Here is a 115,343-nt window from a genome sequence, read left to right as displayed (position 1 = left end):
TCCATGCTCCTGTTCCCCTTGTTCACTCCAACGTGGTGAAGATGCCTCATCCCATACGCCCGGATACCAGACACCGTAATCAGACAACGCCTGCCGATGCACATGAAAAACCTCTTCCGCAGTCCCATCCTCCATGATTTCCCCTTGAGCAGAAAGCACTACAATCCGGTCCACATCATGGACAATTTCATTAATTTTATGCTCCACAATCACTAGCGTCTGATCTGCCGAAATGTGGCGAATCGTATCCCACACCTGTGCGGTGCCTTCTTCATCCAGCAAAGCCGTCGGCTCATCCAGAAAAAGCACCTCCGGCTTCATCGCCAGCACAGACGCAATCGCCAACCGTTGCTTCATGCCCTGAGACATGCTGCCAATCGGCATATGTATTTCATCCGTTGAAAGACCGACCTGCGTCAGCAGCTCGCGGATACGAGCCGGCATTTGCTCCCGGGGAACCTGATTATTTTCCAATACAAAAGCCAGTTCCTCGTCCGCATACGACATACAAAACTGCGTATCCGGATCTTGAAATACGACACCCGCACGCGCCGGAATGACAGCAGCATCACATTTCATCGGTACTTCTATCGTGCGTGGAATCAGACCGCTCAGTACCTGGAGCAGCGTTGATTTACCACACCCACTTGGTCCAAGCAGCAGCAGCTTTTCCCCCTTACAGACGGATACAGACATATTGTGAAAAAGCAGCTCCTGTTCACCGGGAAATTTCAAACGAAGACGAGTGACCGATGCTACCACATCTTCGGCAATCAAACTCATTAGTCCAGCCCCTTATAGTCCTGTTCCGTTGTGGGTCTCAAGGTACGTGTCACCCCGGTGACTTCCAGCGCCTTAGCCAGATAGAACGCGAATACCCCGGCAATCACAATACTGCCAATCATGCGGAATCCGATATACAAAACATAGTTCCAGGTCGAAAGCTGATCAATATACCCGTAACTGAAGTCTAAAATCAAAGAGACGATAGCAGATCCAGCCGCAGCCAACGAAGTGACCCACAGGTTGGCGTTCCGGTACAGAAAAATCGCAAAGAACAGCTCTGCTCCCAATCCTTGCAGCAAGCCGTAGTATAAGGTGGACATCCCCCATTCACTTCCCAAAAAAGCACTGACCGTTGCCGCTGCCACCTCTGCTAAAATCGCAACTCCCGGCTTGCGGATAATAAGATATGCGAAAGTGCCCGCCATAAACCACATGCCATACACCAATTGCTCGGCGTTCAGCCCAAGCGGTTTCACCAGATCATACGCAGGTCCCCATATTTTATAGACCAACCCGAACACGACGGCGATCACAATCGTGACCAAAATATCCGTTAGCTTCAATCCTTTAGACGCTCTTACAGCAGTATTCATCATTATGATGTACTCCCCTTTTTCCTTAAAATAGGCCTCGTGGCCATGAAAAAAAGCTTGTCCAGAGCTGAATCTCCAGGCAAGCTTTATGCGCAGTAAAAGGTCGATCACCATACAAAACATCATTCGTCGATATGCCTCATACAACCAGTAGCCCAAGCGCAGCCGTCTAGCTTGATTATAGGATAAGAATTGAATCTATCGACAACCGCAAGACAAGCGGCATTCCTGTATAGTGCTCTAGGTTTCTCTACGCTGGCATTACCCAGATCAGATTTCACGGTCGGTGGCAAGGGCCACCCTCTCAGCCTGACTTTCTCAAGCTCCCGACAATGCTTTTTAATTCACTATAATGTACACCACATCTATTGCTTTGACAATCCTAATATTGATTTCAATAACCACTTATTCTTCTACAGATAATCCGAAAAAACGTTTGGTCGTCTCCGTCGTCGCGATTTCGATCTCCGTGATGCTTCGACCTGTACATTCTGCGACCGTAGCGGCAATATGTGCGAGATAGATCGGCTCATTGCGTCCTTCCTTCGGCTTTACAGGTAAATTACGCGGGGTGAGAAATGGAGCATCCGTTTCAATCATTAGACGGTCCAGCGGAATATCCCTGACCAGTTCACGCAAATGCTTGCCGCGCCGTTCGTCGCAGATCCAGCCTGTAATACCGATGTACAATCCCATGTTTACATACGTATGCAACTCCTGTGCGGTTCCGGTAAAGCAATGCACCACCGCCTTATCTACCAGCCCATGATGCTCCCGCAGCATAGCCGCAAAATCCTCATGCGCATCCCGCTCATGCAAAAATAATGGCATTTTCAGCTCGCCAGCCAGCTTCATCTGTTCCCTAAACCATTGACGCTGCACATCACGCGGAGAGAAATCACGGTTATAATCCAGCCCGCATTCCCCGATGGCTACGACCTGCGGCTGACCCGCCAGCGTACGGAGCTGTTGAATCGTATCCGGGGTACAGTCTTTGGCATCATGAGGATGCACACCAGCCGTCGCATACAGCTTGCCGGGATAACGTGCCGCATACTGAGAAGCCTCCCGGCTGCTGCGGACACTTGTCCCGGTAATAATCAGCGGTGTAATCCCTTCAACTGCCGCTCTCTTCACCACCTGCTCCCTATCCTCATGAAACGAACGATGCATCAGATTTACACCAATATCAATCAGTGACGTGTCCATCTCAGTTCCTCCTTTATAAAACTATAATCTCGGATCAACCGGTTCCGATTCCAGCGACAGAGCGGCAAGGACGCATTCATGAATATGCTCCACCGTATCCTTGCGGACAAAGCGTTCCACACTCTCCATACCAAGCGCCCCCTCCATCAACGCATGGCGCTCCTTTTTACCCGTTCGCCGCTGCTTCAGACGCTTTAAATGTTCTGGCACCAGATAATCCATACCATAAATGATGTGCAAATATTTGCGTCCTCTCACCTTGATTGCAGGCTGAATCAGCTTGTCCCTGTTTTTCATCAAAAAGCGTTCCGGCTTGATCACAATTCCTTCGTGACCATCCTCTGTCATTTCGCTCCACCAGCGAATGACCTCTTCCTCGCTTGCCTCATCCGTAATAACCCGATACTCCGTCTCCATAAACAGCGATGACATACCAGCCAACTCCCGGTTTTGCTCCATATGCCATACATGAGATTGGTCGAAAAACGCTTTTTCGCTGTGTGCCAGCGTATGGAACGGTGCAATACGGATTTCATCCAGACCGTCCACATCCCAGCAATATTTTTGAAATGCCTCCTGAAACATTACCGCATTCGCATATTTCCGCTCCATTTCCTCCAGCCAGTCTCCAACTTCCCGTCCCCCAGCCTTGGCCTGATACAGCTTGTTGATCAGCTTGCTGCGGTCCAGAAGGGCAGCTTCACCCACATGCGCATACTGTGAGGCAATCAGTTCCCGGGCCTTGAGATTCCACGGTACAATTTCCGCATCCAGTAAAACAAACTCCGTCCGGTTCCGTTCAAAATATCCAGCGTTCTGGAGATCATGATTCAGCTTCGCCAGCACCTGCTTGCCGATACCCGGTTCAAAGAAAGCCCGCCCGCTCCGACTGTAAATCGTACCCAGCGTCGGGTAACCTACATATTCAACAGCGGCCTGCTCGTTCTTGAATAACAACAAAACAGCACGGCTGCCCATATGCTTTTTCTCCGCTACCATCGTCTGAACTCCCTGCCCGCGATAATAAGCCAGCGCCTCACGCGGATGCTCCAGATATCCTTCCTCCGTAGACACCATGGGGGCGGGACTCATGGTCGGCGGAATATACACCAGTTCCTCCATCGGCACCGTCACATGTGACACCGTATCTATAGCAGATTTGGCCAGTTCTCCCTGTATGCGAACCTCACCGTACGCTTCCGTAAGCACGCTGTACCCTGCCACCAGCTTGCGCAAATTCGGCGGGGAAAAACGTTTTTTCTCCCATCGGACCAAAGGGCTATCCGAATCATTCGCATAATTCTCATAGGCTGGAACACTGATAAACTCCTTTTCAGGATAACGATAAGCCGTCAGCATACCGCCGAATACCACGCCCTGATCTATATTGACCGTCTGGTTCACAATTGTAGGCTGCGGTCTTGGATCATGTCCCCATACCACTATTTCTCCCGATTCATGCTCTACGAACCAGTCTTTACGGATCGGTTTGCCGTTCGCATCCTGTTCTTCCGTATCTCCATAACGACAATAATCCGAAATTCGCGCCGATTGCTTGCCGATATAATGATCCTTAATCCCCGCATGAGCCACCACCACATTTCGTAAACCGTCCCTACCAAAAATAAGATGAGACGGTGCAGCCAGCAGAAAATCCCTCAACTCGCTTCTAAGCTGTTCTGCTGCTTCCTTGCCCGCTTTGTGTTCATATTGGGTCAGCTCCATTGCAAAGCGTTCATCCCCGTGACTGAGTGTAACCTTTCTCCCATCCAGATAGCGGCCGATTTTCCAGCCGTGGTTGCTGTCGATCATATACGCTAATCCAGCATCCACCTGCTTTTTCCAGAAGCACATCGCCTGTAACGATTCCGGGCCACGGCTCATCACATCCCCGACAGATACCAGCTTTCTTCCATCAAAATGACGATACAGCCCTTCTGCATCCTCCGTATATCCAAGCTGGTCTATCACTTCCATCATCTCGCGATAGCATCCGTGTATATCGCCAATGATATCAATTCCTGCCCCGATTTCATGGAACAGCGGATGGTCACGGCGGACAAAGCTCATTTCTTTTACATCCTTAAGCACATAACAGGAGTCGAAGCCTTCAGCCCGAAGACCGCGCAGGTTCCGCTTCAATTGCTGTGCCTGCTGCTTGACACGTTGGCGACCACGCGGATGCTCCCTGCCTGAATCCCGCTCCAGCAGCACGGATTCGGGTACATCCAGCACTATAGCAATAACGGGAACATTCGCCTTGCCTGCAAGCTGTACATATTTTTGACGGTCCTCGGCATACAGATGGGTGGCATCCACAACTGTCAGCTTATTCAAGCGACAACGCATAGCCAAAATCGTATCCATTGCCTCGAACGCCTTGGCCGACATTTGCTGATATTCGTAGAACAGCACGTCCGATTCCAGCCTTGGAAGTCCGCGCCAGTCTATAAATTCCGTATCTCCGACCAGCTTGCGAAAATGATCCGAGGATACGATTTCTGTCTCCAGCAAAATCCCTTCGCTCACCAGCCTGTCCAATAAAGTGGTTTTACCACTGTTGGAGGCTCCCACCAGCACAACCAGTCCGGCATGTGGTAACTCAATCGTACGTTTGGATGAAATGCTCCTGCTCATGCGTCCCTCTGCCCCTTTCTGCGCGTAAATATAGCCATTTGAGTCGGTTGGCCGAAGCCTACGACTTCTTCTCCAACACCCTCCAGCGATAATGAATAAGGAGCTTCCTTAATCCATTGCTCACACCGTTCTTGAAACTCCGTTCTGCTCCACTCAAATCGGTGATCCCCATGCCTTAGCTCCTGCTGATCCATGTTATATACTTCATTGTATTCCAGGTTTGGAGTCGTTACGATCAGCACACCGGGCTGATATTCCGTCACAATGGTCTCCATAACCCGGTTTAGACGATGCTCATCCACATGCTCGATAACCTCGCACAGGATCATAACATCCTTGCCCCGCAATAATTCATCATAATAAAAGAGGGAGCCTGTCACTGGTGTGGGGCTAATCGCGTCAGCATGCCTTTCCAGCTTGGCAAACCGCTCCATGGCTCTCACCTGTGCTTGAGCGGACGGCTCCACCGCCCAAATTTCTTCGACGCCCGTCATTCGAGCCATCCGGGCCGACAGCTTCCCTTCGCCTGAACCAAAGTCCACGATCTTCTGACGCCGGGGCAGCTTGCGGATCACGTTCATAATAGCTTGATAGCGCAGCTCATTCAGACGGACTACAGGTTCTGGCTTCACTTCCTCCTGCGACTGTTCTTGCTGCTGATCGTGAGCCTGCTTATGCTTTTGATCTGGTGCAGCATGCTTTTCAGCACGCCCAGACTGCCCTTTTGGATGAGGCTCAACAGCGACTTGTTGCTCAAACTGTTCGATCAGATTGGCAAAACGAAGCGTACGCCGGATAATCAACTCACGCAGCGGATGCTCCTCCAGCCAGCCCTCGCCATAACGTTTCAGCTTGTCAAACTCATCCTCACTGATGTAATAATGCTTGTAATTATCCAGTATCGGAATCATCAAAAATAACTGCCGCAGCGCATGCTGCACCGTCTGACAGCCGCTTAACGTAATATATCTGACCGTACTTCGGTTTTTCAGCTGAAAAGAATAATCTGCTTCCCCGCGTTCCATGACCATTTGATAGCCCAGCGGAGCAAACAATCCCTCCATTACAGAATCTGGCAAATCAGAAGCAATGGGACCAAACGATAGCTCCAGCGCAAAAGGATGATTCACCCATTCCGCGTATTCCTCCTTGGGTTTACCGTTCAAGGCCGTCCCCAACGCACTACGAATATAGGAGCAGAACAGGCTGCTCGTCACAAACTCACGGTCATTAATATATTGTGTAATGTCATAGCTATCCGGACTGTTTTTGACCAGATCAATAGAATCAGGCGAAGCCTGAATGACAATCTCAGCCTCTTCCTCGGTAAAAATGGTGTACACCATGCGCACCCGTACGCCTTTTTCCGTGCGATCATACGTATTGTAAGGATTTTTAGCGAGCAAATGAGAAATCATCCCCGCATTCGTTCCTGTCGCTTTTAATGTGATATGCATGTTCCTTTTCCCCTTCCAAGCCCTATGCTTGCCATACTTCCTCCACCACAGCACGGAACAAATCATCCAGTTGCTGATCACGTCCGCCCTCCATATGCTGGAGCAAAGGCGCCTTTTGTTCAAAATAAGCCATTTGCTGCTGGATAAAATCATTCACCACCGAAAGCTGTGGCTCAATATCCAGTTCCTCGCCGGCTTTTTTACGCTGCAGCAAATGTCCGATCACCTGATAAAGCTCTGTATCTGCCGGAATGAATTCCTCCAGCAAGTCTTCAAATCCCATCGGAGGCATACTGTTATAGCGTTCAATCCAGCCACAGGCCAGCAACGGACGCAGCACATAAAAATACTTTTTAATCTTCACCTGTTCTCCTTGCAAATAATCCCGATAGTTTCCCCGCGCCATATTCAGATAGTGATACATACAGGACTTAGGCGAAAAAGTTAACGGCGATATAGCGCGAATCTGCTCTGCCACTGAATAGGGCTCCAGATAGGGAATCGGGGATTGCAGCCATTCCAGCAAAGGCGGATTGGACTTGCGAAACAGATTGAGCGCTTTTTTTAAATCCCAGCCGTTGATATCCAGCAAATCGCTGATCGGACGCTCAATCACATCCCGTTTATCAAAAATGGACAAATACCACTCTACGGGCCTTACATAAATAAAACGTACATCATAGTCACTATCCTGTGAAGGAAATCCCCACGCCCGGCTGCCTGATTCACAGGCATATACAATGCGCACCTGCTCCTCCTTCTCCAAAACGCGCAGCTCATGCAATATCGCTTCATGCATTTCCGGTTTAATTGAATCCCGCTCATGTTTTATATCTGTCATGCTATTCCCTCCCTAACCACCGCTTTTATACTTTGATATTTCCTGAATATCCCTCATTCATTCTACGTCCCGGCTTGGTTGGCAGATTCTGCTTGGTATTTATATTATCTTTTATTTTGCTTGCCGCGAACATGGCGAAAGTATTACAAAGATGAATAAATTCCCTTTTCCCTGCATCTCTTCCCTGTTAAAATAAAGGGATACTTGTTTTCGGAGAACGGCAACAGAAACGGGGAATCCGCCATGGCGAGAGAGAGCTTTGATAAAGAAATTCAATTTCTGCGCATGCTGACACTGACGAGCGGCGCTTATAATCGACAGCAATTTGCAGACAGACTGGGCATTTCGGTACATACCTTTGATAAAACGATCCGGCGTCTCAAAGAAATCGTTCAATCTGTGCAGCAGCAGTTACCTGCGGAACAGGGACATGACTTCAATGAAATGCTGCGCTTCAACTACTATGAATCCGCTGATCCGCTACTACTATTTCTGTTTCGGGCCAAATCGCTCAAGGAGTCGGAAAGCATCCGCCTGGCCCTTCTGCTGACAGCGCTACAGTCACAACCGCTGACCACCATGGAGCTGCTGGATGCCTGCTGCGACGGGCTGCCTCCCGACAGTACGCTACCGGAAGAGAAAACGATCCGTTCGGACCTGAAATATCTGGTCGAAGTGGGCGTAGTTCGCAAGGAATCCGGAGGCAGACCTTATCGCTATGCTGTCCGCAACGATCTGGTCACCGGACTGACAGACGAGGAATTACTGGACCTGTATGACTTTGTGGATATTATGGCAAATACGCAGCTTCCCTCTGTACAGGGATATCTGCTGCGGGATCATTTGAAAAAAGCTATGCGCCGTCAAGCTGGGGATCAGGAGATGGCAGAACCTTTTTTATACAAGTACCACTATTACTCACGCATTCTGGATGAGGCTCATATTCTTCCGCTTCTTCACGCCATTCGGCAACGTCGCTGTGTGACTTTTTTGTACTTTTCGGCGGCCAAACGAAGCATGTACGGGTCACAGAACACGAATCCGCTGTTTGAAAAAGAAACCGAAGGCCGTGAACACACCATTCTCCCCTTGCAAGTCATCTATGATCATCAATACGGGCGTTGGTATGTGCTGGGTCAGGTGGGCAGCAAAGGAATCATGAAGTTCCGCATGGAGGGCATGACACAATTGGTGGGGGGCGAATCCGTGTCGGAGCAGCGTTTTGCCGACCTGCTGGCCGTGTTGGAAGAAAGAATGCGGTATAGTTGGCTTGTGGATACCGGGCGCGCCGTGAAGGTGCAGGTACGTTTTTTCAATCCCGAAGGTGCCAAACGCAACTTTATTCGGGAACGTGTGCTGTTGCAGGGGCAATGGGGAACGATCACAGAGGAAGAAAGTGAATCCTTTATCTATGAAATTACGGTGAACGGAATCACCGAGATTAAACCATGGCTTCGCAGCTTTGGATCAAGCTGTGAGGTATTGGAACCTAAGCGGCTGCGTCAGGAATTCAAGCAGGAATGGAAGGAGCTTCAAGCCTATTATGAGCCTATTCGAGAAAATATTTAACTACCAGATCGTCTCGCGGCTGGATGAATCGGGCGCTTTTGCTACCACATCGCAGGAAAGAATCTGGCTCCAGTCCATGCTGGCAGATCCGGCGGCGACGGAAGCTTTTACCCCGTCTACGCTCGATAAGCTTCGGCTAATACTCGCAGAAGACGAGCCGCTGGAGGTCGATGGCAGCTTGAGGGAAAAGGTCGGCATCCCTGCCTCCCCGGTTTATCATCCGCTCCTGCGTATATTGCGTCCCATCCTGCGGTCACGCTCAGGTATCTGTATGAGCTACAGATTGCGCAACGGGCGTGTTCATGAGCGCATGTCCGGTTTTCCGTATAAACTGGAATTTTCCATGGTCAAAAAGGAATGGAGCCTGCTTTGGTACAACCGCAGACACCGTGCGCTGATGTCCACCAAGCTGTCCAACATCGTAACCATCACCGAAGAGGAAATTTCATCTGAAGAGACCGAAAAATTCACCCAACGTATACTCGGTATTCTGGAGTCACGCAAAGAACAGGGCATCATCGAAATTATTCCTATCTACAACGGGGAAATATCCCGTATTTTATACGCCTTTTCCTGCTTTGAGAAAGAAGTAGAGTATATTCAGGATGCTGATACCTATCACATTACGCTCACTTTTCAGGCAGACGAAGATGAATATATACTGTCCAAAATCCGTTTCCTCGGCAAACGCGTCAAAGTCGTCCAAGGCTCCCGGCTCATTTCCCGAATGAAGGAAACAACTGCCAGAGCACTTGCAAGATACGAAGAGGATTAGCTACTGGCTACTTGAACACAAACAGGTCCATCCTCTACCTACTAGGACAAAGGGTGGACCTACATGTGATCGTGTATAACGATGTGCACCGAATCGCACCTTTTTTATCCGAAAATCCCCATGCTCAAATAACGCTCTCCTGTATCCGGGGCAATACAAAGCACCCGTTTACCTGGTCCCAAGCGCCGAGCTTCCTGAATTGCCGTCCATATTGTAGCTCCGCTGGAAGGTCCGACGAGAATTCCTTCCTGAGCAGCAATGGCCCGTGTCATTGCAATCGCATCCTCATCCGAAACCTGTATGATTTCGTCATAAATATCCGTATTCAGTACGGCAGGAACGAATCCCGGGCTAGTACCAACCAGCTTATGCGGACCAGGCTTGCCACCTGACAGCACGGGCGAACCCTTCGGCTCTACCACGACAACCCGCAGATCCGGCAAATGCTGGCGCAGCACCTCACCCGTTCCCGTAATCGTACCGCCCGTTCCCGAAGAAGCGACGAACACGTCCAGCTTGCCTTCTGTCTGCTCCAAAATTTCAAGTGCAGTCGTCGTACGGTGGATATCCGGGTTGGCCTCGTTTTCAAATTGATGCGGGATAAAGCTCCCTTCAATCTCAGCCCCCAGTTCCAGCGCCTTGCGAATCGCTCCTGACATCCGTTCCTCCGCTGGTGTCAGCACAACCTCAGCCCCGTACGCTTTTAAAATATTGATTCGTTCCCTCGTCATATTCGACGGCATCACCAAAATCGCACGGTAGCCTCGGGCAGCCGCATTCATCGCTAAGCCAATCCCCGTATTCCCGCTGGTCGGCTCAATAATAGTTCCACCTGGTTTTAAATGTCCGGCCTTTTCCGCCTCGTCAATCAAATTACCCGCCGCCCGATCCTTAACACTGCCGCTGGGATTAAAGTATTCCAGCTTCACATACACTTCCGCATCCTGCGGTCCGGTTAACCGTTGGAGCCGCACACAAGGCGTATCTCCAATTAAATCCGTAATACTGTGTACCACTTTAAGCGTCACCATTGTATCCCCCTTGCATGAATCCATACTATAAAAATAACATATTTACTCCGCTCATACCTGTCGCTTTTGTAAAATACATAAATCATATCTACTTAGTATGTAAAATTCTTGCAATTGGGTCGCTAAATGTGGTTTCTAATGATATACTCGCAATTACTGCGACGTTACCTGCTCAGCTTAACCAAGCCTCAAAAAAGTCCCGATATCCCTGCTTCATCACCTTACTTGAAAACTTTTCCATTGCATACACCTGATTTTCCTTGGAAACCCGACGAGGTGAGGCAGCAGCCATATTGACCAGCTCGAACCAGTTTTTCTCATTGCCCGAAAAAGAGTGCGTGGAGCTGATATGTCCGTAGCAAGGATGCTCAGGCTTCACGACGATTTTACCCATAGCCAGCGCTTCGGTCAGCGGCATCGCAAACGTGTCGAATTGGGAGCAGCTCCAGTATACTTTCGCCGTATTCATTAGCGCGAATACCTCATCCTGCGTCAACGCAAATTGAAGCTTCACATTGTCAGGGATATCGTACTTCTTCATGCTTTCCTTGTAGCGTTCCCCGCCAAACACCATGTAAACTTCCTTGTCGGAATTATGCCGTGCATACTCCAACACCAGATCAGGACGCCGATTCTCCTCATCCCTTCCAATCCACATCACCCGATTCTCCACGACCTGCGAAGGGTCAAAATGCTTTTCCACCAGCCGCTCATTAAATCCAATGGGGATGACCGTCACATCGGTTACACCAAATTTGGATGCCATCTCCTGCTTGAGAAAGTCAGTCTGCACAATAGCCTTGTCCACAATCTGGTAAAAAGGCTTCATCATCTCATAGCCTGTAAGCGCCGGATCAGGAAAACTGTGCGGAAAAAGCACACTGTTTTTAAAAAACATATTCAAATATGTAAAGCCGGATACCGTATAAATAACATGCTCAATCTGCTGCTCATGAAGCTGGTCGAGTACCACGTCATAATTGACCAGATCGCCCTTTTCATGTTCATAACCTGGAAGCCAATCATGGCTGCTGACATGGCGCTCCGGGGACACAAATACGATGTCCACGCCCAGCTCCAGCCCGATCTGCTTCAGACGTTCCGCAAAAATACGCGGGCCCTGCGCTTCGGCAAACTGTATTTTTCTCATGACCAAACCGACTTTTTTCATATATATCCCCACCTTCGTTTTGCGATCTGTATGCATGCTGTAGTTCAAACCCTTGATTTACATCGTCTGGCTTGTCCCCATTCCAGCATCGCTGCGCACTGGTTCAAGCAGGCTAACGCCTCGCCCCGTTGGGCTTCTAATTGCTCTTTTGACCATTTATCACCGTTTATATACAATTTCGTTCCGATCTTTCGCAAATCACTTTCAATTAACAACAGCATCCATAGTGTAAATACCACGGCAAACATGCTGTATTCTTGCATAAATGTGCCCCGATCCAGTCCTGCTCCCAGCAGCTCCATCTGCTCCAAATACCTGTCCAGCAAGCAAATTCGCAAATCGGACGTCATACGCCGAGGATACAATGGATGGGACATATCAATCAGATGATACACATCCCAAAGCGGTGTGTTCAAATGGGTATGCTCCCAATCCAGCACCATCAGCCGATCCCCACTTAGCGCATAGTTTCCCGGATGAAGGTCACCATGAGACAGCACAAGCTGCGGTGAAAAAGTGAACGGATCCAACTGTGCATACATACGCTGCACCTGCTGTTTAGGAACCCCTAACGAGTTGCAAAGCTTCAGCACATCAAGCTGGCGCATATACAGTTCAGCAACCAAATCTTGAATAAGCGGCTTCGGTCCTCGCAGTGTAATTCCGGTAAAACGATCCGTCGGCAAAGCATGCCATCCTGCTACAAGTCCAACAGCTCGCAACATGGTTTCTTCTTCGTGTAGATGATGTAACGGACCAAGGTCCTCAAAAATCATCCATTCCCCACTGCCATCTTCCCCCGAATCAGACCAATCTAGCAATCGGGGATAAACCGACGGTAGTGAAGGAAGTACATGCTCATAAACCCATCTCTCCCGGCCTTCTTGCCCATCATTGGTTAACGGCTTGAACACATAACTCTCAGAAGGTGACACGTAAAAACGTTCAACATGTCTATCATTTGTACCTGTATATAAAACTTCCCGACTCCATACCTGCGTATCATTCAAAGTACCGTCAACATTCACATATGGATGAAATAGACTCATAGCTTCCCAACTTTTTTGTATAGAGTGTAGTAGCACGATCATATCACAGTACTCGTTCTGAACGAAGCCCGGCTTGTCTTTTGAGCGTTCCTATCCTGTTTCAATTAATATTTAGTATTGCCAGACTCGCTCGTATTACCGGATTTAAAGCCTTTGAACCCGTATCACCACCTTCGTACAATGAATCCATTGACCCTCGCTTTTGACGTGATCTATACTATTGAATGACTTGTTTGATGAACGTATAATGTATTTAATGCTTTGAAGCGTTACAACTCAACATTACTGGTGAGAAAAGAGTGGTTATCGTGCAAAACAATAGTGAGATTCCATTAAGAGAACAAAATATTGTGCTCATCGGCTTTATGGGCGTAGGCAAAACAACGATCGGTTCCCATCTCGCGCGCAAGCTGTATCGGGACTTTGTGGATATTGATCAGGAGATTGAACAAGAGTACAATATGCCGACCACAGAAATTTTCAAAACATATGGAGAAAAAAGATTCCGTGAGATTGAAAAAGATCATATTCTCAAACTATGCAACAATACCCGCCTGAAAGTCATCTCGGTTGGCGGCGGTGCCTTTTTACAAGAAGAGGTTAAACAGGCCTGCCTGGCTTCATCTATTGTCTTCTTTTTAGATTTAAATTGGGAATCCTGGAAGGATCGACTCAAGATGCTCATTGATACCCGGCCCAATCTGCAAAACAAGAATTTGGAGGAAATTGAAGCTCTTTTCCGTTCCAGACAAGACACTTACGCGGTGAATCACTCCAAGATCGATACAGATCAGTTGGATGAAGAAGAAGTCGCAGACTATATTATTCAAACTCTAAATCTCGGTTGGGAACTGTATGAGCCTACCCGTGGATTGAATTAAGTTTCTAACAGGATCATCGGTAGACCACCTGCGTCTCCTGAACTCACAAACACTTAACAAAAGGAAGGCTCAATCATGCTTACTGCATGCGAGCCTTCCTTTTCTTGATGCTAGTTCATGGGTTGCCAGCATGAATACCATGTGTCTTTTATGAATGACTGTGCAGCACTGTTAATATTTCTCTCAGTTCAGTGACAGGTATCTGCCCTGGCGCAGAAGCTTTCTTAGCGGCACCAAAGGTTAAAGCCGAACCAAACAGCTCTCCGGTCAGACGGCTCACGACACCTTTTCCCGCCATCGACATCGTAATAATAGGCCGGTCTGCATATTCCTCTGCCATGGTACGCGTGGCATCCAGCAAGGTCAGCACATCGGCCGTACTTGTCGGCATGACCGCTATTTTAGGCAGATCGCCTCCCAACTCCTGCGCCTTACGCAACCGAGATACGATTTCCTCCTTCGACGGTGTCTTCTGAAAATCGTGGTTGGATATGATCACGGATACGTTATGCTTATGCGCAGCTTCCACCAGCGCCTTCACATCGGCCTCGTCATTAAAAAGCTCCACATCAATGATATCTACCTGTCCCGTTTCGGCTGCCGTGCGGTTCAACTCCACATAACTAGCCGTACTAATTTCCTTTTCCCCGCCTTCCCGGGCGCTGCGGAACGTAAAGACGAGCGGAATATTCGCCAAGATGGACCGGATTTCATTCAAGGTAGCCTTCACCTTCTCCAAATCCTCTACATGTTCGAAAAAATCGACCCTCCACTCCACGATATCCAGGTCGAGTGTACGCAAATGGACAGCTTCTTCCTTCAGTTGCTCCCACGTTTCTCCCACCATCGGAACACAGATTTTAGGCGCGCCTTCACCGATCAGAACATCTTTCACCTTAACGATTTTCGCCATATCAAACTCACTCCCAAATAGCAGTTTTAAGTCGAACATTTACAATATTTCATAGTATAACGTATTCTAAATAAGCTTGCTGATGATTAGGGCCGGTTTGTTGGCTTACTCCGGATCAAGCGCGATTTTAAGGGACAATTTGCGACTTGAATGTCAACTGAAGCACACCGCATGATTAACACCTTAAGACAAGAGGGAAATCTGTGAATAAAAACGGATACATCCTTCATTCTCCTGTGATCACAGCAGCTTACACTTTTTGGGGCATATAAAACCAAATAAGGCCGACCGGATGTTTGCAAAGTATGCAAAACCGGCAGCCCCGTTTCCCTGTGCCAGGGTATCGTTGAATCACTATCCAACTAATGTGCAGACGTATTTTTCAAATCCGCTTCAAAGCGAAGGCCAATCTGCTGTCTTGCATCCTCCATCACTTCGGCGACTGCGAGTGAACACTCCAGTGAATTAACGGAGCTATTGCGTTCTCCGCTTTTAATCAGATCAATAAACTCCTGAATTTCATAATACATCGGTTCACGCGTCTGTGCTTTCGTCAGATCCTCAATCGTGCCGTCCCGATAATGAATCTTCACCTCATACGGTTGGCTAATTTTATCAATCACCATCGTTCCATTTTCACCCTGAATTTCGGCTGGCAAATAGGAATCGGCAATTTTGGAATGCATGACGACAGCATCCATATCCTGGTATCGCATAGCAATGCTGCCTTCCCCATCTACACCAGAGGACAGGAGCACGCCAACCGCACGAACTTCCTCCGGTTTGCCGAACAATGCCACCATAGGATACAGGCAATAAACCCCAAGATCCATCAATGAGCCATTCGAAAAAGCCGGATTAAAGGCATTTAACACTTTTCCTTGCTTAAAAGCATCAAAGCGTGATGAATATTGACAATAACTTGCAAAATAACGCCGAACCCGGCCTATTTTATACATATGCTCTTTAACAATTTTAAAGTTTGGCATAAGCGTGGATTTAATGGCCTCCATCAGCAAAACATCATTGTTGCGCGCGGCTTCAATCATGCTCTGCACCTCCTTTGCATTGGAGGCAAACGGCTTCTCGCACAGCACATGCTTTCCGTGATTCATACACACAATCGCTTGCTCCGCATGCAAGGAGTTGGGACTGGCAATGTATACGGCATCCACCTGATCACTTGCAGCCATTTGCGCTAGGTCTGTAAATACCTCCGGATGGCTGTTATATTTGGCGGCAAAAGCTATGCCTTTATCCTCTGTTCGTGAGTACACCGCCGTCAGGGCAAATTCGTCCGTCTCTACCGCGGCTTGAATAAATCTCTCCGTTATCCAGTTGGTTCCAATAATACCAAAACGCATCACAGTATCCCATCCTTCCCCGTGAGTAATTTACATTTAATATATGTATCTATTCTCGCATTCTAGCCTAAGCTTGTCCACTATACGGTTATGCATACTTCGTCCTTAGAAATAATCTATTCGACAAAAAAAAACTGCGATCATCAGCCAAATTCATCTCTGATTGTACCACAGTCCTTGTATGTTTATTGGGTTTTATACCTACTTCTATTTTTTGGAGATAATCTTGCCTACCTCTACCAAAATGGCATCCATGGAAGCTGGGTCATGCACGTCATATTCATCAATGTTCATGCGAAGCACAGGACAGGCATCGAACTCGTTGATCCAATTGGAATACCTGCGATGCATTTGCTCCCAATAAGATCGCTCTGTCTGGATCTCCATTTCACGACCGCGCTCCTCGATCCGGCTCAGTATGGATGGCAAGCTGCCTTCCAGATAGACCAGTACATCCGGGTGTGGGAAAAATGGCGTCATCACCATCGCCTCAAACAGACCGGTGTACGTTTCATAATCCGTAGGGTTCATCGTCCCCTGATCGGCATGCATTTTCGCAAAGATTCCTGTGTCCTCATAAATCGAACGATCCTGCACAAAGCCTCCACCGGACAAGAAAATGTTTTTTTGCTCCTTGAAGCGCTCGGCCAGGAAATAAATTTGCAGATGAAAGCTCCATCTTTCGAAATCGTGATAAAACTTCTCCAGATATGGATTATGATCTACCTTCTCCAGTGAGGTTTTAAAGTCTAGGCGTTCAGCCAGAGCGCCCGTCAGCGTGGATTTACCAACACCTACCGTACCCGCTACCGTAATCAGGGCATTCGCGGGGATGTTGTAATTATTCATTGTATAAGCTCCTTTACATCGGAAACAATCTGTTCAAATTGGGCTCGGTTTTCTACAAAATCAATCTCATTCCCGTTAACGGTCAATATCTTGGGAAAAGGAGCTTGTTCGGCGAGAAATTGCATGCCTTTGTCATAATCCGTGATGAGCTGCTCCAGATATGCTGGGTCCATCTCCTGTTCAAAGGAGCGCGCCCGTTTGCGAATTCTGCCTAGCAGCGTATCCAAATCGGCTTTAATGTAGATAATCATATCCGGCTTAGGCATATCGTCTGTGAGCAGATGATAGATTTGGCGATATTTTTCAAGCTTCACACCCTTTAGGGTGCGCTCAGCAAAAATCAGATTTTTATACATATGATAGTCGGAAATAACAGGCTGTGCTTTCTCGATATATTGCAGGCCCGTATCCTCCAGTTGCTTGTACCGATTGCAGAGAAAGAACATTTCCAGTTGGAAGCTCCACTCATCTATATTTTGGTAAAATTTATCGAGAAACGGATTCTCCTCGACAATCTCTTTAATAATCGGCATATGCAGCTCCGTTGAAAGCATCGAAGCCAAAGTCGTTTTTCCTGCTCCGATCGGCCCTTCAACAGCTATAAACGGGGCTTGTTTCATGTGCTTCCGTTCCTCCTTGTACTTCAGTCCATCCCATGGACAGCTATCCTATTGTATCACAAGGAAGTAGGCTAAAGGCATATCAAATCTACGGATAAAACAACAAAACAGAGAGGCTATGTCTTCCTTCATAGCTACCCTGTTTCTCCTTGGACATTTCTGCTATCGCTTATTTAAACCAGCCTTTTTCATTAAAGCGCATAATCGCTTCAATCCGGTTGCTGACACCCAGCTTATCGAGAATAACTGAAATATAATTGCGCACCGTTCCTGTCGTTATATACAGTTCACCAGCAATCTCTTTTGTGTTCTTTCCGTCTGCAATGAGCGCCAAAACGGTCTTTTCACGCTCAGTTAGTGGGTTGACTTCGGCATAAGCATCATCGACCAGTTCCGGGGCATAGATACGCCGGCCTGCCATAATACTTCGAATCGAGGAAGCCAGTTCTTCACTGGGACTGTCCTTGAGCAGATAACCGTGCGTGCCTGCCTTGATGGCCCGTTCAAAATATCCGGGACGGGCAAACGTGGTTAGAATCAGCACCTTGCAATTCAAGCCTTTAAGTTCCTCAGCCGTATCCAATCCGCTCTTGATTGGCATTTCGATATCCATGATGCATATATCCGGCTGATGCAGCTTGACCAGTTCTAAAGCCTCTTCCCCGTTGCTTGCTTTTCCGACTACTTTCATGTCCTCTTCCAAGTCCAGCAGGGAGGCCAAAGCACCCAGCAGCATACGCTGGTCTTCCGCAATGACAATTCGAATCATGGCCCCACCTCCTCATTTGGCTTTTCAGTGATATTCGGCACTTTAATGATCAGGACCGTTCCCTGATCTGAACGCAGTTCCATACAGCCGTTCACAAATTCGAGTCTTTCCTTCATCCCTCGCAGACCATTCCCCCGAAAGGCTGCATGTTCTCCCGTAACGCCGACTCCATTGTCCTGAATCCGAAGGGTCAGCTCCTTACGAGACGGCTCAATGGCAATGAAGCAAGCTCTAGCACCACTGTGCTTAACCACATTGGTCACCGCCTCTTTCATGCACATACTAAGCACATTCTCGTTCATTAAAGACGTATGCTCCAGCTTTGGGTCGCCCTCCAAGGTGAATTCAATGTGAGCAGCCTTTAAAATCTGTCGAATACGCAGTAATTCATCCTCTAATCGCATACCTCGCATCTGAGTGACCAATTCCCGCACTTCTTTTAACGCACTTCTCGCCGTAAGACGGACATCGTTAATTTCAGCGCGAGCCCGCTCCGGGTACTGACCCATCAGCTTGCCAGCCAAATCACTTTTCAGCCCGATGAGTGACAGCTTCTGACCCAAGGTATCATGCAGGTCGCGCGCAATTCTTTGCCGCTCCTCCAGCTTAATCAATTCCGATATTTTCTTATTGGCATCCTCCAATTGCACTTGAAGCCGATCACTTTTATTTCGGTTAAAAGTGGTTATCGGAATCAAGATTACACCAAGCAGATTCAGCAGAATAAAAGGGATCTGCTTAATAAAAACAGGATTATCAGAAACAAAACCATAATTGATCAATCCAATGGTAATAATCATAAGAAGAATATACAGTGTCGTAAATGCGGCTTTACTTTTAATATTACCGATCAGAAAGGCGATAAATATGGAAAAATACATATAGCTGAACAGCAGCGTCATCGTAATCGATATGACGATCTGTACACTGGTCCAGAAGTATATCAGCCAGCCCCGCGAAACAAAAGCCAGCACATAACAAGCAAAAAAAACTAAAATAATGGCGGTGCCCAGAATAATATGACTTGTAGATGAAGAGCTAAAAAAATAAAAGGGCAGGATATAAAAGACAATCCACACATAAGGGCTAAGCCCCGTATTTCTTTGGAAAATCTGATACCATTTTTGCATCCTACCCACCCTTTATGATTCACTAATTCAGCTTACATCCCTTATCTTATCATATCGCGTTTCGTACAAAGTTATTTTCTTTCCGTGCTCACAACAGATGTGGGAACGGATTTCGTAGCGGCAACCCGTTTGGTGAGCAACGGCTTCACTTGTTTAAAGGTCAAAAAGGTTTTCGTACTTTCATCCCAAAGCCGGAACTTCAGAGATTGCAGACTGGTTCTTACCGTGATGGTCGTCGCTTTTTGAAGCTGCGGGGTTGCATCATGCGCCTTCTCCAAATTATAATTCGGCACTTTCGGACTCAAATGATGAACGTGATGGAAACCGATATTACCTGTAATCCATTGCAATACCTTAGGAAGCTTATAATAAGAACTGCCTTCTACGGCTGCGTTAATATAGCTCCAGTCTTCATCATGCTCAAAATACGAATCCTCAAACTGATGCTGTACATAGAACAACCATATTCCCAGCACACCTGATACAAAAAAAATAGGTGCCTGCACCAAAACAAAAGCCTGCCAACCGATAGTCCAGCACAACAGTGCATACAATAAAACTAGAGATATATTCGTTACATGCGTATTTATTCTTTCCTTGCGTTTTGCATTCTTTGTGTTAAAGCGATAGGAAATCAAAAAAGTGTAGATCGGACCGAGTCCGAACATACCCCATGGACTCCGGTATATACGATAAGCCAGTCGTGTCCATGCAGAAGCTTCTACATACTCTTCCACCGTAAGCACCCACATATCACCTGTGCCTCGTTTATCCAGATTACTGCTGGTTGCATGGTGGATCGCATGACTATTTTTCCATTGGTCATACGGGCAAAGTGTAATAACACCTGTAATCGTGCCTACAATGTCATTCAGCCTGCGACTTTTGAAGAACGATTGATGACCGCAATCATGAAAAATGATAAACGTTCGTATAACAAACCCGGAAGCAATAATAGTAATGGGAAGGGTCAGCCAATACGATACCGACAGACTAAGATAAGCGGCATACCATAGCAGGATCAGTGGACCCAGGGTGTTAATGAGTTGCAGAACGCTGGATCTCGTGTTTATTTTCTCGTAGGGAGCCATATTTTTTTTCAATTGGGCTAATGGGAGTTGTGTCATACTTAGTGTTGATCCTCCTTTAAAATGACGCCCATACCTTGATCTCGTCAGGCGTACATGTTGATCTAACCTTAGTATAAGGGGGTACCTGTGTTCGATGTAGTCATAAATGTCAGTTCAGGGATATGACATTTGTCATATAGGCAAATAACATTACCTCTTTGCCAAATGTTCACGGGTTTATTTTCGGTAGAATATTTGTTAAAATACAAAGTAAATAACGCTGTATGTGACTGGCGAAGTCAGTGGAATCAACCACGAGGGAGCATACAATGAAAGCGTGCCGTTCGCCTGGGAGAAGTATTTGCAGAGGATTCGTCTGTCGTGACGACCTTGTGCAAATACTTTTTTTCGTTTTACAAGACCATGACACCCTGTTGATTCCATTATGCGATAAATTTAGAGGAGGTTCGGACTATGGCTATCATTATGAAATCCAAAGAAGCAGCTGAGCAAGTGTATTCAACGATCCGTACCCAGGTAGAACAAATGAAACAGCAAGGGCATCGCCCTCATTTGGCAACACTGTTGGTAGAAGGCGATCCTGCCTCTGCCTACTACGCCCGGACCAAGCAAAAAATAGCGGAGAAGCTGGGCATCTCCTTTCATCTTCATATCTTTGACCGCCATGTTAAAGAAGCCGAGCTCCTTCACCTGATTGACAGCCTGAATGAAGCCTCTCATGTTCATGGCATTATGCTGGAATTGCCCCTTCCCCAGCATTTATCCGCATCCGTCATCAAACAGTCCATCGCCCCGTACAAGGACATTGATGGAATTACCCCGGGCAATAAACTGGCTACCGTTACAGGGGAAGCTGGACTGTATCCCGCTACACCTCAAGCCTGTATTGAACTGCTCAAACATTACGGCCATACATTGGCAGGCAAAAATGTTACTCTTGTTGGCATCGGACAGACCGTGGGACTCCCGCTCTTTCACATGCTGCAAAGAGAAAATGCGACCGTCACCGCCTGTCATGCGGGCACACGTGATATTGCAGAGCATTTGAGTCATGCAGATATTGCCTTCGTCGCAGTCGGATGCCCTGATGTGATTACACAGGATATGGTGCATCCCGGCCTGATTCTGGTGGATGCAGGAATTAACGAGACGCTGGAGGGAAAAATAGTGGGGGATGCCGCCTTAGACGTTGGAGAAAAGATACATGCGATTTCTCCCGTGCCCGGCGGTGTCGGCACATTAACGACTGCAATTTTGTACAAAAATCTGCTCAAAGCGATTGACCTGCAACAATACTCCAGAGAGGTGGTTTATTCATGAGTGAACTGTCGTGGAATGATTCCATCAGGCATTTTCTGAAAGAAGCTGGAAGCGCAGCGCCTACCCCCGGAGGAGGAAGTGTATCCGCACTGGCAGCGGCACTGGGCGCGGCTATGACCTCCATGACCGCCAACCTTTCCCAAGGAGAAAAATACGCGCATGTTCATGGACAAATCACTGAAGTGATTCATAGCATGGAAAATCTGTCTGCGCGCTGTGAGGAACTGATGACCGCAGACATTCAATCCTTTGAACAATACATGACCGCATTGCGCTTGCCCAAAGAAACAGACGAAGAAAAACGCTATCGAACCCATTCCCTACAGAACGCAGTGATCGCCGCCATTGAGGTGCCGATGCGTTTGCTGGAAGTATGCCGGGACGGATTGTCCCACGCCTACCGAATTGTGGAGGCGTCCAATAAAAATGTCATTTCTGATCTCGGCATAGGCGCAATCCTGTTTGAAGCTGCTGCTCAATCCGCCCTGCTTACCGTTGACATTAACCTTGCCTCACTAAAGGACTTAGATGTCAAACAATCCTATGAAACCAAAACAGCTACACTCATCCGTGAAATTGCACAAATCAAAGAACAAACCTTATTGATCGTGCGCAGCCGAATTACGGGCTGACCATTGGAGGAGCTCGTCCCAAGCCATATTCTGCTTCCATGCTCACAGCTCGGCATAGGGGATTATGAATTTCTTTACAGTACGCCGGTTCCTGTACAAAAACCGATTCTCGTCCGCCTCAACGGTACGCCTGTCTCCCTAAGTAACGGGGTTATTGCCCGGAAAGGGGCAGGCGTTTATTCCCCTCCGTTCTGTTTTTGACAAGCTGGGGGCCGAGGTCACTTATGATTTTAACAGCAAAATTGCGGAATTGAGCGAATGGCCAGAGTGATTCCAAGCGATCTCGAAACGCCTACACGATGCTTGGTTTTATAGTCTTCTCCCCAAATCCTTCATTAAGTTAATAATCGGAGTCAGAGTTCTTCCAAATCGGACTTCGATTTTATTCTCGAAACAGGTCGTTTATCCCCCAACTCGTTTGGCATTGAACCCTGGAGATTCGTTGTCGTCCAAAGTAACGCCATGCGTGAGAAGCTGCTCCCATAATCTTGGGGGGCCAAAAAACAACTGGAAGGTTTTAACAAAATCAAAATCGAACAAACTCTTTCCGAAGAAGGATCATGGATGCCGAGCATTTCGGCATTTCCTGCATGGTGGCTTTTGGATATCGTCTGAATGAGCCACGCGGAAAGACTCGGCGACCTGCGGATCAAGTTATTGAATGGGTGTAACTAAAGGACGAGTAGACCAAAAAGAACCGAAAGCGATATGCTCTCGGTTCTTCAGTTCTTGTTCTTACTGATAGTTCACTTTTTCTGAGAAATAAATCTCCTTCAAACGATCTTTTACGCGCTGAATTTCATCTGCTGTTAACGGAGCCGTAGGATTTAGCTTGAAGTTCCTTCCGGTGACATAGCTTACATCCACTTTCGATTTCACCTTGCCGTACGGCATCTTGGGAACCGGACTGCGGGTATAGTCCGTAAAATCAATAATGGACCATGCCGCATCTCCATCCTCCCTGGATAAAATGATCCGCTGTGAGGCGTTTTCTGTCCACAAGTAACGCAGATTGGCCGGCGAATTATTGGAGCCCGTAGCAATGCCGGAGCCCCTAAACATGAGTGAAAATTTCGAATGATCATTATTCGATCCAGCTGACGATTCATAAATCTGCTTCAGCCCGTCCACTCCCACAATTTCGACCTCACGGTCAGCAGGGAAGTGATTCACAAAGTTATCCCATATTTGAGACAGGTGTGGTTTTGTGGCAAACGAGTGGATGTCCAGAATAATGGACATGTAGTTTACCGTATTTAAGCGTTGATAAGGATTATCCAGATATTGCTGTGCTATATACAGTTGTGGTGCCGCATCCGTTTTTTCATTCATATTTGGGTCACCTGGTGCGAGCGTCCAGCGTGAGGAACCTTCTGTATAGCGTGATCCAATGGGATCAATCGTAACCGAGTTCATAAACACGGTACCGCTATTATCGGTAAGCCCCTGTGCGGGAACAATCGGATTATCCTTATTGGACCAGTAAGGCATCAAAGGTGAACCCTCACCATATATGTCGTTAACATTATACTGTGTAGCCGACCACCCCATGGCTGAAGTGATCTTATAATGATCTTTAAGCCATTGGGCCTGCTCAGGATTAACCGTATAGGTGGACAATGATTTAGGCAGATACTTCCGATACTGGTCTGTATCCATGCTTTCAAACACCGAAGGTGATCCCAACGTACCGCCTTGGTGCAGCTCATTGAGTGCAGTATAACGATACATATACAACCACTCGGCCTCCCGATCTTCCCAACTATGAAGATTAAACTTGTTATTCGCATCCCCGTCCATAATCCCGACTTCATCGCCATACTGATCCACGTATTCAAAAACCTGTTTAAGCTGCGGGCGATTCTCAATGTAAAAAACAAATTCATTTTGCATAGCCCAGGTCACTTTTAAGTTGGGGCCAAAGTGATTCATCAGCAATTGACGAGCTTGCTTAATTTCGTCTACCGTGGTCGTTTCGCCCACTTCCTTACTTCCCTGCAGTACTATGGAGACAGCAAAATATTGCTTTTTGCGTTTTCCGGGTACTACAGTTAACTCGGCATCGGATATGAAGTGAATTCCCTGAGATGGTGATTCAACCTCGATCTTGAATGGAATGACAGAGTCCACTGCCGGAATCAGATGCAGATTGGCAATATGTCCATCCTCGTCAAATATTCCCGTGGAATCCTCTATCCGAAGCTTCAAGTCTGACGGCAACAAACCGGGCGGTATGACCTCTCCCTTGGCATTATGAAATACGTAGGGCATACTCCAGGCTGCAGGGTCTAGAGTAGCGGCCTGTGAAATGGTGTACGTCGCCAAGTATACGGACCTGATTACACTCGGGTCCTCTACCGGAGGAGTTTTTCCTTTCACAATCAGTTGGACCTGTGCTTTTAGCACCTGATAAGGCTTGGCAATGGTGACTTCCAACTCGACAGGAATAATACCATCTGAAGCAGGAATATTTTCGGAATGCGCGATTTTCCCATGCTCATCAAAAACACCTAATGTATCACTAAATTTGTAAGTGACACTTGTGACGCTGACATCGGGAATGCTTACCAAGCGCCCTTTATTGTAGAGCTCAAAGGACAGCTGATACGAAGGATACGTTTCCGGTTGATTTACCAACTCCGGCGCCTTGATTACTACCTCATCCGCTTCAATTGCACTTGGATCCTCTACTGGAGGAGCCTTCCCTTTCACGATCAGCTGGGTCTGTGCTTTAAGTACCCGATGGGGCTTGGCAATGGTGACTTCCAACTCGACAGGAATAATACCATCTGAAGCAGGAATATTTTCGGAATGCGCGATTTTCCCATGCTCATCAAAAACACCTAATGTATCACTAAATTTGTAAGTGACACTTGTGACGCTGACATCGGGAATGCTTACCAAGCGCCCTTTATTGTAGAGCTCAAAGGACAGCTGATACGAAGGATACGTTTCCGGTTGATTTACCAACTCCGGCGCCTTGATTACTACCTCATCTGCTACAATTGCACTTGGATCCTCTACTGGAGGAGCCTTCCCTTTCACGATCAGCTGGGTCTGTGCTTTAAGTACCCGATGGGGCTTGGCAATGGTGACTTCCAACTCGACAGGAATAATACCATCTGCAGCAGGAATATTTTCGGAATGCGCGATTTTCCCATGCTCATCAAAAACACCTAATGTATCACTAAATTTGTAAGTGACACTTGTGAGGCTGACATCGGGAATGCTTACCAAGCGCCCTTTATTGTAGAGCTCAAAGGACAGCTGATACGAAGGATACGTTTCCGGTTGATTTACCAACTCCGGCGCCTTGATTACTACTTCATCCGCTACAAAATCCGAAGAATGATCTGGCGGTGAATCGGTCCTTGGACTGTGACTTTTAGGCTCCTCGATTTCCGGATTCACACGTTGGTGACTAATTTCCGGTGCCAAGTCGACCGCTACTTTCTTCGGTTCCGGCAGGCTTGACGGCTGATTCGTCGTCACAGCTCCGTTTCCTAATGATTCCAGCAAATGCTTGGCACGCTCTCTCAGATCGTCACCGCCTAGCCATACCCGGTAAGCAACCAACGTGGCATCTTGTCGTGTCACAAATTTTTTGGGGTGGAAATAATGATTCGTATCCCCCTCTATCAGCTCTAATCGCTCCATCAGCCACGCGCTCGTTTGTGCATAGTCTGATATATTAGATTGATCCACAAAACTGGATATACCGACAGAACGGGTATCTTCAGAAATACCAAAATACCTAGCATACCAAACGGCCATATCCTGACGAGTCATATTGTGCTTGGCACCAAATAATTGATCACCAATTCCTTTAGTAATGTTCTCTTTCTGCAAGATCTGAACATAAGGTAAAGCCCAGGAAGACACATCACGAAAAGAAATAACGTCTTTGTCATTAGGTGTACGTTTTAAGGTTTTAGCAAAGATGCTAGCCCATTCCTGCCGTGAAATAAACTGTACAGGTCGAAAACTACCATCCTGATAACCCGTAACATAACCTTGAGCAGCCATGGCCTCAATCGCATCCGCTGCGTAGGAATGTTCAATATCGTTAAAGGCCCTAACTGCAAAAACAGGCACAGTATGTATACAGAACAACCAAACAGCCAGTAAACCAGCCATGTATTGCCTCATTCGTTTGAACTTTTTTTCACATCTCATTATTTTAGACCATTACACCTCCTTTACGAGATAGCATTGGGTCACTTTCACCTGTTCCTCTGTTTCAACTTTGAAGATAACCCTTTTGTTTTCAAACGAATTTCCATTTCTATTAACAAAAAACTGTATATATTTAAACTATCGGAATAATCTCTCCAAGATTGAATAAGGACAGTAAAAAAAAGTAGTTCTTGCAATTCTGTTCTCATTCATTCATATGTTTCTAAAGCTGTATATCCCAATTACTTAACAATGGTCTTCATTGGTAACCAGATGTTTATACAAGAGGTAACATCTTGTATCCGCATTTGGCATGGAGAATACAAAATGTTATCTCTTATCATGTAGAGTCTACTATTTAAATCCCGTTTTCTCTTTTATTCTTCTATATACTTAGAACCCTTATAAACATAATAATATCCATTTAAAGTTCCATTTTGCGGATAAGCAGCGGGATCTTTATCTTTTATTTGACCTACAAGCTGTCGATTTATAAACGTAGGTGTTCCTTCCTCGATTAGCGCTTCAGCAGACATCCCACTGATAGGTCTTACTGTACTGGACCAGAAAGTAACTAAATAGACAGCGTTAGCATTAAATTGATATCGTCCTTCACTTGGTGTTCCCTCATAAAACAGTTTCGCCAAAGAAGTTGCTTCTGACCCTCTCATAAAAATTCGAATATCACTAGTTCCGTTCCATCTATGAGGAATACCACCTCTGGGATTTATATACTTTACAACCTCAGGCTCCTGATCGCGAATAAAATCAATAACCGTAAATTTATAAATGCCATCCGTTACACTCTTGGTTACAACTCCTGTTGTTTTACCCGTTTCATAGCCGCTGAAATTCCCATACACATTTGGGGTTTTGCTAATAGCGTCAAAAAACTTTTTCTTATCCATTTTCCCTTCTCTTCCATGTACCGGAGTCAGTCTGTAGGTCTTGATCTCCGTGCCCTTGTACTTATCCCAAGCGTATTCGTAATAAGAATCTGCATAAGTTACTCCACCGTTCCAAGCCACAGATGCCACCATGAGAATACCTATCATCCAGAATAATAGCCATTTTTTCAACAACATACCCTCAACCTCTTTCCTCCAAATAAATTCATATTATTAACAGTATATCTTTTCAATCATTCTATTTAACAGTTAAATATTAGAAGAGAAAAAATTTCAAACATGAATATTTAACGTGTAGATATTTGGCTACCATTGAAGTTGAATGATGTTATTTCCCAGTATTTTGCTGATCCGTAGCTGCCCTGAGTCTTTGTTCCATTTGTGTAGATACCATAATGCTTAACAAACCCATCGTGAAATGCGAGATTTGTGCCGACTTCGTAAAAAACGTATCGGGCATCTCACCTCGGAGAAGAATCGGATTCAAAAATTTCTGGAAGCCAGCAATGTGAAGCTGGGAACCGTGATTTCCGATGTATTCGGCGTATCTGGCCGAGAACTACTGACTCGTCTCATGAAGTAAGGGTACATCGACGCCCAAGAGCTTGACGTTTGTGTGAAAGGATCGCTCAAAAAGAAAAAGAAACAGATCCAGGAATCGTTGTTTGGCACGATTACCTTTTCCGGTTGGATCGGAAACCCGCCGAATCGGATGATCCGAAATGCGTACCAGTCCGTAACGATCCGCAAAGATAAGAAGCTGCTCTGCGTCGTATTTAGCCCTATTTGTCCTGCTTGCTACTCGGGCTTCGTTTTAGCTACGTCTGAGTACGTTTTTGCTTCACCTTTTGCAGCATTGTCTGTTGTAATGCTCGCCGTAGCGTCCACACTTGTCTGTCCCGTAGCATCAAGATCCATCTTAGTAGCCTGTGTGGCTGTGGCAGTTGTAGACGTAGCCGTTGTCGCTCCGGTCGTAACTTTACCTTCACTTTGCTTCTGGAGGTCACCACATGCTGCCAGCATGGCGGTTAAACTCATTACAGCCGTCATCAATATAATATACTTCTTCGCCTTCATCCGATATCTTCCTCATTTCCTTATGTATCATTCTATTGTTCACACCTGCACAAATACACTGAGCTTACTCATTTATCTTCGCAGTCCAAATGTATCTTCAATATTATGGAATTCATCTTATTAGAAATAAAATGAGGGAATACGGGACCATACTCCTGATTATATTTAGTTTCTTCTATAGTAATTCGTTGTTTCCTGAATTCAATACGTGTTTGTCTCCCTGAAAATAGGCAAATTGCCCGTTGACTTTCCTTATACTGCGAGCTTCGGTACTACTTCTTTCCACTTATTCTCTCTGACGCAAAAGCAAAAAGGAAGCTCTTTACCTACATTACGCCTACTCTATTTTTATGTTCATTTGAAGTATCACAATCTGATTTTTAGAATATACAATATAATCAGGAAGGGTGAACTTATCTATATTTAACAAAATGGATATCTACAGAATACTCTCTCGCATATCTGGATACCTTTAAGCACTCATCCACTATTGCACAATTTTTTTTAGGACTCCTGTTTTTATTTTCCGACATCTCGGAGTTTAAAGCAACGCGAAATAGTATGGCCTAGCTAGCTTTATCGTTTCCTTTCTCACTTTTTTTGTATTTATATTTACGCAATTTGTGCGAAAAGGATAACCTCACGTAAAAATGCCGAGCGAACTCAGGATATAACCTGAATGGCACTCGGCAAATTTTTACATATTCCAGCATTTTGCATAATTCGATTCCTAACGCTTAAAAGTACAATATATAGACGAACTAAACCGTTTCGATCTATACATTGCTAATTTGAAATCGCTCTTGGGATTTATGCAAAATGCTCATTTAGCAACCTTCTACTTCTTATCTAATTCTTCAATTCTCTGCCTCTTCCCCATACCAAAGACAAAATAGCCGGCAATGACGATTGCCATGAATGCTGCTCCGACAATCAATGACGTGCGCGTGTCTGGATTGAACCACATTCCAACGATCACTAGGAACAAGAAGATAATGGTGATGTAGTTGCTAATCGGGAAAAAACGAGACTTGAAGGGATGATCTTCCATTTCGTTCTTCCACTTTCTCCTGAATTTAAATTGGCTGATCGCCATTGCGAACCACGGTACCATGCCTGGAAGAACACTGGCGCTATAAATATACAGGAACAGTTTGGAATCAGGCATTAAGTAATTAAACAGCACTCCCACCAGCAGCAAGGAAATGGTCGCAATAATACTGTTTCTGGGAACACCGCTTTCAGATACTTTCCCAAAGAACTTGGGGGCCTGTCCGTTTTTAGACAATGTATATAACATTCTTCCCGCACTGTAAATCCCGCTGTTGCAGCCCGACATCGCTGCTGTGAGAACAACAAAATTAATAATGCCCGCAGCGGCAACAATTCCTACTTTGGCAAAGGTCAGAACGAAAGGACTGCCGATCTCGCCAATTTGATTCCATGGATAGATCGTAATAATGACAAAGATCGCACCGACATAAAAAATCAGAATACGCCAGATAATATTCTTAATGGCTTTTCGCAACGTCATTTTCGGATTTTCTGCTTCACCCGCCGTAATGCCCACCATCTCTATACCTTGATAAGCGGCCGTTACAATACAGAGCGCAAATAGAAAACCTTTCAAACCACCCGCAAAAAAACCGCCATGGCTGTACAGATTGGAGAGACCAATCGGTTGCCCACCGTTCCCCAGGCCAAAGAAGATCATACCCGTGCCAACAATCAGCATAAAGATAATGGCGACAACTTTAATCATGGCAAACCAAAATTCAAATTCTCCATAAAATTTCACAGCCGCCAAATTGGCTAACGCAATAATGACGACACCTATCAAGGCTGGCAGCCATTGCGGAATGTCAGGGAACCAATAGGCCACGTACACTCCAATCGCAGTAACCTCCGCCATCCCTACAGTAACCCATAAGAACCAATAGCTCCAAGCGGTCAAAAAACCGGCCAAAGGGCTAATATATTTATGAGCAAAAGTAGCGAATGAGCCTGTCACCGGTTCTAGAATCAGCATCTCACCCATCATCCGCATGACAAAAAACATAATGATCCCAGCTAAGAGATAAGCCAATAGTACAGAAGGCCCCGCCCATTTTATCGTACTTGCCGACCCCATAAATAAGCCAACGCCAATTGTACCTCCAAGCGCAATCAGCTCAATATGCCGTGGCTTTAGCCCTCTCGTTAATTGTTTCGATTCCAAAAGAACGCTCCCCTTCGTATATGTTCATCATCAAACGTTAATGACTCGGAAAACCGTCTCCCCCCAAACATTATTAATATATTTCGAACTGCCGTGATGCTGATCGAATGACTACAGAGTCATTCCACACTTCGTAAGTGTAAGTATACGATGAAATCACGTCCTATCCCCGTTCAAACCTTGCTGTTTCCAAGACCGAGTCCGTAGTATTAGAAGAATTGTATGACAAAAAACGCCTAAATACAACTGCTATTTAGTAGACATTTTCAGGGATGAAATGGAAAGGAAGGAGATTTATTTTTTTCCTAACATCGGCCAATTTATTACGACAATCAGACTGGGGAAACGTCTCGATGGGGACGTATTTTTCAATGATAAATATCACTATGAACTATTCTCAGATGAGTCACAAGCACGAAGATTTGAATTGGCAGCCCATATTCGGCAATTAAATAAGATGTAACACATTAAAAATCACACAAACAAGGAAAAGATACAAATATACCGACTCCCAAGAGATAAAAAAGACCTTAACAAAGATAACCCCCTATCCTTGTTAAGGCATTGTCTGCTCACCAGTAACAATCCTTAGAATGCATTCAATTGCAGGGTTCCAACATTATCTTGTGGATAACGAAGTCCACTTTTGCTCCAGCCACTGATCAAACTCAGCACCCTTGTCACCTTCATAGACGTCATAGATGTCGACTCTCATCTTGTGCAGTTTCTCGCGAAAATCGCTATAGGTATGGTCGTCTGGCAGACTTTTTTTAATCCTCACCAGAATTTTCGTCAGACCCTTAACGAGATTACCCTCTTTGCGCACGGGTGGCTCTACTTTCTCGCCCCATTCCTGTAGCTTGCGGTAAGCGGCTTCCTGAACGGCATATACGGTATCATTATTCAATCGGTGTGTCAGCACGTCAATCGTCTGCTGGTTCTTCCATGCGCCCAGATCATTCACCGCAGCTAGACGCGCTTTCCAATCGGAGGTTCGGTTTACAGCAACTTTAAGCTGCTCATATACTTCTGCAAATTCTTGCTGAGTTTCGTTGTTTTCCAAAATAATCTCATCCTTTTCTATATCTGAGTCAATCTATATCCGATCCTGTAGCGGTTCCACCATTAATAGGCTTTGCACACTTGTTCCTCGGCCCCTGTGGCTTTATTCAAAAAATCACTACATTTGCTGTTCATCACGATTGCCGTTTGTTAAATATAACATACTTGCAGGTTTTCTTCATATCTTGAACCATTCAGCCGAATCAAATTCCTCATACGTTGAAATCTAAAGAACCTCGTACCAGCCCAATTCCATCTTATTATAACTATGATTGATTGGTCACAGTTATTTTAATCATGGCAAGTCTATATAAGTTGAGGAAGCATGGATTGTGAATCTCGTCTCTCGGCCCATTGAGCCAGGTCAGTTGCATCAACCAGTAGTTTAGAATGCATAAAACTTCCTCCCTAGTATTTCAATTTTCAATCCTCATTATACGATGCTCTTGCTACTTTTGAATCTACCCTGCGTACCCCAAGTCCTGTTAGCAGTTCTAATCCTCTCAATTACATGGCAATTTGCCTTCTTTTTGCATATACGTTCTTGCCAACCGTTTTCACCTCATCGAAATATCTCAACTTATATAAAAGGACTATATACCCACGATCAAGGAAATGATCCAATCCATTATTCTACTAAAACCTGCATGAATCTTCTTTATTTTCTTACACTATAGCATATTAATGGGGATATATGGAACTAAAAAAGCCCTTGAGTAATACCAAGGACCTGATTATCCTGAATCTAGGATGACTACGAATATCCGATTTTATAGTCTCCTTTGAACATTTCACTTTGAAGCAACAGCTACCTGTATCCAGGTTTTTTAGATTCAGTTGCTCACAGATGAATCCCAAGTATTTTTTTCGCGAAATTCCTTATATCATTCGCTTCTTCTATAAAAATCAATTATTTTTTTTGCATTTCCAATAGATAAACCATACTTAGTTCTGACTCTTTTTATTGCTTCTACTTCTGTTGCCTCCGTTAAAGCCTCTTCAATGAAAGATTTAACTTCATCGTTATTTCTATATGACTCATAAAGTGCTTCCTCTAATGAGTTTAATTTCTTTGAATTATAATAATTTGTAATGACAGAGAATATAAGTGCTAACAGCAAGAATATTATTAAATAAACTGAGTTGTCCATAAAGTTCCTCCTATTTTTCTCAAAACAGATTATTAGCGCTTAAAAGAATAAAGCACTTATGGAGCAAGGGGAACAGATTGCCCCAGCTTGTCCAAAGTGCTCTTATAATCATAAAGAAATGCTAAGTTACGACTAAGGATAACTTACTTATAAATTTATCCTAATATTTCATCAAAAGCAAGCTTTGCTAACAGATGTGATTCCTGCCAATTCAGCAACCAAATCTTTAGTTGCTCCCCCTAAAGCTTTCCACTTCTCACTTGCAAACGAAGCTCCCCATATTAACTTAGCGGCTTCAACAGCACCACCCAAACTTTTAACTAATTTACCTATCTTTACGATCTTAGCGATTGGTATAGCAGTAGTCACAACTAAACCCGCAATAGCTAATCCACATTCCCAAGCTCCAGCAGGCTTAATTACATTTGAGTCAGTTGCCAGCTTTTCATAATTGTTGGAGTCTGTCACTCTTACCTGGCTACCTATACTTTTAAAATAATTATTAATAGTCGTCGCATCATTAGAATTTAGGACTTCATCTGGAACATTTGCTATGTCATTTAGAATTTTTTGAATAGAATCCTGAGAAACACTTTGATATTTTTCCATTTCAGGCTCTTGACTTTCAGCCGCAGTAGCAACCGATCCTGACGAAAGACCTAAGGTCACAAACATAGATAATACGACCAAAGAAACTAAACCTTTTACCCACTTTCTATTAGTAACAATCTTCATGAAATTCAACGTTCCTTTTCTTTTTTATTATTTTTACATTTTTATGGTACGACATGTTAACGTTATGTATTGTTATTTCGACAAAACATTTAAATATTCTACATTAAATAGATTCTTTAGACCTACAAAATTGTGTGAAATCATAGCTATTTGTGATCAACCAAAGATATAGGCCAAGCCTTCATGAACAAGGTGTCGCACTTAGCTTGACAATCCGTCATTCTAAAAAGCTTATTTATAAGAAAATCTATATAACAGATCGGTATCACGTAGCTCAGTAAATAATATATATTCCCGCACTCAACCCTAAAACTTTTTTTGAATGCAGGAACATATTCAAGTTGCCCTTAATCCCTCGTGCATCAATGCTTCTTATCTCGATATATTACTACCACGCACTCTCACGTGTGTCGAGACGATGGAAGGGATATACGTTTCTTTGCATTCTAATTTGTAGTTAACTCACTTGATATAAGAAAATTCACTGTTTAAACTTTATATTTCATTCTTGTGGTTTGAAGATCAAATCCCATGAAAGGCTCTATAAACTGTTTTTCAATCACAAAACCTTTTTTTACATAAAAGGAACTTCCTTTATGATTGTCCGTTTCGACATCACACAATATTTCAGTACCCACTTTAAGATCTATGATCATTTTTTCAAACAAGCTGCTTCCAATGCCTCTACGCTGAAACAAAGGATTTACGTAAAACGCCGTTAATTCAACGATATTATCACCTTTTAAAAGATTATAATTTATAAATCCTATTATCTTGTTCTCACAATTGGCAACATGAAAATGAGTATTTAAGATTCGATAACTCTCATTTTATCGGAGTAAGCCTGTTTCAAAAAAGATTGCTGTACGTTAAGTGGAATAATACATTTGTAAGTGTCCTCCCAAACAAGTTTTGCCAATTCCTTGATACCAACTATATCTTCTATGGTTGCTTTTTTTATTAACATTCAGCTCACTCCTACGAAAAGGGATGTGGAATATCAAAAACATTAACCGTTGAATAGTTTTTTTCTCCATTAAAATACATTTTTTTAAAGTCGGTGATTTCAATTTGACTATTTCTAGATTAGCATTATAAATAAATGGAGGTTTTATATCTATTAATCTATAATTTATTCTTTTGATTTTTTCGCAGTGGATAGCATTCCAATTAGTCAAACTTTGTCCATCAAAGCAGTATCTTTCAATTAAATAATGGTATTTATCTTTTTCCCTGTAGTTATTAAAGAAATCAGCATGATAAACAGGACCTACTTGAAATAATGGTTTTCCTGCCAATATGGATTTTTAATATCAACATAGAGATTAACTAAAATTTCTGAAAATGCACTAAAAAGAGCTGCTTGTTTAACCCGGGATGCACCAGACCCAGTTTTAAAATAAGGGATATTATTTACTAGTGATTTCTTTATAATTGTCACCAAGAAAACATAATAACCAAATTCATTGTTTAGCCAACACTGTCACCTTGTATCCCAAACTACATAAATCTATTATATAATTTATATACTCTTCAGGTAACGATTCTATATCTATAAAATGAATATTATTACCAGTTTTTTTCTAACCAGGTAGATATTAAACAATGATTTTCAACAAGTTCTGAGATTGCATTTTCAATGGCCTGTTCCTTGGTATAGTGAGCAGCACAGCCAATAGAATTCTCCTTATCCGTAGTGTTTTTTAATAAGAAGGAGTATCTTTCAATTGCCTCCATTTTTTGATTTGGTGATAGCTATTTCTTTATTTTTATCAACTCCGATACCATACTCTAATAAATTCAAGTTTCCTTTAGTTCTCTCATAAATAGGATTCATAAAATAAGTATAAAAAACGTGATGATCTAAAAAAAATGAATTTTCCAAAAAACTGTAACAATCAACCTCCACAGTCCCTCGTAAAATCCCAAAAAAAGAATCTTCTAATTTTTCTATACGACGGATTGTCAAGCCAAGTACGACATTTCTTCTGAAAAGGATTCGTGAGCAGTCTTCCAGCCCAAACATTTTCGTGGTCTGTGATTGATGAGATGGAAAGCCTTTTCCAAGGCTTCATCCGTGATTTGGGCGAAATCCGTCCCTTTGGGAAAGAACTCTCGCAGCAAGCCATTGGCATTCTCATTTGAGCCCCGCTGCCAGGACGAGTAAGGATCAGCAAAGTAGACCTGAACGCCATGCGTAGCTTCCAGGCTGGGATAACAAGCAAACTCCTTGCCTCGGTCAGCGGTAGCGGTCTGGAAGGCTCCGGTAGGGTACTGAGAAGTTGCTACGCCAAAGGCAATCTCCATCGATAGCGCCGTGCGGTCAGGCATCTTGATCGCGGTATACAGACGCGTTTTGCGTTCAATGAACGTGGCTACGCAACCCTTACTTTTTCCACGGCCCGAGACCACGGTATCCCGTTCCCAATGGCCGAACGTTTCCCGAGAACGGACGACTTTGGGGCGTTTTGAAATGGGTTTACCTACAGTAAACTTGCCACGGGTTTCTGCTGGCTTCTGTCGCTTGCCTTTGTGCCGAAGTACGGTTAGAGTCCCTGCCACCAAAAGGCCTGCATACAGACAGCGATAAATGGTTTTGAAACACACCACACGCTGTCCTTCCTGACGCAACCGTTCTACGATCTGCTCTGGAGACCAGGTCGTCTGAAGCTTCTCTTCGATGGCCGCCGCCTGCTCAGCAGTCCACTTCCCGGCAGGGATCGAGGCCTTACGTCACTGGTGGTAGCTCTCTTGAGAGCGCTCGGCATGATACGCCTTTTGCTCGTTATGGCGTTGGAGTTCGCGACTAATGGTCGCATGGTGCCTGCCCAGTTCTTTGGCAATCGCTCTTGCACTTTTCCCCTGCTGATGCAGGATTTCTAGCTTGCTTCGTTCGATTAGGCTAAGATGTGAATAACTCATGGACTGATTCTCCTTGTGTGAATGCTGGTGTGGTAACTTTCATTCTACACGAATCAGGCCATGGGCCCTTTTTTATTGATTTCCAGCAGGTGTCGCACTTCATATTACAATCCGTCTTAAATAAATAACCACCTAGTTAGGTAGTTCCTTCTTGGATAAGGAAATGATTAGTTTTAAAAAAACAAATGAATATATTTTTATATCATGATAGCATCCGAAATGTAGCATATCTTATTGAAGAAAGGAAAAAGAAACTATGAACATGAAAGTCGAAACGCTTCCAAAATATCGCATTGCCTATGTGCGACAAATTGGCCCATATGGTCCTGCCAATATTCAAGCCATGAAAAAGTTAAAAAAATGGGCTGAGGAGAACAATCTACTTACTGAATCTGCAATAATACTTGGAATTCCACAAGATAACCCTGATACAACACTTCCTGAAAACTGTAGATATGATGCATGTATTGTCATTTCAAAGAATTTTCAAATGGACAACAAAGCGATTTTAGAAAAATACACTGGTAATATGATTAACAACGATTTTTGCGAAATATGTGTACCTATAAAACCTTTATAGTTTTGTAAGTGCTACTTGTTCGAGGCTTTATGTCAAACATAGAAAATTAAAAAAAGAAGAACAAGTGATATCAGTAACGATAACTTCTTGCTCTTCTTTCATTATTCTGCCCGTTAGTGTAATAAAGAAAAAACACATTATACAACTGTATTACTTATAACCTTCAGAAAACCGTTCTTATCAGCGGTATCAATTAACTGATAAATGGACTTTCTTCCGATATCGTTAAACAAATACCACTCATCTTTAGATACGTCATGTATCAAAATCTCTGGATATTTTGTTGAAAGTTCAGATGGAACAGGACTAATTAAAGAATAAACGTCAAAACGAACTACGCTTTTTCCTTTTTGATCTAGAAAATCATATTGTGCATTTTTATAATAGGACCCAAGTGTGTCAATTGAGACGCTCCAAGAGTAGTTTGCAGGTGCTTTGACCTTCTTACCTTTGTTTTTTACAAAAATATCATAAATTGTTTTGTTATATGCATTTCCATTAATCTGCTGAACTACGCCACCCAAAGTCATACGGTATTCATGTTGCAATGCTTTTACTTGTACACCATCTATAAACAATGGTTCAGTATCGACAGTCACTGCAAAGTTGCTGTAATTGACATGGCATCCAAACGTCTCTGCAATAAAACGAAGTGGAACATATATGTGATTATTTTTCATGTAAGGTTTAACATCAAGCAGCATCTTTTTACCGTTTTTCTCTGCTGTACTACTGTTCAGTGTTAATATTACTTTCATATCGCTTTTTGTGAGAATAATCTCGGAATTGGACCATTCGACCCTAGCCCCCAAACTTTCACTAATAACACGCAGAGGTACCATTGAACGTTTGTTCTTCATTTCGGGCTTCACATCGGATGCAATAGCTACACCGTCAACTTTGATTTGATTTTCTGCTGCATAAGTAGTTGACGATGAAATAAATAAAAAGATTGCAAGAAAAACCCCAAAGAATGCTTTTTTCATAAATAACAGCTCCTTTTTTGGTTAAATTCGTTACGCAGTAAATCCCCCATATTAATACGCAAATGGATAAAATTTGTTTCGATTTCCTACCGTTAGTCTTAACGAGATTCCATCATAATAAAGAATGAGTATCCGACAAAACCCTCAAAACAACAAACTACGATCATAAAACCTCAAACTCTTCACAGACTGAATCAATTGAACAGCCCCATATAAACTATCTGGCGCATCATCATATGTACAATTCCGATTGTAGTCTTTCACCTGATGGTTATATCTGAGGTTATCTGCATTGAACAGAATATGACCCTTCTTCACTTCCGGCTCCAAGCTCATAATGCGTTCATGCTTCTGCCCTCTGGAATGCACACTTTCTACGGGCGTATGTATCTTCGCTTTCCATAACTCTTTTTCAAACTTTTGCTTCATATAGCTTTGTGCCTGATTCACTTCAAAACCCAGCTTATCTACAGGGTAAAGCTTTAATTTTTCAATAGCGACTTGAAACAAACTATCCGGCAACAGCTTATAGATGTTGCCGTCAATCACATACATTTGCTTCGTCTTCCTGTGCTGTCCAATAATCGAAATGGCCGAATAGTCATTTTTCTTCCCTGCTTTAATGGCTGGATCAACATACATGGCAAGTTCCATGTCCTCAAATTCAGGCAACCTATCCCAATACATGAGATTCTGAAATATGATTCGTCGGTTGAACGCGGATCGTTTTGTAATTCTTTATAGAAACTCTTTTCACCCATAGCTATCAAAGCTAGTACAGTAGTTTTTCCAATGTTATTACCAGTCTCCACATCACTTTTCCCAATTGTTTCATCGATGATTAAATTAGCACCTAAATGAAAATCTATCTTTCGAATTATTTTTGAATGAGAAGAGATGACCAATTCTTTTAAGTACATATAGAAACTTGTCCCTCCTCATTTACTTTCACTGCTTCAATTAGATACTGGATTGTCAACACTAAACTAGACAATTTTTTTGTGGTGCCTCTGCTTGAACTCAGCGGGACTTAAGTAATCCAGAGAACCGTGAATCCGAATAGGGTTAAACCACTGTACATAGTCATGTAATTCTGTGGTTAGCTCAGCAAGACTTTCAAAATGACGTTTCTTCACAAACTCCGTTTTTGAAAATTTTAAAAGTGGCTTCCGCAACGGCATTGTCATAGGGACAGCCTTTCATGCTCAAAGAACGTTTAATCTGAAAAGCCTCCAGCGCATCGTCAATGAGCTTATTCTTGAATTCATTTCCTCGGTCGATGTGGAAGAGCTGAATGTCATTCAGGTTGCCCTTAATTGAAGCCAAAGCACGGTAAACCAGCTTGGCATCCTTATGGGGGCCAAGCTGTAGCCGATCATCTCGCGGTTAAACAGATCTACAAAGAAGCATACGTAGTTCCAATATGAACCCACTCGTACGTACGTCAGATCGCTTACGACAACAGATAACGCCTGCTCTTGTTCAAATTTTCGGTCCAATACATTCGCTTGCTTGGCTTCATTGCATCTCGTGGGATGAGGCTTGTACTGGGCGACTGTATACGAGGAAACCAACCCGAGTTCCTTCATGATTCGTCCAATTCTCCGCCTGGATACCGTAAGGCCTTGCTGGTACAGCTCTTCTTACGCGTACCGTAGTTTTGGCGGCTGCTTTGAAAAATGTCCAGAATCAGGGAGGGAAGCTCATCCTCCGATGTCACTTCCACTTTGTTTTCTTCATAATAATACGTGCTTCTAGGGAGTTTTAGGACGTCGCACATGGCTGATACCGAGTATTTATGTTTATTCTGGCGAATGACATTTACTTTCGTCCCATGATCAGCGCGGCTTGCTTTAAAATGTCATTCTCCATGAGCAGTTGCTTGTTCTGTTTTCGAAGTTCGATGAGTTCTAATTCCTCTGGAGTTCGGTTGTCTTTCTCTTTAAAGGATCCAGATGTGGAACTCTGTTTCACCCATTTATCTAACGATGAAGGATTCAAATCATATTCTTAAATGATATCCTTGCGTGGTTTGCCACTCTGATAGAGTTGAACCATCTGTGCTTTAAATTCAGTGCTAAAGGTACGTCTTTCCTTTTTTTCATGTCCGTTCGCTCCTTCTAGAGTTCATCTGTAGTCTACTATATTAGACCACAATTTTTCTGTCTAGAAGAGTGTAGCCGATCCACATCCTGTCCTTTTCTATTGATTATTATTTGTTTTTTAATGCTTGTTTGACTTGATCCCAATGCTGATTAATCTCGTTTTGGGACATTCCTTTGATCGAATCCAATGTAAATGTGCTACCTGTTGAACCAGCCAGAGGTGTATAGCCATCTCCTTTGAGTCGTTGCTCGACTTGCTGTTGAATTGCCAGTTGTAACGATTGTTCCAACATACCTAAATTCGCTGTCGTTGTGTCTTCATCTGTACCAATAAAAAAATCCACTAACGGGAGTGGAAGTTTCTTTTCGGATGCAATTTTGATCGCTTGGCTAGTTAACCGCTCACGCTGCTTCTCCAGCTTCATATTTTCGACTTCGGCTCGTAGCTTCTCAACTTCTATTTCTTTCTCATCCTTAGCCGAGAATCGCTTCTTGATCTCAGCGTCCACTGCACTTTCCAAATGATTGGCTTTCCACGTTTCCAAGGATTTAGCTGATCGTTTGTCCACTGTGCTATCGAACCAACTTTTTGCTTGCTGATTAGATTGGATATATTGCTCTATCCCTTCTACGCTATACGGATTCAAACCCTGAAGATACGTTTTCCATTCCTCGTTTGTTTGGTTTTCTTCAATCAACTGCTTTATTTGTTCCAATTTCATTTTCGTTAATCTCCTTTAGTGCCCATCCGACTCCTCAGAACCGAACACGCTTATGTATGTTTGAGCTGTTTAATGTCATGCTCAGGACAGGGATGTTACGCTTTAGAAATCACAAAAACGAGGAAAAGGTACAAACATACCAACTCCTCATTTTGGGTTGTTTTTCACCCTTAGTTTATTGGGCTTTTTAAACCTCTAAAGCGTAACATCAAGCCTGTTTTTTCCTCATCTGACGCATCCGCAATTTCGTCTTTTCATTCGCATTCTTATCTCTACATTTCTCACAGTATTTTTGCCGATTCGAATGAGCTGAAAATGCAGCCCCACATTTCTGACAGTTCACCCTCGGTTGCGCTGTTTTAAACTCAGTCTTCACATTCCGCTCAGACGTATATTCTCGTTCCGGCTTCTCGTTCATCGGCAGCACTCCATTTTCAAAATAGGTACAACGGGGCAGACCATCATCTTGAGCGAAAAATACACATGGTCTATCTTGTAAACAGCAATAATTGGAGATGACGTACTTAGCTCCAAGATAACAAGCACAGCTATTCTTCACGAGCCTCTTGATACTATTTTTATTCTGCATCTGATACCTCCTTATCCGCAGCAATTAATCGCTGCTGTTCTGCATGAAATTTATTGAATTCCAGCTTGGGATTCTCTACAAACGGTAACAGTGTTAGCAATGTTTCCTGTGAGACCACTTGCTGCAATTTAACGATCACATCAGCCATCCCCACCAAGTCTGTCGGCAAGTTACGAGTAAACTTCACGGCGATATCCCGATAAACATATTGAACGCCTTCTTTGATATGCAGGAACGTAAAGAAATTTCGTAGACACTGCTTGATTGCCTTTTCCATCAAAGCTTCCCTCATTGCCACTCGATTCTCCAAATTCAGCAGCTTATTTCTCAGCGCCAAGGAAGACGTATTGCTGGCCCAGTTTTCATTAAAATTGACCTGATCCATCATGTCGAAGATTTTGCGTTCAATATTGTCCAACTCATTTTTTACAAAAGAATCATTAATCTCCTTCGTAAGCCAACTTACCTTTCCTCCAGCCGGAACCTGAATAATGCCCATCTTCTTCATATTTAATAAGTCCTCGGCCTCCAGCTTGGCATTCTCAATCACGAGATAGGCGTTGCGATGATCTACGATTTCATTGACCAAATCAGAGTTCAAAGCGTTATAGGCATCAAATAAAGAAATCACATCTTGGAAGCCACTTTTTCTCTCCGTATTGGCTAGACAGGAGATGAGTGGTACTCTTCCAAAGATGTGATTATGTTTTCCGATATATTTCAGTTCGAGTGATTGGTTTTGTCTCATTTGAATGGGTTTGTCATCGCTGCCGATTGTATAGTGTAGAATCTCATGGAGGAATACACGTCCAAATATACTTGCTTATCAAACCGTCTCGTAAATTTATGTAAGCCAAGCAATACATTTCGTTCTGCTGTTCCATCCTCCAACACATAGGCATTCAAAGGGGATAATACGGTGGCTGAAAACTGACCATCCGAATCAATGTAGTTCAACTCAAAACTCTCACCAAAGATTTCGGATTGTTTTCGAAGCTGTAGATTATGCTCCTTATCCCAATGGTTCATATGTACATCTATATTATGTATGGCTTCATCCTGATCTGACTTGGACACATAGTTTACTGGCTTACCGAGCAGGTAGCCAACTTCATTATCCACGAACTTACGTGGGAAATTGAAAATGAGCTTTTGATTGCTTCGGCTTTTTGCATCGCATAGTTCTTGAAAATGGCATGCTGACCATTATAGTAATCTGCATATTTCTGTTTGGCTAATGCAGCCGATTGGAGTTCATTTAGACATTCTATAATGATTTGTTCCGTAATTTGCATCTCATCGAATCCTTTCAAAATGGGCTATGTAATTATTGCTTAAATAAATAAAAGAACCACCTTTAATAAGGCAGTCCCTTGTTGAATTAACGCTCACCGTTAGTACTCCACTCCAACCTCATTTACTTGATCCATTAATAATATCGGCTTTATTCAGCAGACATGGCATCCGCTTTTGTTACATGAACCGTACCATATGGATGCTCAGGCGGAGCATAGATGACGTATATTTTAAGCGGAGTATTTCCAGTATTGGTAACATTGTGCCATGTTCCAGCAGGTATCATAATTGCATACCCACCACAGGCCATTGCTTGAAAATTCAAATGTTCTTTACTTTCACCCATCTGAACAAGTCCCTGACCTTCTTCAATACGTATGAATTGATCTGTTGTGGGATGAACTTCTAAACCAATATCATCTCCAACATTAATACTCATCAGGGTTACTTGAAAGTGTTTCCCAGTCCACAAAGCGGTTCGGTAAGTACTATTTTGCTTAGTAGCTTGGTCAATATTTACTACAAATGGTCTTTGCCCATAATCTGTTGATTTATAAGGATACCCGTTCGTGTTGACCCCATTATAATAATGACCATTCCAATTATTACTCCAACGGATGTTATTCCAATAGTCATGCATTGAAGTATGCCATTGATATAGATAGCCTGAATTACGGTACAATATTCATTCTCCTCTCAGCATTTCATTGTTTATTTTCATTCTATGCACTTGCCTATATAAAGGTTTAAAAAACGGCAACACCAAATGCTAAACAATTGACATCCAACCTTTATGGTAATTGAAGGTAACTGCCATTTGCTTAACGAGTGACTCAATACATATTTTTTAGCAGAAGCCTCAAAACAACAAGCTACGATCATAAAATTTCAGACTCTTGACCGACTGGATCAATTGAACAGCCCCATATAAACTATCTGGCGCATCGTCATATGTACAATTTCGATTGTAGTCCTTCACCTGATGATTGTATCTGAGGTTATCTGCATTGAACAGAATATGACCTTTCTTCACTTCCGGCTCCAAGCTCATAATACGTTCATGTTTCTGTCCCTTGAAATGCACACTTTCTACGGGTGTATGTATCTTTACCTTCCATAACTCTTCTTCAAACTTTTGCTTCATATAACTCTGTGCCTGATTCACCTCAAAACCAAGCTTATCTACAGGATAAAGCTTCAACTTCTCAATAGCCACTTGGAATAAATCATCTGGCAGCAGTTTATAAATATCTCCATCAATCACATACATTTGCTTCGTCCTTCGGTGTTGCCCAATAATAATTGAAATAGCCGAATAGTCATTTTTCTTCCCGGCCTTAATCGCTGGATCAATGTACATGGCTAGTTCCATGTCCTCAAATTCAGGCAATCTATCCCAATACATAAGATTCTGAAATATGTATTCATCTGTTGAACGTGGATCGTTTTGTAGCTCTTTATAGAAACTCTTTTCACCCATGGCTTGCTTCTTACACATCAGATAATAATAGTCCAAATACTCGCTCCACAGGATTTCCGTACCGTCTAGCATTTCTTTTTCGTGAGTCATAAAAAAAGACAAAGCCATATTGATCCTGTCCTCATCCTGCAAGTTATTATATTGTTGCTCCCACTCTGACCATAGATCATCCCGTTCTGAAAACTGAAGCACGGCTGCTTTGCGAACACTTCGCACACCTGGGATTTTACCTTTGAGCAGATCGGCCATAATATCCTCTTCGTTGAGAATCGTTCCACAGATCAGTATATTGGTGTCCCTTGTGCCAATAGGCAGAATGACATCCGTAAATGTATTTTTAATTTGTTCTCGTTTGGCTTCGGATCGAGCCGTATCCTCTTTGAGCAAATCATCCATTAGAACCAAGGTAGGACGGTGATGCTTATAGTGAATACCTCTCAAGCTACCATCGATGCCACGAATCATAATGCAGGAATCCAGTCCACCTTTACTCTTGAGCCAAATTTCATTATTGTTCCAACGGCTCCCTTTATTTGCAAGCATATGTTTTAACTCCGCGAATAGCTCACGATGAAACTTGCCAAATGCTCGATCAAAATATTTAGGGAAATAGGCCAAGGCGAAAAATTCAATATCCATCTCACCAATAAGCTTGCGTAATTCGGAAAAAGAGAATGTTTCGATCAATTGTTTCATTTTCGGTGGTCTAAAATGCTTCTCCATATACTGCTTAAGCAGCTCAGCTTGTCGTTGCTCTTCTTGCTTTATCGTTTCAATGGTACTAGCTCCTTTCTCAAATTCACTATAAAATCATCACAAAAATTTCTGCACCCTTTGCTGGCAGCTCCGTTTATCTACATAGAAGTACCCCTCCCTCCACGACAAAAAGAGTGGCTTCTCACCACTCGATATTTGCCAAAGCTTCAACCATATCCTGCTGTGTTGTTAGTGTATAGATATTGGTTGTCGCTACGTGGTCATGTCCAAGGATTTGCTGAATGGTCGTCAATGGAGTCGTTTTGACCAGCTTGCCTGAGCATATGGGGTGTGACCTTTACGTTGACCCGATCTCCATATTTGTTCAGAATCAGATTAATCGCATTTCGCTCCAATGCTCCACGCTGCCCCATACATAGATACTCTGATTCCACTTGTGGTCTGATTTCAAGATATCGGGTAATGGCTTTTCGCACATCCTTATTCAATGGTATGGTACGAAAGGAATTCCCTTTACCGAATACCTTCAACAATCCTTTGCGTTCACTTATTTCAATATCCTTCAGCTTGATGCCAACTAATTCGCTTACCCGTATCCCTGTTCCCAGCAACAATTCAATCATACAGATATGCATCCGATTGCCCATCCGGTGAATTTCATTTCGCAGCTTCCACAAATCCTTTTCCGCTAACCCTTTGTATTGGTGAACAACCTTGTTCCTGACCGCTTCGATATGTATTTCTTCCTTAATATATCCTTGTTGGTGCATCCACTGAGCAAATACGTTGACGCTGGCGATTTTACGATTGATGGTGAGTATCGCTTGATTGGTACTTTGCAGATACTTCTTGTACTCTACTCCATCCAATTCAATCCATTTGTCCAGTCCATATTCCGTCTTGCCCCGATACCAAGCTATGAACTGCAATACGTCCCGAATATAGCAGGAAACCGTATTTTCACTCCGATCCTTGCTCCGTAAATGTACTTCAAACCCTTGAATATAGTTCATATTTCCCCTCACCTTTCGCTCGTGTGTCACATCATAGCGTTGATGCGAGGGAAAGTCCACTGATTACATAACTTATCTTATGCACTGAATTCGGGCAATTTACAGGCTAATTCAGGGCTGAAACTGGCGTTTATCTATACAAATACTGACGACATAACGTTATAACTGCGAATCATCTGGCTCTGTGTATCCTTCCTCAATCTCGACCGATTCCTCAATAGCTTCATAATCGGCCTCCACTACATCAGCTTCGATCATATCCAGAAATAGCTGCTTTCGCTCCTGTTCCAGTGCTTTTGTATTCACCACCAACTCACGTCGATCATTCCACTCGTTAGGTGCACGGTTCTTTAAGTAGAAGATCATCGCCGTCGGATTGGGAGGCTGATATCGTTTTACTTTTTCGATACGCGTCTTCTTTTTTCCATTTTTGTCCTCTTCAATAATCGTCTTTATCTCTTCATATTCATATCCCGTTGCAGCTTTCAAAAGTGAATTTTCCACGTGGGATATAGGGACAGATTTGCTCCATTTGACTAGTTCAGCCAGCATCGGATGTTTATCAATATACTCGTACCAAGTCGTTTTACCAATGTCGAGTTTCCTGATAATGTCCTCTGCGTTCATGCCTTCTTCGAACCATTGCTGAATCTCCGCTAGTCTAGGATATACATGTGTTTCCCACTTGGTTGGACGTTCCAACGCTTCCGCAAATTTAGGATGCTTTCTACGGTAATCGCCTAATGTCCAAATATGAATATTAAGTCGCTTAGCAATCTCTTCATCCGTTGCTCCTTCACGTACCCAAACGGGAATATCTCTAAGCCGTGGCACAACAAATTGATCATACTTGGTTAGTATTTTAGGTTTGTTCCTTTTTGGTTTGTCATTGTTTTTGCTCATTAACTCACCTCCAGTTATCTAAAATAGAGTTCTAAACTGCCGTTGTCTTGATTAAACTGTCGTGTCCCACTAGCTCTATAAGAAGCACCAGAACATTGAAGATCATTCTCTTATCCTCTGATTTCGGTAATATTTTTCCCACCTAAAAATGCATGTCCGGTTTTCAATTTACCGGCTGTTTGAAATCCATACTTTTGATATACTTTTTCTATGGATTCATTTATCGGAAAAACCCAAAGTTTTTTTATTCCTCTATTCATTACTTCTTTTTGAATAAACTGAATAACTTCTCCTATTAAGCCTCGTCCTCTAAACTTTTCAATTGTAGCTACACTTTCCATTCGAGCTTGATTCCCATCTTCAAAAATACAAGCGGTGGAACAGGCTATTCCATCGTATCGAAGAAGATAGTGTGTGAACGAACAGTAGTTGAATTGTTCTTCATAGACCTTCTCAATGATTTCCCTTCCTCCAAACTCTTTAATGCTACTCTCTATAGATAAAGCTTCTTGGTAATTTTCTTTTGTTACTTTTTCGATAGTAATTCTGTTGTTATTAACGATTTCAACCACTCGATTATTCCATAATTGAACTGGACAAATTAATTCTTCATATCTAAAATTCTTTGACTTTAATTCAGCAATCATATTTTGTTGGTTTTCTAAGTTGTAGATATAGAATCTTGGTATGATTTTTTTGGAATTGTAATATCTAATTACTTCATCTATTACTAACGGTGCATGATCACACGGATTACTTACATGTGCGTGATTTGCATCATAATAATTTGGAAGGCTTTCATTACAAAATATTGAACCCCATTTGGTATCAGTTCGGGTAGTAAAGGTTTCTAAGTATGCAAAATCAAGCACAAAAACATCTCGTAAATTTATCATATAGTTGCTCCTAGAATATATATTTAACAACAACCAAATTATAGCACACCTCTATTTTCCTTATTCAACTAGCCTGCCCGTTAACAAAATAGCATAACCCATTGCTCATTTTATGCTCACCTCCATCACGAAAAAAGGGAACAAGCCATAATAGCCCATTCCCCATATGTATCAGTTTATCCTTCTAACTCAGCCTCGTAAAACAATTCGATATCCTCAATCACCTTCTGAATCAACTCATTGTCCTCCATAGCTTCCTCAGTCCCAAGCACATTTACCTTTTCGGCTTGCATGCCTTTTAGGAATCGAATCACCATATTCACTTTTGCCTTACCCAACTCAATCACCCTTTCGGTTTATTCAGCACATGATACCTCTGACCTTGCCGACTCAGCAACAACTTCTTGATAGCTAAACCGTTTACCATCTCGAATCAAATATACATTGCTATCGCTACCAACGTGGGCAATATATCGCTTCACAATCACATCTACATATTTAGGATCAAGCTCACTCGTATAACAAATTCGATCCGTTTCCTCACAAGCAATCAATGTTGAACCTGAACCACCAAATGGATCAAACACGATATCACCTAGTTTGCTCGAATTCTTGATCGGGTAACTAATCAAAGGAATCGGCTTCATCGTGGGGTGATATTCATTCCGGAAGGGACGATCAAATTGCCATAATGTCGCCTGCTTTCGATCACTGTTCCAGTAGTGTCCACTTGTTGGCTTCCAACCGTACAATACGGGTTCGTGCATCCAGTGATAATCTTGTCTACCCATAACCATCGCTTGCTTTGCCCATATGCAGCATTGTGCCAGTTTGAATCCAGCTTCAATAAATGCCTTTCTAAAATTCAAGCCTTCACTATCTGCATGGAACACATAAATACTTGCTCCATCATCTGCTACTTCAAACATTTGAGTATAAGCAGCCAATAGGAAATCATAAAATTGGTTATTGTCCATCTTATCGTTCTCAATTTTCAGAGCATTCTTCGTTTTGCCTGTGTAGTCCACATTATAAGGTGGATCGGTCACAATGAGCTGAGCCTTCTTCCCATCCATCAATGTTGCGATATCCTGCGGATTAGTCGAGTCACCGCATATGAGCCTATGCTTACCAAGTAGCCAAATGTCACCTTTACGAGTGATCGGATGTTCAGGTAATGCTTCTTCTACATTAAAATCATCCTCATCATCCACATTTTCCTCATGTAATGTATCCAATAGGCGCTCACACTCGCTCATATCAAATCCAGTTAGAGAAAGATCATAATCAGCCAGTTTTAATTCTTCCAGTTCCTGCGCTAACAATTCAAAATTCCAATCCGCATACTCAGCCGTTTTGTTATCAGCGATTCTGAAGGCTTTGACCTGATCAGGCGTTAAATCATCCACCAGTATCGTTGGAACTTGCTTTAACCCAAGCTTCTTAGCTGCTAACAGACGAGTATGACCTGCTATGATTTCATGATTACTGTCAATTAGAATGGGATTTTTAAATCCATAACTTTGAATACTCGTTGCTACATAATCTACAGCTTTCTCATTATTTCTGGCGTTTTTTATGTACGGAATTAACGTTTCTACGTTTACGTATTTAATTTCCAATCCATTTCATCCCCCTTTCTACCTTCATTTTTAAAAAGGCTGCAATCCACATCCAGGTGTAAAACACACCAATTGCAGTAATAAATCGTAATATTTCTACGATTATTGCTTGTAACATTAATAGCATTTATATTTCTCCTCTCTAAATGAAAAAGGAACCCTAGCTCATAGCCAGAGTTCCCGTGTTATGATTCTATAATTGTAAATCTACTCATTGTGTCACGTGACACATCTCAAACTATGTAGGTTCAAGTCCTCAATTCGTGTAGTTTAAAATTTTACAAATAATAGTCCAATTCAGCAAGATTAATTTCAACCTGTAAATCAAAAATTTTAAAACGATATTCCTAGCCAGTTAATAATATGACTTGATTACGTGTATGAATGTTGCTGAATGTATGTATGGTCTATACGTGGGATAGGGGAAACTCAAAACCGTGATAAAACCACTTCGCTACGCTTCGTAAACGGTAGTATCGCCTGCCGACGTTTCCCCTCCCACACCCAACCCCATTTCGGCTAATTAAGTTCACTTTTTCAACTCCAATCATCCCTTTACTCTAAAATTCATGGCTAGACATATGTATTCATATCCTATCACAGCCTCTCTACGGGCTGACAAGCCCATTGTATAAATCCATCTATAGACATGTTTCCTATTCTCCGTCCGTTTGTTTCCAATTATATAACGCCAAATTCCTGTCTTCGCTCCAATTTCTCCATTATAATTGTGGATTTTTATTAGCTGTTTCCATGTTTCCAGTTTTGAGCACTCCTTATCACATATACACTCTTCACCAGCACATAATATTCGATCAAATATTATTTATATGTATTTCTCTCAAGAGTTAAAAAAACAGGAAACATGGAAACAAACTCATGATTCTCTATATATACAAACTATTTTTCCGTTTCCAATTGTACTCAAAACAGAAAATGAATAGGAAACAGATGCTGCAAACAGGAAACATTATATTTTGATACCAAACCAACACGGAACTGAATTGCCACTTGTAGTTCTGGCCTTCTTCTGATACACCTTATTCTTAAGTTTTGCTTTGATATGCTTATTAAATTGAGTCACCGTTTCAGGTTTAAATCCACCCTGTTTACACCATGCAGCATACTTCGCATATAACCTTTTGCATTCGATTCGGCTTTCATGTTGTTTTGAAGCTTCATTTTCGATTTGACATTCTTCATCTATGAACAGCATAATGACATCCGATTCCATTTGATACGTTTTAACTTGATCCTTAATCGTTTGTGAATATGAAAATCCACCTTGTTGTTCAAGTCGTCTTAAACCTTCAAGCGCATAATTCAATAGTGTCGATAAAGCGGATGGAGTCGTCAGTTTATGAATTAACTTCGTGTCCTTTTGTTGATCCGTAAACTTTCGAGTAAAAGGAAACACCATCAACCTTCTAAAAAATCCGTCACTATGATCACTACTTTTCGGCAATTCATTGGCACTAAACAACAATTTACAAAACGGTTCAAAGTTAAAGGGATCTTTTCCCTTTTTCTCTGCGTTTAATCCTTCACCACTGGCAAGCACCTTGAGGTTACCTGTAGAGTTCAATACTATCCGTTCTAAGCAGCAGCCTGCTCACATCTTTATTCTTCATCTTTTGAAGAAGTGGAGTTTTTAACTGGGTTGAAAGAAACTGGAGGTTTCTATAAACACAGCAACATCCAATCCTGGGCTGGCGTCAGTGATTCTAAAGACTGTCTTCAGACTGCTTTATAAAGCCCTAGTCGGTTAAATAAATGAGATGAATACACGATACGAAATCACAGATTAACAACGGCAGAGAATCAAAAAGATCTTTTCCCACCCAAGCGAGACCATAGGGAGGAAGGTCAATCGACAGATGTAAATGCCTTTCTATAGGTCGCTTGTTCGGGCGCTCCATGGCAGGTTAATGGACCTCTACCCGAAATAGGAACCTATGTTTACTGGTTTTCGGCGCTGCAAAAGGAGAGGATCTAGGATAACGTTCATGAGCACTTTTCGTTGGAACGAAGTGTTGTGGTCAATACTACGATTGTGTGAGTCCACTAGCATGTTCCCTTGCACAAATGGATGACAGGTATTGGACGATTCTGAGAAGGTATTCACAGCACAAAATGCATACATTATAACCATTAAATATGTTCTTTCAACCAATCCCATGACACAGATGTAATACGAGCTCTTTTAGGAGAACAGTAACAACAGGAAAATTCTATAATCCCAGGTAAGAAAAATCACCGTGTCCAGTGAAGTATGATCGAGATCTCTATAAGGAACGTCACTTTGTGGAATACTTTTTTACAAAGTGAAAAAATATCGCCGACTTACCACTCGTTATGATAAATTAGCCTGCACTTTTCAGTTTTTTTAACGCTAGCTTCCATTCTCGTATGGCTTGCTTAGATTGGAAGACACTTTCTAAATAGGAACATATATTTAAATAGCCCCACATATAACTTCAATCCAATCTTTACCCAACTCTTTACCAAATGATTCCTGATAAACTTTGGCCCCAATCTGTACCATCTCTCTTTCCAACACACCTTCATCCTTTCTAAGAAGTTTCAAATCCTCTTCAGACAAAGTTTTACTTTTGGGAGCAACATACTTACGGTATATAAAAGAATCCATGCGCCAGGCATTAAATTGTGCTGTGAATTGCTCTTTCATTCCGTATAACATTTGAATACCAGGTACATCAATATCACCAGAATAATAGATAGCACAATTTGGATTTGAGGCAAGACATTTTTCTATGAATAATTTAGAAGCAGTTCTAGCTTGTCCAATAGTACAGAGAAGAACTGGGAAGTTTATTGGAAGTTGTTCTAGCGAAAGGTCATTTTTATTTAGAAAGTGAATGGTTTCATCCGCGAGATAAGAGATAATAGACGGATTCTCAATAATATATAATGCTGAATACTTAGGAAGCTGCTGAATTTCCTCAACCTCTCTCAAGTTGATTGTGCGTGGAGAAGTCCCCCTAACAAGATTGGGTACGAAAATATGCGAGATAGAACTAAGATCATCATCCAATACATCGAAATTCCTATAAATCTGTCGTTCAAATAGATATTCAGGAACAACTGTTTTCTCATTTTTTTGAATCTTATCAAATACTGATTTATGGTTATCTATGTCATGAAGAGCATGCCATAATAGTCTTCCTCCTGCCCTTTTTTTATCAAATGCATGAGGATCTTCTGTGACATAAGCTGCAAAAGTAGGTAATCTGATCTTTCCAGTAGAGATGCCTTGTTTCTCAAGCATTTCATTCTTTCTCATAAGAAGGTGCCATAATGCACTCATGCAGACAAATAAATCGGAATATGCATCCTCACCTTTATTAGAAATATTTTTTAAAACTCTATAGCCTTCGCCCTCTCCGTTCTTCAACCTACCAAACCAGTTAAACGTCTTTTGAGAAAACTTCTCAAGTTCTGTTGTTGTAATGCTAAATTCATTTATAAAATCGCGTTCAACTTTTTCAAAAAGCTGAATCCACGCTGATAATTTCAACTCTTTTTGTTCACGATTTGTGAGCAACTGACTGTTATACAACACTTCGTAAAGTTCAGGTATGGTTAATCCATACCCCCGTTCTAATTCTTCCGAAAAAATAGCTAAATGAACTTCAACTTCAGAACCAGGAAATATCAACTGAGTTACTCGATTACCAAAGTAATTTTGCAACTTTTCAGCTTCAGCCTTTGATCTCACAATAATACGAGCATTGCCTTTTACACCATTCTGCCCTTTGTATTTGGTAAACACTGCTTTCAACAGATTTTCAAGTAAAGGGTCTGAATAGTATTGCTTCGCCGTTTTACGATTTAACAGTTCCATAATACACCTCTAATTAACTAAGACTTTACTTTCTCCATTCCAACGATAGTGGAACAAGCTAACAAACTCTGTATCTTTTGGTCTATAGATTTCATAAATGGCCAGACTCGGTACAGTATCGTAACAGCCCCATAGCACTTGGGATGTCATGATATAATCAAAGCCCATATCAGTGAGTAAATGAAACATGTCTCGCATGTTAGCATCATCTACACCCGCAAACGCTTCATCTAATGAGATTATCCTTGGTGCATCCTGGTTTGCCTCACTATATCTTGAATACGTAGCTGCAAATAAAGGAATATACATAGCCATAGCCTTCTCTCCACCACTTAGAACGTTAAACTTCGAGTCAGTCAGTTCTGTATAATTTGTTCTATCTCCTTTTATGTGTTCCAATTTAAACTCAAACCACGTACGATAATCCAATTGTGAATAGATATAATTGCGCAAAACTCCCTCCTCTCTCTGGGCCTCCTGTTTTGCTTGTAGAATTCTCTTCCGAAAATGAGTTATGACTTGCTCAACTTGTTCGTCATCCATCCGATGTTGTTCTAACATTAATAGACTGACCAATTTTTCTGTGTCTAGTTCATCTTCATTTTTACGCTGTAACGGAAGCCATTTTAATGAAAGCTTTAGACCACTTGAAGTATCTCTTTGTTTCATTAAATCATTCATCTGAAAAACCCAGGCTCTGGCACGGTAAATTCTTTTGCGAATTACTTTGCCTACACTTCCAATAATGATTTCTTCATAGAGTTCCCTGTCTTTAGCAGTTAATAGAATTTCTTGTTCTTCCATCAGTTGATTTAACTCATTTAATAACGTGTTTGGGGTAAGGGGGTGTACGCGGTCTCTTTTAGAGAGAATAGTAATTCTACTTGAGCCAGTAGCTCCATATTCCATGTCAATGGCATACTCCTGCAAATTGACTTTAGATTTATGAAACTCTTTAGTTAGATCATTAACCATCCGCTCTTGAGCCATATTAAAGAATAATTCCCTATACTCTCTTATAATCTGCTTACAATAGTTAGCGATGTCCCTTATCAGAATTTCCTCTGTAATTAACTCATTGATTTCTTTTGATAAGGGCAGTAGACCAAGATGTATTTCCTTTTTCCATTTTTCAATTCCATCGCTGAGCAATTCTTGACTTTCATTTAGCATTATATGACAGTTTTCAAGATGTCCTTCAGCTTTACCTAATTGAGTGCTCTGCTCTTCTCGAATCCCATGCAAAAGAGATAGCTCTCTTCCTAGCAACTCTTTTTCCTCTTTATAATCCGAAATCCGTCTGTGAATATCTTCAATTCCTAACTTTTTAACGATTTCATGAAGCAGCTTAACTTGCTCTGTCCGTTTCACTTTACGACTTAGCTTATCCTCTAATTCTATTTGATCATCTTCTACTGACATAAGCAAAATTGAGTATTGTTCTTCTCGATTAGCCTTAATTTCAGAGGTATTTCGGTATTGTAACAATTGTGAATGCAACTCGGAGATATAACCGTAATAAACAGAGCAACCATCTATTGCCTCATTGATCTGTGATTCATTTTTAAGTAAAGACCAATCTGCTGTTTGTTCCATCAATTCTATCTGTATGGCTCTCCATTCTGATACCTTTAACTTGTAACGCTCCTCTACTTTTTGTTCTTGTTCCATTGAATGTTCCAATCGAATTGTTGTTTTTAATACCATTTCCAGTTGGCTTTGCAGTTCGGCATCTTGAGGGAAAGATTTAATTTCAAGGTCCATATTTTGCTGATTCATAGTTAACTCATGCAACTGCTGATCAATGTTATTCAATTGTTTTTTTAGATGCTGTATTTCTGCTTCCAGCTTGGCCATTTCCAATTGTTTTGTACATAAACGGTTTGCCTCTCCAATAAATTCAGAGCGTGACTTTGAATTATTACTTCCGGAAAGAGGTCCTAAGCTGAAATACCCTGTTTCTGTAATTAATGCTCCATGTTGTTCACTGCAGTTATCCAATGGAGTACTCTGATCACTCCAACTAATTGAATTCAGTGCATGATTAATATCTTCTACTGATAACCCACTTTTTTCTGTAGGTGTCGCATGTAGAACTGAACAAAGTGTCTTACCTTTGATCAGACTCGAAGGTTGAATTTGAATCCATACTTCTTCATTATTTGGCTGTTCGATTATTGATATTTGTCCCCCAGGTAAGATCCAAGCATCCAGCAATCCGGCCTGATCTAGTGTTTCTTCCAGTTGTGCCTGTTGAATCTCCGTTAAAGCTTCACTAAAGTCACATACTGCATATAGTGGCGCCCCGGAGCCTGATTTCCTATTTTTCCTTTCAGACTTTCTCTTTTCTGTTCTTCTAGGCTCAGGTTCCTTGGCAACCTTCCATTCCTCAAGCTCCTGTTCAAGTTTAAGTTTCTCATTTTCAATGGAAACTGCTTCTTGGTTCAAGCGCACTCTTTGCTGTATATACGACTCTTTTTGTTGCTCATAAGCTTGCAGAGCCGGTTGCCTTACAGGATCATACTGACGATTAGTAACATCTAGTTCAGTTAAAGCACGCAGGCTTTCTCTCAGTTGCTCCCCTTGCACAGGCAGAAACTTTAGTTCCTGATACCAGGATACTAAATTCTCTCTTATATGTTCTTTTATTGTCTCAAGCTTCTCCACTTGTGTATTCTGTTCCTCTTCCGCTTGGTGACGTTGTTGAAGAACTTCTCCAAGCTGTATTTCCATTTCTTTTGCGGTTCTTGCTGCCTCTTCCTGTTTCCTAGCAGTTTGCTGAGCAACTAACAATCGTTTCTTATGAGAATCTAAATCTTGTCGCCAGTTTTTATACCACTGATTTCCTTCAGGAATCCCCCGGTTCCAAATGCCATGATAAATGTCATGCTCATGGAATTCGATTACTCGTGCCATGTCTTCCAACTTGCCAATCGTTCCTTCTTGCTCCTTCTTAATTTGACTTAACGAATCAGATAATATTGAAATCTCCTCAATTAGTTGAATTATTTTAGCTTCATTAGAAGCAATTCTCTCTGTAAGTATGTTAATTTGCCTGTGGATTTCCTTTAATTGTTCTTCGTAAAGTTCTAACTCTTTTAGTTTCCCCATAGCTTCTCCCTGGGTTAAAACTTCAAGGTCCCCTTCTACAATTCCAAGACGTTGTTTACAATCTTTTAATTTTTGAACAACTTTATCCTTCGTCTCTTCTAACAATTGGATTTGCTTTTCCGCATGTTTCAATTGGCTTAGATTTTGATTGTAAGCTTTCCACTTATGAACAACATCATTTGATGTCTGGTATAATAAAAATTTATTGTAGCGAGCATAACTTTGCTCAAGATTGGTAAGTTCCCGCACATGTAATTGAAGTTCGTCCAGACGGTCAGTAATTTGGTCCATATCCTCAAGAACATCTGATAATGAGCTTAAGTCTTCTTCCATAAGTGGAGGCAAAGATTTATTAAGAATTTCATAGATTGACGAAGGCTTTAAATCTTTGGATAACTTAGGACTCCGCAGCTCCAATAGTAGCTTTAATAGATCTTTATAGGACTCCGTTTCCCTGAATCCAAATATCGCCTTGTTCACCATATCGCGATATGCATTTTGTTCCTGAACAACCTGTCCACCAGAACCTAATTTTTCTTCTAAAACTTTCTTATTGAGAGGTATCTTATTCCCCTCTTCCAGCCACAAATTTCGATCATACAGATAAAAATCTTCATTAATTCTTCGATTGTCTTCAATTAGAAATCCCCAAAAGCCAAGCTGTGTTACGCCACGACGAGCCCTAATGCCAATACCGATTGTTTTGTACAAATTTTTTATTGGGTGATAAAATTCAAGCCAAAGATAACCTGTTCTGTCTGTGTGACCTTGATTCCCGTCACCTAACAGATAATATTCAATACGTCTATCACGTGACCCAAATGGATCCAGACGTTCGGGTCTCTTATCTCCGTCAAGTACGAGAGGAATCAAACTCTGCATAGTGACCGATTTGCCGGAACCATTGGTCCCCCGTAAAATTAATCTACCTTCTTCAAATATAAATTCTTCTTCATCGTAATACCAAAAATTCAGGATTCCAGCCCTGTTCATCTGCCACCGTTCCACATTAAGTTCCCCCTAATCGTCCTGCTCTGTTGATCCATACTTAACTTCCCATCTTCCTGCCGCTCCATTCAATACAAAAAACATGTGATCTTCCCAATATCCAAATCCCCATTCAGTGAGATGGTCACATATTTGTTCAGCCAGCTCAGTTGATTTCTTTTTTGTATGTTCATTAGTCCAAAACTCGCTAAAAGATGATTTCAAATAAATAAGTATACGTTCAATTTCATTTTTTGTTAAACGCACAATACCACTCAAATCAACCTTTAGATCCAATTCTACGTTTACAGTCATCTTTCGCACTTCTCCACATAAAAGCATTGCCAAATCAGACAGAGCAAGTTGTGTTGGAAACATCTCTGATTCAGACATCGTATTGGTTTCGAACAAGAGAATTCCTTCTCTGTAACGACTCCCTTCCCACCCAAACATTGTCTTCATATTTTTCATTAAAAAATTTGCTTCTCGATGAAGATATGACGGATCACCATGCCATTGGTAATCTAATAGTATAGGTTCCAGTAGAAAACGCCGGTATAATTCATGTCTCTTTTTTATATCTATCTCTGCAGCATCCCAACCATATGTCATTGTTTCCTTTAACTCAACCATATTACTATAACTGGATAACTCCGCTGGGAAACTTCTTAACATATAACGCGAATAAAGAGTACATTCATACAACACATCATGATGTTCATAATTTGACGCCCAATTCGCCTCCTCACCATCTACAGAACGAACAACATTCAAATTTTTTAATTTTTTTAACGCTCTCGCCATGGATAAACGATGGTAGTAATTCTTCCAATCAACGTCCAATCCTTGTTCCACCATGTACTGTCTAATCTCAATTACCAATTGGGTTAGCAAAAACTGATCGCCTTCTGTTTTATTCTCTAGATACCACAGACTATATGTAAATAGGGCATAATCCATTGGTTCACGAAACTCTTGAAACCCCATCCATGGGAATGCCTCTGCTGGAACTTTTTCCAGTTTAATGAAATTTCTATTCATAATAATGGAATAGCCCGTATAATTCATGAACCACTCTTTTATTTCAAAATATTGATCTTTAATCCAATAATAAATTTCAGCATTCTTTTCCTTATCAATCCACGGACGATTCAATAAAGCATTCATACAAATTTGTTTTCTTTCCTCAATCTCGTTACGATCTGGACGGTTCATTCGTTGTCTTCTGGCACTGAGCTTACCCACTTTAATCTTTACCATGTACATATTCCTCCAAAATAACGTTCTCTGGTTACAATTCATTAAACCAAGCTATCTGGTATGTCCAAGCTTTACGATTAATAACCACGAATTTGAAACGGTAATTTATCAGCTCAAGCGTGCCATCTTCGCAATGAAGTAGAGCACGTTCTTTGTCAGGAGGATGGCTCAACTCTATTTTTATTCCTTCTGAAGTCTGAATCAAATAAGTAGAGGAAGCATTACAGCGACTAATCCAGTCTAACAATTGTAGTCTGGTCGTTTCCCTTATGGTTTCAAATTCTGAAACAGAAATACTCCCATTATCAACCATACGAATCAAAAATTCTAACTCTTGCTTTTGCTTAATCAAAAATGCTTCTCTGAATTGTTCTTTTAATGCGCTGTTATCAATAACTGCCTTTATGTCATGTCGTTCACTTCTTTTTCTATTTCGTGGACGGATCGTTCGTGAAATTACTTTCTCCTTCCACATTGACATTTCTTTACTGTCAGACTCACGTGAGTCTTCACCTTGTAGATGACGAGCTGGAAATAGACCAAACACATATGCTGATAATTTATGTGCAGTATCAAGGTCCTGAATTCCATAAAACCATTTACCTAAGTAATCCAGATCTTGCTTCCTACTAATATTAGAACGTTTTCTTTCCTGAATACGAACGGCACTTCGTACTACCTTTACAATAGCTTCTTTTGTAGCACGCTCCAATAAAACAGAATCACTAATTGAATCGTGATCACCTAGAAACCATCTGCTGAGACTATTCCATTTATCTAAAAGTTCATCCAAGTATTGTTCCTTGGTTACTAGATGTTCCAATTTAGGGATGCACCATTCATCATCCACTACTGCATCCAAAAATAAATCTCGAACTCCAAAAGTTATCTGATGTAGGTTCCCTTCAATTTTATATGAACGTCTCTGTAGTGCCTGTATAAAATCCTGTAAGTAATGAGTGATCGAATCCTTATATAATAAGAAACTATCCGTGGCCATTAAATCTTCAGCCATTCCTGTTTGAAGACTTGCGATGTAATCCACAGATGCCTCATGTAAGGTTTGAAATGAACTAAATAATACCCTCCAATATTCCAAGGCTTTAGCTGGTTCATATTCACCTGCATTCTCTCTGATTTTAAATAATGTATCTGCAATTGTGTCAAATAGAGTCGGTTCCAACGAACCCCCATAACCTCGAATGGATTCCAAACTCTCAAGCATTCTTTCAATCTCAATGGAATAGGGAGTCAGTAGATAACGAAACTTTTTACGAAGATATTCTTCAACGGTAACTGCGCGCTCTCCATCATGCTGTGCAGTCAAATTCCCCCATTCCGCTAATTGAGTAAGATCTATTTGGCATTGTTCTAATGTGTAATTTTTATGTAAGTCCCACTCTAACAAACCCTCATAGATTTGTTCTGGTTTAAGCCAATAGTTTAATTTTTGATACTGTTGATAGACATAACGCATAATAGCACGATAACGTGTAACGTTATCCGCATTAACGTATTTTAATTCCGTAATTCCGCGCAGCGATTGCAAATTAGGGATTTTATCCACAATAACCTCCTTATTTCTCAAAAATATCCGTCTATTTCCCCTTTTATTTTCTAGGACTCAGTAGTCTCAGCCATGCAAGCAGTTCTCTTTCCGCCCTATATTCTCTGTCCAAATTACAGTAAATTACACCGCTTAAATCTGACGGTATGGATGAAGATCCTCTTCTGCAAATAATAGTTCGATCAAGTCCTAAATGGCCTTTAAATAAACCATACTCATAAAGGACATTAGGCTTAGGGTGCAAATTAAACTCATCGCAAACAAAACTTGATTATCCTCACTGAATATAAGGATTGCAGCATCTACGTGTTTGCAGATGTTGTCAAGACTCTCGCTCATATGATTCCCGAGAAGGAATACCCCAGGTGAAGTCCACGGGACAACACCATGCCCTACTTCTTCAATCAACTCTGCTATCTTTCTTAAATCATCAAGTGCGCTTGGCGTATTTGCACTTCCAAGAAATATGTTCACCATGCTATGGGACTCCCTCCAAAATTAGTCGGTAAACACATTCTACAACCAACTTCTTTTTTTTACCATACCTAGTCTTGTTTAAAATTAGAAGAGTAAATATAATATGGCTATAAAACAGTTTGAAGTAAATGAATTTTGCAATCATACAATTAAGGAGGTAAAAATGATGAATGATTATACAGATCAGTACCACTATTTAGAAAACTGTAATTCAATAAAGGAACTACAAGAGTTTCGTAAAAACACCTGGTTGCTTCTTAACAAGATTGACAAAAAAATAAACAATTCATCTTCAAAACATACTACAATCATGTGTCCCAACTGTCACAGCAGTCACACCAAAAAGAATGGAAGAATACAGAAACGATCACTTTGCCTTGACTGCGGACAATCCTTTTCAAACGACAATAAATCGAACATTTTCCAGAAGAAGATCTACCCTGAAAAGATGGTCAAACTCATTTGTTTGATTTATAAAACAGAAAATAGCACTGTTGAAATTCTTAAAGAAATTAATTTAACACGCAATACTTACAAAAAATGGAGAAATGAGATTATATCTTTCTTTCCATTCCTTAAAGATTACTTTGAAAAAAGGTCTAAAACCCCCTAACTTCTCTTCCTCACCTACATTTAAGGCGAAATTGATAAAAAAATTTATTTTAGGTATCTCTTTAAAATACTACCGTGTCAAGCACTCCAAGTTTATCCCTATCGCAGAGGATTATGCATAAATGAAAAAAAAAGAGAATAAAATACTGAAAATGCTCTTTACGAAGCAGCCTGTAGAGAGGGACATCTCAAAGATCAACTAAAAAACGAACCCACACTTGTAAGCAATTGCCCCAGAAATATATTAATCAAGGGCACCCTATCAGCTTTGTAGTGTGTACTGAGGTCGAACAATCTACGTATATGTACATGGGAGCAGACACAGCAGCAAGCTAAAAATGATTCACAGGGTTGACCGCCCTGCACCTAGTTACTCCTTAGACGCAAAACAGTAAGCCCATTAGCGATAAACATATCTGCAAATTGATCATGGAGTTCCTGATGGGAGAAGGCTCCATATACGGCTATCAATAAAGTTACGGCGTTTCTTCGAAAAGGTTATAAAATAAAGATTAACAAGAAGTAACTATACTGTCTGTGCAAACTCATGAATGTGCTTCCTCAACAGCGAAAAATTTGCATTAGGAATCCCAAGCGACTGGAAAACAATCTCATAACAACCAGTTGTGGTGTGGCTATATTAAGTATGAGTGGATCCGAGAAGAGGAACGTTTCTTCTTTCTCACGAGCATTTATAGATGTGTTTGGTCAAGCCATAGTTACTAATTCCTCTTATGCCAGTCCATTCATACCCAATATCAACAAAGAAGGCTGTAAGATTAACTTGAGCATCATTATTTTTGCACAGTTTAGACACACCCTTTATTATCATATTGATATATCAACTCCACCCACTTCTCTCGTGCCAATTGAATGAAGAAAATATATGTTCCCTCACTCCACCCTAAAGCGATTTTTTGAATGCAGGAATATATTCAAATTACCGTCAAACCTTCGTGCATCAATGCCTTTCATCTCGATATATTACTACCACGCACTCCACATGTGTCGAGACGGCGGAAGGGATATATTCCTTTTTATTATATATATTACCTATACTATCTCTTTGAAATTTTATACTACATGTAAGGTTCCAATTGTACTATAAATCCAATTATTCATCCATAAAGCACTATAAAGATGGATACAACAGACTAGAAATTTTTGTTAGGATTTGACTGAACGCTGCTACACATTTACAGGAATTGTAGAACTTTGATTTAGGAGGTATGCTACTATTATTATATATATGAGCTCCACTTTTTAACAATGACACGCTTAATTTGAGGTGAAAGCATGAAAATCTGGCTTCTCGACGTTTATTCTAAGACCAATGCACAGTTAAGTCCGTCATTTGACGCGTTTTCTTCAAGTTTGGTTCGACGCTACGATGGGCAAGGATTTGAAGCTATCCCTGCCCATCAAGAATTTCAAATGATTATAATTGATTTTATGAATGCTTCTGATAACCAAAATGTAGAAAGAATTGATCAGCTTCAGAACTTAGAAAAAGAAATGGGAACTCCGCAACGGAAAAGTATAGTATATTTTAACTCCGATGCAGTAATTTATGAATGTAGCTATGCAATAAGAGAACTCTCGCCAAAAATCCAAGAGGCCCTAAAAGCGGGTATTCCTGTCGTGGTGATTGCAGGAGAATTGCAACACGATATGAGTTCTGAGGAAAAAAAACATAATTACACATGGCTTTTAAATGTTCACCAATTCCTTACCATTACTGATATTGCCCCAAAGACAGGTCCAATTTCCATTTCTTATTCCAACTCTGATCGTGCTGTTAAGAATTTATATGAGAAATTCAAAAAAGATCTTGCATGGGAAGTAGCCTTTACTACTCCTCAACAAGAAAATAAGCCCTTCTTTACTAGAAGGAAAAGGAATCCCAAGTACTTCCAGTCGTTATTTACTAATGTTAAGAACCAAGTTGTTTCCTTCGTTTTACAGGAAGGTAATAGTGAATTGATTGTGCTCCCAAACATCAAGAATACGGAAAAAAGAGGCCATTACATTGCATATATTCTAAATGAATTTTTGCCTCAGTTCCGACCAGGCTGGTTCCCTGACCGTTGGGCTGGAGCATATACTCCAAATATCTTAAGCAAAAAAAAACTGCTTTTAAAAGTTGAAAAGGAACGACTGTTACAGGAATTTAAATACAAGGAAGATCAACTTCAAAATCAAGAGAGTATTATGATGTCATTTATCGATTTATTAACTCAATCAGATGAACGATTAGTTGTTGCTGTTCAACGAGCCTTCAAGGAAATTTTTGGAGCTCAAATTACTGACTTAGACCTCAAGCGCGATCTTCAAAATAAGCCACGACTCTTTGATCTGATTGCAATCATTAATAGTAAACGAATTGCTATAGAAGTTAAAGGTGGCAGCCGTTCGCTGAATAAAGTCATGTTAAATAAAGTACAAGACAATCTTAAGGCTTTTCGTGATGAATTTCCAGCCAGAGAGATATATGCAACCTTACTTATCTTGAATGACCAATATTCGAAGGCACCAGATAAGCGTGAACCAATTGCTCCACAAATGATTAAAGATGCTAAACAACGAAAAATTACTGTGTTATCTACTCCGATACTCATGGAGATCATGACAATGTACTTATCAGGTGACTTATTAAAGACTGACCTTTTAGCTATATTGTCCAAGCCAGGGCTAGTCCAAGCTTCATTGAAATAATGGAAATATGCCTTATAGTTCGTCTGTATCCATAGTAGCCTTCTAGCAATTATTCAAAATAGATTTTAATTAGCAATATAATTGGTACTTAAACAATGTCACTACCTTGGTCTGCATTTCAAAATGAAATGTAGACCTAAAATCAACCTTCTTTTATACTTAAATTATAACAATGAATTATCTATTGGAAATTTCAAAAAAACTCAATTTTACCTTTATAAAGTCAATGGTTTTAGAAATGTGACACATTAAGAATATATTATAAAAATACTTTTTCCTTTCATTTATGTCTAGTACAATAATTTAAAACCAATATTCTAGTGATACCTATAAATACTAAACTTCGTTCCTTTTTAATAATTTTTTTGTTACTTTTACATATTAGGAGATCCGAAAAAATGAATAAACATTTTACTGATAAATTAATTAGCATATCGAAAAGTATCGAGAAATGTGAACTAGACACTGTGTACCTTGATTTATTCTCACTCAATCTCATAGAAACTCATGTACAATATAGTAAAGCAGGAGATTTTATTTTATTTGCTAAGAATCATAAAAATATTCCATTAGAAAAACATAATGCCCTAATTTACGAATTACTTGAGTATAATGCAATGCTAAACCTAGATATACTTTCTAAAGATATAAAATTTTTTTTCAATTTGCTAATCAATCAAATAACAGATAAACTATTACTAATAATTGAAACATTTGATAAAGAAGACATGCTTATAAACCTATATGTATTAAGTTCCTATATAATTCAATTTCATCAACGGACAAGGTTAATTTTACGTGGAGATTTGAAATTAGTTAATATCAAAAGCATTAATCTTCTTGAATCTAGTTTACTGGAAGCAATTGAATCAAGTAATGGCATTATGGATCATGACATAGATAGTATTCAAGGCCTTGATAAAGCTATCATTCAGTATTTATTTGCTTTAATAATGAAGCCTAAATTATCAAAGAGTCACCTTTATAATTTTAATAGGGATGCTTTTCGTCAAATGTATTACCTTAGTTACTCGGCTATTACTTTAATTTCCCAAAGAGAATTGGTAATGAGCAGAGTCTTTCAAAACAAAAATATTAAAATAATAAATGGTGTGATTTCTTTTGAAGATAACAACTGGCACAAGGTTTTAAATAAGTTTAAAAAAGAAATTGTTGATGAACGTACTAAAATGCCTTTTGAAGATCTCCCCAAAATAGCAGATGAATTGAAAAATAATTTTAAAAAAAATTTAGGGTTTGATTTTGATTACCTGAATTCGCTATTAGAGTTTGAGTCTTATAGTATTGAAAAAGAAAAAAGATTAGCTCATATTTTTTCTAAGATAAATTTAGTGTCTTTAGTTCAGAATGTTACAAAATGCAAAGAAGACGAGGCCGAGTGTTTAATAGACTATTTAACATTGAGAATCTCAGATCATAGTGAATATTTAGATCCATTAGATAAATATAGATATAGACTTTTAGAAAAACCTTTATTACAACTTGAGATTTCTAGCCAATCTATATATCTACTTTCTCTGCCCTTATTAATAAACAGCGTTCAATTATTAAGTTCAAGATTGATGTATAATCTGATTCCTGAGTGTACAAAAGATAATTCAGATATTATTAAGAACAATATTAAAAATGAAACTGTTTTAACAGCGTCAAATATTTTTAAAATTCACACCAATAAAGTGTTTACTAATGCAAAAGACTTTAATTACAAAGGTAAAAAATTCAGTTTTAATTGTGAATATGATATTCTTACAGTAATTAATGATGTTCTAATTGTATCTGAATGCAAGGATATTACATATAAATTCACAACCTTTGGATTAAAAAAAGATATCGGTAAAACAATTGACTATATAAATGAAATAGCATATGAAATGATTGAAATAAAAAATAATTTAATAGTACTTGAAGATATCTTTCAAACAAAAATCAATAAGATAATTCCTTTAATTGTATTCAAAAACCATAACATTTCAATTAATACAAATTTCAATAAAAAGGGTGTTGAAATTACATCATTAAATTTATTAAATGATTGGATAAACAGAACAATATAATAAGAATTGAAAAAGAGGAATGCAACAACTTATTTACATTTAAAAATTCTATTCCAAATTGGATTATCAAAAGGAAATGTTTTTTCATAGCTTAAAACAAGAGAAAAGGACAAATAGTCAATCCCTACACAAAACAAATGACTTGCCATCCCTCCCCATCAGAGTTAACATACACACACTCAAACCACGGGAGGGAAAATGCGCTATGTCAAATTGGCCAGATTGGTTCCTCGAAGCATTACGCCAACGTTTTTATCAGTTAGAGCTCGCCAGTGAACAACAATCTTCATGTTCAGCAGAGGACAACAATCTATTCACTCAAATGGACCAATTCAAAACCAACCAAAACGAGGATATCCAACGTCTGCTATCTGAATGGGAAGAAGCTATAGGTTATCAGCTAAGTGAGGACAAACAATCCATCTATATGGAAGGAGTTAAAGACGGGATTCGATTGATCCTTCCCGTCATACAACCCACAAATATTCGTTAGCCCATTGATCGTATTAGCCTATAGTTTCTCTAGCCCCTAAATTCATTTAACAATGATCTATTAATCTTCTATAATTTCATCTATGCTCATTCCACTCTTCAAGGTAAAAACAAAATGCGCTGGTGAGAGAATCGTGATCTTCTCCACCAACGCATTAAATAGGTTATCATCAAATTGTTCCAGTATATCTTGCCGTGAGCTCAAAAGTTGAATAATCTCATCGACTCGTTCCTTGGTTTTCTCCTTCTGATCCTCTTCCTCCTCTAATATCAGCATCTGTTGCCGTAGCTCGTTTAGCTCGCTGGAAAGTCTGTTCGTTTCTTCATTATATACAATCTCATCAATCTGATTCCGTAGCTTAAGATTAACTAATTCCTTCAAGTCGGATTTCAATTGTTGCATCTGTCCTTCGATATCCAATAGCGGTTCTTGCCCTACTTTGCTGGAAAGCACCGATTCAATATTGGCTTTCAACGTCTTCATGAATCCTTTCTTATTCTCATACATCCGGTTGAACAATCGTACAAACGCGGAATGTAAAACTGGTTCATCAACCGATTTGGCATCACAGGCTACTTTCCCTTCATTGACATACGTTTTGCATTGCCATACCACTTTTTTGGATGGATTATTGCTGTTCCAGGTTCGGCGTTTAAAAATGGCTCCACAGCATCCACAATATACTTTACTGCTTAGTGCATATTTACTGGAGTATCTTTTACTCTCCCCCATCACACTCCCTTTCAGCTTGGCCCTCCGTTCCTTTTCCTTTTGCACCGCTTCAAATAGTTCCTTGGATACAATCGGCTCATGGTTGTTCTCAATTAAATATTGCTGTTCTTGTCCTTTATTCCTTATTCGTTTGTGGGTTAGAAAATCTACCGTTACCGTCTTTTGCTGAAGCAGAGCTCCGTAATATTTCTCATTGGTCAGAATTAAGGTAATGGAGGAATCCCACCACGTATCGCCACCCGTGACTGTTTTAATCTTATCTCGCATCAATCCTCTGGCAATCGCCTGATAACTTTTCCCATCCAAATACTCCTCGTATATTCTACGTACAATCTCTGCTTCTGGCTCGTTAATCACCAGTTCACCATGTTCATCCTTATCATAGCCAAGGAAGCGAGTCGTATTGCAAAAGACTTTGCCGTTTTGGAAGCCTCGTAATATGCCCCATCGACTGTTTTCAGAAATGTTTCGGCTCTCGTCTTGGGCAAGGGAACTCAGGATGGTCAGCAATACTTCACCTGTGGTATCCAGTGTATTAATATTCTCCCGTTCAAAGAATACAGCCACTCCAAGACTTTTAAGTTCCCGTACATGTTTCAATAAATCCAGTGTATTCCTAGCAAATCTCGAAATCGACTTGACCAGAATCAGATCCAGTTTACCGTTTCGAGCATCCTGTATCATCCGATTAAAATGCGTTCTATTTTTGGTGTTGGTTCCACTGATGCCTTCATCGGCGTAAATATCAGCCATTTCCCATTCTAAGTTGTTTTGAATGTATTGAGTATAGTGATTCACCTGATTGGTATAGCTCTCCTTTTGCTCCTCGGAATCGGTACTAACTCGGCAATAGGCGGCGACTTTCTTCTTTTGAATGGATTGGATTCCCTCTACGATGTCCATCGTTTTAATGGGAACGATCACGACTTTTTTTGCGGTTGCGGCTTGTGCCATAGACGTTTCTCCCTTCGATATCTTCTTTATACGGTCACATGTTATAATGCGTGCGGTACATCATCAAGTCCATTTCTGCCCATGTGATAGCTACTTGAAAGATTTTTTATTAAGCTCATCAATCGCTATAAATTCTTCTTCTGTAATGACATTTTGTGATCTCAATTGCTTCAATAGGCTCAGACTGAGCAAGTAGTCGATGGATTTTCGTTGCATATGTATGTGCTCCTTTGAAATAAAAATGGCTCACCACAAAGGCAAGCCGATAGATATAATGCTTAGAATAAATTCTTAAGGTTGATTGTCTTTTCTATAGTAATACTAGGATCACTTACTAAGGTGGCTGTCAGTACAAGGGCTTTATTGTTCGCTCCACTACTGCTTCCGGCTTTCACTGTCACGCTATTTCCTGTACTGGCTGTCACGCTACCAATGATCGGAGTCGAATCATCTTGGTTTCGTAGACTCCACTCCACAGACTGGCCAAACACTTCCACTCCATGATCATAAATATGGCTGACGTATGAGGCACTTTGGCCTGTTTTTAGAACTGCATTGCCAGTAATGGCTATCGAATAGATATGCGTTCCTGTTTCGACGACTCTCATTTCAATGCTACTTTGTACTGCTGAGTGATACGTTAATTTCGCAGTGATTCTTGCTTGTCCCAAAGCGATACCCATAACCTGACCTTGCTGATCTACACTAACCACACTTGGATCACTAGATATATAGGTAATCGCCGGATTCGCTATCTCATTTCCATTATCCGTAGCAGACACATTCAACGGTATTGTTTCGTTTAGAGGTACATGGGCCATCGTTCCCTGATGAATATGTAATGCATATGTATGAGCAATCTCGTACTTCCATCTATCTGCAATGTTATGTTCCACGTCATCATAAGCTGTATTTATGCTATCCAATGTACAGCTTAACTGGATGATGCCATTCATCGTGCGATCAATTCCAGTCACTTTAAAAGGCTGATGAGTCATATAAAATCGTTGGCTTAATGTAATGTCCCTCGTATCTGTATTGTCTTGTACGGTAATCAGGATGTTGCCCTCTGGCATGGAGATAACTTTACCTGTTTCCGTTGAAAACGTTCTGGCTTCTACCACAGCATCAAACCATTTCACCTGTCCATTCCAGTTTAAAGCTAGTCGTTGATTACATTTTCGCATCTTGCCTCGACACGACTTTTCATTTTGATCCACCTGACTGGTGATCAGATAACGTTCATAGCGATAATCCACGATATCTCCTGTATGTAAGGGTGTTGCTGCACGAATAATTTTTTCATCGGTCATTTGAATGGTATTTGTCGCATCCTGAATTAGAGCAAGCTGTCGCATACCATTGATATGTACAAGCTCTCCCTTCTCTCGTAGAAAGAAATCCAGCATGGGTTCTAAGCTCCGTGTCACTCCTTCACCTCCATTGCAAAATCCTGCTTACAGCGATACAGATACAACTCCATATAATCGCTCCATTCTTTCTTATCCAAAATAATAAAAATATCCTTGCCAATTCGAACATAGCCGTTTAATTGCAATAAGGATTCCAGTGGACAGAAAGCTCGATATGTCGTCTCTAGTATGTAACCATCTTCAAATGAAAAGCTCTTACGATTTGGTTGTACATCTGCCATTACTAACAGAACAGAGTTGAAATGAGTAACATCCAAAATCTCCAGCTTTGTATCATAGAACATTAATCAGTTCCGACCTTGATTTTAGGTAGAGGAAGAGCCAATCGAATACTTGTCGGAATGCCTGTTTCATAGGTAGCAGATCGCTCTCCCTCCTGTTTATCTATTAGACCAACCGAATCCCGATTTTTATAGAGATACACCGCATAATCGACCATAACATCATCATATTCCACTGGTAGTGTTGAAACATTACAATAGCCATAAATGTTACTCCTCGCTTTATTCAAATAATGGATCAGGATATCATCCTTAGATATGTCTGTTGGTTCCATGCCTAATAATCGTTTAAGTAAAATCAATGAATCACTCATGTGCTGTCTCCTGTTCCTCCTTTACCTGTACCTTCTCGGTACGTTTCATATTCTTGACCGTTTGAGCTTTCGTTACAGGTTCATCTTGCTCAGTCTCATCTGGTTGCGGTTCCTCTACTTGCTCATAATGCCTACTGGCCTGTAACCGCAGCATTAGCTCCTGATCTGTTACTTCCCATATACATCCTGTTTCCTGATTCAAAAACCACATTTCCATCACCCTCCAAAAAATAAGAATAGGGCATCCAAAACGGACACCCTAAACGTGTTTCTTCTATTATAATGTGTTTGCATATCATCCACTTTCAATTAAGACTTATTGGCTGTGAGTACAGCGAGAGCTTCCGGCTTGATACATTTAGCTCCGAATACTTGTAATCCTTTCACTGCATCTAAAAATTGTTTCTCTGGTCTGAAGGCTTCCACCGAATCCACTTGTCCGGCAAACGAAATGGCACTCTTATGACCTGCAATAATTTTATACTTGGCTCCTGCTGTGTTCGGCACATTGTTTGATTTATAAACGGTCATGCCATCAATATCTCCTACATAGCCTGTGCGGATGATATTTGGGTCTTTGGTAAAACGTGCATCTTTCAGCAGCAAGCCATAGTACCATGCGGGAACCACCACAAATCGTTCCGTTTCAGGTACATTATTTTCGTCCAATAGTACGCCTAGATCAATCAGTAAATCATAGGCCGTATCTTTCGTTGGAGTTATAGGTGTTGTATCATTACCGATTGTATTCTCAGCTCTAACCTCTGTATAAAATCCAGCGAGATACTGATCCACCACATTAGCAAGCCCATACGAAGCTTCTACGATCCCACCATCCAGTAGATTCACATTCGCTTGAGCAGCATCCACATCATCCACCTGAAAATTGAAATACTTGGCCTGATCGATCACCAACGTTTTTTGCGTAGCATCTAGTTCCTGTGGGTTACCGATTCCAGCAGCTTTATCATAATTGCCAATCGTTACTGCCCCAATCGAATTAATTTTTACAGTGGAGCCTTGGCCTTGAATTTCCCCTTCGTAATCGGTGTTGACGACATTACCGTACACCAGATTCTTTTTCAGACTTTCATTTAAACGTGCGCTCCAAATCGTAGGAATAAAATTTTGTACTGACATATCTAATCACCCTGTCCTTTTCTATTGATTATTATTTGTTTTGTAATGCTTGTTTGACTTGATCCCAATGCTGATTAATTTCGTTTGGGGACATCCCTTTAATCGAATCCAATGTAAATGTGCTACCTGTTGAACTAGCCGGAGGTGTATAGCCATCCCCTTTAAGCCGTTGCTCGACTTGATGTTGTATAGCCTGTTGTAGCGCTTGTTCCAACATAGCCAAATTCGCTGTCGTGGCTTCTTCATCTGCACCAATAAAAAAATCCACTAACGGGAGTGGAAGTTTCTTCTCGGATGCTATTTTTACCGCTTGGCTGGTTAACCGTTCACGTTGCTTCTCTAGCTTCATATGCTCCACTTCGGCTCGCAGCTTCTCAACTTCAATTTCTTTCTCATCCTTAGTCGGGAATCGCTTCTTGATCTCAGTATCCACTGCACTTTCCAAATGGTTGGCTTTCCATGTTTCCAACGACTTGGCGGATCGTTTGTCCACCGTGCTATCGAACCAGCTTCTTGCTTCTTGATTGGATTGAATGAATTTTTCTATCCCTTCTACGCTATACGGATTCAAACCCTGAAGGTACGATTGCCATTCCTCATTCGTTTGGTTTTCCTTAATCAACTGCTTTACTTGTTCTAAATTCATTTTTGTTAATCTCCTTTATTGCCCATTCGACTCTGTAGAACCGAACACACTTATGTATGTTTGAGCAGTTTAATGCCATGCTCAGGACAGCAATGTAACGCTTTAGAAATCACAAAAACGAGGAAAAGGTACACACATACCAACTCCCCACTTTTGCCTATATTTCAACCTTTGTTTATGCGGATTTTGGATAGCCTAAAGCGTAACATCAAGCCTATTGATTGCCTAAACTTCAGAAACGTATATGTATGCTGAAACTGTATCATATTGAATATTATGCTCAAGACAATCATGTTACGCATTAGAAAACGCAAAAGTGACGAAAAGGTACAAGCATACCCACTCCTTATTTTTGCCTATTTTTACCCCTTTGTTTATAGGGATTTTTCCACCTCTAAAGCGTTACATCGAGCCGTCTTTTTGTCTGAAATTCCGAACACGTATCCTAATATTTTCTTTTCTCGCCTTACCTCTACACTTCTCACAATATTTCTGCCGATTCGAATTTGCCGAAAATGTTCCTCCGAAACGTGTACAGTTCACCCTCGATTTCGCTGTCTTAGGCTCAGTCTCTACATTACGTTCAGACTTATATTCTCGCTCCAGCTTCTCGTCTATTGGCAGCACTCCATGTTCAAAATATGTACAACGGGGCAGGCCATCATCTTGAGCGAAAAATACACATGGCTCATCCTGTAAACAGCAATAATTCGGGATACCGTGTTTCGCTCCGAGATAACATGCACAACTATTCTTAACCAACCGCTTAAACCTATTTTTATTCTGCATCCAATACCTTCTTATCCGTACCAACTAATCGTTGTTGTTCAGCATGAAATTTATTGAATTCCAGCTTCGGATTCTCCACAAATGGAAGCAATGTAAGCAACGTTTCCTGAGAGACCACTTCTTTCAGTTTCACAATCACATCAGCCATCCCAACCAAATCTGTCGGCAAGTTACGAGTAAACTTCACCGCGATATCACGGTAATCATATTGCACACCTTCTTTAATGTGCAGAAAGGTAAAGAAATTCCGTAAACGCTGCTTGATCGCCTTTTCCATTAACGCTTCACGCATTGCCACTCGATTCTCTAAATTCAGCAGCTTATTTCGCAGCGCCAAGGAGGAGGTATTGCTGGCCCAATTCTCATTAAAGTTGACCTGATCCATCATGTCGAAGATTTTGCGTTCAATGTTATCCAACTCATTTTTCACAAAAGAATCATTAATCTCCTTCGTAAGCCAACTTACCTTTCCCCCAGCCGGGACCTGAATAATGCCCATCTTCTTCATATTTAGCAAGTCCTCGGCTTCCAGCTTGGCATTTTCAATCACGAGATAGGCGTTGCGATGATCTGCAATTTCATTGACCAAGTCTGAATTCAGTGCATTATAGGCATCAAATAAAGAAATCACATCCTGGAAGCCGCTTTTCCTCTCTGTATTGGCTGGACAGGAGATAAGTGGGACTCTTCCAAAGATGTGATTATGTTTGCCGATATATTTCAGTTCAGGTGATTGGTTTTGCTTACTCTGATTAGGTTTACTATCACTACTAATTGTATAGTGCAGAATTTCATGGTCGGTATACACGTCCAAATACACTTGCTTATCAAATCGTTTCGTAAATTTATGTAGTCCTAGTAATACATTTCGTTCTGCTGTTCCGTCCTCCAACACATACGCATTCAAAGGAGATAATACTGTGGCGGAAAATTGGCCATCTGAATCAATATAGTTCAACTCAAAGCTCTCTCCAAAGATTTCAGACTGTTTTCGAAGCTGTAGATTATGCTCCTTGTCCCAATGACTCATATGTACATCTATGTTATGTATAGCTTCATCTTGATCTGATTTGGACACATAGTTTACTGGCTTTCCAAGCAGGTAGCCGACTTCATTATCTACGAACTTACGTGGGAAATTGAAAATGAGCTTTTGATTGCTTCGGCTTTCTTGCATCGCATAGTTCTTGAGAATGGCATGCTGACCATTGTAGTAATCTGAATATTTCTGTTTGGCTAATGCAGTCGATTGGAGTTCATTTAGACAATCTAATATGATTTGCTCAGTTATTTGCAAATACATCCTTCCTTTCAAAATAGGCTTAGTAATTGTTGCTTAAATAAATAAAAGAACCACCTTTACTAAGGTAGTTCCTTGTTGAACTAACGTTCTTCGTTAACGTAACTTCAAGCTCTGCGCTTCTTAAGTGCGTTTATTTGTGTTGACTTACACATCAGCCCTTAATAACTTGAAATTTTTATCGAAGTAAGCATGTATCCTATGTCCACCAAATAAATTTCCATCATCATACTCACAGTATATTTCATTTGTTTTAAGTTCGATATCATATAACGTTATTGATTTTTGAAATTTTTCGTTCGTTGTATTATATTCACCTGCATCCACAGCATCCCAATTTAAATTTTCGTCATTTTCATCATACTCGGGCCAAAAATCATTTTTGTATTCAATCAATTCTTCTGCTATAGCTTCTCTTGCTTTTCTATCAAAGTCTGCTAAACATAAAAAAAGTTCTTCTGCTCTTTTAATCATTTCGGCTACATCAACAGATCCATTTTTTATATCTAACCTCCAATGTATTTTTCCTTCGTTTGCCTCGAGTGCCGTATAGTCCTCATTATATGTAAACACTCCAATTAAGCTGCTGATTACTGATCTTTCCATTCTATAATTCCTTTCTATTAATATATATAATTACATCTAATTTATCCCTTAATTCATTATAGAAATTAGCTATTCCTTCTTAATTATAACCTACCCGTTAGCTCAACGAGATTGGACAAAATAAAATTTGAGTTTTAGCATAAGTCTCAAAATAGCAAACTACGATCATAAAATTTCAGGCTTTTCACAGACTGAATCAATTGAACAGCCCCATATAAACTATCTGGCGCATCATCATATTGGCAGTTTCGGTTATAATCCTTTATCTGGTTATTATATCGAATATTCGCTGCATTGAACAGAATATGCCCCTTCTTCACTTCCGGCTCCAAGCTAATAATGCGTTCATGCTTCTGCCCCTTAGAATGCACACTTTCTACGGGTGCATGTATAGTTACTAGTTGAGCTTATTTACGGATTATTACCAGCACCAACCACGACTGAGAAAACTCCCTCTTCATCGTGCTTCAGTATGACGATAAAGCTGCCGGGCATAGATTCTGGACTATTCGCTGCATCAAGTTCATACCAACCCTTCAACCGTTCTGAAAGGAGCTTACTCTCGTACTGGATAACATCTCGCCCCTCGTCTACCTTATACTCCTTGACCTTAACAGCGTCACTTGGAATTACAGAAGAAGTCTCGCGTATAGCTTCCTTTACAGAGCGCCTTGGCGTATCCGTAGCTTCAAATGACAGGGTTACATTCAAAGCCGTGTCTTTCTTTGTAACGTCATCTTCGGCATAAATAGCCAGAAAACTATTGTTCTGATAAGAACTAATGCCAGCATCTTGCCCATTCTCATCTGCCCCGCGGAGATGTTCGATAGTTTCCTTCGTATCACCAAGTCCTCCTGCCCTGGTGATCAGAGGTTCTATAGTTGTGCCTTGATCTTTTACTGCCTCAGAAGCCTCACCGCTTTCTGTATCAGTCACAACTTCATCTGCAGCAGTTGATTCAACCGTGCTTATTGTCTCTACAGCATTATCGTTGTCTTTGCTTTCTTTGGTTGATTCCCCGCAACCTGTTAACGTTACGTATAGAGCAATACATCCTGCCATAATAAGCAATCTCTTCTTGTAAATCCCCACACTCCGACCTCCATATTTTATAATGTTTAATTCTATCCTGCATTTACCAATATGTATTATAAAAAAATTAAGCTCGCCAGTCTGGACGCTATCTGGTATATTGTTCAATGTCTTCTATATTCGAATTTCTTCTCATCTGGTCCTCATATTCATGTACGTCGTTATTTAATTTGGCCACAGCTCCCCAACCCGAGAATACAAGAAGGAGTACTCCCATCAAGGCATAGGCAAATGTGAAATAATTCAAATAAAAGTTTAAAACAATACCGCCTAAAATCAGCAGCAATACAATCCACAGCGTCCACTTTATGCCCTTCTTCAATAAAATCTCTCCTTCATAAGGATTCGTATAATGTTTCTTTATGTATCCTGGTACATACGATTCACATGTCTAAAAAGTTCAAGAAATTTAGGCATCATGAGTGCTGTAACTGTTATTGTCTTGATTACAGTTATCAGCTTGTATGATTTCCACAACACTTTACTATTTTACCCTTTAGTTCAATCCATGGTCGTCGTCAATTATCCACGAAAATTCTTTCGTAATCGAAGTTGCAATGCTAGATAATATTAGTTCTAAGATGTCATCAGTGTATATTGGTACATCAATTTCAATTAAATTTACTTCTTCAGTACCATCAAGTGTGTCGAAAGCATAGCTCCCATCTGGATTAGCAAGAATACCAGTTACTTTAACAATCTCCCTATCGATTTCTTTATGAAATGTTAGGTGACTAACTTTTGTGAATCCCAAAACAGAGGTTAAGAATTGCTCAACAACCTCCGATTTAATTCTGGACATGTACTTGTCCGAATGGATACTTATATAGTCGTACATAGTTTCACCTTACTCATGTCTGCCATAGCTGCCTTTTGCTACTTCGAGGGAGCTTAACTAGGTAACGAATCAATATGAGATTCAACTTCAAAAATAAATTCTTCAAGGCTTTCACAATCAAACCATTCACTTCCTTTATTTATCTCAAACAATACTGGATAGCTATGATGATTTATTAAAAATTGCCAACCCTGTCTTGAAATCATATCCTCCAATATTTGACAGTAACCAAATAACTTTTCAACGTCAACTCTATTCATTAAGTCATAATCCTGATAAGTGGTTCCTAATGGTTCAGGGAAGATTCGATATGCTAACCATTTTGTTCCCAATTTAATACACCTCTTAGAGTTACAAAAGCATATGCGGTCATAATTAGTGATTCAACATTTTCCTGCAGTATCCTGCCCATTGACTTAACGAGATTGGATAAAATAAGATTTGAGTTTTAGCAAAACCCTCAAAATAACAAACTTCGATCATAAAACTTCAGACTCTTGACCGACTGAATCAATTGAACAGCCCCATATAAACTATCTGGTACATCATCATATTGGCAGTTTCGGTTATAATCTTTTATCTGGTTATTATATCTGATGTTATCTGCATTGAACAGAATATGACCCTTCTTCACTTCCGGCTCCAAGCTAATAATACGTTCATGCTTCTGCCCTCTGGAATGCACACTTTCTACGGGCGTATGTATCTTCGCTTTCCATAACTCTTCTTCAAACTTTTGCTTCATATAGCTTTGTGCCTGATTCACTTCAAAACCCAGCTTATCTACAGGGTAAATCTTCAATTTTTCAATGGCTACTTGAAACAAATCATCCGGTAACAGTTTATAGATATTGCCATCGATCACATACATTTGCTTTGTTTTGCGATGCTGTCAAATAATCGAAACCGCAGAGTAGTCATTTTTCTTCCCGGCTTTAATGGCTGGATCAATATACATGGCAAGTTCCATTTCATCAAACTCAGGCAATCTATCCCAATACATGATATTTTGAAATATGTATTCGTCTGTTGAACGTGGATCGTTTTGTAGCTCTTTATAGAAACTCTTTTCACCCATGGCTTGCTTCTTACACATCAAATAATAGTAGTCCAAATACTCGCTCCACAAGATTTTTGTACCTTCTAGCATTTCCTCCTCATGAGCCGTAAAAAAAGACAAAGCTGTATTGATCCTGTCCTCGTCTTGCAAGTTATTATATTGTCGCTCCCACTCTGACCACAGATCATCCCGTTCTGAAAATTGAAGCACGGCTGCTTTACGAACACTTCTTACACCTGGGATTTTACCCTTGAGCAGATCAGCCATGATGTCTTCTTCATTCAAGATGGTTCCACAGATCAGAATATTGGTATCTCTTGTTCCGATAGGCAGAATGACATCCGTAAACGTATTTTTAATTTGTTCTCGTTTGGCTTCGGATCGTGCTGTATCTTCCTTGAGCAAATCATCCATCAGAACTAATGTGGGACGGTGATGCTTATAGTGAATTCCTCTCAGGCTACCGTCAATCCCACGAATCATAATACATGAGTCCAATCCACCTTTACTCTTGAGCCATATTTCATTGTTGTTCCAGCGGCTCCCTTTACGAATCCCAAAATCCTCAATCAGCATCTGATTGGTTTCCAGCTCATCTTTGATCATATCGAGGAAGGGCAATGCAATCTGCTCTGTTGCTGATATGATCAATGTAAACTGTGATTTATCATATAAAGTCGCATACAACGGAAATAAAAAGGAACTGATCGTAGACTTTCCGTGTTCCCTTGGGAGGCCGAAAGCCGTAATCAGTCCAGTATGGGCAAGCATATGTCTTAATTCCGTGAATAGCTCTTTGTGAAACTGTCCAAATGCTCGATCAAAATATTTAGGAAAATAGGCTAAAGCGAAAAATTCAATGTCCATCTCACCGATAAGCTTTCTTAGTTCGGAGAAGCTGAATGTCTCGATCAATTGTTTCATTTTGGGCGGCTTGAAATGCTTCTCCATATACTGCTTAAGCAATTCGGTTTGGCGTTGTTGTTCTTGGTTTATCGTTTCAATTGTTGCGGCTCCTTTCTCATATTCACTATAAAATCATCACAAAAATTTCTGCTCCCTTTGCTGGCGGCTCCGTTTATCAACATAGAAGAACCCCTCCATCCCCAACAAAAGAAGTGGCTCATTACCACTCAATATTCGACAAAGCCATTTCCATATCCTGATGCGTTGTTAGGGTATAGATATTGGTAGTCGCTACGTGATCATGTCCAAGGATTTGCTGGATAGTCGTCAATGGAGTCGTCTTTACCAACTTATAGCCAAGCGTATGTCTGAGCATATGGGGTGCGACCTTTACGTTGACCCGATCCCCGTATTTGTTCAGGATCAGGTTAATTGCATTTCGCTCCAAAGCCCCACGCTGCCCTATACATAGATATTCTGATTCCACTTGTGGTCTGATTTCAAGATATCGGGTAATGCCTTTTCGCACATCCTTATTTAATGGAATGATGCGGAAGGAGTTCCCTTTGCCAAATACCTTCAATAATCCTTTGCGTTCACTGATTTCAATATCTTTCAGCTTGATGCCAACTAATTCGCTTACCCGTATTCCTGTACCCAGCAGCAATTCAATCATGCAGATATGCATCCGATTGCCCATACGGTGAATTTCATTCCGCAGCTTCCACAAATCCTTTTCTGCTAACCCTTTGTATTGCCGAACCACCTTGTTCCTAACCGCTTCGATATGTATCTCTTCCTTGATATAGCCTTGCTGGTGCATCCACTGTGCAAATACGTTGACGCTGGCAATTTTCCGGTTGATAGTGAGTATCGCTTGGTTGGTGCTTTGCAGATATTTCTTGTATTCTACTCCATCCAGTTCAATCCACTGATCCAATCCATATTCCGTTTTCCTTTGATACCAGGTTATAAACTGCAATACGTCCCTAATATAGCAGGAAACCGTATTTTCACTCCGATCCTTGCTCTGTAAATGCGCTTCAAACCCTTGAATATACTTCATTTTTCCCCCACCCTTCGCTCGTGTGTCACATCATAGCGTTGATACGAGGGAAAGTCCACTGATTACATAACTTATCTTTTGCACTGATTCTGGCTACTTTCGGGGCTAATTCAGGGCTGAAACTGGCATTTATCTATGCTAATACTGACGACATAACGTTATGGCTCCGAATCATTAGGCTCCACATATCCTTCCTCCATCTCAACCGATTCCTCAATAGCCTCATAGTCGGCATCTACTACATCCGCTTCGATCATTTCCAGAAATAGCTGCTTTCGCTCCTGTTCCAGTGCTTTCGTATTGACCACTAGCTCACGGCGATCATTCCACTCGTTAGGTGCACGGTTCTTTAAGTAGAAAATCATCGCTGTCGGATTGGGAGGCTGATATCGTTTTACTTTCTCGATACGTGTCTTCTTTTTTCCATTTTTGTCCTCTTCAATAATCGTTTTTATTTCTTCATATTCATACCCTGTAGCAGCTTTCAAAAGTGAATTTTCTACGTGGGATATAGGCACAGATCTGCTCCATTTGACTAGTTCAGCCAGCATCGGATGTTTATCTATATACTCGTACCAAGTCGTTTTACCTATATCGAGTTTCCTAATAATGTCCTCTGCATTCACTCCTTCTTCGAACCATTGCTGAATCTCCGCTAATCTAGGATATACATGTGTTTCCCACTTGGTTGGATGTTCCAATGCTTCAGCAAATTTGGGATGTTTTCTACGGTAGTCGCCTAGTGTCCAAATATGAATGTTCAGTCGCTTAGCAATCTCTTCATCCGTTAAGCCCTCTCGTACCCAAACGGGAATATCTCTAAGCCGTGGCACAACAAATTGATCATACTTGGTCAGTATCTTTGGCTTGTTCCTTTTTGGTTTTTCATTATTTTTGCTCATCTTCTGTTCACCTCCAGCACGAAAAAAGGGAACAGCCAACTATCGACCATCCCCCATATGTATTCTAGCTTACCCTAACAACAATCCACACTCCTCTATACGAGCTTTAATATAGAGGTGTACAAGGATAGTCTCTGGCTACCCTCGTTATAATAATATGAATATCTTTTACCAATCCACTTGTTTATAATCCTTTAAAAATACACCCGTGAGTGGTCTTTCTGCGTCTTTTCCTTCATAGATTGGATCGCAAATTCTAGCAGCAGCATCATTAAAATCCAATGGTAGATTTATCTCTCGACTAGCCTTTACCTGTTCTGGAAACTGATTCGATACCCAGCCAGGATCTACGCTAGTTACAAATATTCGATGCTTTTTATACTCTTTAGACAAGGTTAGGGTCATCATATTAAGCGAGGCTTTTGCCATGTTGGTGTGGACATGATATCCACCTTTTCTCTTCATCTGAAAGCGGCCTTCTGCCGCAGATACGTTAACAATAAATCGATTTTGATTAGGACTCCTCAACATAGTATCCTTCAACTTTGTATTGAGCAAAAATGGAGCGGTCACGTTGATTAGCTGAACTTCGAGCATTTCAACCATGGAAATTTGATGGGATTGAGCTGTCCATGAATTTTGAAACGAATGATTGTGACTTATTACTCCCATTTCTTGATTAAAAAGCTGTAAGTTTTGAATATCTTTTGTTTCATTCGTAGATTTATCAAAGTAAGAAATAGTCGTGCTGTTAGCGAGTAAATGTTGGTTGTCCATTATTTGTTTTTGGAGTTCCACTTCATTTAATTTTAATTCTTTATAATCCTCTTGCGACATTCTTACCGTCTGAGCAGCATTATTTATAATGATGTCGATGTAGGAAAACTCTTTATCTATGAAGTGGGCAAACATTTCTACCCTTTCAATTTGGCGAAAATCTAATTCGTAGATATGGATGCGATCTTTCCAATTTTCAAAATCAGGCTCTTGAATATAACGCTGTAGTGCATCATACGGAAAACGGGTTGTCAAAATGACTCGTGAACCGTCTCGTAATAGGCGTAATGCTGTGTGATATCCTATTTTTGTTCGTCCACCTGTAACCAATGCGATGTAAGATTCTAAATGATGCTTGGCTAGACGTTTATTTTCATTGTATTCGCCACATGATTGGCACAGCTTTACATAGTGTTCATGAGCCACAATATTCGATTCTTTACAAACATAGCATCTATGCTGTCTGCCATTATCGTTTATTCTTTCATATTTTCTCATTTTATCACCTTAAATATTATTTACACATATAATAACATATGGTACAATTTTCTTACACAGTAGCTTAATTAAAGTGCCCGCCTTTCACGCGGGAGAATGAAGGTCTCAATCCTTTCTGTGTATGGTGATAGTTTAATGAAAACACCTTCCCGTCAAGAAGGAGATGGAGGTCTAACTCCTCCTCACCTTTAAAATTAAATAGGATGGTCCTTAATTCTCGCTTTCTTGAGGGTTAGGGGCTTTTTTTGTTCTCATTGAAAATAAGCTTAATTTTAACTTATCGTAGCAAATTTATATGAAACGTATGGCTTGACCTAATAAAGTCGGCTTATATCAATTAAAACTGCCATGTTCTTTCAAACTATAAAATCTACACTTGGTAATTTCGGTATTTCCTTGTTTATAATTTTTGTGATGCTATAACCTTATAAACTCATTATATGCTCACTAACTCTGGATTCAGCAACAACTTCTTGATAGCCCACCTTCACTCCATCCCGAATCAAATATACATCACTATCGCTGCCAACATGGGCAATATACCGCTTCACAATCACATCTACATATTTGGGGTCAAGCTCACTCGTATAACAAAGCCGATCTGTTTCCTCGCAAGCAATCAACGTTGAACCAGAACCACCAAAAGGATCAAACACAATATCACCAAGCTTACTGGAATTTTTAATCGGATAGCTAATCAAAGGAATCGGCTTCATGGTCGGATGATATTCATTCCGAAAGGGGCGATCAAATTGCCATAATGTCGTTTGCTTCCGATCACTGTTCCAGTAGTGTCCACCTGTTGGCTTCCAACCGTATAATACAGGTTCATGCATCCAATGATAATCGGCATGTCCCATTACCATCGCTTGCTTAGCCCATATACAACATTGTGCCAGTTTGAATCCTGCTTCAATAAATGCCTTCCTAAAGTTCAAACCTTCACTATCCGCATGAAATACATAAATACTTGCTCCATCATCTGCTACTTCAAACATTTGAGTATAGGCAGCCAATAGGAAAAAATAAAATTGGTCATTGTCCATCTTATCGTTTTCAATTTTCAATGCATCCTTCGTCTTACCTGTATAGTCCACATTGTAGGGTGGATCGGTTACAATAAGCTGAACCTTCTTACCATCCATCAATGTTGCGATATCCTGCCAATTAGTAGAGTCACCGCATATGAGCCTATGCTTACCAAGTATCCAGATGTCACCTTTGCAAGTTATCGGATGTTCAGGTAATGCTTCTTCTACATTAAAATCATCCTCATCATCGGCTGTATCTTCATGTAATGTATCCAGCAACTTCTCACACTCGCTCATATCAAATCCAGTTAGAGAGAGATCATAATCAGCCAGTTTTAATTCTTCTAGTTCCTGCGCTAAAAATTCAAAATTCCAATCCGCATACTCAGCCGTTTTGTTATCAGCGATTCTGAAGGCTTTGACCTGTTCAGGAGTTAAATCATCCACCAGTATCGTTGGAACTTGCTTTAATCTAAGCTTCTTAGCTGCTAACAAACGAGTATGACCTGCTATGATTTCATGATTACTGTCAATCAGAATGGGATTTTTAAAACCATAACTTTGAATACTTGTTGCTACATAATCTACAGCTTTCTCATTATTTCTGGCGTTTTTTATGTACGGAATTAACATTTCTACGTTTACGAATTTGATTTGCAATCCATCTCATCCCCCTTTCTACCTTCATTTTTAAAAAGGCTGCAATCCACATCCAGGTGTAAACCACACCAACTACAGTAATAAATCGTAATATTTCTATAATTATTGCTTGTAACATTAATAGCATTCTTGTTGCTCCTCTCTAAATGAAAAAGGAACCCTAGCTCATAGCCAGAGTTCCCATGTTATGATTCTATACTTGTAAATCTGCTCATTGTGTCACGTGACACATTTTACTCAAGTCCTCAATTCGTGTAGTTTAAAATTTGCAAATAGCAGTCAGTATTCAACAAGGTAAAATTCAATATGAAATACGAAAATTTTAAAGCGATAAATACAGCCAATTAATAATATGACTCTGAATTGTCCATGAATCCTACCAAGTCTATGTATGATCTACTCGTGGGATAGGGGAAACTAAAACCGCGATAAAACCACTTCGCTACGCTACGTAAACGGTATTCATCGACCTGCCGCTGTTTCCCCTCCCACACCCAACCCCTTTGCGGCTTATTTAGTTCACTTTTTCGCAAATTTCTAAGTTTCCTTAATTCATAAAACGGTTGATTCTATTGACTTTTTTATCATCTGGACAGCAAATCATGGATATATGTTATATATAGCATTACTCCACAATTTGCGGTCCAAGATTAAAAAAATCCTTATATGTACTACCTTTTTGACAGTATCGAAAATAAGAAAAATTTGATTTTTTTGTTACAACCGGCTATCCGTTAAATTTGCTAACTAACCAATATCGCTTCCCTTTATGGGGATTGTTGCTTCCATCTTCTAACTTTTTTCGGTTATCTGGAAAACTACCAATCGCATATTTTAATTGATTCGATTGGAGGTAGGATTGTAATTGGCTAATATCCTTTTGTAATCTGCCTCGATAATCCTTGATATCAAATTTTTCAATGACTTGTTTTTGACCCTCTTTGTATATTCTTTTACTAACTATCGTGTCTAAATAGCTACATAATTCTTCTTGCTCAAATAGTTTCTCAATCAACGTGATTTTATTTTTATGTAATAAGTTCGAAATGTACATCATATAGGCATCGCTTTCCTTTTCCCCCCAGTTTCTTCCCTGAAATTATTGGTTTCTCTGTTCTGATCCAGCATTACTTTAATCCGATCTCTCGTAGCTACAGCTTGAAGATATTTAACTCTGGAAACTGTCTTCTTCGATTTATATTTGCCATCACTTGTTGCGTTGTCTTTAATGATGTAATTGGATTTCCTCGAAAATTTACCCACTAGCTTTTTCCATTCTTCAACCCCACCATGAAAAAGGCATCTGCTTCATCCAGTTTCTTCTGGACGGATCTCAAGTAATTATTCAAATCTCGATTGCTTCGATTCAGTAACACTACATGTACCTTATCCTGGTCATTCTTGAATCTCTTTCGCCCAATACACTGTAGCATCGTATCCACATCAAATATATCGCACACAATTAATTTAATTTGCTCATCCTTCAAATCAAAACCATTATCAAGCACCGTCGTGGTGAATAGATATTTACAGTCAAACCTATTTTGCTTGATCATGGACCCCACTTGATCATCATCTACATATTTGAGATATTTTTTATTTTTGCTGCTTTTACTACATACGAATAGTGAATCGTCATACTTCATATGAAGCTCAAAAGCCTTTTGGATCGTGTCTGCATAATATATAATTTTATCGTTAGCTTTATTGAATTTGCGCTCAATCCATTTTTCTATTGCATAAAAGTCTGTGTAGAAGGATAACGATGCAATCTGATTGAATTTTATTGGAATGGAGTACGTCCATATTTTATTACCTTTTTGTTTGAGCTTACGTCTATATTGATCCTTGATATAAGAGAATAACACATGACCTGTTGCGGACATAAAAATTCTAATTTGAGACTGTAAACCGAGTATAGCTTGAAGGGAATCATCGGCATTATCATTAAATCCACTGTCCGTAGTAAAGTAATGCGACTCATCACACACAATATATTTATAGGGAGAAAAATTGTACTCTTTCCCTTTGTTAAGCTGATTTTCAATCGTTTGATATAATTCCACTTTGATTCTTGAGAATAATGAATTGTCGATAGCTTCCTTATTCTGTTTATACAGGTTCTTTCGATTAACCAATAAAAGGATATTCACATTTTGCCGATCCGCTAATTGTTCCAGCTTATTTCGAATAAAATAGGATTTACCTGAAGCCGTCCCACTGCTAATTAAAACGATATCTCCATTTTTCCATTCAACCTCCTCCCCGTTTATCTTCTCAGTTACATTTTGCTTTGGCTTATAATCATCAATTCTCATCAAATGCTCCTCACATCATTTCTAACATCTACATTTTAATGATTTGTTGCTTCCCATTCATCAATGGCTACAGATAGTTCTGGCGTTTTCAGATACATGGAAAATAAAACATTCGTCTTATAGTGTCGTGCCTTCGTTATAAACGAGAACCCCTTACTTGTCAGATAATTAAACAAATGAATATCGTAACAATAAAAATAGCTCACTCAGATTCACTCCTCTCATTTGTGGATCGCACCTTTATAGCAAGTGTCACCCAATCGCCCGTGTTAACAGGCGCTATATGTGTCACGTGACACCATTTACTCTATGGCCAGCAATTAATCCAGTATGTCATCCATTGAAACATGATTCTCTTTAGCATTATGATCTAATTGCTGCTTATAAAATTTAATTTCTTCCGTTAACGTTTCCAATGACTTCTCCTCTAAAGAATCGCTATAATTTTTACATTTTTTCAATTCATCTTGAAAGCTATGTAAATTCCATTTTTCTTCAATGTTGATATCAGAGTGAAAAAGTTCATTTCGCATCTCATCCCAAAATTTTTCAACCATCCATGGTCTGAATTTGGAATCAAAATGTTCTTTGTTTTTTTCCAAATCATAAACAACTGCAAAATCAATATCTTCTTCTGTTATATTGGAGATATGAAGATGATTGACAATACAATCCATTTGAGCGGTTAAAGCGAATCCTCGATTTTTAGAAACAACCACAGAGCCAAGTCCCATATAATTCAAAATAGGCGAGATGATTAAATCATAATGTCAACCATCCACCCAGCTTTTGACCTCGTTTACGGTTAGTTTTTCTTTTTTTATGTCATGTTTCTCCCAAAACGAACTATGAAATTTCCATTGATAGTTTTCAAAATGACTTTCTTCTCTTTGTGAACCGTTTTCATTAAGAAACTTTGAGGTCGGTTTGTTTTTTAGCAATCTGTTCAAAAACGATTCCATTTTCAATAATTGCTTGCCATGACCGTCTGAAATATACCCCTCTGCAACCTAAAAATGTTAATAAAAGGTAATTATTTTAATAGTCTTAAGCGGCTTGTAACAAAAGCTGCTAACTTTTTTGGCAATTTGGTCATGCGTGTATCCTCCTATATTTCATGCAAAAAACAGAACAAATGTTCTTATTTATATTATATCGCATATACCTTCGCTTTAAAAGACAACGATTATACAAACTTTCCTAAAAAAAGAAAAGATTTAAAATAAAACAAGAAAATCGAGGACAATATTCCCCCTCTTAATGAATGTTAATCCATTTTAGATTAATACCTGTAATAGAATCTATCGTCATCAAATGATAATATGGATCGGCTACACTTAGTTGAACAGAAAATGCCACTCCAATAGAGGCCCCTTCAAAGTAATAACTTCTATTTCTTTTTTGACCAAGACGATTTTGAGGTGCTTAATAGAAGTATGCAGACTTGTTTGCTAACTATATTACAGAATCAAGGTAGCAAAATTTCAAGAAGTTTACTATTATTTTTTATTCGACAAGATTCCCCTTACTTCGCTTGTTAAAGTAGGATATAATTTCAATATTGTCCAAATAAATAATAAAAATGAAGGTGGGAAAGAAAATGAATCACAGAAAAAAATTATTATTAGTTCTTCCATGCTTATTACTCTCTTTTTCATTATTTGCCTCTAGTGCTCTCGCTTATGTAAACTACAAAAATAACTCTGTATCTGCACAAGTTCAACAGAAATCAAATTGGTGTTGGGCAGCAGTATCTAGCATGCTTGCTAATTATCTTGGAGCAAATGCAACTCAATCACAGATTGTCACTAAAATTTATGGATCTTCCGTTAATAATACAGGCTCTGTTTATGATATGAAAAATGCGCTAGCTAATTGGAATGTAGAGTCTAAACCAATACGTTCTAAAGTTTCTTTTGGGGAAATCATTAGTAATATTGATAACAATATGAACTTGAGTGCAGCAATCGCTTGGACTAGTGGTGGTGGGCACGCTCTGCTTATAAAAGGATACTACCAAGATACAAGTAGATCTATACAAAATGTGTACTATATTAATCCAGGTGATGGTTCTGCTACAGTTAGAGACTATAACGAATTTGTAAGCAACAGTTCTTGGGATTGGCGTAATACTTTGAGTGCTGTATATGTGAATTAATTTACAAATAGTGTATTACTAAATTGTGAGCTTCGGGCTTTGCCTTGGTCTGAGATGCGATCTTATTCAAAAGCATGTTAATGAAGTAATCCAATTATATTCAGGGAGGCTCTATTTAATGAAAAAAAAGCTGATCTTATCGTTTTTACTGATGTTTAATATACTTTTATTTAGCTTCAATAATTTAATATTTGCTCAATCTGATGAATCAACTCCAGATGCTCAAATCAGAGCAAGCATAGAAAGTGAGTTCAAACTAAAATATGTTGATTCTTTGAATGCTGTAAAATCAGATTATAAACTTAAAGCGGAAGAAAATTTTGAAAATGCACAATTAAGTTCAGGTACTGCCTTTTATAATGTTACTAATGATGTATATAGTAGCGCTATAGATTTTGCAGGATATACCTTTACGTTAAAGATCAATGATCGAGAAGTTGCAACCATTTATGCAACTTCAAATACTGGATCATGGAAGATATCCAGTATTAGTAATCGAGTTAATTATGAAAATTCTTTATTAACAGCGAAAGCCACTCTTTCAAAAAATGAGAAGGTAAAACTTATTGATGATGAAAGGTATGGTCTCAATGCTTTACTTATTGAAGGAGGAGAAAAAGAGCGTGTAGTAGATCTAAGTGGTACTGGGAAAAACGTTAACATTCTTGAATCTAGCTCAAATAAAACAATTACAAAATCGTTATTTGACCAAAAGATAAAAGAAATGAAGTCGGAAAGATCTGGACCAGCTACCAAAGATGGAGCTGTTATAATGGGAACAGGTCAATTCGATTTTAATGAGCCTTCGAAGACTTCGAGTAATGTTCTTCCAATAATCTTATTTTTTCTCGGTATTATTTCATTATTCCCCATTTTTATAATCTTAAAAAAGAAAAGGAATTCTTAATGATATTTTGGCCTTGCTTGTTCAGCTATCTTAGATGAGGGTGGTCAGGGAACTTCCATTCTACTAGTCCTCATTTTTTCTGTCCAACTAACTGTAGCCTATCCACATCCAAAAACAAGAGTCTTCCTATAATGGGGAGGCTTTTTTGTTTTATTATTTGAAGGAAACTATATAAACAAAAATAATTATATTATTGACTATACAATGATCGTTAGGTGCGATAGGAAGTTCGATTTTATGCTCTTTGACCTTTCGACTGATTTTTTGGCGCTGCTTTTCATAGTGTTTTTCTTCTTCCATATAGGCTTGGAGCTTAGTGTACACGTCCTCTTCTTCGAGTGTACGATGATACGGAAGAATCATCTCTACATCTTCCGTTTTGGGTATTTCTTTGTCGGGGAGAATACAGATGGTTAGCTGCTTCATATCTACAGGGCAGAGATACACATCTGTCGTCATTAGGGCATTACGCGTCAAGTTTTTAGATACGGTACACTTGGTCGGTTCGGTTCCAAGGGAAACATGTACCTTCAATGCTTCAGCGTATTTCTCCAGTACAAATAGCTGGCGACATTCTTTGTTTTGAGCACCGGAAAGAACATTATCCAAAAATACATAGGTATGCCGAGCAATCTCTTGACCGTTTGACTTTGTATAGATGGCGGTAAAGCCCTTTTCCAGCAAACGTTTGAGTTTGTCGTTGTCCTCTTCACTACGTCCACGTCCCGTTTCAATAGTCATGATTGGGAGGAGATTCTTCTTTTTCCTGATCTGCTTGCTGTTATTGGATTTTGGATTGGAAATATCCTGATTGGTTATGTACTCTGGCGTAGCATCGAATTGCTTATTCATTATCTTTTCGTGTAAAATGTAATACATGAAGGTTTCACTTGTTTGCTTGGCATCTGCTTGAGTGTAGGCCAGCGAAAATTCGCCATTTTGCTCTGTTACATCATCAAGTTGATATTGCCATATGTGGTACTGTCTTTTTTTGATCATACGTTATCCTCCGATATTATTATTTTCTGCTATACGTAACAAATGTTCCTAAACATTATATCGAATATACGTTCGTATTAAAAGAGCCTATTTGGGAAAATTTTTTCTTAAAGAGGAGAGAAGTTCATGTTCTAAATGCAGCGTGAAGAGCAAGATGGAGGGACCCAGCAATGGTTTGCTGAGTCCCCTTTATTGAATTCTATACCAGTACTAATCATATATTATTCTCTGTTCGTTTGATTAGGTTACAGGACTATTTATAGTTTTATACCAGCATTAAAACAAACTTTGATTTACCTACTATTAATCTAAATAGTAAGCAGCAAGAAGAGAAACGAATATTTTAATGTATAGCACAATCCTTCAAGTAGATGAATCAATAGAACTGTTTATAAACCCTAATCATCGTTTACATCATTAGTATTCTCAAACTCAGTTTTGGCTAATGGGGGAACATAAAATGGATTAAAACCCGTTTTACTTTTGTTTACTAAGTTTTCTGAATGATCAGGATTTATAGCTAAATTTTCGTATTCTTCGTTATCAAATATAAACAATTGTAATCTATCTTTTCCTATACTTTCATAGGCAGTAGTTATTATTTTCCCTATAGCTTTGCTATTGTTTTGGTCAAACGGCTTTGAAATATGATCTATAACTAATATAGGGATTAATGGGTATATATCTTCTTTCAAGAGCATTTTGAGAAAACCTAAATATCCACATAGTTGTATAAGCGTGTGTCTCGCCATACTTCCTATATAATAATTAACTATTTTTCGTTCTTCTGTTTTATTTTCTTCAGAAATAGGCTCAACTACCATCGGTTGCAAAATATTACCTTTTTTCAAGTATTGTAATTTAAACCCGTCTCGTTCCAGGTCATCATTTACGACTGAAGAGATATCCTTAGCCGATTCATAAAGTTTTGTAATATATTGTGATAATTCTTTTATTTTTTGGCTATTATCAGAATTTTGTAATATTTTTAATTCGTCTTTTATTTCTTTAATTTTTTTTCTTTTTGCCTTAAGTTCCTCCGCAGGAGATTGAATACTTGTCGATAAACAGTCTTCAATTAGTACAATAGCCTTTGACTTTTCTTCTAATGTAAATAATTTAAACCTAGCATCATTGCTCTTAATTTTAGCTTTTAAGATTTCTCGCTGCTTTTTTAGTTCCTTTACAGTATTGTCACTTATCACGTATTTACTAAAGGAAATTGTGCTCTCAAGTTCAGTAACTAGATTTTTAAGCGGGGAAACTAAATAATCAAATGTATTGTTTTCATCAAGCAGTCCTTCTAATTTTGTCAGGAGCAGTATTCTGTTTTTATTATCCTTTTCGAATTGTCTAGAATCGGCAATGCTATTTTCATAAATTTTTATTTGTTCAGAAATATTGTTATACATCACTTCTAAATCTGCAACATTTTTTTCATTCTTCTTCTTAAAAATAACATGCATAGCCTTCATTTCATCTATTTTCTGCTTTATTTCATCTGCATTCTTACCATTATACCAAATGTTCAGACCAAGTTTTTGAAGATTGCTGTTCACTCGATTATATATAAATTCATATTTTGCAAAATTGTCTTCTAGAACCCTGACTTCTTCTAATAGATTATTCAACTCTTCTTTTAATTCATGTATTCTTCCAAGATTTTTATTAAATATAAAATTTAAGATAGGAGCTAGCTTAATTGAATATCTAACATCACTACATTTATCAAAAAAATCATGAATTGCTCCTTGCCTTTTTTCACCAAGAAAATTAAACATTGTGAATGACCTATAAGTTAATTCTTCTTCTGTAAACCTTCTTATCTCTTTTAGCTGATTTATATCTTTCACAAATATAGCATTCAGTTTTTCTTTGTATTCTCTAAAATTAATGCCTATTGATTCCACTTCATCAGAATAATTCAAATAGTTAAGTTCAGGATTCCTTGTTCTAGATATACTGTATTCAATAGAATTGTATTCAAATATCAGAGTTGCTTTCTCTAACGAATCTATATACCATGGCTTTTTTTTAATATCTTCAGATGATCCAAACATAAAATCTATAAAGCTATAAAATTCAGTTTTACCAGAGCTATTTTTCCCTTTGAAGTAGTTTATTCCCGACTTAAATTTGTAAGTAAACTCATTTCCATCTGTTCCATACATTATCAACCTAGTTATCTTAAACATTATTCATAACCTCTCTCAAAAATTGTTTTTCGGACAATTTCCTACTCTCCTCAATAGCTTTTTCTATAAATAAACTTTCTCCATATACAGGTTTGTCTGTACTTTTTTCTGGTTCTGATAGACAATGTAATTGATTATTTTCCAGACCTATTCGCCCTTTTATATTAAGAAGGTGAATAGCCTTTATAATATATGGAATGCTATTACAATATTCAACGTAATCACCAGAAAGCACAGAAATACATTTATAAATAATATCTTGTGTATTGTTTCCATTGTATATATTATTCGGAATCAAACGATCCTTTTTAATTAAATAAGAAAACATGAGCACCTTATTAACACTTAATATTTTATGCTTTATTATTATGTTTAAAATAATATCGCAATAAATACTGACTTGAAATACTTCGGCCTCAAGCTTTAGTTTGCTCATTGTCTTGGTCCTCCCATGAAATTTGATAATCCTCATCAATTCCATCTTTAGTTAAATATATTCCAGATCCGTATCGAATTTGTTCGTTAGCTGCATGTGAATTGCCCATTTTTTTTGTTTCATCCAGCCTACTGTATGCTTCGTCACATCCCTGCCTCTGTAACCTAAATTTGGAGTCCTCAAAGTTTTCATGCGTAGTTACTTCAATATCTTCTATTTTTCCTAATTTATTTGATTCCATATAACTAAAGCGTAGGTTATTATAATATGCACAATAAGTTAAGTGTTGTTCGAGCAAACGTGTGTTCAACTTACAAGCAAGTAATTGTTTATATTCTCTAGAATTAGATAAATTCATATCATTAAAATCAATCTTATGAATTTTCTTGAAATCAGCATACAAAGGAAGAGTTATTTCCTCTGTTATTCTAGAAGAAATACCCTCCACTATTTTCATGAACTCAGTATAATTTAAAATATATGGCTTCTTATCATTGATTGTATTCATAATTTGTACAGTAACATGTTGAAGTAATTCATTAATACGCTGAGAAAATACAACTTTATTTGTACCAGCTCTTCTAAAAATCATAGAACAATTTCCCCTGATTTTTTCATTAATATTTTCTTCAGAAACAAAACTATATTTTTCTTTAATAGAGTTGTATGTTTCCTCGAATTCCTCAAAATTATCATTATATATTTTTTTTACTTTTGTAATTATAGCTTTCGAATTTTTTTTTGACTCTTTAATTAATTCAAAATGCTCTTTTGCACATCTATCAAACAAAATATCTTTATTCCCATATTCATTATCAGTAAATAACACATATTCGCTAATCTCATTATCAGAAGATTCAAGTAAAATCCAATTCAAAATAATTTTTTGAGCGCTACTTTCTGTAATATTAGTTCTTTTGACTTGAATAGCCCGATTAGAGTTAATGCCTACTATTTTGTTATGAAAATTCTCATCATAATCATCTATTTCATCAGCTTTAATTTTCTTAACATTTACATCATCAATGGTTTCAAACTCTATTTGATTGCCCGCTTCAAGCGTAAGCATATAGCAAACAAAAACTCTTATTTGAAACGAAAAACCACTCAAACTATATATCCCACTACTATCTGGTAGATAGGTATCCATCATTACACCTCATTCTGTAAATAAGATTATTAAATGTCTTAATTGCTCCTATATTCTCACACAATAGCCCTCTCAATACATAAGTAACTTGCCTTCCTTCAGCATAATACATCCTTGCCACTCGCTTTCAACTCATCGAAATATCTCAACCAATATCAATGGACTATATACCCAATCCCAAGGAAATGCCTCAGCCCATTATTCTACTAAAATCTGCATAAATCTTCTTTATTTCTTACACTATAGCATATTCATGGGGATATATGGAACCAAAAAAAGCCCTTGAATAATACCAAGGGCCTAATTAAATTCATCTTCTAATTTAAGAGAAGACCGAGATTATTCGTGTTCTGTAAAAAACAAGGAGTCGTAGGTAACATATCTAATAAATTATAGGATTGGTCATAAATCTTTTTGCTCAACTGGTGGTTGAAAATTATAAAAAATCAAATATGAAGTTATTGTTCGTATCAACAAACTCCAATAGAATTGGATTACATGAAGGAGCGTGAGGATTAATGAAGGAAAAATTAGCAAGAAACATAAGCATATACCGCAAAGAAAGAGGACTTACACAAGAAGAACTCGCAAAAATACTTGGACTTTCATTTCAAGCCGTTTCCAAGTGGGAAAATGCTTATACAATGCCTGATATATCGTTACTACCTCAGTTATCAAGAACTCTAGAAGTAAGCATAGACAAGCTTCTTGGGTATGTATCGCAGGACAAACCGATTACCATTTACGAGGAAGAATATAAAACACAAGAATATTACTGGGGTACTGAACCTAATAAAGTGTGTTATCAGGTTTTGCAGTTTATGCCCCCTAATAAACACATGAAATTATTGGATATTGGATGTGGTGAGGGAAAAGACGCCGTATTTTTTGCTAGAAATGGATATGATGTCACTACGTTTGATGTTTCGGACGCAGGTATAGAGAAAACCAAGAGACTTGCTGAAAAAATCGGTGTCCATGTTAATGTATTCAAGGCAGATATTTTAGATTATCGTTTGGATACGCATTTTGACGTAGTCTTTTCAAGTGGTGTCCTACACTACATAAAACCGGAATTCCGCAAAGAAATATTTGAAAATTATAAGCAGTATACAAATCCAAACGGCTTACATTTCTTTAATGTGTTTGTAAACAAGCCGTTTATTGCTCCACCACCTGAAAAAGAACCTAATGCGTATAAGTGGTACTCTGGTGAACTGCTTGCACATTATTACGACTGGTTAATTGAAGATAGTTCAGAAGTTATCTTCGACTGTAACTCGTCAGGCATTCCCCACAAACATGCACTGACTAAAATTATTGCACAAAAGATAACCTCATTAGGCTAAAGATACTTCCATATTTAAGGCAACAAAAAAGAGGGGTTCGTCTTTGCCGCCCCTCTTTACCGTTTCTCCCATACATCCTCCAAATTAATTGTCCTTCGGCACTAACAATGAACAGCACTCAACCCTAAAGCATTTTGTTGAATGCAGGAACATATTCAAATTGCTCTTAAACCCTTGTACATTAATGCTTCTGATCTCGATATATTACTACCACGCACTCCACGTGCACCGTGTGAGGGAACATATCAACGGGCTGCACTTCCAGTGTATGGTACCCGCCATCCTCCAATATCCTTAAATCCCGTGCCAGCGTGCTCGGATTGCAAGACACATAAACTACACGCTCTGGCTGCATCTCCAGAATGGTCTCGAGCAGGCGGGGATCGCAGCCCTTACGGGGTGGGTCGACGACGATGACGTCGGCGGTGATACCTTGCTCTTTCCAAGCGGGGATGACGTCTTCGGAAGCGCCTACCTCAAACTTCACATTGCGCATATTGTTCAACAGCGCATTACTCCGTGCATCCTCAATCGCTTCTTTGACGATCTCCACCCCATACACCTGATCCGCATGCTGAGCGAGGAACAAGGAAATGGTGCCAATGCCGCAATATGCGTCGATCACCGTTTCTTTACCCGTGAGTCCGGCATATTCAACGGTTTTGCTATACAGCACTTCAGTTTGAACAGGGTTCACTTGATAAAAGGATCTCGCGGAAATAGCGAACTGGACGTTCCCGATGTAATCGTAGATCACGTCACGGCCCCATAGTACGCGGGTTTCGTCACCAAAAATAACGTTCGTTTGCTTCGTATTCACGTTCTGGCAAATGCTTGCCACGTGCGGAATATGCTCACGAATACTGCCAATCCAGGCATCTGCGTGTGGGATATCTCGCCCATTCGTGACGAGTACCAGCATCATTTCACCTGTACGAAAAGCAGTCTTGACGACGACATGGCGCAACAGCCCGCGTCCGGTTTCCTCATTATATGCGCTGATGCCCAGCGTCCGCCCAATCTCTTTGACACGTGCAACGACCTCGTCGTTACGCTCATCCTGAATGAGACAGGTGTCCATATCCACAATACGATGACTGCCACGTGCGTAGAAACCGCCGACAAGTCCGCCTTCGGTGACACCGATCGGCACTTGGGCTTTGTTACGGTACCTCCACGGCTCGCTCATGCCCAGTGTTGGGTGTACCTTTACCACACTCAGCTTCCCGATACGCTCCAGCACGTCCACGACATGCTGGCGTTTCCAGCCCAGCTGCGCTTCGTAGCTCATATGCTGGATCTGACAGCCGCCGCACTGATCATAGATGTCGCAGGGAGCTGCAACCCGGTCAGGGCTTGCCTGCACGATATTCAGCAGCTTGGCATAGCCATACTGCTTTTTCGTTTTCAGCACCTTTATCCGCACCTTTTCACCTGGCAACGCGCCCGGAACGAACAGCGTAAAGCCCTCAACACGCCCCACTCCTTCGCCGTCGTGGTTCATGCCGATAATGTCCATCACGGCTTCATCGTTTTTTTGCACAGGCAGATCGGTACGCTCTACGCTGACTCGGTTACGATTGGACGCATCCTGACTTCGTCCACCACCGGAAGAACGACGAGACCCTCGACCCTTTTCCGATCCCTTCCATTCCCTTTCCTGCGCACTTCCATTTCCGCTTCCAACTCGGAGCTGCTGGCCCTGTCCTTGTCCTCTTTCACTGTTCATCGGCACGGTCTTTTTCTGTGGTTTCCCTTGAATCGGAGCTGCTGCATTCCGGCGGCTTTTTCCACGTCCGCTACGGTTAGTCGTCATTATAGATGTCACTTCTTTCTGATAATCTTTTCAAGCCTGTTTATGCTCATGATTGGCATACAACCCCATATATAATCACACGGCCATTGCTCTACACATTAACGCCAGTATCGTGAACTCGAAAATGCCGTTACTCCCCACGGAGAACGGCAAGAACCGATATCGTCACAGCGAAAAATAACTTCCAACTCTACATTCCATATACTGTACTGTCCTGCAATAAGAAGCGAAAACACTCACCGTCATTCCTTACCGAAAAACATTCAAATGCTGCGGCAAATTACGGAAAGTCGCTGGCAGGGTACCACCTAGTTCGCCATCCAGATTAAGCTGGACATAGCCGGGCGAGATAACTTCCATGTAATCTGTTTTAAAATAAACGATTTTCTTATCCTGCAAATGCTCACCACGCAGCGCGAGTGTTACGAGCCGAATCATTTCCGCCAGATTACATTTGCGCACAGCGATCACGTCGAGCAGCCCATCATCAATGGTCGCGCCGGGCGCCAGCTTTTCAAATCCACCTACCGAGTTCGTATTAGCAATCAGGAAAAGCATGAACTCGTCGTGTATCACTTCCTGACCCGATGCCTTGATAATCAGCTCTTGCGGGGCAAGGCTGACCATTTTCTCCATACCCTTAAAATAATAAGCCAACTGTCCAATCATCGTTTTCAGCTTGCTCGGCACTTCATACGTAAGTTCGGTCAAAGTACCGCCGCCCGCAATGTTAATAAAATACCGATCATTGGCCTTACCGATATCCAGTGGCTTCGGATTTTGACGAATAACCAGATCACAATAATCCTCCCACTGCCTCGGTATCCCCAAAGCTCTGGCAAAATCATTCGTCGTCCCTAGCGGGAATACGCCCAAGGGCGGACGGTTTTCCTTTTCGGCCATCCCGTTAATAACTTCGTACAATGTACCATCCCCGCCTGCGGCGATGATCATATCATACCCACGCTCAATGGCTTCTGCTGTCGCACGAGTTGCATCCCCTTCGCCCGTAGTTGCATGGCAAGAGGCTTCAATACCACCTTCATCCAGACGCTGCAAGATGTCCGCAAGGCGGCGTTTCATTTCCTCACGTCCAGAGGTCGGATTATAGATCAATCTAGCACTTTTCATTCCCGTTACGCCACCCGTATATTTAATGATATTTATGTTTATATTCTCATTCATCACATTCACTCTATACAAAATATCATCATACTGGAAAAAGGCCTCTTTTACAATAAAAGAAGCCAACGCTTACCTAAATACAGAAATTTAAGGATATGATAAAGCTGTAGCTAAACCAAGCGGCCTGTTGCTCAATCTTGCTCCTGCATCCTTTGCAGCAGTTCACGAATTTGCCCGTTCATCCAGCTTGTGAACAGGGGATGCGGCAGCAAAGGATCTCCCGAATAACGGTATTCAAGCCCTTGTAATCGCCCAGGAATGATATGGCTTGTAAAATATCCCGAGCTTAAAAAAAGCGGCGCTACAATAACATCATGACCTCGCTCCTGCTTCCAGTACGCTACCTTATCATATACACCCTCAGGATTCAGCAAGGCATAGTCCGTAGCGATACTACTCACCCTTTGCACCGTAAGGGCTAACGAAGAAATCCCTCGCTCCCAGCGCTGAAAAAATCCATCATGCACACTGCCATGTCCCACGAGCAAAATAGTCTCACTCGCAGGGTTGACCGACAATGGGCTAACCTTGTCCCACACCATGTGAGCTACATCTTCTCCGTCATCCAACGGACTGCCAAAATGCACACGCCCCTTGATCCGAAAAGGCTCCAAATCCGTTTCTTTGTCTGGCGCATCCTTGACCCCCAGCGCATAACTAATCTCATCTACATGTGTGCTGCCGGACGACATAAATAAGGGCACAACCAGCAAATCTGTCACACCTAGGGCTTCCAAACGGTCAATACCATCCTGAATCAATCTTCCTTTAACCGTTTCCAAAAATGAAACCTCTAACGGCATGTCCTTTGGCAAATGAAGCTTTGCGGCTGCTTGATCCACCTGTTCCACCCAATACGACTCCCTTGAGCCATGGCTAATGACCAGCACCCCTGGGCTTCGCATTAGCGACCCAGACGCTCAAGTGTCAATTTATAACCGTCATTACCATAGTTCAGGCAACGTTTAACACGGGAAATCGTAGCTGTGCTGGCACCCGTCTCTGCTTCAATCTGATTATACGTACTGCCTTTGCCCAGCATACGGGCAACTTCCAGACGCTGAGAGAGGGATTGAATTTCATTAATCGTGCACAAATCATCGAAGAATACATAGCACTCTTCCAAATTTTTTAAAGTTAGGATGGCTTCGAACAATTGATCAATATTTTTATCATTAAGCTTTTTGAGCTGCATGGATTATCATCTCCCAAGGTTACGATCTATCCCCATTGTACTTGAGGAATAGTCGCTTTTTCAAGCGTTAACGATTTCACGCATCACAGAACAGCATTATTTTTCAGGAGAATCGTACTATGCTTGAGCCCAAATCCGCTTTTATACATGATTTCGGGACACGCGCCTAAACCCACTGTGCGTTTGTAACATACAGTAGAGTATCAACCTGCAAAGGAATGTGATCTCATGCCTGGACACTACTATCATCGGAGGCCGCCACAGCGTTCCCTTTCCGATCCGTATAATTCATCTCCGTATCCGGGACTCGACTCGTACAGCGATGGTCCGCAAGTCGGTTCCTCCGGACTCGTGCCTTATGAGGCGCCATCAAGTATTACAGAATCCGCCGCCGTGGTCACACCTGATCCGGTCCCAACCAAAGGAGGACTGCTCGGCAGTCTCGGCGGTCTCGGCAACCTCAGCAATCTCGGCGAAATTAAAGGCTTCATTGACCGTATGGGCGGCATTGACGGGATTGTCGCTACTTTCAGCAAGGTACAAAAAGTCATATCCAGCGTGCAGCAGTTTGCTCCGATGGCGAAGCTGATTATGGGCTCGCTCCCAGCATTCGGAAAATCTGCGAGCAAAAATTCTGAAACGGGAATCGCTGAGGAATTGGATGAATATAAACCACCACGTCCACGCCAGAAAAAAACGCAGCGCAAAAGCACTACGACCCCACGCAGACGTCCGAGCAAGCGCAAAAGAAAGTAGGCTATTTTATTTAAACCAGCCCCGACGCATAAACCAGATTACCATCACTGCACTTAATATGAACATGAAGAACAGCACTCCAAAATAACCGTATTTCCAGCCCAGCTCGGGCATATACGAAAAATTCATACCATAGATACCCGCAATCAGCGTCAGGGGCATAAAAACAGTCGTGATGACGGTCAGCGTTTTCATGATTGAATTCATACGGTTAGAATTTAACGAAATATAACTGTCTCTCAGGTCGGCTGTCATCTCGCGGTCGGCCTCCAGCATGTCGGTAAGCTTCAACAGATGGTCATAAATGTCCGTAAAATAGGCCATATGCTCCCCTTTATCCTGTACATGCTGCGAATTAAGAACCCGGTACATCAAATCCCGCATCGGCACAATCGTACGGCGCAGCTTGAGCAGCCTGCCTCGCAGGGCAAATACCTGCTTCATCAAGTCCTCCACCGATTCACGCCCACCCAGGCTCTCCAGCTCTGCCAGCTCATCTTCAATCATGAACAAACTCGGGAAATAGTTATCCACCAGCTTGTCCACCACTGTATAAGCCGCAGCCAGCGGCCCACGCGACCAAATTTTGCGTTCATTGGCATGCTGGACAATCCGTTCCCAAGCCTGATCCAGCTCCTCCAGTTCATGATGATGGTATGTCACCAAGAAACGACTGCTAATAAACATATCCACTTCTTCTGCATCCAATGTATCTACATCCAGCGCATGTACGACCAGAAACTGAACATCCTCGTAATAGTCCAGTTTTGGGCGTTGCAGAACATGCAAACAATCTTCAACAGCCAACGGATGAAAATGAAAATAACTCGTCAGCAGCTTCGATTCATGATCGGTAGGCTCGCTAAAATCCACCCACATCCATATATAATCCTCCATGACGATCTGCTCCAGCGACTGCCCCACTATCACCTGATGATCATGCCCTATAGTCAATGTACGTATCACCGTACAACCCCCTCGCCTAACACTACTGTCATCGATTCTATTTACATTGTATATAAGCTATTTAGCGTTATACAAATCTTAAGCCCCGTATTCATGTTTCATACAGCCAAATAAAGAAAAGGATATCTCCGGGCCATCATAATCCCCCAAGATATCCTTATAAGATATAATTCCAAGCCATATCATTCTCTTTTGCCCAAGCTTCCGCTTCCTGATTTAGCGCCTTGCAGATGCCTTTATTACGATGTTTTGAATCCATCACAAAAACAACGATACGATCATATCTCTGCTTCATTTCCTCTACAGATGTAGGATAATCAAGTTCCTCCATCAATAAGCCAAAGCCGGAATATCCTCTTGTCTAGAAGTCCTGATCTTCAAACTACCCACTTCTTTGAAGGATATTACATAAGGATTTATATAAGGTAATAACGACTCTCTCTTACAATCAAAAGATCACATCTAGCCATGTACCTACTCACTAACCACACTTTAACCGAGCCCATTCACTCCCAGCCTACTATCGGCAGCAAGCACCGCGCGGCGCATCCTCTCCCCCTGCAACTACTCATTCAAAAGTGAGGCAGGCTTTTGCGAAGAAAGGAGCGGGTTTAGCGAGTAGTAGCGCAGCGGTTCATTTGAATCTGAAGAAGCGTGAGCGCTCGCCTTTGCCCCCGGATTTCTCCAGCCATGAGCTTATTCAGGAAATCCGGGGGCAACAGCGATCGAAAGATCAAATGAACCGCGGAGCGTCTCCCACGCGCGAAAAATGCTCACCACAAACCCTGCCCCACTTACAATACTTTCTCCAAGAAACTAATCGTCCGCTCATTTTGCGGATTACCGAACACCTCTTGTGGCGTTCCTTCCTCCACGATGTAGCCGCCGTCCATGAACACGACACGGTCGCTTACTTCGCGTGCAAAACCCATCTCATGCGTCACGATCATCATCGTCATACCTTCATGGGCCAGATCGTTCATGACGCCGAGCACTTCTCCGACCATTTCAGGATCAAGCGCTGAGGTCGGCTCGTCAAACAGCATAATATCCGGGTTCATTGCCAGCGCGCGTGCAATCGCCACACGCTGCTTCTGACCGCCGGACAACTGCCCTGGCAATGCATCTGCCTTATCGGACAAGCCCACTCGCTCCAGCAGCTTTAACGCGGTCTCCCGTGCCTCTGCCTTGGACTGTTTCCCCAGCTCTGTCGGCGCAAACATAATGTTCTTGAGCACCGTCATATGCGGGAATAGGTTGAAATGCTGAAACACCATACCTATATTTTCACGGACCTTGTTAATGTCCACACTCTGGTCACTCAAGTTGTAGTCATCCACGATGACCTCGCCTTCGGTAATTTCCTCTAGCATATTCATACAACGTAAAAACGTACTTTTCCCCGAACCCGAGGGGCCAATGACGCAGACAACCTCGCCTTCCTGTACTTGCATATCAATGCCTTTCAGTACTTCGTTACTGCCATAGCTTTTTTTCAGGTTCTTGACGATAATTTTACCCACGGCGAACTCTCCCTTCAAGACGGTTGGAAATTTTGGTCAGGACTGTAATGACGATAAGATACATCACCGCAACCACCAGCCAAATATCAAAGGATTGGAACGTCCGCGCAATAATGATCTTACCCGATTGGGTCAATTCGACAAGACCGATAACGGACAAAATCGACGTATCCTTCAAGGTAATAACCAACTGATTGATAAACGACGGGATCATGATTTTCACAGCCTGCGGCAAAATGATTTTAAACATAGCCGTCCGGTGTGGCAAACCAAGAGAACGAGCCGCTTCCATTTGTCCCGGATCAATGGACTGAATACCGCCACGGATGATCTCCGTCACATAAGCTCCCGCGTTCAGAGACAACGTCAGTACGGCCGCGACAAAGAGCGGCATTTTAAAATCCAGTACCTGCGGAATCCCAAAGTAAATAAAGAAAGCAAGTACGATCAGTGGAATACCACGGAATATATCAACAAAAACTGTTGCAATACCACGGAACAGTTTATTGTGACTCACCTTCATAAAGCCGAACACCAGACCCAACACAAAAGCTACGAGCAGGGATACGAGCGTATACAGCAGTGTATTTCCCATTCCTTTGATCAGCGAAGGCAGGGAAGCGGAAATAAGTTCCCAGCGACCACGCTCTACAGTTGCCGCACCTTTGCCTGATTTACCCAGGTACTTGGACATAATTTTGTCATATTCCCCGCTGTTGCGAAGATTCACAAGCCCTGCATTAAATTTCTCCACCAGCTCCTGGTTTCTGCCTTTATTGACAGCGAAACCGTAGGAACCGCCTTTTTCCTTATCCGTCACAAGCTTGAGTCCATTATTCTGTGTCACTCCGTATGCCAGCACCGGATAGTCATCAAAACATGCAACTGAGTTTCCAGTCTTAACCTCATCGTACATTTGAGAGGAATCATCAAACGGAACTGTAGTAAAGCCATATTTGGCCTTAATGGACTCTGCGAACGTGTAGCCTTCTGTTCCTGTTTTGACAGCAACACGCTGCCCTTTCAGATCCTCATAGCGTTTAATCGTATCATTATCCTTACGGACCGCCATGACCACACCTGAATCAAAATACGGTTCAGAAAAATCGAATTTTTGCTTACGTTCATCTGTAATACTCATGCCGGCAATGACGCCGTCCACTTGATTCGTTTCAAGGCCCTGTACTGCCGCATTAAAGCCAAGAGGCTTAATGGTATAGTCAAAATTCTGATCCTTGGCAATAGCAGCTAGCAGATCCATGTCAATTCCTACAAATTTACCATCTACATCTTCAAACTCAAAAGGGGCGAACGTTGTATCCGTGCCGATATCATAATTTGTTTTGTTTTCGGCATGTGCCACTACGCCAAAATTACCGACCAGGGCAACTACAAAAATCATACAAGTTATGAGCGCTATTAGTTTTCCAGATTTTTGCATAAGTTCCTCCAGTCCGTTGAACGGTTCAAAGTTTTCTGTTTATTGTACAGGAGTTATTAAAAATTGACTACTTTGATGTCAGGTATTTTTTAAAAATATTCCATATACCTGTCTTGATGTGTAAGGTTTAGAAGACCTGTTTTGCCCTTGTAATGCCAATAAGCCCCTGCCGCAAGAAGCGAACAGAAGCTTATTGTGTATCCTATAGTGTGTACTTATTTTACGAGAAATAATGATGAACTAAAAAAGAATTTTGAAAATCAAACTTGACAATAAGGCAGAAATTGGAATCGTAATAACCCAAGTAATTACAATTCGACCAGCCAGCGACCAACGCACAGCGGAAAAACGCTTCGCAGCACCAACACCCAAAATAGCCGAAGTAATGGCATGAGTGGTACTTACTGGTAAATGAAGCAGTGTGGCTGTGAAAATAACCGAAGCTCCGGAAATATCAGCAGCGAAGCCATTAATCGGCTCGATTTTAAAAATCTTGGTGCCCATCGTCTTGATGATCTTCCAGCCCCCAATAGACGTACCGAGCGCCATAGCTGTTGCGGCCGAAATTTTAACCCACATCGGCACTTCCAGATGATCCTGATAACCCGCCGAAACGAGTGCAAATGTGATAATCCCCATTGCCTTCTGAGCATCATTCGTACCGTGCGTGAAGGATTGAATTGCTGCCGTAATGACCTGCATCGTGCGAAAACCTTTGTTCACTGTATGTGGACTGCGTTTAGCGAAGATGTATTTCAATATCATCATCACAATGTAACCGACAACAAAAGCAATCAGCGGGGAGAAAATAAGTCCCTCAACAATCCCGATGAAGCCGCTCCAGTTCAATTTCTCTGATCCCGCACCTACATACACCGCCCCGGCCAGCGCACCAATCAAGGCGTGGGAAGATGAGGAAGGAATACCGAACCACCATGTGAGCAGATTCCAGATAATCGCTGCGATCAGTGTCGCAATGACGATATCAATCCCGTTCGTAAGCTTGGTAGGGTCAGCGATACTGCCACCAATCGTCTTGGCAACCCCTGTAAACAATATGGCTCCCAGAAAGTTCATGACTGCAGCCATAATAATCGCACGACGCGGCGTCAGCGCACGGGTAGATACCGAGGTTGCGATAGCGTTCGCCGTATCATGAAAGCCGTTAATAAAATCAAATGCCAGAGCAAGAAAAATAACAATACCCAATACCAGTAAACTTGTATCCATGTAAAAGGACTCCCTTACGAGTTACGCATAATGATGGATTCCAGCATGTTTGCAACATCCTCGCATGAATCCGTTGTCGTTTCTAGGCGTTCATACAATTCTTTACGTTTAATCAGTTCAATAGGATCTGTTACAGTTGCAAACAGGTTTTTGATGCAAATACGCAACAGCTCATCCCCCTGATTTTCCAAATCATTCAGGCGAATGGTGTATTCACGGATGGCCAGCAGCTTCTTCTGTGAAAGCAAATGTACAGCCTTCTGAATTTCATAAGCTGACTGACGCAAAATATCAGCGAACTGCACAATATACTCGTCCGGCTCCGTAATGTTGTACATATAAAAACGAGAGGCCGTCGCTTCCAGACCGTCCAGCACATCATCCATGGTCGTTGTCAGTTCCATGATGTCGTCGCGTTCCAGCGGCGTAATGAAGGTCTTGTTCAGCTCAGTAATAATCGTGTGTGTGTAATCATCACACTTATTTTCATACTTCTTCATTTCATTAGTAAACAAAACCACATCTTGAAGATTTGAAGTATGTTGGGCAAAGTAATCGGCTGCTTGCACGATTGTATCTGCCATATTTTCCAACGTCTCGAAGAATATATCCTTTTTCTTCAATTTCATTAACGATTACCCCTTTACGAAAATATCCGCAACCTGTTTCGACTGCATTAGACAACCTTTGCTATCTTATCACACTCATCAATGTTTTTGTAAAGTTTGTAAAGGCAAATTTCACAATATTAAGTATACATTGCCCGACAAGGAAGTACATTATCCGACAACCTTTACCTTAAAAGGCCGATTCCGGATACCTCACTTTGCTTCTACACTCACATGCTCGTTCAGCGAAACGTCCGCCGGAACCGCATGTATATAGGATGTACCTGGCACCAACGGAATTTCAACTCCATTTTTTATAAAACGAATAGCATCACCGGGCGTATGCTGCCACTCAGCGTGTATCAGCCGTCCCTTTTGAAACACCATGGCCTTTCCACTGCCATTCAGCTCAACGCTCAATCTGCCTACATCATCCAGCGTTTGGTGCCTGGTGCTCATCACAATGACATTGGCCGCAGAGAGCTGCTTGTTATTGTTTTGATCCACATGTGACATTTCGTTCACAAAACGCTTATATTGTTGATCTGACGGATCGTAGGTGTAAGATACCTTGTAGCTTTTAAGCAAAAAACGGATTTGTAAAGATACTGCATCCTCGTCTCCCATGACCGAGGTCTCTCCGGATTTAAGATAGTTATATACCGGAACCACCGTCTGCTTGGCGTAGCCTTTGCTTTCGCTTCCTTGGCGAAGTCTGTTCACATCTGTATACAGATTGTGTGGAGGACGGCGATCCTTGCTTCTCCAGAAGTAAGCTCCTCCATTCGAAATCTCATCCAGATGCTCCTTTCGCTGCTGTTGTAAAATCGCATAGGCATCTGTACTTCCTCCGGCATGTATTGGCAATGCCCCATACGTTTCACCTAGTTCAATCAGATACGGCCGAATGCTGCGGACCGGGCCTATTTTCACATTTCCGCCATGACTTTGGAAAAAAGCTACCAAACGGGTAATTCCACCTTCCGCGAGAACTTCATATACCATGTCCGCCTCGCTAAGTCCCGCCTGAGGCCGTGCGGCTGGAGCGTTATTAATCATAATGGCGAGCGGTCGTTCCAGAACAGGCTGCTTCACCGGAAGGCCGGTAAGCGGAGCTGTACATGCTGGAATAGTCGATTCCTTGAGCGGCTCAAGCGCCTCCGGCTGTGTTTCTTGCTTAGAACAAGACATCATGGTCATACATAGTAAAACCGAGGTCATCACACGCAACCATTGGCTTCGATTGAAAGTGGGCCCGGACAAGTTCATCCCTCCAGTTAAACGTTTTTCTCATTATAAGCGTTATTTCCTGTTTTTGTCCTGATTGAAACACCTCATCTCTATAGAATACTTATCTAAAGAAATTAAAAATTTAAAAAATATTAATGTGGCTGCTGACTGCAATACGGAGTTATCTGGGATATGAATGGATGAGTCATGGACTTGAGAAGCTGACTGGCGGATTCGATGCAGGCGGATTTATCTCGGGGGCCATTGCTAAGACAGGCGGAGAACATCCCGCTGTACAAGGCTGGTGGGGATCGTTCCTTGAAGCCTTTGCCCTGCCAAATGTCGGTCTGTTCAACGTCCTGATCCCACTGGGTGAGTTTCTGGTCGGAGTTGGCCTGCTTCTCGGTACATTGACTACATTAGCCGCTCTGATGGCAATGGTCATGAACTTCTCATTCCTGTTCTCGGGCACAGTCCTTCCTGCGTGGACTGTTTCGTAAAAATAAAGATACCTTTCCAGCGCGAACCCCGCTCGAAAAATAGCTTAAGCTACCAAAAAACAACCGTTATTCTCCGTGCTAATGGTTGTTTTTTTGAGCAGCTATGCTGCTGACTTTCTTTTATATCCGATTCATTATTTTTCCAAACGTTTACAAGTTGGATACAACCCGGAATGCTCACGATACATTATTTCTATACCTTCTACGGCACGAACAATACGCCATTATTCGATTATGATACCAAGAAGTCATCTTACGCCAAAAAGGGATATCAACGGTGATTCAACGCAACAGTGGCTCAGCTAGTCCTTATGTACAAAAACTAAAAGCCTTCGTAGCGCTACTGGATCAAAACAGGGATAAACGCACTGCACAGGTATCTGACTGGCTGAAAAAGAACGTACCCACACAAAAGAACTTCCATTCCCACTAGCCATGTGGATTCGGAAGTTCTTTTTCACATTTACGTATCACGTTCTTGACCGAAAACCCAACAATTGAGACTCAGTGAGCCCAGAACATAGGACTGAAAAAGCTTCTGCGCCGAGCGCTGGTCATCCGCAGCCCCCATCGCGTAAAACAGCGGTGAAAAATGCTCTATCCCATAAGAGGGAACCGCTTGTTTGGCATAAGGAGCCTTTTTATCATATTGGAACAGATGACGCAGATTCCAGTCCTGAAGCTGCTGCCCGATCCAGTCATCATATTGAACCGCCCAATCAGCTGGCTCATTCGTCTGTGTGAGTGTCCGCAAGTTGTGGACCAATCCTCCGCTACCGATGATCAAAATCCCCTGTTCTCGCAACGGTGCCAGCATCCGCCCAATCTCGTATTGCTCCTGCGGAGCGCGCCGGGAATCAATGGAAAGCGGAACGACCGGTATGTCCGCATCAGGATATACATGCCGCAAAACCACCCATGCTCCATGATCCAGTCCCCGGTTCCGTACCGGCTGGTGGAACAGGTTATGCTGACCGAACAGATCGTCTATCTCCTCATACAGCTTCGGATCGCCTGGTGCGGGGTAATTGAGTGTGTACATTTGTTCAGGAAAGCCATAGAAATCGTGCAACGCTGCATGCTGGTCATCCGCGCCGATACATTGATCAGCACTATCCCAATGCGCGGAAAAAATGACTATTCCTTTGGGTCGGGGCAGGCTCGCGCCCAGCTCTGCAAGAAAGCTGGTGTATGCATTGTTTTCTAAAGCCAGTGTCGGTGAACCATGCGCAACAAAAATTGAGGGTAATGTCATCGCTGCCAACCTCCACACGCCAGTATAGTGTTACTCTTCCATTTTACTCCGTTGGGGGCGCAATTTTCAATACAATCCGTTACAGCCTGAAATCAGATCATCCAGTGCTGCCAATCCCGCTGAATATTCTCCTGCTTATCCAGCCATTCCAGCGTCCGGTCGATCAACTGCTGCCGTTCTTTACCGGAAGAGAAGGTGTGATCTCCCTGAAAAATAATCTCTTTGTGGCAACGTCCCTCTGGACGCATCCAAAATACCTTTTGAAACAGGGACGCATAGTCCACAGGAATGATATCATCCGAGGTTCCGTGAATAACGAGCACATCTCCGTTAAACTTGACGGCCTCCTGAAACGGCTGGAACTGGGCAAGCGACTCGAAATAAGCAGGTGTGAACTTATAACCCAAATAGTCGGCCTGACCGCTGTTCACGGACTCATCGTACACGCTCCGCTCTGTAATTTTAACAATGTCATTGAACGGATAGCCGACCGCCGACCAAAGCACCAGATTTTGTACCCTCTTGTCCCGTACCGCTGTGAGAAGGGCGACCGCGCCACCCAGACTGTGACCGATCAGTGTCACCTTGGTCGGGTCGATATCTGCACAATTCACGGCATAATCAAGCACGGTGCGTGTCTGATTAATCATCGACTCCAATCCTTGCTTGCCGTATTCACCCGTGCTTTCCCCGCAACCGGCATAATCAAAGCGCAGGACAAAATATCCTCCTTCCGCAAGCTCACGTGCAGCCTTCACGAATAACCGATCTACCCCCATACGATTGCCCACAAATCCGTGGCATATCACTATCAGCGGTATCCGTCTCTGACGGTCTTCTTCATTCGGATTGCTAGGATAATGAATCGTTGCGGCCAGTTCCTCATTTTCAAAGCGAATTCCAATGTGCCGTTCCATCACGATTGCCCCCCTGTTTCAAGCTTCACCGTCACCAAGCTGCTATGCTGCATTGACAACCCTACCTTGCGAAGCTTCTTGTAATAATTAATAATTGGTAATTAATGACTTAAAGCGAATATGTCAAACGTATATTGTAACATGGATGCTCAGCAAAATTTTCATTCACCTTAATCCCGATAAGTTTAATAGTATTTATGATAGATTCAGTCTATCATTGCCCTACTTCCTTGTCAACCTGTCAGTTATAACGGAGAAAAAGCGAACAAATGGCGCTCCCCGCAACGATAACGGAGAACGCCATATTACGTTTATCAGTGGGTAAATCAACTTCATCCAGCAGACTATTCGTAGCTGTTCCTGAACATTTCGTGGGTCTTCGTGCGCCCCTCCCACTCCAGTATGCAAGAGGCACCGCTATTCTGATCCTCATGCCATAAGCTGCGGTAGCTCTCTTCGCCCAGATCCCCTGCGAACTCGGTATCCTGGGCCCATTCAGCATCGTTCAGAATACGGTACGTCGGGAATGCCCCCTGAACGTTCCGATGACTCACGTTCACAGGCGAGGCCTCCACGCTGTTTGTAACTGGAGCGGCCTTCAGCCGTTTATTAACCGTATAATCCGCCTGCTTATCCAACTTCATGATGCCACATCCTCTCCACATTTACATTCAGGATGCTCCGCGTGCTCATCCTTTATCCAGTTTGAGGAGAATGCAGCGGTAATATACATTCGGCAGATAAAGCCTTTTGCCATCCACAGCTTGCTCACGTATACTGTTTTTGTTACGGATTGGCGGTTCCGCCAGACCGTAATACGCCCGCAAAGCAGGAGGAAGCCATGAATAAAGCCAAAAATTATACGCTTATTGCATGGATTGCCTTGTCCATGTTTTTTTTGACACAAGCGATCATCGGATGGTTCGTAATGTTCACAGGCAAAGATGTCACTCCTTTTGAAAAAGTTAACCTGTCCACCCTGATCATCATCGCCGCAGGAGCCATCCTGCTGGTTGAAGCCCTGATGAACTTTATGGACCGCCCGGAAGAAGGAGAGAAAGCACAGCAAGACTGTACGCCCGTGAAGCCCCGCATAGACCTCAAGTCCATCTTGCTGTATGTCGTGTTAGTCGTGATCATTCTGGTCGCAGGGTTGGCCCTGCGCAGCGTACTGCCCGTGTTCAGCATTTCACCCTGGGTGAATCTGATCCTTGCCGCCATCGGCTTTATCGGTCTCAAGCCGATTTTTTTACGCAAAAAACGTTCATAACCCGCAATTCTCATTTGTACCGGAGCTGCCCGATTTTTGTTTGCGGCGGCTCTTGTGGATATTTTATAACTCGCCAAAAAGCCGTATTCCCCGCCTGCACTAAGATGCATTAGGAAATACGGCTTTGATGTACGTTAAAGCTTATTTGGAAAAGAGTTGCTCTGCATTATCCAGAGCGATTTTGTGTCCCATCGCCGAATAGTCCAGCCAAGGCTGTCCGCTCAGCATGTAGACATGACCCTGCTTCACTGCTTTGAGTCCTTGCCATACCGCGTTTCCTTCCAGTTGCGTGTACACCTTTTGGGCATCCGCGCCTTTGCTGATTATGACAAAGATCGCATCGGCATCATAATCCGGCAAAACCTCCTGCGATACGACCTGATATGCCTTGTTGATCTTTTCCACACCCTTGGCTGGCTTCAAGCCTAAATCCTGATACAACAGCGGACCTATCGGGCGCTTCATGCCCATTACACGGACTTCCTTCGCCGTAACACGAATAGCCATTACGGTTCCGTCGCCGATTTTTTGATGGATCAGCTTTTTAACCCGTTCCTGTTGAGCAGCATAATCTTTCAGGAAAGCATCTGCCTGGGCTTCACGTTTGACCATAACGGCTATTTTTTTTAGTTGGTCCTTCCATGTGCCCTCGTTCAGATCGAAGACCTCGGTTGGAGCGATTTTTTCATACTTGGCAACATCGGTTCCCGAATATTTTTTGTCTAGGAAAATATAATCAGGTTGCAGCTCCAGTACGGCTTCCATATCCGGGTCTGTGACAACACCCAGCTTGCGGGTATTTTGAAGACGGTCTTTTACATGCGGCAAAAAGTCCTTAACATCTCCGCCAATGACTGAGCCAGCCGGAGTAATGCCCAGCGCCAGCAGATTGTTCGTCAAATGAATAGACATGGAAGCAATGCGCGAATCCGCGCTGACCGTTTTCTCACCGTTGTCCGCCGCTTTCGTATCCGCAGCTTTGTTGTCTGCTGCTTGTCCACAAGCGGACAGCATCACCATGCACAAAATAAGAATCATGCCCGCCCATGAGCGCTTGAGTCCATTTTTTCCCATATTTATTCCTCCTAGTCATAGAAGCCCCATATTATTTAGAAAGCTTCAGCTTGTACGTTTATGTACCTATTCCATCTGTCATTTTCCATCTATCATTTCGTACGGGACAGCAAAAATAAAAAATACGGAGCCCCTACCACAGCAACCACCACACCCGCCGGAATCGCATTCGGCTGAAACACAGAACGTCCAATCGTATCCGCAAGGACCAAAATGACGATTCCGACAAAGCAGGCCACCGGCAGCAAATGCTGATACATTGGCCCAACCAGACGGCGAGCCAGATGAGGCGCAATCAGCCCAATGAAGCCAATGCCTCCAGCCATAGACACGCTGGCGCTGGATAGAGCCACGGCTGCACCCAGCAGCAACAGACGCTGACGCTTCACACTCGTGCCGATTCCAGCCGCCGTCTCGTCACCCAGCGACAGATTGTTCAGGCTACGCGTCTGTGACAGAACATAGGGCAACACAATAACAATCCACGGCAGCAAAGCCACCGCATGTATCCAGTCCCGGCCCCATACGCTGCCAGCCAACCAACGTGCGGTGAACGCGTAAGTATCTTCATCAAGCCGCAAGGACCAATACAGCGTTATAGCGCTGAGACCCGAGGCTACACCAATGCCGGACAGGATCAGACGCACAGGCACGATTCCTCTGTTCCGGTTATACGACAACAGCACAATCAGCACCGCCGCCACGACACCTCCTGCAAAAGTAAACAGGGGGATCAGCACGGCTGCCGATCCTTCAAGATCACGAAAAAAACTGACGAATATCACCAGCCCCAACGCAGCTCCCGCGTGAAGCCCCAGCACCCCCGGGTCAGCGAGTGCGTTCCGCGACAAGCCCTGCATAACAGCTCCGGCTGCTCCCAATCCAGCCCCAGCCAGTATCGTTACAACGATACGCGGTAGACGGTATTCGAACAGGACGATATGATCACGCCCGCTGCCACCGCCAAACAGTGTATCCAACACACCCAACGGTGGAATTCGAATTGTGCCAGTATTCAAACCCAATACCATGACGGCAAAGCTAATCCCCGCCAAAACCAAGCAGACGAGCAAAGCCTTTGTCCTTCTTGCATCCCCGGTTCCTAAAGAGCGACTCATTATAAATCCCTCCTTTCCTTACGGGCGAGAAAGAGGAAAAAAGGTACCCCGATAAAAGACACCATAATTCCAATAGCGAGCTCCTCGGGCGGATTCGCCATTCTCGCCCCCAAATCAGCCAACACCAGCAGCACAGCCCCCAATAACGCAGACAGCGGTACAATCTGGCGGTAATCCACACCAATCAGCTTGCGGGCGACATGCGGAATAACCAGCCCTACGAAGCCGATGGCCCCGGCTGCGGACACGGACAACCCGGCCAGTACCACCACGGTCAGCAAACCCAGCAGCCGGATACGCTTGAGATTTAATCCAAGGTTCAGCGCCACCTCATCGCCCATCGAAATCAGTGAAATAGAGCGTGCCAGCCCCATAGACCAGGCAATCACAATCAGCAAAATCGGCGCAAGAATCTCAAGCTGCGACCATTTGATCCCTGCGACACCACCCGCATACCAAAAGGCTAAATCCTGACTCAGATCAAAATAAATCGCAATTCCCGAAGTCATAGAGCCTAGCAGAGCAGCCGTCACTGCTCCGGATACGGTCAGTCTCATCGGCGTCAATCCCCCAGGCGCGAAAGCTCCCAGACCAAATACCAGCAAGGTGCTCATCAGCGCCCCGAGGAATGACAATACGATTAACGTCCCATAAGAAAGATTGGGGAAAAAGGCAAAACTCACAGCGACCACGAACATTGCTCCTGCGTTAATGCCCAGCACACCTGTATCTCCCAGCGGATTGCGCGTAATACCTTGAATCAGAGAGCCTGCTACCGCCAGTGCAGCTCCGATGACAGCCGCCCCCAGCACACGCGGCAATCTCAGCTCATGAACGATCTGATGTGTCATCAATGAACGATCATAGTGAAATACCGCCGCCCATACCGTACCTAAGGTCAAGTCCTTGGCTCCAAGGGAAATCGCGGCAAACATGGACAAGGCCAGCAACACAGCAGAACCTATGAATAGCAGCGCCTGCCGAATCCGGCCCGCCCGGAGTAAAGGACGGGCTACAAAGGCTACTTCGGGAGCTGTGCCTTCTGCCCGAGCCGCATGTTTGTCCGCTCTGCCTTTAAACTGCATTCGTGAGGTCACTCCCTCCATACCTGAAACCACCATAATGCTCATAACGATTGCGATAATGATAATTATTATCAACTTGATTCATAATAGCATGTTTCTATGACATTGCAAGCCCAAAAACTACTCCTCCTATGGAAGAACCATTTTTGGATATACCTATGTGAGATCGCTATACAGATGACTCCATGTAGCCACATTTTTTAGTACGTAGGCCAACCTGCGGAGCCACATTTCACATTTCAGATCACTAATCAGTAGCTTTGGATTTCCGTTATCAGTGGCATCATAGGCATGACAAGCAATCACACTATTGTTATAAATAGACTGACTGCCTGGTCCTTCCAACGATCATTGCCCGCATCCAATACGATTCCGCCGCCATCCATCCGTTTTTTACCACTCTTGTCCACATAAGGATTCACCCATATATTAACCTATCAACTTCAGTTTATAAACGCTTTATTTCAAATCACAACAAATTTCCAAATTACGCATAATGTTCTTCATACAAAAGAAGGAGCCCTAGGGCTCCTTCCAGGCTGTCGAGAAAGTCTCGACAGCCTATTTTATGTTAATTTTGTTTAAGACGACACCGCGTTAATGTTGTATAATATAGGTAACTATTGTAGA

Annotated in this window: 107 protein-coding genes, 6 pseudogenes and 1 riboswitch (1 of these 114 running past the window's edge); of the genes and pseudogenes, 18 read left to right on the top strand and 95 right to left on the bottom strand. The window is 41.5% G+C overall.

Annotated features, from left to right (window positions below; translation table 11 throughout):
• The 6 genes from ACWGOO_RS07505 to ACWGOO_RS07480 form a co-directional block, all read right to left on the bottom strand.
• Positions 1–783: the 5' portion of an ABC transporter ATP-binding protein gene (locus ACWGOO_RS07505; RefSeq protein ID WP_452482154.1), read on the bottom strand. Its footprint begins 702 nt before the window's first position; only the first 783 of its 1,485 coding nucleotides appear in the window; it begins with the start codon at positions 781–783; its stop codon lies beyond the left edge, outside the window.
• Positions 783–1,379, bottom strand: a complete 597-nt coding sequence (locus ACWGOO_RS07500; protein WP_452482485.1) for an ECF transporter S component — start codon at positions 1,377–1,379, stop codon at positions 783–785. Before ACWGOO_RS07500 ends, ACWGOO_RS07505 begins: the two co-directional genes overlap by 1 nt.
• A 405-nt stretch (positions 1,380–1,784) precedes the next feature.
• Complete coding sequence (locus ACWGOO_RS07495) at positions 1,785–2,588, bottom strand: TatD family hydrolase (RefSeq protein WP_452482153.1); 804 nt, start codon at positions 2,586–2,588, stop codon at positions 1,785–1,787.
• A gap of 21 nt (positions 2,589–2,609) precedes the next feature.
• Positions 2,610–5,225, bottom strand: a complete 2,616-nt coding sequence (locus ACWGOO_RS07490; RefSeq protein WP_452482152.1) for a polynucleotide kinase-phosphatase — start codon at positions 5,223–5,225, stop codon at positions 2,610–2,612.
• Positions 5,222–6,682, bottom strand: coding sequence for a 3' terminal RNA ribose 2'-O-methyltransferase Hen1 (locus ACWGOO_RS07485; protein WP_452482151.1), 1,461 nt, complete (start codon positions 6,680–6,682; stop codon positions 5,222–5,224). The genes ACWGOO_RS07490 and ACWGOO_RS07485 overlap by 4 nt, the downstream gene beginning before the upstream one ends.
• A gap of 22 nt (positions 6,683–6,704) precedes the next feature.
• Positions 6,705–7,523: a nucleotidyltransferase domain-containing protein gene (locus ACWGOO_RS07480; protein ID WP_452482150.1), complete on the bottom strand. Its 819-nt coding sequence runs from the start codon at positions 7,521–7,523 to the stop codon at positions 6,705–6,707.
• Positions 7,524–7,766: 243 nt separating this feature from the next.
• Between ACWGOO_RS07480 and ACWGOO_RS07475 the strand changes: the two genes are divergently transcribed.
• Positions 7,767–9,092: a helix-turn-helix transcriptional regulator gene (locus tag ACWGOO_RS07475; protein ID WP_452482149.1), complete on the top strand. Its 1,326-nt coding sequence runs from the start codon at positions 7,767–7,769 to the stop codon at positions 9,090–9,092.
• Positions 9,067–9,867 carry a WYL domain-containing protein gene (locus tag ACWGOO_RS07470; RefSeq protein ID WP_452482148.1) on the top strand — a complete coding sequence of 267 codons (801 nt, stop codon included), beginning with the start codon at positions 9,067–9,069 and terminating at the stop codon, positions 9,865–9,867. The genes ACWGOO_RS07475 and ACWGOO_RS07470 overlap by 26 nt, the downstream gene beginning before the upstream one ends.
• 104 nt (positions 9,868–9,971) lie before the next feature.
• Here the strand turns inward: ACWGOO_RS07470 and cysK are convergent, their stop codons facing one another.
• The 3 genes from cysK to ACWGOO_RS07455 form a co-directional block, all read right to left on the bottom strand.
• Positions 9,972–10,895: a cysteine synthase A gene (gene cysK / locus ACWGOO_RS07465; protein WP_404592730.1), complete on the bottom strand. Its 924-nt coding sequence runs from the start codon at positions 10,893–10,895 to the stop codon at positions 9,972–9,974.
• Between the two features lie 175 nt (positions 10,896–11,070).
• Entirely contained in the window at positions 11,071–12,069 is a 999-nt protein-coding gene (locus ACWGOO_RS07460) for a glycosyltransferase (protein WP_452482147.1), read from the bottom strand.
• Between the two features lie 44 nt (positions 12,070–12,113).
• Positions 12,114–13,160, bottom strand: coding sequence for an aminoglycoside phosphotransferase family protein (locus ACWGOO_RS07455; RefSeq protein WP_452482146.1), 1,047 nt, complete (start codon positions 13,158–13,160; stop codon positions 12,114–12,116).
• Positions 13,161–13,426: 266 nt separating this feature from the next.
• On the opposite strand from ACWGOO_RS07455, the gene ACWGOO_RS07450 reads away from it, so the two are divergent.
• Entirely contained in the window at positions 13,427–13,999 is a 573-nt protein-coding gene (locus ACWGOO_RS07450; protein ID WP_452482145.1) for a shikimate kinase, read from the top strand.
• Positions 14,000–14,147: 148 nt separating this feature from the next.
• Here the strand turns inward: ACWGOO_RS07450 and aroD are convergent, their stop codons facing one another.
• The 7 genes from aroD to ACWGOO_RS07415 form a co-directional block, all read right to left on the bottom strand.
• Entirely contained in the window at positions 14,148–14,912 is a 765-nt protein-coding gene (gene aroD, locus ACWGOO_RS07445; RefSeq protein WP_452482144.1) for a type I 3-dehydroquinate dehydratase, read from the bottom strand.
• Between the two features lie 362 nt (positions 14,913–15,274).
• Complete coding sequence (locus ACWGOO_RS07440) at positions 15,275–16,276, bottom strand: Gfo/Idh/MocA family protein (protein WP_452482143.1); 1,002 nt, start codon at positions 16,274–16,276, stop codon at positions 15,275–15,277.
• 207 nt (positions 16,277–16,483) lie between these two features.
• Complete coding sequence (locus ACWGOO_RS07435) at positions 16,484–17,125, bottom strand: deoxynucleoside kinase (protein WP_452482142.1); 642 nt, start codon at positions 17,123–17,125, stop codon at positions 16,484–16,486.
• Entirely contained in the window at positions 17,122–17,745 is a 624-nt protein-coding gene (locus tag ACWGOO_RS07430) for a deoxynucleoside kinase (protein ID WP_452482141.1), read from the bottom strand. Before ACWGOO_RS07430 ends, ACWGOO_RS07435 begins: the two co-directional genes overlap by 4 nt.
• Before the next feature lie 169 nt (positions 17,746–17,914).
• A complete protein-coding gene (locus ACWGOO_RS07425) occupies positions 17,915–18,514 on the bottom strand; it encodes a response regulator (protein WP_452482140.1) in 600 nt (199 codons plus the stop codon).
• Positions 18,511–19,644: a sensor histidine kinase gene (locus ACWGOO_RS07420; RefSeq protein ID WP_452482139.1), complete on the bottom strand. Its 1,134-nt coding sequence runs from the start codon at positions 19,642–19,644 to the stop codon at positions 18,511–18,513. Before ACWGOO_RS07420 ends, ACWGOO_RS07425 begins: the two co-directional genes overlap by 4 nt.
• Before the next feature lie 71 nt (positions 19,645–19,715).
• On the bottom strand, positions 19,716–20,771 hold the full coding sequence (locus tag ACWGOO_RS07415) for a fatty acid desaturase (protein WP_452482138.1): 1,056 nt from the start codon (positions 20,769–20,771) through the stop codon (positions 19,716–19,718).
• 219 nt (positions 20,772–20,990) lie between these two features.
• A riboswitch (ZMP/ZTP riboswitch) is annotated at positions 20,991–21,075 on the top strand.
• Between the two features lie 113 nt (positions 21,076–21,188).
• Between ACWGOO_RS07415 and ACWGOO_RS07410 the strand changes: the two genes are divergently transcribed.
• The 3 genes and pseudogenes from ACWGOO_RS07410 to ACWGOO_RS07400 form a co-directional block, all read left to right on the top strand.
• Positions 21,189–22,055, top strand: a complete 867-nt coding sequence (locus tag ACWGOO_RS07410; protein WP_452482137.1) for a bifunctional 5,10-methylenetetrahydrofolate dehydrogenase/5,10-methenyltetrahydrofolate cyclohydrolase — start codon at positions 21,189–21,191, stop codon at positions 22,053–22,055.
• On the top strand, positions 22,052–22,687 hold the full coding sequence (locus tag ACWGOO_RS07405) for a cyclodeaminase/cyclohydrolase family protein (RefSeq protein ID WP_354453671.1): 636 nt from the start codon (positions 22,052–22,054) through the stop codon (positions 22,685–22,687). The genes ACWGOO_RS07410 and ACWGOO_RS07405 overlap by 4 nt, the downstream gene beginning before the upstream one ends.
• Positions 22,688–23,050: 363 nt before the next feature.
• Positions 23,051–23,358: pseudogene (locus ACWGOO_RS07400) on the top strand (nitroreductase family protein); the annotation flags it as partial.
• Between the two features lie 64 nt (positions 23,359–23,422).
• Here the strand turns inward: ACWGOO_RS07400 and ACWGOO_RS07395 are convergent.
• Both ACWGOO_RS07395 and ACWGOO_RS07390 read right to left on the bottom strand, forming a co-directional pair.
• Entirely contained in the window at positions 23,423–26,863 is a 3,441-nt protein-coding gene (locus tag ACWGOO_RS07395) for an S-layer homology domain-containing protein (RefSeq protein WP_452482136.1), read from the bottom strand.
• A gap of 377 nt (positions 26,864–27,240) precedes the next feature.
• The gene (locus tag ACWGOO_RS07390; RefSeq protein WP_452482135.1) at positions 27,241–27,948 is read right to left on the bottom strand and encodes a hypothetical protein; all 708 of its coding nucleotides are present in this window, start codon (positions 27,946–27,948) and stop codon (positions 27,241–27,243) included.
• A gap of 235 nt (positions 27,949–28,183) precedes the next feature.
• On the opposite strand from ACWGOO_RS07390, the pseudogene ACWGOO_RS07385 reads away from it, so the two are divergent.
• Positions 28,184–28,450 (top strand): annotated as a pseudogene (locus tag ACWGOO_RS07385) (IS110 family transposase); the annotation flags it as partial.
• A 119-nt stretch (positions 28,451–28,569) separates the two neighbouring features.
• On the opposite strand, the gene ACWGOO_RS07380 reads toward ACWGOO_RS07385, so the two are convergent.
• The 10 genes and pseudogenes from ACWGOO_RS07380 to ACWGOO_RS07335 all read right to left on the bottom strand — a co-directional run bounded on the left by ACWGOO_RS07380 (position 28,570) and on the right by ACWGOO_RS07335 (position 36,936).
• Positions 28,570–28,848: a hypothetical protein gene (locus ACWGOO_RS07380; protein ID WP_452482134.1), complete on the bottom strand. Its 279-nt coding sequence runs from the start codon at positions 28,846–28,848 to the stop codon at positions 28,570–28,572.
• An 838-nt stretch (positions 28,849–29,686) separates the two neighbouring features.
• Positions 29,687–31,066 carry an amino acid permease gene (locus tag ACWGOO_RS07375; RefSeq protein ID WP_452482133.1) on the bottom strand — a complete coding sequence of 460 codons (1,380 nt, stop codon included), beginning with the start codon at positions 31,064–31,066 and terminating at the stop codon, positions 29,687–29,689.
• Between the two features lie 619 nt (positions 31,067–31,685).
• Positions 31,686–32,129 (bottom strand): HEAT repeat domain-containing protein, encoded by a 444-nt coding sequence (locus ACWGOO_RS07370; protein WP_452482132.1) that lies wholly within the window; start codon positions 32,127–32,129, stop codon positions 31,686–31,688.
• A gap of 883 nt (positions 32,130–33,012) precedes the next feature.
• Entirely contained in the window at positions 33,013–33,279 is a 267-nt protein-coding gene (locus ACWGOO_RS07365) for a hypothetical protein (RefSeq protein ID WP_452482131.1), read from the bottom strand.
• A gap of 171 nt (positions 33,280–33,450) precedes the next feature.
• Entirely contained in the window at positions 33,451–34,014 is a 564-nt protein-coding gene (locus tag ACWGOO_RS07360) for a hypothetical protein (protein ID WP_452482130.1), read from the bottom strand.
• Positions 34,015–34,502: 488 nt separating this feature from the next.
• Positions 34,503–34,829: a GNAT family N-acetyltransferase gene (locus ACWGOO_RS07355; protein ID WP_452482483.1), complete on the bottom strand. Its 327-nt coding sequence runs from the start codon at positions 34,827–34,829 to the stop codon at positions 34,503–34,505.
• Positions 34,830–34,883: 54 nt separating this feature from the next.
• On the bottom strand, positions 34,884–35,312 hold the full coding sequence (locus ACWGOO_RS07350) for a hypothetical protein (RefSeq protein ID WP_452482129.1): 429 nt from the start codon (positions 35,310–35,312) through the stop codon (positions 34,884–34,886).
• Between the two features lie 271 nt (positions 35,313–35,583).
• Complete coding sequence (locus ACWGOO_RS07345) at positions 35,584–35,751, bottom strand: hypothetical protein (RefSeq protein WP_452482128.1); 168 nt, start codon at positions 35,749–35,751, stop codon at positions 35,584–35,586.
• The gene (locus tag ACWGOO_RS07340; RefSeq protein ID WP_452482127.1) at positions 35,738–35,983 is read right to left on the bottom strand and encodes a hypothetical protein; all 246 of its coding nucleotides are present in this window, start codon (positions 35,981–35,983) and stop codon (positions 35,738–35,740) included. Before ACWGOO_RS07340 ends, ACWGOO_RS07345 begins: the two co-directional genes overlap by 14 nt.
• Positions 35,980–36,936 (bottom strand): annotated as a pseudogene (locus tag ACWGOO_RS07335) (IS30 family transposase). Before ACWGOO_RS07335 ends, ACWGOO_RS07340 begins: the two are co-directional and overlap by 4 nt.
• Before the next feature lie 256 nt (positions 36,937–37,192).
• Between ACWGOO_RS07335 and ACWGOO_RS07330 the strand changes: the two are divergent.
• Positions 37,193–37,516 carry an AraC family transcriptional regulator gene (locus ACWGOO_RS07330; RefSeq protein ID WP_452482126.1) on the top strand — a complete coding sequence of 108 codons (324 nt, stop codon included), beginning with the start codon at positions 37,193–37,195 and terminating at the stop codon, positions 37,514–37,516.
• A 137-nt stretch (positions 37,517–37,653) separates the two neighbouring features.
• Here ACWGOO_RS07330 and ACWGOO_RS07325 read toward each other — a convergent pair whose 3' ends face one another.
• The 22 genes and pseudogenes from ACWGOO_RS07325 to ACWGOO_RS07220 all read right to left on the bottom strand — a co-directional run bounded on the left by ACWGOO_RS07325 (position 37,654) and on the right by ACWGOO_RS07220 (position 61,112).
• Positions 37,654–38,502, bottom strand: coding sequence for a copper amine oxidase N-terminal domain-containing protein (locus ACWGOO_RS07325; protein ID WP_452482125.1), 849 nt, complete (start codon positions 38,500–38,502; stop codon positions 37,654–37,656).
• A gap of 144 nt (positions 38,503–38,646) precedes the next feature.
• Positions 38,647–39,156 (bottom strand): phage terminase large subunit, encoded by a 510-nt coding sequence (terL, locus tag ACWGOO_RS07320; RefSeq protein ID WP_452482124.1) that lies wholly within the window; start codon positions 39,154–39,156, stop codon positions 38,647–38,649.
• Positions 39,157–39,488: 332 nt separating this feature from the next.
• Positions 39,489–40,560 (bottom strand): annotated as a pseudogene (locus ACWGOO_RS07315) (IS3 family transposase).
• 154 nt (positions 40,561–40,714) lie between these two features.
• Positions 40,715–41,329, bottom strand: a complete 615-nt coding sequence (locus ACWGOO_RS07310; protein WP_452482123.1) for a DUF4355 domain-containing protein — start codon at positions 41,327–41,329, stop codon at positions 40,715–40,717.
• Positions 41,330–41,537: 208 nt separating this feature from the next.
• Positions 41,538–41,918, bottom strand: a complete 381-nt coding sequence (locus tag ACWGOO_RS07305; RefSeq protein WP_452482122.1) for a hypothetical protein — start codon at positions 41,916–41,918, stop codon at positions 41,538–41,540.
• Entirely contained in the window at positions 41,908–42,666 is a 759-nt protein-coding gene (locus ACWGOO_RS07300; protein ID WP_452482121.1) for a phage portal protein, read from the bottom strand. Before ACWGOO_RS07300 ends, ACWGOO_RS07305 begins: the two co-directional genes overlap by 11 nt.
• Entirely contained in the window at positions 42,663–43,040 is a 378-nt protein-coding gene (locus tag ACWGOO_RS07295; RefSeq protein WP_452482120.1) for a phage portal protein, read from the bottom strand. The genes ACWGOO_RS07300 and ACWGOO_RS07295 overlap by 4 nt, the downstream gene beginning before the upstream one ends.
• A 322-nt stretch (positions 43,041–43,362) precedes the next feature.
• Positions 43,363–43,896 (bottom strand): cupin domain-containing protein, encoded by a 534-nt coding sequence (locus tag ACWGOO_RS07290; protein ID WP_452482119.1) that lies wholly within the window; start codon positions 43,894–43,896, stop codon positions 43,363–43,365.
• 177 nt (positions 43,897–44,073) lie between these two features.
• Positions 44,074–45,390, bottom strand: coding sequence for a phage terminase large subunit (gene terL / locus ACWGOO_RS07285; protein WP_452482118.1), 1,317 nt, complete (start codon positions 45,388–45,390; stop codon positions 44,074–44,076).
• A gap of 281 nt (positions 45,391–45,671) precedes the next feature.
• Positions 45,672–46,424, bottom strand: a complete 753-nt coding sequence (locus ACWGOO_RS07280; protein WP_452482117.1) for a tyrosine-type recombinase/integrase — start codon at positions 46,422–46,424, stop codon at positions 45,672–45,674.
• Between the two features lie 159 nt (positions 46,425–46,583).
• Complete coding sequence (locus ACWGOO_RS07275) at positions 46,584–47,327, bottom strand: transposase (protein WP_452482116.1); 744 nt, start codon at positions 47,325–47,327, stop codon at positions 46,584–46,586.
• 110 nt (positions 47,328–47,437) lie between these two features.
• The gene (locus ACWGOO_RS07270; RefSeq protein ID WP_452482115.1) at positions 47,438–48,223 is read right to left on the bottom strand and encodes a GNAT family N-acetyltransferase; all 786 of its coding nucleotides are present in this window, start codon (positions 48,221–48,223) and stop codon (positions 47,438–47,440) included.
• A 176-nt stretch (positions 48,224–48,399) separates the two neighbouring features.
• Complete coding sequence (locus tag ACWGOO_RS07265) at positions 48,400–48,561, bottom strand: hypothetical protein (protein WP_189338241.1); 162 nt, start codon at positions 48,559–48,561, stop codon at positions 48,400–48,402.
• An 18-nt stretch (positions 48,562–48,579) separates the two neighbouring features.
• Positions 48,580–49,845, bottom strand: a complete 1,266-nt coding sequence (locus ACWGOO_RS07260; RefSeq protein ID WP_452482114.1) for a DNA modification methylase — start codon at positions 49,843–49,845, stop codon at positions 48,580–48,582.
• Positions 49,835–49,972: a hypothetical protein gene (locus ACWGOO_RS07255; protein WP_452482113.1), complete on the bottom strand. Its 138-nt coding sequence runs from the start codon at positions 49,970–49,972 to the stop codon at positions 49,835–49,837. Before ACWGOO_RS07255 ends, ACWGOO_RS07260 begins: the two co-directional genes overlap by 11 nt.
• An 843-nt stretch (positions 49,973–50,815) precedes the next feature.
• Positions 50,816–51,430, bottom strand: a complete 615-nt coding sequence (locus ACWGOO_RS07250; RefSeq protein ID WP_452482112.1) for a phage/plasmid primase, P4 family — start codon at positions 51,428–51,430, stop codon at positions 50,816–50,818.
• A gap of 870 nt (positions 51,431–52,300) precedes the next feature.
• Positions 52,301–53,710 (bottom strand): TIGR02679 domain-containing protein, encoded by a 1,410-nt coding sequence (locus ACWGOO_RS07245; protein ID WP_452482111.1) that lies wholly within the window; start codon positions 53,708–53,710, stop codon positions 52,301–52,303.
• 9 nt (positions 53,711–53,719) lie between these two features.
• Entirely contained in the window at positions 53,720–57,829 is a 4,110-nt protein-coding gene (locus ACWGOO_RS07240; protein ID WP_452482110.1) for a TIGR02680 family protein, read from the bottom strand.
• A 12-nt stretch (positions 57,830–57,841) separates the two neighbouring features.
• Positions 57,842–59,068: a TIGR02678 family protein gene (locus ACWGOO_RS07235; protein WP_452482109.1), complete on the bottom strand. Its 1,227-nt coding sequence runs from the start codon at positions 59,066–59,068 to the stop codon at positions 57,842–57,844.
• Positions 59,069–59,099: 31 nt separating this feature from the next.
• Positions 59,100–60,635, bottom strand: a complete 1,536-nt coding sequence (locus tag ACWGOO_RS07230) for a TIGR02677 family protein (RefSeq protein WP_452482108.1) — start codon at positions 60,633–60,635, stop codon at positions 59,100–59,102.
• 43 nt (positions 60,636–60,678) lie between these two features.
• Positions 60,679–60,879, bottom strand: a complete 201-nt coding sequence (locus ACWGOO_RS07225; RefSeq protein WP_452482107.1) for a TIR domain-containing protein — start codon at positions 60,877–60,879, stop codon at positions 60,679–60,681.
• Positions 60,825–61,112 carry a TIR domain-containing protein gene (locus tag ACWGOO_RS07220; RefSeq protein ID WP_452482106.1) on the bottom strand — a complete coding sequence of 96 codons (288 nt, stop codon included), beginning with the start codon at positions 61,110–61,112 and terminating at the stop codon, positions 60,825–60,827. Before ACWGOO_RS07220 ends, ACWGOO_RS07225 begins: the two co-directional genes overlap by 55 nt.
• 103 nt (positions 61,113–61,215) lie before the next feature.
• Between ACWGOO_RS07220 and ACWGOO_RS07215 the strand changes: the two genes are divergently transcribed.
• The 4 genes from ACWGOO_RS07215 (at position 61,216) to ACWGOO_RS07200 (ending at position 67,007) form a co-directional block, all read left to right on the top strand.
• Complete coding sequence (locus ACWGOO_RS07215) at positions 61,216–61,725, top strand: transposase (protein ID WP_452482105.1); 510 nt, start codon at positions 61,216–61,218, stop codon at positions 61,723–61,725.
• A 1,295-nt stretch (positions 61,726–63,020) separates the two neighbouring features.
• Entirely contained in the window at positions 63,021–64,439 is a 1,419-nt protein-coding gene (locus tag ACWGOO_RS07210; protein ID WP_452482104.1) for a hypothetical protein, read from the top strand.
• A 398-nt stretch (positions 64,440–64,837) separates the two neighbouring features.
• Positions 64,838–66,514, top strand: coding sequence for a hypothetical protein (locus ACWGOO_RS07205; protein ID WP_452482103.1), 1,677 nt, complete (start codon positions 64,838–64,840; stop codon positions 66,512–66,514).
• 205 nt (positions 66,515–66,719) lie between these two features.
• Positions 66,720–67,007, top strand: a complete 288-nt coding sequence (locus ACWGOO_RS07200) for a hypothetical protein (RefSeq protein ID WP_452482102.1) — start codon at positions 66,720–66,722, stop codon at positions 67,005–67,007.
• A 60-nt stretch (positions 67,008–67,067) separates the two neighbouring features.
• On the opposite strand, the gene ACWGOO_RS07195 is transcribed toward ACWGOO_RS07200, so the two are convergent.
• The 23 genes from ACWGOO_RS07195 to ACWGOO_RS07085 form a co-directional block, all read right to left on the bottom strand.
• Positions 67,068–68,693, bottom strand: coding sequence for a recombinase family protein (locus tag ACWGOO_RS07195; protein ID WP_452482101.1), 1,626 nt, complete (start codon positions 68,691–68,693; stop codon positions 67,068–67,070).
• Positions 68,694–68,783: 90 nt separating this feature from the next.
• Positions 68,784–68,909, bottom strand: a complete 126-nt coding sequence (locus ACWGOO_RS07190) for an SHOCT domain-containing protein (protein WP_268794278.1) — start codon at positions 68,907–68,909, stop codon at positions 68,784–68,786.
• A gap of 62 nt (positions 68,910–68,971) precedes the next feature.
• A complete protein-coding gene (locus ACWGOO_RS07185; RefSeq protein ID WP_452482100.1) occupies positions 68,972–70,123 on the bottom strand; it encodes an Ig-like domain-containing protein in 1,152 nt (383 codons plus the stop codon).
• On the bottom strand, positions 70,120–70,347 hold the full coding sequence (locus tag ACWGOO_RS07180) for a hypothetical protein (protein ID WP_452482099.1): 228 nt from the start codon (positions 70,345–70,347) through the stop codon (positions 70,120–70,122). The genes ACWGOO_RS07185 and ACWGOO_RS07180 overlap by 4 nt, the downstream gene beginning before the upstream one ends.
• Positions 70,348–70,409: 62 nt before the next feature.
• Positions 70,410–70,721 (bottom strand): phage head-tail connector protein, encoded by a 312-nt coding sequence (locus tag ACWGOO_RS07175; protein ID WP_044787534.1) that lies wholly within the window; start codon positions 70,719–70,721, stop codon positions 70,410–70,412.
• Positions 70,714–70,932 (bottom strand): hypothetical protein, encoded by a 219-nt coding sequence (locus ACWGOO_RS07170; protein WP_044787536.1) that lies wholly within the window; start codon positions 70,930–70,932, stop codon positions 70,714–70,716. Before ACWGOO_RS07170 ends, ACWGOO_RS07175 begins: the two co-directional genes overlap by 8 nt.
• A 98-nt stretch (positions 70,933–71,030) precedes the next feature.
• The gene (locus ACWGOO_RS07165) at positions 71,031–71,861 is read right to left on the bottom strand and encodes a P22 coat protein - protein 5 domain protein (RefSeq protein WP_452482098.1); all 831 of its coding nucleotides are present in this window, start codon (positions 71,859–71,861) and stop codon (positions 71,031–71,033) included.
• Positions 71,862–71,892: 31 nt separating this feature from the next.
• Positions 71,893–72,507: a DUF4355 domain-containing protein gene (locus ACWGOO_RS07160; protein ID WP_452482097.1), complete on the bottom strand. Its 615-nt coding sequence runs from the start codon at positions 72,505–72,507 to the stop codon at positions 71,893–71,895.
• Between the two features lie 778 nt (positions 72,508–73,285).
• On the bottom strand, positions 73,286–74,593 hold the full coding sequence (locus ACWGOO_RS07155) for a phage portal protein (RefSeq protein WP_452482096.1): 1,308 nt from the start codon (positions 74,591–74,593) through the stop codon (positions 73,286–73,288).
• 150 nt (positions 74,594–74,743) lie between these two features.
• A complete protein-coding gene (locus ACWGOO_RS07150; RefSeq protein WP_452482095.1) occupies positions 74,744–75,202 on the bottom strand; it encodes a DUF2262 domain-containing protein in 459 nt (152 codons plus the stop codon).
• A 411-nt stretch (positions 75,203–75,613) separates the two neighbouring features.
• Positions 75,614–76,294: a hypothetical protein gene (locus tag ACWGOO_RS07145; protein WP_452482094.1), complete on the bottom strand. Its 681-nt coding sequence runs from the start codon at positions 76,292–76,294 to the stop codon at positions 75,614–75,616.
• An 88-nt stretch (positions 76,295–76,382) separates the two neighbouring features.
• On the bottom strand, positions 76,383–76,616 hold the full coding sequence (locus tag ACWGOO_RS07140; RefSeq protein ID WP_452482093.1) for a hypothetical protein: 234 nt from the start codon (positions 76,614–76,616) through the stop codon (positions 76,383–76,385).
• 174 nt (positions 76,617–76,790) lie between these two features.
• On the bottom strand, positions 76,791–77,132 hold the full coding sequence (locus tag ACWGOO_RS07135) for a hypothetical protein (RefSeq protein WP_452482092.1): 342 nt from the start codon (positions 77,130–77,132) through the stop codon (positions 76,791–76,793).
• A gap of 53 nt (positions 77,133–77,185) precedes the next feature.
• Entirely contained in the window at positions 77,186–77,464 is a 279-nt protein-coding gene (locus ACWGOO_RS07130) for a hypothetical protein (protein ID WP_452482091.1), read from the bottom strand.
• 128 nt (positions 77,465–77,592) lie between these two features.
• Positions 77,593–77,997: a hypothetical protein gene (locus ACWGOO_RS07125; protein ID WP_452482090.1), complete on the bottom strand. Its 405-nt coding sequence runs from the start codon at positions 77,995–77,997 to the stop codon at positions 77,593–77,595.
• A 27-nt stretch (positions 77,998–78,024) separates the two neighbouring features.
• Positions 78,025–79,116, bottom strand: coding sequence for a phage terminase large subunit (locus ACWGOO_RS07120; protein ID WP_452482089.1), 1,092 nt, complete (start codon positions 79,114–79,116; stop codon positions 78,025–78,027).
• A gap of 202 nt (positions 79,117–79,318) precedes the next feature.
• Positions 79,319–80,164, bottom strand: coding sequence for a tyrosine-type recombinase/integrase (locus tag ACWGOO_RS07115; protein ID WP_452482088.1), 846 nt, complete (start codon positions 80,162–80,164; stop codon positions 79,319–79,321).
• Between the two features lie 158 nt (positions 80,165–80,322).
• Positions 80,323–81,066 (bottom strand): transposase, encoded by a 744-nt coding sequence (locus tag ACWGOO_RS07110; protein ID WP_452482087.1) that lies wholly within the window; start codon positions 81,064–81,066, stop codon positions 80,323–80,325.
• A gap of 168 nt (positions 81,067–81,234) precedes the next feature.
• Positions 81,235–82,269, bottom strand: coding sequence for an SDR family oxidoreductase (locus ACWGOO_RS07105; RefSeq protein WP_452482086.1), 1,035 nt, complete (start codon positions 82,267–82,269; stop codon positions 81,235–81,237).
• Positions 82,270–82,766: 497 nt separating this feature from the next.
• Positions 82,767–84,032 (bottom strand): DNA modification methylase, encoded by a 1,266-nt coding sequence (locus ACWGOO_RS07100; protein ID WP_452482085.1) that lies wholly within the window; start codon positions 84,030–84,032, stop codon positions 82,767–82,769.
• Between the two features lie 727 nt (positions 84,033–84,759).
• A complete protein-coding gene (locus ACWGOO_RS07095) occupies positions 84,760–85,089 on the bottom strand; it encodes a hypothetical protein (RefSeq protein ID WP_452482084.1) in 330 nt (109 codons plus the stop codon).
• A 205-nt stretch (positions 85,090–85,294) separates the two neighbouring features.
• Entirely contained in the window at positions 85,295–86,350 is a 1,056-nt protein-coding gene (locus tag ACWGOO_RS07090; RefSeq protein WP_452482083.1) for a hypothetical protein, read from the bottom strand.
• A gap of 320 nt (positions 86,351–86,670) precedes the next feature.
• The gene (locus ACWGOO_RS07085; RefSeq protein ID WP_452482082.1) at positions 86,671–87,093 is read right to left on the bottom strand and encodes a hypothetical protein; all 423 of its coding nucleotides are present in this window, start codon (positions 87,091–87,093) and stop codon (positions 86,671–86,673) included.
• Positions 87,094–87,950: 857 nt separating this feature from the next.
• Between ACWGOO_RS07085 and ACWGOO_RS07080 the strand changes: the two genes are divergently transcribed.
• Positions 87,951–88,508: a papain-like cysteine protease family protein gene (locus ACWGOO_RS07080; RefSeq protein ID WP_452482081.1), complete on the top strand. Its 558-nt coding sequence runs from the start codon at positions 87,951–87,953 to the stop codon at positions 88,506–88,508.
• A 118-nt stretch (positions 88,509–88,626) separates the two neighbouring features.
• Entirely contained in the window at positions 88,627–89,415 is a 789-nt protein-coding gene (locus ACWGOO_RS07075) for a hypothetical protein (RefSeq protein ID WP_452482080.1), read from the top strand.
• A gap of 153 nt (positions 89,416–89,568) precedes the next feature.
• Here ACWGOO_RS07075 and ACWGOO_RS07070 read toward each other — a convergent pair whose 3' ends face one another.
• The 4 genes from ACWGOO_RS07070 to ACWGOO_RS07055 form a co-directional block, all read right to left on the bottom strand.
• A complete protein-coding gene (locus ACWGOO_RS07070; RefSeq protein ID WP_452482079.1) occupies positions 89,569–90,414 on the bottom strand; it encodes a hypothetical protein in 846 nt (281 codons plus the stop codon).
• Positions 90,415–90,812: 398 nt separating this feature from the next.
• Positions 90,813–92,585, bottom strand: a complete 1,773-nt coding sequence (locus ACWGOO_RS07065; RefSeq protein ID WP_452482078.1) for a hypothetical protein — start codon at positions 92,583–92,585, stop codon at positions 90,813–90,815.
• A 16-nt stretch (positions 92,586–92,601) separates the two neighbouring features.
• Entirely contained in the window at positions 92,602–93,045 is a 444-nt protein-coding gene (locus ACWGOO_RS07060; RefSeq protein WP_134911142.1) for a hypothetical protein, read from the bottom strand.
• Entirely contained in the window at positions 93,026–94,195 is a 1,170-nt protein-coding gene (locus ACWGOO_RS07055) for a hypothetical protein (RefSeq protein ID WP_452482077.1), read from the bottom strand. Before ACWGOO_RS07055 ends, ACWGOO_RS07060 begins: the two co-directional genes overlap by 20 nt.
• A 518-nt stretch (positions 94,196–94,713) precedes the next feature.
• On the opposite strand from ACWGOO_RS07055, the gene ACWGOO_RS07050 reads away from it, so the two are divergent.
• Positions 94,714–95,544, top strand: coding sequence for a helix-turn-helix domain-containing protein (locus ACWGOO_RS07050; RefSeq protein WP_452482076.1), 831 nt, complete (start codon positions 94,714–94,716; stop codon positions 95,542–95,544).
• 181 nt (positions 95,545–95,725) lie between these two features.
• Here the strand turns inward: ACWGOO_RS07050 and rlmD are convergent, their stop codons facing one another.
• From rlmD to ACWGOO_RS07030, 4 genes are all read right to left on the bottom strand, one after another.
• Positions 95,726–97,360 carry a 23S rRNA (uracil(1939)-C(5))-methyltransferase RlmD gene (gene rlmD / locus ACWGOO_RS07045; RefSeq protein ID WP_452482075.1) on the bottom strand — a complete coding sequence of 545 codons (1,635 nt, stop codon included), beginning with the start codon at positions 97,358–97,360 and terminating at the stop codon, positions 95,726–95,728.
• A 249-nt stretch (positions 97,361–97,609) separates the two neighbouring features.
• Positions 97,610–98,491: a diacylglycerol kinase gene (locus ACWGOO_RS07040; RefSeq protein WP_452482074.1), complete on the bottom strand. Its 882-nt coding sequence runs from the start codon at positions 98,489–98,491 to the stop codon at positions 97,610–97,612.
• 185 nt (positions 98,492–98,676) lie between these two features.
• Positions 98,677–99,450, bottom strand: a complete 774-nt coding sequence (locus tag ACWGOO_RS07035) for a sirohydrochlorin chelatase (protein ID WP_452482073.1) — start codon at positions 99,448–99,450, stop codon at positions 98,677–98,679.
• Entirely contained in the window at positions 99,450–99,740 is a 291-nt protein-coding gene (locus tag ACWGOO_RS07030) for a YerC/YecD family TrpR-related protein (protein WP_452482072.1), read from the bottom strand. Before ACWGOO_RS07030 ends, ACWGOO_RS07035 begins: the two co-directional genes overlap by 1 nt.
• Positions 99,741–99,968: 228 nt before the next feature.
• Between ACWGOO_RS07030 and ACWGOO_RS07025 the strand changes: the two genes are divergently transcribed.
• Positions 99,969–100,496, top strand: a complete 528-nt coding sequence (locus ACWGOO_RS07025) for a tyrosine protein kinase (RefSeq protein ID WP_452482071.1) — start codon at positions 99,969–99,971, stop codon at positions 100,494–100,496.
• A gap of 6 nt (positions 100,497–100,502) precedes the next feature.
• On the opposite strand, the gene corA is transcribed toward ACWGOO_RS07025, so the two are convergent.
• The 7 genes from corA to ACWGOO_RS06990 all read right to left on the bottom strand — a co-directional run bounded on the left by corA (position 100,503) and on the right by ACWGOO_RS06990 (position 107,533).
• Positions 100,503–101,462, bottom strand: a complete 960-nt coding sequence (gene corA, locus ACWGOO_RS07020) for a magnesium/cobalt transporter CorA (protein ID WP_452482070.1) — start codon at positions 101,460–101,462, stop codon at positions 100,503–100,505.
• A gap of 157 nt (positions 101,463–101,619) precedes the next feature.
• Positions 101,620–101,793 carry a GNAT family N-acetyltransferase gene (locus ACWGOO_RS07015; protein ID WP_452482069.1) on the bottom strand — a complete coding sequence of 58 codons (174 nt, stop codon included), beginning with the start codon at positions 101,791–101,793 and terminating at the stop codon, positions 101,620–101,622.
• Positions 101,794–102,256: 463 nt separating this feature from the next.
• On the bottom strand, positions 102,257–102,985 hold the full coding sequence (locus ACWGOO_RS07010; RefSeq protein ID WP_452482068.1) for an amino acid ABC transporter ATP-binding protein: 729 nt from the start codon (positions 102,983–102,985) through the stop codon (positions 102,257–102,259).
• On the bottom strand, positions 102,978–104,387 hold the full coding sequence (locus ACWGOO_RS07005; protein ID WP_452482481.1) for an amino acid ABC transporter substrate-binding protein/permease: 1,410 nt from the start codon (positions 104,385–104,387) through the stop codon (positions 102,978–102,980). Before ACWGOO_RS07005 ends, ACWGOO_RS07010 begins: the two co-directional genes overlap by 8 nt.
• Before the next feature lie 279 nt (positions 104,388–104,666).
• Positions 104,667–105,656 (bottom strand): anion permease, encoded by a 990-nt coding sequence (locus tag ACWGOO_RS07000; protein WP_452482067.1) that lies wholly within the window; start codon positions 105,654–105,656, stop codon positions 104,667–104,669.
• A gap of 14 nt (positions 105,657–105,670) precedes the next feature.
• Positions 105,671–106,285: a DUF47 domain-containing protein gene (locus ACWGOO_RS06995; protein WP_452482066.1), complete on the bottom strand. Its 615-nt coding sequence runs from the start codon at positions 106,283–106,285 to the stop codon at positions 105,671–105,673.
• A gap of 192 nt (positions 106,286–106,477) precedes the next feature.
• Positions 106,478–107,533: a DUF3048 domain-containing protein gene (locus ACWGOO_RS06990; protein WP_452482065.1), complete on the bottom strand. Its 1,056-nt coding sequence runs from the start codon at positions 107,531–107,533 to the stop codon at positions 106,478–106,480.
• A gap of 116 nt (positions 107,534–107,649) precedes the next feature.
• On the opposite strand from ACWGOO_RS06990, the pseudogene ACWGOO_RS06985 reads away from it, so the two are divergent.
• A pseudogene (locus ACWGOO_RS06985) lies at positions 107,650–107,970 on the top strand (DoxX family membrane protein); the annotation flags it as partial.
• 487 nt (positions 107,971–108,457) lie between these two features.
• On the opposite strand, the gene ACWGOO_RS06980 reads toward ACWGOO_RS06985, so the two are convergent.
• From ACWGOO_RS06980 to ACWGOO_RS06970, 3 genes are all read right to left on the bottom strand, one after another.
• On the bottom strand, positions 108,458–109,249 hold the full coding sequence (locus ACWGOO_RS06980; protein WP_452482064.1) for a dioxygenase family protein: 792 nt from the start codon (positions 109,247–109,249) through the stop codon (positions 108,458–108,460).
• Between the two features lie 92 nt (positions 109,250–109,341).
• The gene (locus tag ACWGOO_RS06975; protein ID WP_452482063.1) at positions 109,342–110,166 is read right to left on the bottom strand and encodes an alpha/beta hydrolase; all 825 of its coding nucleotides are present in this window, start codon (positions 110,164–110,166) and stop codon (positions 109,342–109,344) included.
• A 344-nt stretch (positions 110,167–110,510) separates the two neighbouring features.
• Entirely contained in the window at positions 110,511–110,810 is a 300-nt protein-coding gene (locus ACWGOO_RS06970) for a hypothetical protein (protein WP_452482062.1), read from the bottom strand.
• A gap of 197 nt (positions 110,811–111,007) precedes the next feature.
• On the opposite strand from ACWGOO_RS06970, the gene ACWGOO_RS06965 reads away from it, so the two are divergent.
• Positions 111,008–111,436, top strand: a complete 429-nt coding sequence (locus ACWGOO_RS06965) for a hypothetical protein (RefSeq protein ID WP_452482061.1) — start codon at positions 111,008–111,010, stop codon at positions 111,434–111,436.
• Between the two features lie 141 nt (positions 111,437–111,577).
• On the opposite strand, the gene ACWGOO_RS06960 is transcribed toward ACWGOO_RS06965, so the two are convergent.
• From ACWGOO_RS06960 to ACWGOO_RS06945, 4 genes and pseudogenes are all read right to left on the bottom strand, one after another.
• Positions 111,578–112,510, bottom strand: coding sequence for an ABC transporter substrate-binding protein (locus ACWGOO_RS06960; RefSeq protein ID WP_452482060.1), 933 nt, complete (start codon positions 112,508–112,510; stop codon positions 111,578–111,580).
• 92 nt (positions 112,511–112,602) lie between these two features.
• Positions 112,603–113,628, bottom strand: a complete 1,026-nt coding sequence (locus ACWGOO_RS06955) for a FecCD family ABC transporter permease (RefSeq protein ID WP_452482059.1) — start codon at positions 113,626–113,628, stop codon at positions 112,603–112,605.
• A complete protein-coding gene (locus tag ACWGOO_RS06950; RefSeq protein ID WP_452482479.1) occupies positions 113,628–114,713 on the bottom strand; it encodes a FecCD family ABC transporter permease in 1,086 nt (361 codons plus the stop codon). The genes ACWGOO_RS06955 and ACWGOO_RS06950 overlap by 1 nt, the downstream gene beginning before the upstream one ends.
• Before the next feature lie 200 nt (positions 114,714–114,913).
• Positions 114,914–115,129, bottom strand: a pseudogene (locus ACWGOO_RS06945) (arabinan endo-1,5-alpha-L-arabinosidase); the annotation flags it as partial.
• Between the last annotated feature and the right edge of the window lie 214 nt (positions 115,130–115,343).

Source organism: Paenibacillus sp. NPDC055715, from assembly GCF_053617595.1.
The sequence above is the reverse complement of the archived record's forward strand: the minus strand, read 5'-3'. Positions and strand labels throughout refer to the sequence as shown.

Excerpts from the sequence above, each read along its gene's own strand:
- aroD (WP_452482144.1), bottom strand. The coding sequence starts at position 14,912 with ATGGCGAAAATCGTTAAGGTGAAAGATGTTCTGATCGGTGAAGGCGCG.
- ACWGOO_RS07500 (WP_452482485.1), bottom strand. The coding sequence starts at position 1,379 with ATGAATACTGCTGTAAGAGCGTCTAAAGGATTGAAGCTAACGGATATT.
- ACWGOO_RS07300 (WP_452482121.1), bottom strand. The coding sequence starts at position 42,666 with ATGAGACAAAACCAATCACTCGAACTGAAATATATCGGAAAACATAAT.
- ACWGOO_RS07110 (WP_452482087.1), bottom strand. The coding sequence starts at position 81,066 with ATGAGCAAAAATAATGAAAAACCAAAAAGGAACAAGCCAAAGATACTG.
- ACWGOO_RS07235 (WP_452482109.1), bottom strand. The coding sequence starts at position 59,068 with ATGGTAAAGATTAAAGTGGGTAAGCTCAGTGCCAGAAGACAACGAATG.
- ACWGOO_RS07245 (WP_452482111.1), bottom strand. The coding sequence starts at position 53,710 with ATGGAACTGTTAAATCGTAAAACGGCGAAGCAATACTATTCAGACCCT.
- ACWGOO_RS06955 (WP_452482059.1), bottom strand. The coding sequence starts at position 113,628 with ATGAGTCGCTCTTTAGGAACCGGGGATGCAAGAAGGACAAAGGCTTTG.
- ACWGOO_RS07430 (WP_452482141.1), bottom strand. The coding sequence starts at position 17,745 with ATGAAACAAGCCCCGTTTATAGCTGTTGAAGGGCCGATCGGAGCAGGA.
- ACWGOO_RS07485 (WP_452482151.1), bottom strand. The coding sequence starts at position 6,682 with ATGCATATCACATTAAAAGCGACAGGAACGAATGCGGGGATGATTTCT.
- ACWGOO_RS06960 (WP_452482060.1), bottom strand. The coding sequence starts at position 112,510 with ATGGGAAAAAATGGACTCAAGCGCTCATGGGCGGGCATGATTCTTATT.
- ACWGOO_RS07135 (WP_452482092.1), bottom strand. The coding sequence starts at position 77,132 with ATGTACGACTATATAAGTATCCATTCGGACAAGTACATGTCCAGAATT.
- ACWGOO_RS07075 (WP_452482080.1), top strand. The coding sequence starts at position 88,627 with ATGAAAAAAAAGCTGATCTTATCGTTTTTACTGATGTTTAATATACTT.
- ACWGOO_RS07005 (WP_452482481.1), bottom strand. The coding sequence starts at position 104,387 with ATGATTTTTGTAGTTGCCCTGGTCGGTAATTTTGGCGTAGTGGCACAT.
- ACWGOO_RS07495 (WP_452482153.1), bottom strand. The coding sequence starts at position 2,588 with ATGGACACGTCACTGATTGATATTGGTGTAAATCTGATGCATCGTTCG.
- ACWGOO_RS07180 (WP_452482099.1), bottom strand. The coding sequence starts at position 70,347 with ATGGCAGATGTACAACCAAATCGTAAGAGCTTTTCATTTGAAGATGGT.
- ACWGOO_RS07360 (WP_452482130.1), bottom strand. The coding sequence starts at position 34,014 with ATGAAGATTGTTACTAATAGAAAGTGGGTAAAAGGTTTAGTTTCTTTG.
- ACWGOO_RS07380 (WP_452482134.1), bottom strand. The coding sequence starts at position 28,848 with ATGAAGGCGAAGAAGTATATTATATTGATGACGGCTGTAATGAGTTTA.
- ACWGOO_RS06990 (WP_452482065.1), bottom strand. The coding sequence starts at position 107,533 with ATGAACTTGTCCGGGCCCACTTTCAATCGAAGCCAATGGTTGCGTGTG.
- ACWGOO_RS06950 (WP_452482479.1), bottom strand. The coding sequence starts at position 114,713 with ATGCAGTTTAAAGGCAGAGCGGACAAACATGCGGCTCGGGCAGAAGGC.
- ACWGOO_RS07220 (WP_452482106.1), bottom strand. The coding sequence starts at position 61,112 with ATGGTGAACATATTTCTTGGAAGTGCAAATACGCCAAGCGCACTTGAT.
- ACWGOO_RS07280 (WP_452482117.1), bottom strand. The coding sequence starts at position 46,424 with ATGAACTATATTCAAGGGTTTGAAGTACATTTACGGAGCAAGGATCGG.
- ACWGOO_RS07210 (WP_452482104.1), top strand. The coding sequence starts at position 63,021 with ATGAAAATCTGGCTTCTCGACGTTTATTCTAAGACCAATGCACAGTTA.
- ACWGOO_RS07480 (WP_452482150.1), bottom strand. The coding sequence starts at position 7,523 with ATGACAGATATAAAACATGAGCGGGATTCAATTAAACCGGAAATGCAT.
- ACWGOO_RS07195 (WP_452482101.1), bottom strand. The coding sequence starts at position 68,693 with ATGGCACAAGCCGCAACCGCAAAAAAAGTCGTGATCGTTCCCATTAAA.
- ACWGOO_RS07330 (WP_452482126.1), top strand. The coding sequence starts at position 37,193 with ATGAACATGAAAGTCGAAACGCTTCCAAAATATCGCATTGCCTATGTG.
- ACWGOO_RS07160 (WP_452482097.1), bottom strand. The coding sequence starts at position 72,507 with ATGAATTTAGAACAAGTAAAGCAGTTGATTAAGGAAAACCAAACGAAT.
- ACWGOO_RS07070 (WP_452482079.1), bottom strand. The coding sequence starts at position 90,414 with ATGATCAAAAAAAGACAGTACCACATATGGCAATATCAACTTGATGAT.
- ACWGOO_RS07065 (WP_452482078.1), bottom strand. The coding sequence starts at position 92,585 with ATGTATGGAACAGATGGAAATGAGTTTACTTACAAATTTAAGTCGGGA.
- ACWGOO_RS07015 (WP_452482069.1), bottom strand. The coding sequence starts at position 101,793 with ATGGAGGAACTTGATTATCCTACATCTGTAGAGGAAATGAAGCAGAGA.
- ACWGOO_RS07200 (WP_452482102.1), top strand. The coding sequence starts at position 66,720 with ATGTCAAATTGGCCAGATTGGTTCCTCGAAGCATTACGCCAACGTTTT.
- ACWGOO_RS07165 (WP_452482098.1), bottom strand. The coding sequence starts at position 71,861 with ATGTCAGTACAAAATTTTATTCCTACGATTTGGAGCGCACGTTTAAAT.
- ACWGOO_RS07055 (WP_452482077.1), bottom strand. The coding sequence starts at position 94,195 with ATGGATACCTATCTACCAGATAGTAGTGGGATATATAGTTTGAGTGGT.
- ACWGOO_RS07060 (WP_134911142.1), bottom strand. The coding sequence starts at position 93,045 with ATGAGCAAACTAAAGCTTGAGGCCGAAGTATTTCAAGTCAGTATTTAT.
- ACWGOO_RS06995 (WP_452482066.1), bottom strand. The coding sequence starts at position 106,285 with ATGAAATTGAAGAAAAAGGATATATTCTTCGAGACGTTGGAAAATATG.
- ACWGOO_RS07420 (WP_452482139.1), bottom strand. The coding sequence starts at position 19,644 with ATGCAAAAATGGTATCAGATTTTCCAAAGAAATACGGGGCTTAGCCCT.
- ACWGOO_RS07120 (WP_452482089.1), bottom strand. The coding sequence starts at position 79,116 with ATGAAACAATTGATCGAGACATTCAGCTTCTCCGAACTAAGAAAGCTT.
- ACWGOO_RS07205 (WP_452482103.1), top strand. The coding sequence starts at position 64,838 with ATGAATAAACATTTTACTGATAAATTAATTAGCATATCGAAAAGTATC.
- ACWGOO_RS07175 (WP_044787534.1), bottom strand. The coding sequence starts at position 70,721 with ATGAGTGATTCATTGATTTTACTTAAACGATTATTAGGCATGGAACCA.
- ACWGOO_RS06970 (WP_452482062.1), bottom strand. The coding sequence starts at position 110,810 with ATGAAGTTGGATAAGCAGGCGGATTATACGGTTAATAAACGGCTGAAG.
- terL (WP_452482124.1), bottom strand. The coding sequence starts at position 39,156 with ATGGAACTTGCCATGTATGTTGATCCAGCCATTAAAGCAGGGAAGAAA.
- ACWGOO_RS07415 (WP_452482138.1), bottom strand. The coding sequence starts at position 20,771 with ATGACACAACTCCCATTAGCCCAATTGAAAAAAAATATGGCTCCCTAC.
- ACWGOO_RS07425 (WP_452482140.1), bottom strand. The coding sequence starts at position 18,514 with ATGATTCGAATTGTCATTGCGGAAGACCAGCGTATGCTGCTGGGTGCT.
- ACWGOO_RS07150 (WP_452482095.1), bottom strand. The coding sequence starts at position 75,202 with ATGGAAAGATCAGTAATCAGCAGCTTAATTGGAGTGTTTACATATAAT.
- ACWGOO_RS07270 (WP_452482115.1), bottom strand. The coding sequence starts at position 48,223 with ATGATAAATTTACGAGATGTTTTTGTGCTTGATTTTGCATACTTAGAA.
- ACWGOO_RS07310 (WP_452482123.1), bottom strand. The coding sequence starts at position 41,329 with ATGAAATTGGAACAAATAAAGCAGTTGATTGAAGAAAACCAAACAAAC.
- ACWGOO_RS07080 (WP_452482081.1), top strand. The coding sequence starts at position 87,951 with ATGAATCACAGAAAAAAATTATTATTAGTTCTTCCATGCTTATTACTC.
- ACWGOO_RS07190 (WP_268794278.1), bottom strand. The coding sequence starts at position 68,909 with ATGCAACGAAAATCCATCGACTACTTGCTCAGTCTGAGCCTATTGAAG.
- ACWGOO_RS07325 (WP_452482125.1), bottom strand. The coding sequence starts at position 38,502 with ATGAAAAAAGCATTCTTTGGGGTTTTTCTTGCAATCTTTTTATTTATT.
- ACWGOO_RS07390 (WP_452482135.1), bottom strand. The coding sequence starts at position 27,948 with ATGTTGTTGAAAAAATGGCTATTATTCTGGATGATAGGTATTCTCATG.
- ACWGOO_RS07475 (WP_452482149.1), top strand. The coding sequence starts at position 7,767 with ATGGCGAGAGAGAGCTTTGATAAAGAAATTCAATTTCTGCGCATGCTG.
- ACWGOO_RS07345 (WP_452482128.1), bottom strand. The coding sequence starts at position 35,751 with ATGGAGGCAATTGAAAGATACTCCTTCTTATTAAAAAACACTACGGAT.
- ACWGOO_RS07395 (WP_452482136.1), bottom strand. The coding sequence starts at position 26,863 with ATGAGATGTGAAAAAAAGTTCAAACGAATGAGGCAATACATGGCTGGT.
- ACWGOO_RS07490 (WP_452482152.1), bottom strand. The coding sequence starts at position 5,225 with ATGAGCAGGAGCATTTCATCCAAACGTACGATTGAGTTACCACATGCC.
- ACWGOO_RS07170 (WP_044787536.1), bottom strand. The coding sequence starts at position 70,932 with ATGTGGTTTTTGAATCAGGAAACAGGATGTATATGGGAAGTAACAGAT.
- rlmD (WP_452482075.1), bottom strand. The coding sequence starts at position 97,360 with ATGACGACTAACCGTAGCGGACGTGGAAAAAGCCGCCGGAATGCAGCA.
- ACWGOO_RS07365 (WP_452482131.1), bottom strand. The coding sequence starts at position 33,279 with ATGGACAACTCAGTTTATTTAATAATATTCTTGCTGTTAGCACTTATA.
- ACWGOO_RS07050 (WP_452482076.1), top strand. The coding sequence starts at position 94,714 with ATGAAGGAAAAATTAGCAAGAAACATAAGCATATACCGCAAAGAAAGA.
- ACWGOO_RS07470 (WP_452482148.1), top strand. The coding sequence starts at position 9,067 with ATGAGCCTATTCGAGAAAATATTTAACTACCAGATCGTCTCGCGGCTG.
- ACWGOO_RS07275 (WP_452482116.1), bottom strand. The coding sequence starts at position 47,327 with ATGAGCAAAAACAATGACAAACCAAAAAGGAACAAACCTAAAATACTA.
- ACWGOO_RS06965 (WP_452482061.1), top strand. The coding sequence starts at position 111,008 with ATGAATAAAGCCAAAAATTATACGCTTATTGCATGGATTGCCTTGTCC.
- ACWGOO_RS07095 (WP_452482084.1), bottom strand. The coding sequence starts at position 85,089 with ATGATGTACATTTCGAACTTATTACATAAAAATAAAATCACGTTGATT.
- ACWGOO_RS07440 (WP_452482143.1), bottom strand. The coding sequence starts at position 16,276 with ATGCGTTTTGGTATTATTGGAACCAACTGGATAACGGAGAGATTTATT.
- ACWGOO_RS06980 (WP_452482064.1), bottom strand. The coding sequence starts at position 109,249 with ATGACATTACCCTCAATTTTTGTTGCGCATGGTTCACCGACACTGGCT.
- ACWGOO_RS07460 (WP_452482147.1), bottom strand. The coding sequence starts at position 12,069 with ATGAAAAAAGTCGGTTTGGTCATGAGAAAAATACAGTTTGCCGAAGCG.
- ACWGOO_RS07405 (WP_354453671.1), top strand. The coding sequence starts at position 22,052 with ATGAGTGAACTGTCGTGGAATGATTCCATCAGGCATTTTCTGAAAGAA.
- ACWGOO_RS07115 (WP_452482088.1), bottom strand. The coding sequence starts at position 80,164 with ATGAAGTATATTCAAGGGTTTGAAGCGCATTTACAGAGCAAGGATCGG.
- ACWGOO_RS07215 (WP_452482105.1), top strand. The coding sequence starts at position 61,216 with ATGGCTATAAAACAGTTTGAAGTAAATGAATTTTGCAATCATACAATT.
- ACWGOO_RS07000 (WP_452482067.1), bottom strand. The coding sequence starts at position 105,656 with ATGGATACAAGTTTACTGGTATTGGGTATTGTTATTTTTCTTGCTCTG.
- ACWGOO_RS07455 (WP_452482146.1), bottom strand. The coding sequence starts at position 13,160 with ATGATCGTGCTACTACACTCTATACAAAAAAGTTGGGAAGCTATGAGT.
- ACWGOO_RS07410 (WP_452482137.1), top strand. The coding sequence starts at position 21,189 with ATGGCTATCATTATGAAATCCAAAGAAGCAGCTGAGCAAGTGTATTCA.
- ACWGOO_RS07040 (WP_452482074.1), bottom strand. The coding sequence starts at position 98,491 with ATGAAAAGTGCTAGATTGATCTATAATCCGACCTCTGGACGTGAGGAA.
- ACWGOO_RS07255 (WP_452482113.1), bottom strand. The coding sequence starts at position 49,972 with ATGCTATTAATGTTACAAGCAATAATCGTAGAAATATTACGATTTATT.
- ACWGOO_RS07090 (WP_452482083.1), bottom strand. The coding sequence starts at position 86,350 with ATGAGAATTGATGATTATAAGCCAAAGCAAAATGTAACTGAGAAGATA.
- ACWGOO_RS07035 (WP_452482073.1), bottom strand. The coding sequence starts at position 99,450 with ATGCGAAGCCCAGGGGTGCTGGTCATTAGCCATGGCTCAAGGGAGTCG.
- ACWGOO_RS06975 (WP_452482063.1), bottom strand. The coding sequence starts at position 110,166 with ATGGAACGGCACATTGGAATTCGCTTTGAAAATGAGGAACTGGCCGCA.
- terL (WP_452482118.1), bottom strand. The coding sequence starts at position 45,390 with ATGAAACAATTGATCGAAACATTCTCTTTTTCCGAATTACGCAAGCTT.
- ACWGOO_RS07030 (WP_452482072.1), bottom strand. The coding sequence starts at position 99,740 with ATGCAGCTCAAAAAGCTTAATGATAAAAATATTGATCAATTGTTCGAA.
- ACWGOO_RS07305 (WP_452482122.1), bottom strand. The coding sequence starts at position 41,918 with ATGCAGAATAAAAATAGTATCAAGAGGCTCGTGAAGAATAGCTGTGCT.
- ACWGOO_RS07025 (WP_452482071.1), top strand. The coding sequence starts at position 99,969 with ATGCCTGGACACTACTATCATCGGAGGCCGCCACAGCGTTCCCTTTCC.
- ACWGOO_RS07435 (WP_452482142.1), bottom strand. The coding sequence starts at position 17,125 with ATGAATAATTACAACATCCCCGCGAATGCCCTGATTACGGTAGCGGGT.